The organism is Bifidobacterium goeldii (assembly GCF_003951095.1).
Classification (GTDB): Bacteria; Actinomycetota; Actinomycetes; order Actinomycetales; family Bifidobacteriaceae; genus Bifidobacterium; species Bifidobacterium goeldii.
On the sequence record NZ_QXGL01000004.1, the window covers coordinates 57672 to 173014 of the forward strand.

Genomic DNA, 115343 nt, shown 5'->3' on the forward strand with positions numbered 1-115343 from the left:
ATCGCAGTGTTGTCGCCGCGTGCGATTGAACGCGCGCAAGCCGTAGAGCACAGTGCCAAACTGGAGGGTGCTCGCCGCTGGGTGCCGCCGTTCCTGTCGCTGAGCGCTGCGCTTGACAACGCTCGCAAGGATCAAACGCTTAATACGCCGGCCGTTGCGACGCTGATCATGTTGGAAAATCAAGTACGTTGGCTTAATGACAACGGTGGCATGGATTGGGCGACCGCGCGCTGTGCAAAATCTGCTTCGCTGCTGTACTCGTGGGCAGAGCGTAGTGAATATGCGAAACCGTTCGTTGCCGATGTGAACGCACGCTCGCATGCTGTGGTCACTATTGATGTGAACGAGTCTGTAAGCGCGAAGCAAGTGATTGCTGTACTGCGTGACAACGGGATTGTTGATACCGCTGGATATCGCAAGCTCGGCCGCAATCAGCTGCGTATTGGCGTATTCCCGTCGGTAGAGCCTTCGGATGTGGCGGCGCTTACTCGCTGCATTGATTATGTAGTGGAGCATTTGTAGACGATATTTGGCTGGGGGGTAATTACTGTTGTGCCACGTTGATTGTGGTGACGCTCCCCCAGTCAGCCTAACGGCTGACAGCCATCGCAATTGTGGACTCGCTACGCGAGCGATGTACTGGCTCGCCTGTCGGCTTGCACAATGCCGTCAAGCAAACAACCCACAGGGTTGTTTGCTTGACGGCATTGTCCTATTCGAGGGGGCTAGGCTACTGCGTCTTCGATTGATGATGTGATCAGTATTGTGTAATGAGCGGCATACGCTAGAGTGTGGGGTATGAAATTTGCGGCGATTCTCAACCCGGAAGTGCGCAAGCCAGCCCCCAAGCCAGTGCGCGTTGACCTGCGCAAAACGTTCCTGATCGGTTCGGCACTGTGGTCAGTGGCGTTGATTGTGTGCATTGTGCTGGTAACGATTGGCATTGATGCACAGCGTTACCTGATCATGTGCGCAGCCGGGTTGATTATCGGCGTCATGATGCTCATCTGGGAGCATTTCGACCGTTGGGATTATCGCCGTCTCGGCAAATAACCACACTAATCTTGCGCTAGAGGCAGCGATAGCGTAAACGTGCTCCCCTGCTTCGGCGCACTCCACAACGTCACACTGCCATGGTGAGCGAGCGCCACATGCTTGACGATCGCAAGTCCAAGTCCAATACCATCGCTCGTACGCTCATTTTGATTACTGCCACGGTAGAAGCGTTCAAAAATGCGCGGTGCTTCAGCTTTCGCTATACCGCAGCCGCGGTCAATAACGCGAATAATCGCACGCTGACCATTCGACGATTTCGCAACCGCAACACCAATAGAACTACCCGGCGTTGAATAACCGATCGCATTGTCAATCAGTTTGCCCACAGCAGTACGAATCTGCTCCGCATCCCCGTGCACAGCCACCGTATCGTCGCCGCCAATGCGCAATGTCATACCAGCCTTGTGCGCAATCGGCTGCCACTGTTCGCCCGCCTGCTGGACTTGTTCCATAAGATTGATGCGATTTGCTGCACTTGGCGTCACCGGTTCTTGCGCGCGAATAAGCAGCAGCAAATCAGAAACCATATGCTCCAATTTCGTACAGTCGCGGCGTACTTGAGCGGCATCATGTACGATTCGCTCGCGAGAAATCTCCGACGATTCCATTGAATCCGCCAGTCGTTCCAATGCTTGCGTAGGCTGCAACAACTGTTCCGATACGTTAGTAATAAATGAGTCGCGAATGCGCGAAAAACGAATGGCATCACTCACATCATCAATAAGCACTACTGCCAGATGCTCGTTAATCGCACCAACCGTTACTTTGAGCCAATTGGGTCGAGTTAGCGCCTGCGCGTATGCAGCATCAGCATCAGCGCTCTCCCCCGCGCTTACCGTGTCTACCGCGAGCTCATCATGCTCGCCGTGTTCTATCAAAAAACCACGTTCATGCATGAATCGTTCTGGCGTATCAGTAGTTAAGTCAAAACTGCGGCGCCCACCGTCTTTGAGTACGGCATGCACTGCGTCGATAACGCGCGGTTCAATAATCAGCTCATCAGCCACAATACCCAGTGCGTATGCTTCCGGATTGGCGCGCACTACATCATCATGATCATCAACTACTACAGAGGCGAGCGAGAGCATCGACAGCAATGATTGTGCGGCATCGTCAAGATCATCAGTATCGTCGTCCTGCTGGAGGCGGCGCTTTGCTTTACGATGATTGCGAATGCGCGTCGATAATTCCGCTAGCCATGCGCTATTGCGTATCGCAGACGCTACTACTGGTCCAACACGGTCGTAGAAGAAAAAACCAACTGCCACCAGCAGAGCCAGTATCAGCGCTGCGAAGGCAACAAAAATCCACACCGAAGGTCCAAGGTCGGCTAGAGCGTCAAACATGCCCACCATTGTCCCACATCTACTCAGCTCATATTGCATAGCACACGCTATTTCATGCCTCGCGCGAAGCCCTACGTACCTCGCTGAGAGCGGCTCGAGCGCGCCTATAGCGCTGAACCGAACCTCCGTTAACCATGGCGACATGCCGACAACGTAAATACACGGTGAACAGAGCAATGAATTTTCAGACAACTTACAGCGTGCTACACGCCACACGCTGGTCAAACTACCAGCTCGCCGCATACACTGGATGGAGGTTTGTAAACCGAGAAAAGTCAGGAAGGTGCAATAATGCGCGTAATTTTCGACGAGGAGCTCAAGGCTGTCGCCGACGACCTCGACCGCATGGCGCAGGACGTGCGTAAAGCCATTAAGGGGGCGGGTGACGCCCTGCTGAATCAGGATATCGAAGCAGCTCAGACGGTGATCGACGGTGACATCGAGATCGATGCTCTCGAGTCCAGTGTGATCGACCAGTGCGTCAGGCTGCTGGCTAAGCAGAACCCGGTGGCTACGGATCTGCGCGTGGTGGTTTCTACGCTGCGTCTGGCTGCCACGTTTGAGCGTATGGGCGATCTTGCCAAGCACATTGCGGAGTCGGCTCGCCGCACGTATCCGGAGTCCCCGCTGCCAGCAGAAGCCAAGGAACTGTTTGGCGAAATGGTGGACTTCCTGAACAAGACTGCTGACCGCGTGGTTGCCATGCTGCAGGATCGTGACACGCACACTGCCGAGCAGATTATTATCGACGATGATGTGCTCGACAACCTGCATCACAAGACCTTCGAGCTGGCACTGTCGGACGGTTGGACTGGTACTCGTCAGCAGCTCATCGACGTAGTGTTGATCGGCCGCTTCTTGGAGCGTCTTGGCGATCATGCTGTGTCGGCAGCCCGCCGCGTGGTGTACATTGTCTCCGGCTTCGACCCTTCGAAGGAGCCGGCGCGCGACGAAAATGGCGCTGTTGAGTGACTGACATAGTGATCTATTGCATGTCAATCGCCGATGACTAGTCTCCAGCGTTTGACGTTGCAGGATACGTAAAAGGGCGGTATGTGGGTGAAAACCCATGTACCGCCCTTTTTCGGTGCTGGAGACACGTGAATTGTGGTGATCTCTCCCCCGCCCGACTTCGCCGGGAGCCCTCTGCACCGAGGGGCCGAGATGTCACCACATGCGTTTATGAAAATCCGCATACACAAACAAAAAGGGAGCCGCGAGGGCTCCCTTTTGAGGTTTTAGCACCGAACTGTTAGGTCAGATCACTTCTGGCCCTGAGCAGCAACGGCAGCAGCACCGGCGGCAGCAGCCTCCGGGTCGAGGTACTCACCGCGCGGCTTGATCGGCTTGAAGTCGTCGTCGAGCTCGTACAGCAGCGGGATAGCGGTCGGGATGTTGACCTTAGCGATCTCTTCCTCGCTCAGGTTGTCGAGCATCTTGACGATGGCACGCAGCGAGTTGCCGTGAGCAGCGATCAGCACCGTCTTGCCAGCGCGCAGCTCAGGCTCAATAGCGGACTCGAAGTACGGCTTCACGCGGTCCACAACGTTGGCCAGGCACTCAGCTTCCGGCACCGGGTCGCCAGCGTAGCGCGGATCATGGTTCTGCGCGTACTGATCATCCGGGTCGATTTCTGGCGGCGGGGTCGCGTAAGAACGACGCCACAGCATGAACTTCTCGTCACCGTACTCTTCGCGGATCTGAGTCTTGTTCTTGCCCTGCAGAGCGCCATAGTGACGCTCGTTGAGACGCCAGCTGCGCTCGACCGGGATCCACAGGCGATCTGCAGCATCCAGCGCGATGTTGGCGGTGTTGATGGCGCGACGCAGCAGGGAGGTGAACACGATGTCCGGGAGGACGTTCTTCTCCTTGAGCAGCTCGCCGCCACGCTTGGCTTCGGCTTCACCCTGCTCGGTCAGCGGGACGTCGACCCAGCCGGTGAACTGATTGGTTTTGTTCCATGCGCTCTGTCCATGACGGAGCAGTACTAGTTTGTAAGTCATACGGCCCAGTCTACCGCCCGATACGCCCAGACACGAGTAATGTTCTGAAAACCGGTCACAACAGACCGGTGAACCATATCTGAACGCTGCTCGCACACGAACAGATAACGAACAGAATCGCAAAGAGCAGCGTCTGGCGCCCCGCATCCGAAAGGGCCGCGCGGAAATCACCGCCGTTGGCATTACGAATCATGCGCATCGGCATGATGACGCTGATCAGTACCATGATCGTGCCCCATACGGGCCACATCGCGGTCATGAGCAGCGCGGCGATCACCAATGCCACCGTTGCGCACGCGATCAACGCAAATCGCGCCCCGCGCTCTCCCAATCGCACTGCCAGCGTACGCTTGCCGTGCGCCGCGTCCTCGTCGATATCGCGCAGATTGTTGACCATGAGCAGCAGCATCGCGTTCAGGCCGCAGCAGACGGCTGCAAGAATGCCAGTGATGTCAAGCGTGCCGGCGAGCGCGTATTGGGTGCCGAGTGTTGCCGCAAGACCAAAAAATACGAACACGCCAAGTTCGCCAAATCCCGCATATCCGTAAGGGTGACGGCCGCCGGTGTAGAACCATCCGGCGATCAAACTCGCAGCTCCAACTGCAAACAACCACCAGCTGTGTGAAATGACAATCGCCGCTATGCCAGCAATGCATGCGAGCGCGGCAGCAGTGCCAGCGGCGGCAAGTACGCGTTTGGGCGGCACTAATCCGGAGGCTGTAAGACGTTGGGGTTTACCGGATTGTGATTCATCGGCAGCGCGATGATCGTCAGTGCCACGAATGCCATCGGAGTAATCGTTGGCGAAGTTGACGGCAATTTGCAGGAACAATGCCACTGCAGCGCACAGAACAGCAACTGTCCAGAAGCGGGCAAGTAACGTCTGTTGCAGTGCGTGCCGTGTGACGCATTCGGCTGGCACCGGGTAGATAGCAATGCAGGTGCCGAGCATGTCAATCTGACGAAAAGCGCACGCCGCGCCAACAATCACCGGTGCGATTGATGCCGGCAGCGTACGCGGGCGTGTACCAGCGACCCACAGGCGCCATACCTTCCAGTTCATGCGCAGCCCCTTTCCCCTTGCCTTCGTCACGCTACATAACGGGCATTGTAGTGCGCATACCACGGCTATACATATACAGCGCGAGGGGCTCAGCATGGCGTGAACCATGCCGAGCCCCTCGCTAGGTTGAACTGTAGGATTACTTCAATCCTGCTACTTTAATCCCGCTACTTCAATCCCATCCAAGCAGTGCCTTCTTGACGCCAGCCAGCAGCACCAACCTGGTCGTACTCATACTTGCTGGTCGTGTACACGTGCTCGCCAGAATTCGGGTTGTACAAACGGTACACGGTCACCGTAGCAGTCGTATCCGTATACCACGCGATACCCTCGTCACGCCAACCACGCTGGATCAGATCATCGTGCTCGTTCTTATCCGTCGTCCAGTTGTGGTTACCGTCATTCGGATTGTATTCACGGTACACCGGCTGAAGGTTCGTGTTCTTATCGTCCTTAGCGGCCGCCTTGAACGACGTACCCTCATCACGCCAACCACGGTGAACAAGATCATCACGCTCGAACGCACTCGTCGTGTAGTGGTGCAAACCGGAATTGTAGTTGTACAAACGATACACCGGTACCGCACCCGCCGTAGGCGTAGACGGCTGCGACGGCTGGCTAGGCTGCGACGGCTCAGACGGGCCGCTCGGGTCAGTCGGACCGGTCGTATCCTTCGCCTTGACGGTGACCGTACGGGTTGCGGTGGCTGTGTTGCCAGCCTTGTCGCTTACCGTGTAGGTCAGCGTGGCGGTGCCGGGCTTCGATGTATCGACAGTGCCTTCGACCTTGATGCTCTTGGTCAGGTCGCCATCGGTATCATCGCTTGCAGTTACGCCAGACAGCGGGTCGAACGTAGCACCCTGTTCGATAGTCACGTCGGAGATGCCCTTGAATACTGGCTTGGTCGTATCCGTGGGGGTCGTGGTTTCAGCCGGAGTGACGGTCAGATCATTCCACATCATGCCACCCGGATAGGTGACCACGAGGTAGTAGTCGCCGACAGGCATGTCTTTCGGCACCGTCACCGTGATTGTGCCGTCATCCGATACGGTCGTCTTGTTCGTCAGCGTAATACGCGATGTAGTGTCCGCAGCAGCAAGAACACGAGCACGCGTACGAGACGCGGACGTGCGCGCCTGCTGAGACTGAGTCTTCTTCTGCGCATACGCGCCGACCGACTCGCCAGCATGCTCCTTGCCGACGGACGCTATCATTTTGTCGCCTTGGCGAATCGTTGCGGACGGTGTCATCTGAGGATTCTTCGTATTCTGCGTGAACTCATTATCCGTAGTAGGCACCACGTTGATCACGCGAGACCAGCGCGTACGATGGCCGATCTTGTCGGATACCACGTAGTTCACCTCATACAAGCCAGCCTTTGACGTATCCACCGTGCCGTCAATGGTCATGCTCTTGGTCAGATCACCGTCGGTCTCATCGCTTGCAGTTACGCCAGCCTTGGGATCAAACGAGGCGTTCAAGTCAACTGATGTGTCGTCGGCACCTGAAATCACCGGCGCTTTCACATCGGTCACGGTGAACGAATCCCACATGATCTTGGACGGATCAGACATTGGAATCACCATAATACGGTTTTCGCCGACTTGGTAGACACTATCACCGTAACCACCAGCATTGGTCACTATGCCATCTTTATCGGCAGAATGAGTCTGTGACTCTCGGTACTCATACTGACCTGGATGGAGGAAATCGCGGGAAGCAAACGGATATACCGCCACTTGTGTGTTGGCATATGCCACTCCCAGGTTCAAGACGAAGGAGTAGTAAACATAACCACTGCCACTCTTCTGCGCCTTGACTTCTTTGATCAAACCCTTTACGTGGTTGTCTTCAGTCAACTTATCTGCTGACACAGTCGGCATAATCACACGAATGTTTTTACGAGCGGTAGCAACATACCCTTGATCGTCAACCACACGATACTCAACCGTATACCGGCCCAGCTTGGATGTATCCACATTGTTACTGGATACTGTGATTCGCGAAGAAATATCGTTGCCCTGTGCATCTATAGCGGTAAGTCCATCTGGTCTTGGATCATACTGAGATCCAAGCTGGATAATCTCTGTACTGTTACCAGACAGTGACGGCCCTCTAGTTCCAAACTTTGGAGATTGAGGAACATTCACTTTTGTATCCGCCGGCTTATGCAAAGCGATAATCGCGATATTAGAATTAGAGTCGGTACCAATTTGTAGCGATGTGACCGACTTATCAGCAAATGCCTTCGTAAGGAACTTGTCAAAGGCCTGCTCATTGCCCGCCGCTTTACTCGCCAGCGTGAACGTTTCCATACCTGACTTGGAATAACGCACCGGAATCAGAGGAAAATTTGTAAACGATTGGCACGACTCCATGCATGCTCGCACATACAAATCACCGCTAAAGAACCAACTACTATCAACGTCAGGTTCAAACTGAGAAATAGCTGCATACGCACGCAATTTCAACGATTTGACTTCATCGACGCTGTTAGCTGTATAGTCTTGCGTCACCGGGAACGATGACAAACTGTCCATCCATTGCGCATACAACTTGCCACCTGCAGGGAATTTCACTGCACCATCTGCAGTCTTTGGCATGCCTACAGTCGAATAACCTGCAGTCGTATCGTTGCGGACGAAGTCATACCAGTCGCCAGTTCCGTCAGCTTTCGAATTCCATCCGAAGAAGTACCGGCTTGTGTTATTCACTTTTCCACCATTAGGCGTGAACGTATTCTCGTCCGTTTTCTTCAGCTCCGGAGTCCAATCATCTCCGTTACGAGTGCCCTTGATCACCGGGTGCGCGTCCTTGCCTTCTGGCGTATGACCGCCCCAGTTCCAATCGAGCTGCACGTCGCCGTTCGACTCGTCAGCTGCATATGCGGGTGAAGCGACCAGCGCGCCCGTCAGCAGCATTGCCAACGCGCACAACAGGCCGATTATCTTCCCCACAATTCCTGTATTTGTATGACGATAATGCACTCTCATGAGTGCCTCCCTAGTCCCAGACTATCCTTCTCCAGCACGTCCGTCACAAGCCCGTGCTTACGAGATACGCTAGTGAGAGGCGAGGACGCTATACGCTTACTCTCAAGCGCGATTCAACGTATTGAGGCTCCCCTCATAACAACCTAGTTTTTAGCTCAATTGCACCTCAGTAAGGGGGTATATAGCGAAGGCCTCGGAACCATACATGATTCCGAGGCCTTTACCCTCTGTTCTCCGTTAATTCAACGTGAGTTCACGCCCGTCTCGCGTGTCTTGGCACCTTAATTCAACGCAAGTGGCTTAACGAGCGGGAACGTGATCGTCTCGCGAATCGTTGCACCAGTCAGTGCGATGAGCAGACGATCAATACCCATGCCCATGCCACCTGCCGGCGGCATGCCAACACCCAGTGCCTCAAGGAAGTCCTCATCAATATCGCAGGCTTCCTCGTCGCCAGCCATCGCGTCCTTCGCCTGCGCGACGAAACGCTCGCGCTGCACAACCGGATCGTTCAGCTCGGAGTAGCCGGTGGCCAGCTCAAAGCCGCGCACATACAGATCCCACTTCTCGACCACGCCCGGCTTGTTGCGGTGGCCCTTGACCAGAGGGCTGGTCTCAACCGGGAAGTCGCGCACGAAGGTCGGCTCGTACAGCTTGTCCTCGTAGAAGTGCTCCCACAGGTGCTCGACGAGCTTGCCATGGTTCTCCACGTCGTCGCGCTCCACGCCGAGCTTGTCAGCAATGGCACCCAAATGCTCCACGGACGTACCCGGATTATCCGGACCGCCGTTCGGCACAATCTCCTCGCCAAGCGCCTCGGACAGCGAATCGTACATGCTGATCTGCTTCCACTCGCCGCCGAAGTCATACTCCGTGCCGTCGAGCAGCGTGACCTTGTGCGAGCCATACACATCCATCGCAGTCTTCTGCACGAGCTCCTTCACAAGCGCGCCGATCGTGTCGTACGTGCCATACGCCTGGTACGCCTCGACCATCGTGAACTCCGGCGCGTGCGTCGCATCCACGCCCTCGTTGCGGAAGTCGCGGTTGATCTCGAACACGCGGTCGATGCCACCAACCAGGCAGCGCTTCAAGAACAGTTCCGGCGCGATACGCAGGTAGAGGTCCAGGTCAAACGCGTTCATATGCGTGGTGAACGGGCGAGCCGCAGCACCACCATGCACAGTCTGCAACATCGGAGTCTCAACCTCGATGAAGTCATGGTCATCGAAGGTGCGGCGCAAGGAAGCCACAGCCTTAGAACGATTGCGCACCATGTTGCGAATCTTCTCATCCGCGATCATGCCGATGTACGGCTTGCGGGTGCGGGTGTCCTCGTTGAGGTCCTTGTGCAGGGCCGGCAACGGCTGCAGCGCCTTGGAAGCAATCGCCCATTCAGTCGCAAACACAGACAGTTCGCCAGTCTTCGAGGAAATCACACGGCCACGCAAGTACAGGTGGTCACCAAGATCAACCAGCTGCTTGAACTGCTTAATAGAGTCAGCGCCAATCTCCTTCTTAGAAATCATGCCCTGAATCTTCGTGCCATCGCCAGCAGACAGCTGCACAAAGCACAAGCCGCCAGCATTACGCAGGAACAGCACGCGGCCAGCAATACCAACCACATCCTCAGTCTCCTGGCCAGGCTCAAGCTTGCCATCATACTTCGCGCGCACCGCTTCAATCGTGTCAGTCACATCCAAGTGCACCGGGTACGGCTGCATGCCATCCTTGAGCATCATCGCGCGCTTAGCAACACGCATCTGCACCTGCTCAGGGTGTGCCAGCGGGCCAAATTCCTTATTGCTCGGGTCCACTGCCTCATCCAGCGTGGCACCATCGTTAATACGCGCGCGAATAGCTGCATCCTGCTTAAGCAGCATTTCCGCACGCTCGACAGTAGTCATAGCGGGGGCAGTAGTCTCAGGGGTCTCTTCTTCGTTCTGCGAATCGATATTCTCTTGCGTCTGACTCATAAACCAACAGTGTAACGAGGTGCCGATACACGCGCGATACACGCCGAAGAAAGCGCAGAATTCCGCCAATCCCCTCAAGCCGCGCCACGCCGGTTTTGCATGCTGAAAAAATCGTTGTAATATAGCCCCTGTTGCCAAAACGGGCTGTAGCGCAGCTTGGTAGCGCGCTTCGTTCGGGACGAAGAGGCCGCGGGTTCAAATCCCGCCAGCCCGACTTGCATCAAAAGGGATCATCGGTTTCGATGGTTCCTTTTTTCATATGCGCATGCGACAGTCTGGTTAGTCGCATAACACCAGTCTCATATCTCATAAAGGGAACCAACCATGAAGAAGAGCCTGCTGGCATTAGCCTCCGGTGCATTCATTCTCGGCGCCGCCGAATTCGTAATGATGGGCATTCTGCCACAGACCGCCGCCGCCATGCACGTTGATATTCCAACAGCCGGCCACTTCATCTCCACGTACGCAATTGGCGTATGCATCGGCACACTCATCCTCGTATTCGGCCGGCGCATCCCACCAAAACGCCTCATTATCCTCTTCATGATCATCGCCTGCGCCGGCAACGCACTATCCGCACTATCAGTTAACGCACCAATGCTGCTCGCCGCGCGATTCCTCTCCGGCGTGCCACACGGCGCCTTCTTCGGCACCGCAACACTGATCGCCAAAACCGTAGCCGACAAAGGCAAAGAAGCACAATCCGTCTCCATGATGGTCACCGGCCAAACCGTTGCCAACATGCTCGGCGTACCCGCCGGCACACTCATGTCAGAATTCATGTCATGGCGACTCGCATTCGCCACGCTCAGCGTATGGGCAGCAATGACCGTCGTCCTCACCATCGCATGGATTCCAACAATCGCGCCAATCAAAGACGTTGGTCTAGCCGGACAATTCCGCTTCCTCACCCGCCCCGGCCCCTGGTGCATTCTCGGCGCAGTCTTCACCGGCAATGCTGGCGTATTCTGCTGGTGGAGTTACGTCTCCCCCTGGCTGCAAAAAGTCGGCGGCTACACAACCAGCGCCGTACCATTCTTGATGATGCTCGCCGGCCTCGGCATGGTTGTTGGCGGCATTATCGGCGGGCGCATCACCGACAATTGGCGTCACGCTGGCACTGCCGCACTCGGCCAAACAATCTCCGGCATCGGCCTGCTCATGGTCTTCCTAGTACCAGGCTCATACGTAAGCTGCGCGATTTTTACTTTCTGGATCGCATTCGGCTTATTCTTCATCTCCGCACCACAACAGCTGCTCATGACCGAATCTGGACGCGGCGGCGGCGAACTCCTCGCAGGCGCAGCCGTGCAGGTAGCGTTTAACTTCGGCAACGCAGTTGGGTCGGTAATCGGCGGCATGATGCTCAACGTTTCCGGCATGAATTACCACTTCACTGCATTGGGTGGCATACCATTGGCGATTATTGCGGTGACACTACTGGCGGTGTACTCGCTGCGACACGAGACGAATACTGAGGCGATTCACCGTATGCGCGAGATTCAGGTTAGCTAGTCAAGCTGCTTGCAGCTGCACGCGCGTTCTGGGCGGAGCTGGCAGCTGGGATACATGTTCGACACACTCAAGGCCGTTCGGCCAAGCCTACGGTCTCACATGTATCCCAGCTGCCAGCTCCGCTGCGTTGTTAGGTGTTAATGAGCGATATGCATTTTTACGTTTCGGCCTGAGCTAGGTAGAAATGGATGGAACTGGGCGGAATAGCGGCTGGGGATGCGTACCGCGACCGTAGGCTTGGCCGAACGGCCTTGAGTGTGTCGCGGTATGCATCCCCAGCCGCTATTCCGCTGCGTTGTTAGGCGCTGATAACAATGTGTGCTGAGAGCTAATTCACAGTGGGGGTTTCGCGGTGCTGGGCGTGGTGCTCATAGACTGGTGGAGGAACCTGTTCGAGGAGGTGCATGGTGGTTGATGAGAATGCGTTGTTGCAACAGTTTGCGGCACAGTTTGCGCATGGGCCCGGGGATTTAGACGATACGAACGTTGGCGACGATGATGCCGTGACGTTTAATGTCGATGATTTTCTGAAAGGGTTGGATGATATTTTCGACCGTCATGCGGCAGCCAAGGAAGCTGGACCATATCTTGAGCAGGCAATGATCGATGCAGAAAACGCTGGCGATGATGCCGGCTTACTCACCGTACTCAATGAGACGATGGGCTTTTACCGTTCGCAAGGCAGGCATACAGAAAATCAGTGGATTGTGCAGCGCGCAATCGAACTTGCGGCTCGCATGGGGCTGACTCGCGGAGCGTCTGAAGCGTGGGCAACCACACTCATCAACTGCGCTACCGCAATGCGCGCAGCACACCAGTACGATCAAGCCGAAGATCTCTACCGTCAAGCACAAGATGCGTGCGCACGCGTCTTCTCCCCCACCGATCGCCGACTTGCCGCACTGCACAATAATTTGTCCATGGTCTACAGCGAGACGAATCGGCCACAGCAAGCGCAAGCGGAGCTGCGTGAAGCACTGCGCATTGTTGAAGCATCGAGCGTGAATCCGGATGCGGATATTGATGTTGCTAGCTCGCATACGAATCTAGCGCTGGCATTGCTTGCGGATAACAAACTTGATGAAGCGCATGAGCATGCTGCGCGCGCGTTAGACATCTACCGAACTGGCCATTTGGAGCATTCTGCACATTTTGCGTCCGCGCTCGCTGGTTTTGCGCAAGTATGCTTTGCTGAACAACGCTATGCGGATGCGGTCGATGGCTATCAGCGCGCGCTGGCAGTTATCGAGGAATGCTACGGCAAGAACACTGATTATTGGCGGATTACTGCGGATAATTTGCAACAGGCTGAAGCAGCATTGCACGCAGCAGGCGATACTGTGAGCACTGCGAGCAAAGCCGAAAGCGACGCAAATCAATCGAAGAGCAACATCGGCAGTGATACTGATGCCAATACCGGTGCGAACGTTGCCAGCAGTGCAAACGTTACTGGCAGTGCAAACGTTACTGACAATGCGAACGCTGTCAGCACCGATACACCTACCGCTGCGACTGCAGCGACCGCAGCGCCTGCGATTCGTTCTGGATTGCAGCTTGCTCGCGCTTATTGGCAAGCGTATGGCAAGCCAATGATTGCCGAACGATACCCTGAATATCAGGGGCGTATTGCAGCTGGCCTCGTTGGTCATGGTTCGGAATGCTATGGCTTTGATGATGAGATTTCACGCGATCATGATTTTGGCCCGCGCTTCTGCCTGTGGCTCACCGATGAGGATTATGCAGTAATCGGCGAGCGCCTACAAGCCGATTATGAGGCGTTGCCTTCCACGTTTATGGGTTTCGGCCCGCGTACGTCAACACCGCGCGCGCAGGGTGCTAACCGACGTGATGGCGTATTTGCAATCGGTGATTTTTTTGAGTCGATCACCGGTTACCGTCAAGCCCCTGACGGTAACGCACCGCATGAATGGCTGGCGCTCGATGAGGCAACGCTCGCTGCGGCCACCAATGGTGAAGTGTTCGCTGACCCACTGGGCGCATTTCTTGCTGAACGGCAAGGGTTTAAAACCATGCCTGATGATGTGCGACTTGCTTTGATTTCTCAGCGTATTGGCATGATGGCGCAAGCTGGGCAATACAATGTGCCGCGCATGTTGAAGCGTGGCGATGGTGCGGCAGCGTGGCTGTCTATTCATGAGTTTGTTCAAGCGACCGCTTCACTGGTATTCCTGATCAATAATCCAGTAACCGTTGGCTATCTGCCGTACTACAAATGGCAGTTTGCTGCGCTGCGGCGCCTATCAGGTCGTATTTCTACGCGTCTAGCGGGCGTTTGCGAACAGTTGGAGACACTCCTGCGATTGAGTTCTGCAACTTGCTACGGCGGCGCTGGTTTTGGCGAAGGCGGTAAGGGTGCAGCTCCAGCCGTCGCACAAGTGTCGAGCACGATTGACGATATTTGCAGTGCAGTCGTCGACGAATTGCAACGCGAAGGGCTGACGCGCAGTAGCGAAACCTTCCTTGAATGGCAGCGGCCATATGTGGAAGAGCATATTCACAGCACTGAAGCGTGCTTGCACAGTTTGTAGATCATAAGTCTTGAAGAGAAAGAACCACTATGACCACTACGCTGATCGAACGTATTGTGCAACGCGAATGGGATCAGTTCCAGCGCACAAATAATGAGGGTGGGCGTGCTGCCTGCCAAGGCAATTGGCCAGTGTTTCAGCAAATGCGTTCCAGCCAGTTTTTAACTTGGCCAGAACCATTGTTGACTAGTTATTTAGCTGATTTGACCGAGGCGGATCGTATCGGCCGCAATCTCATCACGGAGAAATACGGTCGTATGATGGCCTCCACGGCGCCGGCGGAATTCCATGCGAATATCGAACCGTATATTCCGCAGTTGTCCAAGGAACGCATTGCCCAGCAGGAGCGGATTATCAGCCAGCAAGTGGCGTGGGCAGCGGATTTTCGCGAACGATACCCGAAGCTCGGGCAGGCTATGCGCGTACTGACTACCAGTGAGGATACGCCTGCGGCCACGTCATTTGAAACATATTTGCGCGGTGAGCTTGGTACGTATTCTCAGGCCACGCTTGACCTCTACACGCAGTTCGTAGAGCAGCTGGCGGCGCAAGGGCATAATCTCACGGAAGAGACGATTGCCAACACCGTGCGGCTTGGCGGATTCGCCGATCTTGCGGAAGCTGAGGCCGCGCAATAAATCGCAATACATACAGTTGTGTGCATATCCGGTTTACTCAGACGCCAGAAAACCGTCTGAGTAAACCGGATATGCACACAACAAGAAAAATCAAGCCTGATCGGTGGTCGATTTGTTACTGCGACTGTTGCTGATTACTTTGATAATCGACCAGATAATGGCCACGAGAATCAGTAGTCCACCAATACTCGCACAGCCGATAGCAAACAGCACGCGCGGATCGTCGCTAATCCAAGACAGCAAGGTAAGCGGCAGCGTCACTCCATAAAGCCCAATAATCAGACCAATCAGGCCGATAATCAGCATGAACACGCCCAGTACAATCGTGCCGCTGCTCAAGCCGGTTTTCTGGATTACCGGCGGCTCGAATTGCATTGATGGCACCTGCACGTATGGTCCGGGCGCCGATTGCGGCTGCGCGGTGCTATACAACGGTACTGATTGCGCGCCGGGAGTTGATGCTGATGCTGGCGTATCAGCTGGTGTATCAGCTGGCTCACCGTCAGTGTCAGCAGTCAACGACGGCTCAGATTCGGGTGTTTCGAGGGTCACATCATCGAATGCGCCAAAATCAATCGTCGCTGAATCAGCATCGTCAATTTCGGTATCGGCAGTATTATCATCGCCAGTTTCGGTAGCCACATGTGGCATTGTTACCGTCTGCGCATCGCTATCACCATCATCACCAGCAGACTGCGGCAGTACCGTGGTGGTGTCAGCCGCATCAGTATTCGTCTCCATTGCAGGCAACACCGCAGTATCACCCTCGGCGGCATGAACCTGTGGCATTGCAACCGTGTCATCCTGCGCATCCGCCTGCGTGGTCTGCGTAGTCGGCATAGTCTGTGTGGGCTGTGTATCTGCCAGCGGCAATGCTTCAGTGCGCTCGAAATCAGCAAGTGTTACGTCCTGCTCATTCGAGTCCACAGGCTCTACCGCGCTTGTATCCTTATGTTCGTTCATGATTACTCCATCGTGCAAAAAGTGAACAGTATGACTCACATGCGTGCAATCAGTAGATAGCAGCGGGCTCACGGTATGAGCTGCTGAGTTGGGCAGGCACCACGATCTGGAGTCTGGTAACGTACAGCAACCTTGCCTTGAATGGCATACGGAACATTAATAATCAGTTCAGGGCCATCGGCTGGCATTGTGTTGTAACTATCCCGAATCCAATCAGCAGAACCATTACTGCAAAAATCACTGTCAGTATCCGCCGAAAAATCACTGTCTGGCATATCAAAATCCCAGCCAATAACCGTGTTTCTCAGTCCATCAACCATCGCATACCGGCTGCCAATAGCGTTAATGCCACCAGACCACGCGTTGCGATTATGCCCATCACTAAACCCAAACGTGCATCCTTCAGGCAGCGTGATGATCACGCGCGCTTTATAGGTCGAGATAGTCACCTCGCCGGTTGGGCAGGATGAATTCATGGTCGTGCCATCATTGAGCGATACGGAATGCGGTTCGCTCCACAGATCATCGGTCATGTTGATGTGCACTAGCGACTGGTCGTAGTCTTTGCCATCGAATTTCACGCCACGATTACGCAGTACATTGCGCTGATCTTCAGTAGCCCCGTACGACGTGGAGCCGGAAACCGCCCACCACACGCCATCAGTTTGCCACGCATCCCGAGTCACCACCGTGTACGTTACGTTGGTACCCAGCACGCACACCGCGAGTATAGCGGTAAGCCACACGAGCGGATGCAAGCCACCAGCGCGCCGGCCTTTCACGCCAAGTATCACCAGTGTGATGCCCAACACCACGCATACGCCGACAATCCAGAATGTAGACACGCGAATGATTGTTTCAATCGAAAGATCAGGCATCGTCAACACGGCAATCGCCGCAGAGACGAGCATCAGCCCAAACATAATGCTCGTAAGCACAAAACCAGCCGGCTTGCGACGCGCAACCCTCACTGTGCCACGCGGTTTCGGGGCACGATATGGCGAAGTCATCGATGGGGTCGTTGGCGGAGTCGTTGGCACCGCAGCGCTCAACGGCGTCTCCCCTACTGGCATAGCGTCAGCGTTCGCGACCGGAATTGGCCCGGCAGCACTCGCCGTATCAGACTGCGGTTGCGTGGGCGTCGGCTGACTGTTATATGGGTACGCGGTCGACGATGGCGCTGCGGCTTGCGCAGGAGCTGCACTAGGCTGAGTCTGCTGAGGCTGCTGAGGCTGCTGAGGCACTGCGCCGTACGGCTGAGCGCCGGGTGCTGGCTGACTACCATACGGCATGCCGCTCGGCTGGCCCGACTGACCCGACTGACCCGACTGACCTGGCTGACCCGACTGGCCCGACTGACCTGGCTGCCACTGCAGACCGGGCTGACCAGGCCACCCCGGCTGGCCCGGCTTCGGCCCGTGATAGCCGAATCCGTACCCATGCAACTGCCGGTTCGCGCTTTGTACCAGCGCCCACAACACCAACGCTGCGGCTAATATCACCGCAAATCCAACACCAGGAATAGCCAGCGTCATCACCAGCACGATAATCGCGCCCAGCATATTCCAATCCCAGCGTCCGGCGATCAGCTCTTCAGCAAGAATGCGACCATCGCGCGCGTCCGGCAGCAGCACCCACGCAATCGCATACAACGCCAAGCCGAACCCGCCCAACACTGCACTGCCCAATACCAGGGCACGCACTAACGTGGGGCTCCACCCCAGTCGCGCAGCCAAGCCGCTACATACACCGCCAATCCAACGGTCGTCGCCGCGCATCATGCCACTGCGGCGAATCCACGCAAAAAACGACGCGCCAAATCGCTTCGGCGGCTTCTGACCGCCTTGACCGCCTTGCCAGCCGCCCTGCCAGTTTCCAGGATTGCCAGCAGGGTACGAGCCATTGCCTGCACCATAGTCGTTGTAATTACTCATACTTCTATTACAGCAACCCCGAACTGCCATTCTTATCGGGGAACACCCTGATTATTCCCCGAAACCCCTCGCAAAAGTTCCCGTCAGGATGCTGTACGCAGCACAATGGGATTATGAGCCAATCCGCAACCGAATATCCAACGGGCTTCCCCATGCCCCCGGGCAGCCCGGTCGGCCCAAACTCGGCGTATGCGAGCGCCCCACCCGAGGCCCCAACGCCGCTGCTACCGTCTAAGCTGCCGCTCATGCGCCCACCGAAAGGCCGCATGTTTGTAGGCGTATGCCGTGGTATTGCCTTGCATCTCGGCGCGCCAACGTGGCTGATACGGTTGGTGTTCGTTGCGGCCGCTTTGGCTGGCGGCGCGGGCATCGTCGCCTACGTGTTTTTGTGGATGTTCGTGCCAGTTGGCGACCCTGTTGAGGCTGCTCGCGCGCGGGAACGCTCGGCTGCACAATCGCCCCTTGCACGCCACAATGCTGGTGTTGGCGAGAGCGATGATCGTGCTGATGGCAATAGCAACGCTTTTACCAGCGAACGTGAGAGCGCAGCCGCTGAAGGCACTGTCGAAGGCTTGTTCGCAGCACTCAGGCGCGCGCCAAAACCGTCACTGGTAGCGCTTGCTGGCATCATTATGCTGGCATTGGCTGTATTGCTAGCAGTTACCAACGGCCAAGAACTGTTCATACCACTAGTAACGATGCTGGCGGGGCTCGTGCTGGCATGGTCTCGTTTTGACGCGCCGAGCGGCAAACTGCCCACGATGCTGGGTGGAGTCGGATTGCTGTTTGTTGGCTATGTGATTTTCGTGCTCAATAGCACATTCCCTGGCTGGGGTGCGTCTCCTCGCCGCATTATTTTCGGCGGCGGCTTGCTGCTGGTAGCCGTACTGCTGGCTATTGTGCCGTGGGTGAGCGCGCTAGTGCGCTCACTCAGTATTGAACGAGCCCTCAAAGAACGTGAGGAAGAGCGTGCTGATATGACTGCGCACTTGCATGATGGCGTGTTGCAAACGCTCGCGCTTATTCAGTTGCATAGTGATGATCCGCAGACGGTGTTTTCGCTTGCACGCCAGCAGGAGCGTGAACTGCGCGAATGGCTGTATCAGGAGCGCACTACGTCTGACCGTTCGGTGAGCGCTGGTATTAAAGATATTGCAGCGCGCGTGGAAGATGAGCATGGTAAGCCGATTGAAGTCGTCACTGTTGGCGACGCGCGGCCGAGTGCGCAAACTGACGCGCTGCTTGACGCTACAGGCCAAGCGTTGATCAATGCGGTCACGCATGGCGGCGAGCCCATCTCCGTGTATTGCGAGGCTAGTGACACGCAAGTGGAAGTGTTCGTGCGCGATCACGGCGAAGGATTCGATGTCGAACATATTCCAGAAGGTCGGCTTGGTATTCGCGAGTCGATTATCGGGCGTATTCGCCGGCGCGGCGGCACGGTAGAAATCGTGTCACGGCCGGGCTGGGGTACTGAAGTGCGCATGCATATGCCGATTGCGACTCCGCCGGGATCATCAGCGTACCCAGCTGCAAACGGTTACGATGACAGTGGAGAAGAAGGAAAGCGATGACTATGCACACCAGCGGAGCACACACAAACACCGCACACACAAACACCGCACACACAAACACCGCACACACAAACACCGCACACACAAACGCCGCACACCCAAACGCCGCACACCCAAACGGAACTGCTGAACCACCAGCGAGCGCGGCAGCACAACACACGCCGATTCGCGTGGCTGTTGTTGATGATCATGAAATGTTCCGCGCCGGCGTAATTGCCACACTGCAACCGTATTTCAACATCGTCGGCCAGGCTGCTGACGTAGAGGGTTCGGTGGCGATGATCGCCGATACTCAACCGGATGTAGTGCTGTTAGACGTGCACGTGCCGGGCGGTGAAGGCGGTGGCGGCGCGGAAATCCTCGCGAAATCGCAGCCGCTCTCCCCCTCTTCGGCGTTTCTGGCGCTCTCCGTGTCGGATTCTCCGCAGGATGTTGGCTCGGTTATTCGCGTTGGCGCGCGCGGGTATGTGACGAAAACCATTACCGGCGATGATCTGATTTCTTCGATTAAACAAGTGCACGAGGGGTATGCGGTATTCTCGCCGAAGCTGGCTGGTTTTGTACTATCCGCATTCCAAGGCGCGCCGCTTGATGCGGCAAACCGTGCAGCGAATGGCTCGCCAGCGCATGATGAGGAGCTTGATCGACTGTCCACGCGCGAACAGGAGGTTATGCGACTGATTGCGCGCGGTTACACGTACAAAGAGGTTGCTGCAGAGCTGTTTATTTCTATCAAAACGGTGGAAACGCACATGTCGAGCGTGCTGCGCAAATTGCAGTTGTCGAATCGTACAGAGTTGACGCGCTGGGCTGCTGACCGTCGTATCGTGTAGATCACTATGCTGTCGGTGGACGCGCACCGTTCCACGTAGGGCGCCTTTCTTACACTAGTAACGAATATTGGTCCTATTGGAAGGAAACAGCATGACCGCTGAAGCAAACGTTGGTGTTGTCGGCCTGGCCGCCATGGGTGCTAGCCTCGCTCGCAACCTTGCCCGCCACGGCAACAAGGTAGCAGTGTTCAACCGTCATTATTCGCGTACTGAGAAGCTCATTGCCGAGCACGGTGACGAAGGTCAGTTCTTCCCCGCTAAGACGATGGCTGAGTTTGTGGATTCGCTGAAGAAGCCGCGTACGGCGATCATCATGGTGAAGGCTGGCGAGCCGACTGATGACATGATCAACCAGCTGGCTGATCTGATGGAGCCGGGCGATATTATCGTCGACGCTGGCAACGCACACTTCCCGGATACGATTCGCCGCGAGAAGGCGATTGCTGCGCGTGGCATGCACTTTGTGGGCTGCGGTGTTTCCGGCGGTGAGGAAGGCGCACTGCTTGGACCTTCGATGATGCCTGGTGGCACTGAGGAGTCTTGGAAGACGCTGAAGCCGATTTTCGAGTCGATCGCAGCGAAGGCTGAAGGCGAGCCGTGCGTGACGCATATTGGCGAGAATGGCGCTGGCCACTTCGTCAAGATGGTGCACAACGGTATTGAGTACTCTGACATGCAGCTCATCTCCGAAAGCTACGATCTGATGCGCCGCGCGCTGGGCATGACGCCGGCTGAGATTGGCGACGTGTTCGAAGAGTGGAATAAGACTGAGCTGGAATCGTACCTGATTGAGATCACTGCTGAGGTGCTGCACCAGGTTGATAAGAAGACTGGCAAGCCGCTGGTGGATGTGATTGTTGACCACGCTGGCATGAAGGGCACTGGTACGTGGACTGTGCAGTCTGCACTGGATCTGGCGGTGCCGGTGACTGGTATTGCTGAGGCTGTGTTTGCTCGTGGCCTGTCTGGCCAGACTGAGCTGCGTGCTGAAGCGCAAAAGCAGGACTTCGAAGGCCCCTCCGGCGTGGTGCCGATGGCTGAAGAGGATAAGATCGCGTTCATTAACGATATTCGCGAGGCACTGTACGCTTCCAAGATTGTCGCGTACGCGCAGGGCTTCAATGAGATTACTGAAGCTGCGAAGGTGTACGACTGGAAGATTGATCTGGCTGCGGTGGCACGCATTTGGCGTGGCGGCTGCATTATTCGCGCGAAGTTCCTGAACCGTATTTCTGAAGCGTTCGAGTCCGGCGAGGCGAATGTGTCGCTGCTGTTCGCACCGTACTTCAAGGATGCGATTGAGACTGCTGAGCGCTCGTGGCGTCGCGTGGTTTCTCGCGCAATCTCCTTCGGTATTCCGGTGCCGGTGTTCGCCTCCTCGCTGGAGTACTTCGATGGTCTGCGCTCCCCGCGTCTGCCCGCCGCCCTGATCCAAGGCCAACGCGACTACTTCGGCGCCCACACCTACCAGCGCGTAGACATGCCTGGCGCGTTCCATACGTTATGGGCTGAAGACGGTCGTCCGGAGATCGAAGCGTAGCGGAGATCGTAGGACGAGAGCGCAGTCCGGTGGACTGCGCTCAGTCTTCGGCCGAGCGGCGACAGCCGCGAGGAAACATTGAGTCTCGCCGCAGGCGAGTCCATAATTGCAGATCGAGGATGGTCGCCCGGAGATTGAAGCCTGATCCTTAAGCATAAAAGAGCCGCAGTAAACGGAAAGAATCCTGATTCTCAAAATCCGTTTACTGCGGCTCTTTGTATATGCATCCGCACTGTCAAAATACTGAATAGTGTAATTGTGGTGACGCTCCCCCAGTCAGCTTCGCTGACAGCCCCCTCAGCCGAGGGGGCCAAGGGGCATCAAAATCCTTACTCCAGTTTGCTGGCGGCGTCTTTGTCGACGGCCCAGAGGAGTTCTTCACCGTCGGCGAAGGAGCTGGGAGCTTGCGGGTTGCACGGTTTCGCGAATGCTTGAGCGACTGCGTCGGCTTTGCGCGTACCGGAGGCGAATACCCATGTGTGACGCGAGCGAGCGATCATCGGCACGGTAAGCGTCACGCGCAGTGGCGGCGGCTTCGGCGAGTCGCGTACGCCAGCGGTCAGTACATGCGGATCGTCGATCAATACTTCAGCGCGCCCTGGGAACAGTGACGCAAAGTGCGCGTCGGGCCCAACGCCGAACATGGCAATATCCAATACCGGCTCGTCACCCAACTGGTCGATGAGCTCCTGCTGGTAGCGTGCGGCAGCGTCTGCGAGCACAGCATCGTTTTCTTCCGGCGTTGCGGCAGCGATTGTTTCAGCACTGCGCGTGTCCGCTGGCATTTCGTGAATATTCGCTTCCGGCAGGATTCCTGATGCTACGAGCTTGTTGAGCAATGCTTCACGCGCTTGTACCGCGTTACGATCAGGATCGTCAGCGGCAACAAATCGCTCGTCACCCCACCAGATGTGCAGTCGCGAGCAGTCGATAACGCCGGACAGTGGGTCACTGCCGATTGCAGCTAGCACACGGTTGCCGTCAGTGCCACCAGTGAGCGCAATATCAACGCGTTCATGGCCTTCGTCGAGTAGTTTTTTGATGGTGGTCAGTGTGCGCACAGCTACGGCTTGCGCGAGCGTCTCCGGGCTTGGATACGTGACCATCTTTCGTTGAGCCATAAAGCCCCCTTATATATTCGAACAACCAATACGATACGCTGCAGGCTGTCCAGCCCACGCTCCGCCTATTGCTGCAGTGCCTGAGACGCCTTACATACGCGCATGCGCGACCAGCTACTGCTGATCGCGCATGGATAACCAGTGAGCTACTCCCCCGCGTGTAGTTATGGCTTAATCGCGCGGGTGAATCAAATCCCAGCCTTTGGTGATGACTTCCGCATACACCTCATCAGGGTCGAGTCGGCGCAGCTCCTCGCTCAAGCATTCTTCGAGCGTTCGGGCCGGCACACTGATGGTTTGCGGCGACTGGCCAGGCATGCTGATTACCGCAATGCCTTCTTCCGCGTTCGGGCGTTCGAGGCTGAGCACACCGTCGGAGCGCGTCAAGTACACGCCAGTTACGGCGGTAGCGCCCGGCACATCCTCAACGATCACCGGCACGTTGAGCTTCAGTCGCAGCCATGCGGCGAGCAGATCCATCGGCAGGAAGCCCTTCGGACCGGTTACGCGCACAGTGCTGATCGGCAGGTGTGGCGGCTGGTCGAGCATCGTGGCCAGCATTGCGCGCCATACTGTCAAGCGTGTCCATGACATGTCCACGTTCTTCGGCGACCAGTTGCGGCGCAGATCTTCGATCGTGCGGTACGGGTTCGAGGAGCGCAGCGCGTCAGTAATACGGCTGCGGGCCATCGCACCCAGCAGGTCCTTTGACGGATTGGCTGGCGCTTCAGTCGGCCACCATGCCACAACCGGCGCATCCGGCACCAACAGCGGTATCACCAGCGTGTCCGGATGGTGAACAAGACCGCCGCGCGGGTGCAGCACGATAATCTCGCCTGCACCTGCATCAGCACCAAAGCGCACTTGTGCATCAAGGTTGGAATCAGCACTGTTCGTATCCGCATCAGCGTCATCAGCTGGCTCCGGATGGTCTGCAACAGCCGCAGCACCCTTCTTCGGACTAATCGCAATCACACGGCACGGGTGCTCACGGCTTGCAGCATTCGCGAGCTCCAATGCGTGCTCCAGCTCATCCTCATTCGTGGAAATCAGCAAGGTGAGCACACGGCCGGTTGCTGATTCGCCGCGCTCCTCATGCAGTTCGTCGATTTTGCGCGAAATTTCGCGCGTACGCGTGTTCGGCAGTTCGATGATCATGGCATCCTCCAATGGCGTCCATCACGAGCCAGCATTTCATCAGCCTCTTCCGGGCCCCACGTTCCAGCACGATATGGTTGCGGCTGGCCGAGCGTAGACCAGAAGTCTTCAATCGGGTCGAGAATCTTCCACGACAAGTTGACTTCTTCAGTGGTTGGGAACAGTGGCGGGTCTCCCAGCAGCACGTCCAAAATCAGACGCTCGTAGGCTTCCGGAGAGCTTTCCGTAAAGGAGCGGCCGTAGCTGAAGTCCATCGACACATCGCGCACTTCCATCGATGAGCCGCCCGGCACTTTAGCACCGAAACGCATGGTCACGCCCTCATCTGGCTGCACGCGAATTACGATCGCGTTCTTGCCAAGCTCGCGCGTTGCCGTCGATTCAAACGGCAGGTGCGGTGCGCGCTTAAACACAACAGCGATCTCGGTGACGCGCTTACCCAAGCGCTTGCCGGTACGCAGGTAGAATGGCACGCCAGCCCAGCGGCGAGTATCAATATCAAGACGAATAGCCGCATAGGTTTCGGTAGTGGAGGCGGGGTTGATGCCCTTTTCTTCCAGATAACCGACCACATCGTGAGATCCCTGCCAACCTGCGGCGTACTGACCGCGAGCGGTGTGTGCTGCTAGATCCTTTGGCAGGCGCACGGCGGAGAGGATCTTCGTTTTCTCAGCAGTCAAATCGGACGCAGTGAACGAAACTGGCTCTTCCATAGCGGTGAGCGCGAGCAGCTGCAGCAAATGGTTCTGAATAATATCGCGCGCCGCACCGATGCCGTCATAGTAGCCGGCACGACCAGCAACGCCGATATCTTCAGCCATGGTGATCTGCACGTGGTCAACATAGTTGGCGTTCCAGATCGGCTCGTACATCGAATTGGCAAAGCGCAGCGCCATGATGTTCTGCACAGTTTCCTTGCCAAGATAGTGGTCGATGCGGAACACGCTTGACGGGTCGAATACTTCGGAAACGACGCGGTCGAGTTCCTTGGCACTTTCCAGGTCATGACCGAACGGCTTTTCGATAATCACGCGGCGCCAAGCCCCCTCGCTGGAGCGGGCCAAACCGCAGTCGGCCAGCTGGCGGGAGACTTGTGGGAACGCGCGAGGCGGCACTGACATGTAGAACGCGTGATTACCGCGCGTGCCGCGATCACGATCCAGCTCAGCAACCGTGTCGCTTAAGCGTGCGAATGCGGCGGGATCATCAAACGTTCCTTGTACGAAGCGGATGCCCTTCGCCAACTGCGTCCATGTCGATTCACGGAACGGGGTGCGGCAGTGCGCTTGCACATGCTCTTTGACAAAATCACGGAAGTGATCTTCTGTCCAATCGCGGCGCGCGAAGCCGGTCAAGCCGAAGCTTGGCGGCAACAGACCACGGTTAGCCAGGTCATAAATAGCAGGTAGTAGTTTCTTGCGGGAAAGATCGCCGGTGACACCGAAGATCACGATGCTGCACGGTCCCGCAATGCGGGGAAGGCGCAGATCCCTCGGGTCACGCAGAGGGTTCGCCCATACGCCGGGCGTAGATGGTACAGAATCTGTCATGCTCACCATCCTAATGCGCGCACGCTATCGCGTGGATGTTCCTTCCACCGATTACGCCATCCGCGACATGTAACCATCCCCATGACTCCCACTTGCCCTGCCAGCACAACGCGAAAAGGGCTTCGGCGCGCGCAATTATGCTGCATGTCAACGGTACGATTTCAGGTTACGAGCGCGACACCCAACTACAGGCACCGCGCCCTTTAATGACCGCTACACGAGCAGTCTCAGCAACTGGTAGAGCTGCCACAGGCTGCGCACATTGAAGTGCGTGCCGTCAACCGTGGCCGTCGCTTCACCATCGCCCACATGAACGATGACCATGCGTCCGTTCACGGTCAGAGTGCCGTGCATCGTGATATGATTCATTTCGTAACCTTTGGTTAGGGGCGAAAGCCGATAACCACATCAAGGCCCGATGTTCCAGCACCGGGCCTTTTTGCTACCAGCTTCCGCCGGTAACGGCCCGTCATATCAACGGGGACACCGCATGTTACAGTGTCGCATCTCAGTCTATCAAGATTGCTGATTGATCATTCTATGCACTTGATCGTCATCATCAGGTCGCCAGCACAACGCGAAAAGGGCTCCGACGCTTGCAAAGTATTGCGCGCCGAAGCCCTTAGAGGCGGACAGAGCGAGATTCGAACTCGCGGTGGGTTGCCCCACAACGGTTTTCAAGACCGTCTCTTTAGACCGCTCAGACATCTGTCCTTAGTGCGCGACGCGGTAACCGCGATTGCGCACAATGTTCAATTATACAGCTGGGGTGGTCAGCGAAATCACGCTTCCCATGTGACGGACAGTCCAGTGGACTGTCTGTAGCCGCGCACAGCGACAGCGGCCGTGCGCGACGCAGGATACAGCAGGCGTGACGAACGTCACGCCTCCCACTTCGTCGGCTCGATGACTTCCTTGCCGCCCATGTACGGACGCATAGCCTTCGGGATCTCGATGGAGCCGTCCTTCTGCTGGTGGTTCTCGAGGATCGCGACGAGCCAACGAGTGGTAGCCAGCGTACCGTTCAGAGTGCTCACCGGGCGGGTCGAGCCGTCTTCGGTGCGCTCACGGATGTTCAGGCGGCGAGCCTGGTACTCAGTGCAGTTCGAGGTGGAGGTCAGCTCACGGTAGCGGCCCTGGGTCGGCACCCACGCCTCGCAGTCGAACTTACGAGCAGCAGAGGAGCCGAGGTCGCCAGCAGCAGTGTCGATAATGCGGTACGGCACTTCGACCTTGGCGAGCATCTCCTGCTCCATTTCGAGCAGGTGCTGGTGCTCCGCGTAGGAGTCCTCCTGCTTGGCGTACACGAACATTTCGACCTTGTCGAACTGGTGCACGCGGATGATGCCGGAGGTGTCCTTACCAGCAGCGCCGGCTTCGCGGCGGTAGCAGGAGCTCCAACCGCAGTAGCGCAGCGGGCCATTGTTCAGGTCGAGGATCTCGTTCTCGTGCATACCGGCGAGCGCCACTTCGGACGTGCCGACGAGGTACTGGTCGTCAGGCTCGCGCAGACGGTAGATTTCGTCAGAGTGGGAGTTGAGGAAGCCGGTGCCAGCCATGACTTCAGGGCGCACGAGCGTCGGGGTGATGGCGAGCACGAAGCCGTGCTGCTCAGCCTGGTCGACGGCCATGGTCAGCATAGCGATCTGCATGCGGGCGACTGCGCCGCGCAGGAAGTAGAAGCGGGAGCCGCCGACCTTCACACCGCGGCGCATATCAATGCCAGCAACCTCAGTGCCGAGGGTCAGGTGGTCCTTCGGCTCGAAGCCTTCGGCTGCGAAGTCGCGAATGGTGCCGACCTTCTTGACGACGACGTAATCGTCTTCGCCACCTTCCGGAGCTTCCGGCTCGACGATGTTGGAGAGCTTCCACATAGCGGTGGTGTACTCTTCGGCAGCAGCGTCCGCGGTGGCCTTGTATTCGGAGACCTTGGCAGCAAGTTCCTTGGTCTGTGCGATCAGCGCGGCCTTCTCGTCAGCAGGAGCAGCGGCAACCTTCTTGCCGATTTCCTTCTGCTGCGCGCGGGCAGCTTCGAATTCCTTGAGGGCAGTACGGCGGGTTTCATCAGACTTGAGTACCTCGTCGACCAGCTCGACGGACTCGCCGCGCTTGCGCTGCGATTCCTTCACGATGTCAGCATGTTCACGAATGAATTGAATATCAAGCATGTGCCCAACACTACCGCCGCAAGCCGACACGCAACGAGCAGGACTGACATACCCCCTCAGCCTTTCATTGCGGAGAGGCGCACGTAGCCGGAGTGGTGCATGGTGAATCGGATTCGATCGGCGAGAAAGATTTCTATGGCTCGTTCAAATGGCCGTGCTGCTTGGTCGAGGGCAACGCGCTGGATTTGAATCAGTGGCGTTGCATTGGTAACACCTAACAGCTGCGATTCTTCCGGGCTCGCAAGCACTGATTCCAATGTTTCGTCAACATTCATGGGGTGCACATCGTAGAACCGTTCGAAAATGCCATAAAACGGCGTAGTGAGATCGCGGCTCAGCAGGTCAGGGAACAGGAGCACTGGCAGATGGTTCGTTTCAATGGATAACGGTGTGCCGTTAAGATACCGCAATCGCACAATCTCATACACCGTTGGGTTGGGCTCACGCAATGAGAGGAGTCTGATATCAGATGGTGAAGCTGGGGTAATCGAGGCTTGTATGACTTTGGATGTGATTTCCAAGCCTTGCCGCCGAGCAATAACCGGCAACGATTCGAGCGTATTAATATTGCGCTCCAGCCGATTATCAGACACGACGATGCCGCCACCGCGCCCGATTTTGCGACTGATTTCATGACTGCGTTCAAGAATCGCAAGAGCTGTACGCAAATCGTACCGCGTCACCTCTAGCCGAGCAGCAAGATCACGTTCGGCGCCTAACCGCTCCCCTGGCTTCAATTCGCGCTCGCGAATCATGACGCGTAACCGTTGAGCGAGCTGCTGCGCGGGAATGTGAACGGTCGTCTTCTCTTCTTCGCTCGTCATGATGTTCTCCTCGAATATAAAACAGCCGGGCCCATTGCAGGGCCCGGAGGTGTTCACAGCTCAATCAACGAATCAGATCAGAGCCGTATCGCTCAGATCTTCAACGTTTCGAGCGTCTTGGTGAATCCGTCGATGAACCAGTCCACGTCGGATTCGCTGAAGACCAGCGGCGGGCGCAGCTTGAGGATGTTGCCGAAGCGGCCGCACACGGAGGTGAGGATGTGGTTGTCGCGCAGGGTTTCGAGGATGTCCAACGCGGTTTTCTGATCAGGCTCCTTGGTGCCCGGCTTGACGATTTCGCAGCCAATGTACAGGCCAGCGCCGCGCACGTCGCCAATGCACGGGTGGGATGCCTGCAATGCGATAACCGCATCCTTGAAGATCTTGCCAACGCGCTTAGCGTTGCCCATCGTGTCTTCGTCGCGCATGACATCAAGCACAGCTTGCGCGGCGGCCATGCACACCGGGTTGCCACCGAAGGTGTTGAAGTATGGGATCGAGCCGGCAAACGGTTCGAGTACTTCGTGGCGAGCAGCCATCAGCGAGGTAGGCAGGCCATTAGCCATCGGCTTTCCAGAGGTAACCAAGTCAGGCACAATGCCCTGGCGGCCGAAGCCCCAGAACGCGTCGCCAGTGCGCGTGAAGCCAGGCTGCACCTCGTCGGCGATCCACACGCCGCCGAGCTCGTGCACGGTGTCGATAACCGGCTTCAAATAGCCGACTGGATCCGGATAAACGCCATCAGAGGAGAAGATGGAATCGGCGAGCAGGGCAGCGAACTTAATACCGTGACGGTTCATGTCTGCAACGGCCTTGCGCACTTCGCCCGCCATCCAATTGCCGAATTCTTCAGCAGTGCATTCTGCGGCCGGCTTGCCACCGATGACCAGACGGTAGGTGTCTGGCGTAGGAATCATGCGCATCGTCAGGCCGAGCGTTTGCGCAGTACCGAGGGCTGGCGAAAGCTTGGAGGTGAGCGCCGAGTTGCCGTGGTATGCCTCATGAGTGACGATAACGCCTTCGCCGCCGGTGTAGGTTTGTGCAACGCGCACGGCCAGATCGTTGGCTTCAGAGCCAGTGCACTGGAACATGATGCGGTCGAGCTCGTCCGGCATGGTCGAGAGGATATCTTCCGCGTAGTTGAGGATGTTCTCATGCAGGTAGCGAGTGTGCGTGTTGAGCAGTGATGCTTGCTTGGACAGGGCTTCTACCACGCGCGGATGGCAGTGGCCGACCGATGCCACGTTGTTGTATACGTCCAAGTATTCAACGCCGTCAGCATCCCACAGGTGAGAGCCGCGACCTTTTACCAGGTGCACTGGGTTGCGGTAAAACAGGCGGTAGGCGGGGCCGAGCACGTCGCGCTCCTCGGTGAGTTTGCGCGTTTCAGGGTCGAGGGCTGCGGCCATTTCTGGGCGGAAACTGTTGGTGTCCATGATGGTGGATCGGGTTGCCATGATTCCTTCTTTGCTTTGTGGTTAATGGATACGGTTTGTGGTTACTGGCGAGGATAATCCGCGAATATTGCTCGATTGCCGGCGTTGTATACGTCACGGTAACAAACCATTTGCGGTGCAATGCAATAAATGGTTGAACAATATGCGAGCACTGTATGCGTACGCAAAATCCCTCGAATGCAAGGAGAGTAAGCATTCGAGGGATCGTCTATATCAGGACTGGTATCGCAGAGCTAGCAGCGATACCAGCGTTATCAGTCGCGGTATTGTCAGTCGTCAGTACGGTATTCAGCCTTACCACCGGAGGCTGCAAACTCCTCCTCCGGAGAGAGCACAAGGTGCTTGCGACCATACACGGCGAAGAAAATCGTAGCGAGCAGGTAGATCACCACCATCGCGTACACCGCGAGTCGATAATCTGGGTTGAGCAGCACAGCGACGAAAATCGCAAATGCGAGCAAGCCGGCAACAACCGCGCCCGGAGTACCGAATCGGGAGACGAACGGGCGCTTAATATCAGGCATATTGCGCTTCAGCAGCACGTACGACACCATTTGCAGCAGGTACGCGAGCACTGCACCCCACACGGCGATGTTCAACACTACCGAGCCGGCACCATCACCGCCGTACGCGATGATAAACAGGGCTGCAAAGCCGATAATCGCGCCCACAATCAGACCCCAGTATGGCGTCTTCTTCTTGCCGGTGAGCGAAAGGAACGCTGGGTAGTAGCCTGCGCGAGACAGCGAGTACAGGTTGCGACCGTACGCGAACATAATGCCCTGAATAGACGCGAGCAGACCGATAAGCGCGAATGCGGAGAGTACTGCTGCGAGGTTGCCAGGCAGGATGGCACGGTAGCCGTCCAGCAGCGGCTCATCGGAGGAAGAAAGCGCCGCGGAGCCCATGACCGCCGGGTTGAGGAATACGATAATCAGCGCGGACAGGCCGAGTGTAAAAATGCACAGACGCGAAGCCTTAGGAATATTGCGTTCCGGATCGCGCACTTCTTCAGCAGCCAATGGCAACTGTTCAATACCGAGGAAAAGCCACATAGCGAACGGCATTGCGAAGAAGATTGCGCCCGCGCCGAACGGCAGGAACGCGGAGCCGCCAGCTTCCGGAGTGATGTTGAGCAGCGTGCCAAAATCAGCTTTGCCAGTGACGATCGCGCCGATACCGAACAGTGCGACGATTGCGAGCGCGGCAATGGATACTACTTGTGCGAAGTGGAATGAGGTTTCTGCGCCGAGCCAGTTGACGACGACGAAGATCGCGTACAAGCCGAGCCACCAGACCCATTGCAGGCCAGCGTTATCGAGGGAGAAGCCGGTGAGATCTGACAGGATGGCGTCAGCGTATGCGGAGGAGAAGTAGACGATGGTTGCCGCGGTCATCAAGTATTCGATGGTTTCTGCCAGTCCGGTGAAGAAGCCGCCCCATGGGCCCATTGCTGCGCGTGCGAACGAGTAGGCGCCGCCGGTGTGTGGCATTGCGGATGCCATTTCGGAGATTGAGTTGAGCATCAGCACGTACATTGCGTAGACGACGAGTGCGGCGATGAGCATGCCGCCCCAGCCGGCTTGGGCGATGCCGCCGTTCCAGCCGGAGAAGTCGCCGGAAATAACTGCGGCAATGCCGATTGCCCACAGGCCGAATGCGCCTGCAGTGCGTTTCAGCTGTCGTTTTTCGAAGTAGTCTTTGCCCGTGTGCACGTACGTAACGGAGCTGAGGCCACTGCCTGAGGTTGTTGATACTGATGTGGCAGACATGATGACCGCCTTCCTCTCTTATTTCATAATTGCCGTATGGCGTTCCCTTTGTTCATCTGCGATTGCAATGTGCAATGTGTGTGATGTGAGTTGTTGAGTTGTTCAGTTATGGAGTTATTGAGTTATGAATTTCAGTCATGAGCTAGTGCAGTAACCACAGCGGATCGTCAAGATACCGCTGTGCGCACATCACGCTGCCGGGCGCTTCTTCGGCTGCCATACCGTCAGGTAGCGCGTCGGCGCGGTGGTTGGTGGTCCAGCCGAGCATTTGCAGGCGGCGGATCATGGACAGTGCGCTCATCACGTGTAGCTCATCGTCAGTGAAGTCGCCGGCGACTTCTTGGTAGCCTTTCACCCATGCTTTGGCGAGGTCGGACGCGTATGGCTCGTGCTCGATGAAGCTCAGCGAAGATGCGTAATCGTAGAGGTACCAGCTGTATCCAGCGTCATCGAAGTCGATGATGGTCAACTTGCCATCGGGGCCTTTAATCACATTTGATGGGCGCAAATCGGCGTGAATCAGTCCCCAAGTTTGCTGGGTACGTGGCACTTTCATCACGACATCCATTGCTTTCCACAGTGCGGTATTGCACAGTTCTTTTTCATCGTCGGTAAGATTGGCGGTTTCCCAGCGGCCCCAACGCGGTGAGGGGCCGACCATGTTGGAAATATCCCAGTTGAACCGTTTGAACCCGTAAGGTCTAGTCCAGTGGCGTGACTGATTGTGGAATTTGGCTGCCCACTGGCCGATGGTTACGTAGTAGGGTGCGGGGTTATCGAGATCTTCAAGCACGGTACCTTCGACGAATTTGGTGGAGATAACGGTCCATCCAACACCGTTGAGGTCGTGGATTTTGGTAACGAATGTGCCACGCACGGTGGGCACTGGGTTGATCAGGTTAATGCCATCGATGTCATGCAATGCGTTCAGCCAGCTGATTTCGGAGGCGACGGCTTCTGGGCCGCCCACGTAGCCGGGCTGGGAAACGCGCACTACGCCTGCAGCTTTGCCGTCGAGCAGCAAAATGAACGTGGCGTTTTCTGAGACAGTGATGAGGTCTAGGCGCGCGCGTGAATGGTCGATACCCCATGCGGCGCAGACGCCTTGGAACAGCCAGAATGGTGCCGGGCTGCCTTTGGTTAAACCGCTGAATGTGTCGAGACTGACGGGTTGCGTAGGATCATCGATGAGGCTTGCTAACTGCTGTGCCATATCATCCTCCGATTCATGAATGCGCGGGGCACGGGAGCGGATGTTCGCGAGTATCGCTGGGCAATGCCAGCCACCCGTTATGCAAACGTATTCAGAAAATCGCGGTAAGCGACATCCCTCATGCGTTTACTAGGGAAAATCCGCAGCCGATAATGTTCGTGCCGCTATGTGATTGCGATGATTGCATTGTGGCAGCGCAGTGATGCGAAATTGCACTCTCCCCGTTACCACGCGGTAAAGAATCACGGGGATTGATTAATGGTTGATTATCGACATACCCCCAATAGTGAACATTCATACGCAACAAGCGGGGCGATAATCACGCATGTAACGCGCAATTATCGCCCCGCTTGAAACAGGAAGAAAAAAGGCATTTGCGCCGGCTATCAGGTAAACCGGCGCAAATGGCAGCAGACTAAGATCAGTCGTGCTGCTCGAAGAACGCTTCAACCGTACGGTTGTATTCGTCCTTCTGCTCAACATGGCACATGTGCGTGCCCATGAACAGCTCCCACTTAGCACCCGGAATACGGTCAAGGCACTGCTTGACAATCAGCGGCGTCGCCTCGTCCATCAAACCAGAAGTCAGCAGGGTAGGAATCTTGATCTTCCACAGGTCGTTGGAAACATCCCAGCCCTTCATCTTGCCGGTGACCATGAACTCATCCTCGCCCTGCATGAAGCGGTAGACGTCGGTCTTATCGTTCTCGGTTTCCAGCACGTAATCTGGCGGATTATCCATGCTCATCACGTGACGCTTGTTGTACACAGCCGCGGCTTCCTTGTATTCAGGAGTGTCGAAGTTGCCGGTACGAATAGCCTCAACCAGCGTTTCCTTCATGCCTGCAGGCAGCCAATCCATCAAACGCAGTGCTTCAGACTCCCACAGCGGAATGCTTGCCGGCGAGCTCGCCACTACCATACTGCGCACGCCCAGAGGCTGACGGTTGATCGCATACTGCATAGCAAGCATGCCACCCCAAGACTGGCCGAGAATGTGGCAACGCTCCAAACCGAGCGCGTCACGCACCACGTCAATCTCCTCTTCCCACAGGTCAGCACCCCACAGGTCGGGCAGGTACGGAGTAGGCGAATTGCCGCATCCGAGCTGATCGTAGTAGATCACCTGACGATGGTATTTCTCAGCGATACCGTCGAGCGAGCGCAGATAGTTGTGCTTCGCACCAGGGCCACCATGCAGTACCAGCAGCGGCAGCTTGCCTGGAGTGCTTTCGCCAACCTTCATGTACCACGTGTGGTAACCCTTGAACGGAATCTTGCCCTCTTCGATAGGCAATGAGGTTTCTTCGCTCATATTGAGTCCTTTTTGCGTCCTTCGTAATTGAATGAACAGGGATTACTTAGAGATCTTGAAGTTCTTGATGTACATGTTCCAGAACCAGAACGGGGAAGCGTCAGCAACACCGTTCTTGATCTTCGGGTTGTACGTGAACAGCCAGTTCTGGTGGGTGTACACGTAGTACGGCAGGTCTTGGTTCTCGATATCCATGATCTGCGTGAGCAGCTTGGTACGCTCGGAATCGTCAGAAGAACGCACCTGCTGGTTGAGCAGATCATCAACCTGCGAGTTCTCATACTGTGCGGAGTTCGAACCACCGTCACCGCCGCCAGTGGAGGCGAGCAGCGGGGTCAGGTTACCAGCCGGGTCAGGGAAATCACTGGACCATTCAGTCATCAGTGCCTGGTAGGGGCGCACGCCGTTTTCAATACCGGAACCGAACTGCTGGCTGGTGGCCTCATCGTTGCTGACCTTCTTGATGTTCAGCGTGATGCCAACCTTCTTCAGATCCTGCTGCATAGCGAGCACCACGTTGTTCGGCAGCGACTTGCTCATCACGGTCATATCGAAGCTGAAGCCATCAGGGTACTTCGACTTCGACAGGTATTCCTTAGCCTTGTCAACGTTGTACTTCACCACGTCAGCGCTCTTCTCGTAGGAAGTCCACTCATCCTTGTTGAACAGGAACAGGGTTTCCGGGTCAAGCAGGTAGTTGGTGGCAACACCAGCATCCTTAATGATGCTCTTCTGAATATCACCGACGTTGATTGCCGCAGCAACAGCCTTACGAGCGTTCACGTCGTCGAACGGAGCCTTCTTCGTGTTGAAGCTGATGTAGTTCAAACCAGCGGACGGAATCTTCGCCAGCTTCACCTTGCTGCTGTTCTTCACCTGGTCGATCATGTCGACTGGAGTCTGAAGATCAAGATCGATCTGACCAGAAGTCGAAGCGGCAACTCGCGTGCTGTCTTCTTCGATCGGGCGGAACACGATCTTCTTCACATCAGGATCGCCAGATTCGCTCTTATCCCAGTAATCCTTGTTGTACTCCAGCGTCACATCGCCACCGGAAGCCCAGTTCTTGACCACGTACGCACCGGTACCAATCGGAATACCGTTGACCGTGCCGTAATCCTTGCCATACTTCTCAACAACGCTCTTCTCAACAATGCCGGTACCAGAAGTTGCAGAAGCGTACTTCCACAGTGCATCCGGCTGCTTGAGCTTCACAGTCAGCTCCCAGTCGCCAGTCTGCTTAATGGTGTCAACGTTGTCGTACATCCATGCCACGTAGGAGGCGAGGTCCGGGTTGCGGTAACGCTCAAGGCTGTACACCACGTCATCCATGGTCATGGGGTTGCCGTCGGAGAACTTCACGTTGTCGCGAATCTGGTAGACGTACGTGGTGTCATCCTTCTGCTCCCAGCTCTTGGCAAGCATCGGCTGAATCTTGTCGTTCTTGTCGAACTGGAGCAGGCTTTCCGTAATCTGGTTGGTTACCGGGCTGGTGACGAAATCGTACGCGTAAATCGGGTCGATGTTCTTCACCTGGCTGGTCACGCCAACAGTCAGTGTGCTGGAGTCAGACGTGTCGCTGCCTGCTGACGAGGGGCCAGAGCAGGCTGCCATTGACAGCACAGCCAGCGTGGCGCAGCACGTGGTAACGATTCGTTTGATCACATTGGTTTTCATGGTTCTTCCTCTCTATGAAATTACCTAGTGAACTACTTACAAAACTTGGGGATTAACAAACTTGAATATGCGTAGCTCAGACAGCTTGTGCAGCCGGCGTTGCGCTCTGAGCGTGCGTGCGATGCCAAGCGCCGTCAGTGAGCTGGAATTCATCGCCGAAGTGACGATCAGGATCGGAGATAATGCAGGACACCCAGTGGCCGGGAGTAACTTCCACCAGCGGCGGACGTTCCTGATCGCACACGCCATGCACGTTAACAGGGCAACGCGTGTGGAAGCGGCAATTGTGTGCCTCGCCAATAGCGGTTGGAATATCACCGTTGAGTTCGAGATGCTTCACATCCTGCCACGGGTATTCCTTCGGACGGCTGGAGAGCAGTGACTGCGTGTATGGATGCAGCGGATGGTCGAAGAGCTCGCGGCTTTCAGCCATTTCTACAATCGCACCCAAGTACATGACGATCACGCGGTCGCACAAATGCTCAACAACCGTCAAATCGTGGCTCACGAACAAGGTGGAGACGCCCATGCGCTTTTTCAGATCATCGAACAGGTGAAGAATCTGCGCCTGCACCGACACATCCAACGCGCTTACGGGCTCATCAGCAAGAATGAACTCCGGGTCAGGAATCAGCGCGCGCACAATAGCCAAACGCTGCAGCTGGCCGCCAGACAGGCCGTTACTGCGCGCATCAAGCACATCGTCCGGTAGGTTCACAAAGCCGAGCAGATCACGAATGCGCGCGTCCGCTTGCTCGCGATTGAGCCCATGGAACAATGCGACTTCTTTAAGGCTTTCGCCAATCGTTTTGCGCGGGTTAAACGAGCTGCTGGGGTTTTGGAAGACGATCTGCATATCCTTACGCAGTTCGCGCGCTTCGCTTTTGCTCACCTTGCTGATATCGCGGCCCTTGTACAGCACGGTACCGGAAGTGGCATGTTCAAGACCGACTAAGCAGCGGCCCATCGTGGACTTGCCAGAACCACTTTCGCCTACCACGCCAAGGGTTTCTCCCTGCATCATTTGAAAGCTCATGTCTTCGACTGCGTAGAGTTCGAGCTTGCGGGACTGCCCGTCAACTACTCCCCTGCCCAGGTCGAATACTTTCGTCAAATGCTGCACGTCGAACAAGATGTCGCTCATGCCTGCTCCTTTCCAGCCTGCACATACGCATCGGCGTAACTGTGCGTGGGGCTGAATTGATGCATAATCGGGGTACGCAAGTGTGCAGAGCCTTCAACCGGCTGCGAAAGCTGCGGGTCAAGTGGGTCCGCAAAGTCTTCAGTCATCGGCTCTGGCAGTCCTTCATCTGGGCCAGATCGCGGAATTGCAGCCATCAAACCCTTGGTATACGGGTGCTGCGGAGAGCGGAAGATCGAATCAACATCGCCTTGCTCAACAATCACACCGCGGTACATCACGGAAACCGTGTCACAAATTTCTGCAACCACACCGAAGTTGTGCGTAATAATCAGCACGCTCACGCCGAGTCGCTGCTGCAAATCCTTAAGCAGTCGCAGAATCTGCATTTGCACGGTCACATCCAAAGCGGTTGTCGGCTCGTCTGCCACCAGCAGCTTCGGATCGCCGGCCAACGCCATTGCAATGTTGACGCGCTGGAGCATACCACCGCTCATTTGGAATGGATACTGCCGCATACGCTCGTCAGCTGGTCGAATACCAACTGATTCGAGCAGTTCCGCAGCGCGCTTTTTCGCATCCTGACGACTGGTGCCTGCCAAACGCAGCTTTTCGATGATCTGATCACCGATGCGCTGCAGTGGGTCGAGAGAAAGTACTGGGTCTTGGAAGATCATTGCGATCTTCTTACGGCGATATTCCAGCATTTCTTTAGGCTTCAGCGTAAGCAGCTCGTTGCCTTCAAAGCGAATGCTGCCCTCGTACAGGGTTGCGCCTTCGTCATTGAGTCGCATGATGCTTTTCGCAGTCATGGATTTTCCAGAGCCACTTTCACCAACAAGACCGTGGATTTCGCCCGGCTTGACGGTGAGGTTCACGTTCCTGACAGCCTGCACAATGCCTTGAGGAGCGTTGAGCGTTACCGCGAGATTGTTAATGTCGAGCAGATCGTTCGCTTCGCTCATCGTTCGCCTCCCAACACGAGCTTGCGGAAGCGGCGCATTGGCATAAGCTTGCGCTGCTTCGGATCCAACCAATGATTAATGCCGTCGCCGAGCACGTTGATAGCCACCACGGTGATCAGAATCATCGCGCCAGGAGCCAATGCACACAGTGGAGCCAGCTGAATCAAACCGCGCCCCTCTTCGAGCATGGCACCCCAATCGGAAGTTGGCGGCTGCACACCAAGGCCCAGGAAGCTCATGGCGGCCAAGTCAAGGATTGCGTAGCCAAGATCAAGCGTGCCTTGCACGATCAGAGCCGGCACACAGTTCGGCAAAATCTCACGGAACATAATGTGTGCACTGCTGTAACCAATCGATTGCGCAGCTTCCACATACGTTTTGTTTTTCTCTACCAGTGCAACCGATCGCGTCAACCTAGCCAGCATTGGCACGTAGACAATACCCACAGCAACCACCGCGTTCGTCAGGCTACGGCCGAAAGCAGCGATCAGCAGGAAGGCAAGCAGCAAGCTCGGGAACGAAAGAATCACATCGCTAATGCGCATCAAGATCTTATCGAGCCATCCGCCAAAGTAGCCAGATGCCAAGCCGTATGGAATACCAATCACCATGCTGATAGCCACCACACCGATTGCAGAAAGCATGGTGGTACGCGAGCCGAAGAGTACACGGCTGAAAATATCGCGGCCGGTTTTATCAGTTCCCAGCAGGTGCGAGCCGGAAGGCGGCGACAGAATCGCGCCAAGAGAGACCTGATTCGGATCGTATGGGGCGATCACGTTCGCGAAAACTGCCGACAGCAGAATCAGAACGAGAACCACCGAGGAGACAATCACCGGAACAGTGAAGAATGACTTCCAGCTGCTGGAATTCTTCTTTACGCGGGACTTTTTCCCCGTCGTCGCGGTGTCGATAGTAGCGGCGGTCATTGGTCGCCTCCCTTACCTTCACGAATGCGCGGATCAATCAGTCCATAGACGAGATCCAAAATGGTTGAAATAGTCATAAACACGAACACGAGAAGCAGTGTTACTGCTTGCACCACGCCATAATCGCCGGCTTTCACGCCATCGATCAGCAGCGTGCCCACGCCCGGCAGCGAAAACACTGTTTCTACCAGCGCGGAACCAACCATCAAAATACCGATTTGCAAACCAAGCACAGTAATCACAGGAATCACTGCGTTCTTAAAGCAGTGCGCCCAAATCACACGACTGCGCGAAGCACCCTTAGCAGAAATCACCATGCTGTATTCACTGTTCAGCTGGTCTGCCATGCCACGTTCCATCATGCGCGAAATCAAAGCGATCATGGAAAAAGCCATGCAGACGGCCGGCAAGCTAATGCGCTGGAAATATTCACCCCAACCGTTGTAGCTACCAGTGAATGCAACGCCGGGCATGTAGGTGGAGAGGTACCAAATCATAAGAATACCGGTCAGGAACGGCGGGCAAGCGACAAGCACCAGTTCGATGATTGAGAGCACAGTAGCGCTAACACTGTGCTGTTTAGCGCCGGTGTATACGCCTGCGGGAATAGCAATAACAATGGCGATCAGTGTTGCCAAAACAACAATGCCCAACGTGGTAGGCAGGCGCTGTGCAAGGAGCAGCGAGACCGGCTGGCGGTACTGGTAGCTCAGGCCGAAGTCTCCGTGCAGCATACCGCCGATCCAATCGACGTATTGGGTGAGCACCGGCTTATCCAGTCCGAATTGACTGCGAATATTCGCGATGGTTGCCGGAGTGGACTGCTTGCCTCCAAGAATTACAGAAACCGGATCGGTTGGCCCAAGTCGTACGAGTCCAAAGATGATTACGCTCGTGCAAAACATCACAAAAACGTATTGAAGCAACTTGCTAACTACGAATCGTCTCACCGTTCCCCCTCTCTTTGTCATCCCATTGCTGTGGTTTCGTCCGAGTATTAGAGGCGCCTGTTGCACGGGAGTAATAGGTAGATGAACAAACGCGAGAAAACGTAATCCGCGTGTTACAAACCATTACGTTTCAGGGACTATAAATGGTTGAGCATCATTATGGGGGTATGCCAGCAAGGTGCAATGACGTACAGCAACAGGCACAACAAAAAAAATGTTTAAAACGTAACAAACCGGCGAAAAACCGCCGGTTTGTTACGTTTTAAACATTAACTACCGCTGCTCAATGCAGCAATTACACGACTGCCTCACAGCGAAAAACCAATCGTATTCAGCACGCTCTTCGGCACCGCAAAGCGAACCGTACGCAGCGGATCGACCATCTGGCAGACTTCAACATTGGCAGAAATACTGAATAGCATGGTCAAATCGTGGACACTCCACTCAGTTTTTGCTGCAACAGCATCCACAACGAGGTGGACAGCCTTATCAGCAGCCTCATCCAGCGTCGGCGCAGAATAAATCACGCCAACTTCATCAGCCGTTTCATACCATGGCGTATCAATGCTCTCACCATCTTGCGGGTGAATAACGGTCAAACGAATCGTCGCCACACCGCCGATTTCTGCGCCAGACACACCAATCTCGCCATTGCCCATCGCCGCATGCATATCGCCGCACGCAAACAGTGCACCTTCCGTGTTCACCGGGAAATACAGCGTGGTGCCAATCGTGTTCTTATTGGAATCCATATTGCCACCATGCGTGTTCGGCGTGCCACAGTTCACCGCCTCCCCAGCCGGAGCCACACCAATAACGCCAATCATCGGCTGAATCGGAATGCTGAGCTTGTCATCCCAAGCAACCTTGCCATCACCGACGGCAACCAAGTGGAAGTATTCCTTGTCAAACCGATCGCCAAGCACACCCTCGTTAGGACCCGTGCTGCACACTGCCTGCTTATTAAGCTCAATATCAAGAATCTCAGCCTTGAGCACATCACCCGGCTGAGCGCCCTTCACATAAATAGGGCCAGTAGCAGGATTAATAGCATCCCAGTCCAAGGTCTCCAAGCTGTCGTCATAGGATTTAATCTGCTCGGAGAAGCAATCCTGCGTGTGAATGCGCACAGTCTGCCCCGATTCGATAGTGAGCGCAGGCGCGTGCTGCTTGTCAAAAGCAAAGATCACGTGGTCATTCGACAGTTCGATCATCAGTTTGTTCCTTTCCTATTTCCTGATGAATGGTCATCATCACATCAGCGTCAGCACACACCATAGGACCGCAACGTTTCGATTGCAGAACGTGCAGGAATCGTCGAGTTTCATGGCGTGAGCGGGCATAACCATGCAAGGCGCGACGACAATGGAAACCATGCCTGAATCCGTCATCATTACGATCGCCGCCATCATCGGCGTCATTGTTATTATTATGGCCGCCGTACTTGCAGTGCGCGCGCATCGCCGCAACCGCTTGGCAGCTAAACTCGTCGAACGCGACGACGATCAGGTACATTACGCGTTCATCATCAACCCTTCTAAACCGCAGGCCGATGTCCGCCGCGCACACATCCAGCGTTTCTGCGCGGAAAAAGGGCTGACCGAAGTGGAATATATCGACACGCAGCTCGACAAGGATGGCCGCGCTTGCGCGCTCGAAGCACTTGAGCACGGCGCTGACGTAGTGGTGGCCGTCGGCGGTGATGGCACTGTGCGCACGGTGGCGAGCGCAGTCTCCGGCACAGGACACGCGATGGGTATTGTGCCGATTGGTACCGGTAACCTGTTCGCGCGCAATATGGGCATTCCGATTGACGATATTGACGCGGCGCTCACCGTCGCAACCTCGCACGGTTCGCGCCATGTGGATGTGGGCCGTTTGACGTTGCTTGATGATCCGAAGGAAGATCACGGCCACGCGTTCTTGATTATTGCGGGTATTGGCTTCGATGCGCTAATGATTGACGAAACCGACCCGCAGTTGAAGAAGAACATTAGTTGGCTGGCGTATTTTGTGTCCGGCGTCAAGAACCTGTTCGCGCCGAAATATCGCGGCAATGTAACGGTTACGAGTGCGGATGGCAGTACGCACAGCACGCGCGGGCTCGTGTTCCGCACGTTTATGGCCGGCAATTGCGGCCAAATTCCAGTGTTTTCGCTGATGCCAGACGCTGCGTATGACGATGGCATTCTTGACTTTGAGATTATCGACACGTCCGGCGGCATTATCGGCTGGGCGAACCTGTTCGGCGATGTGGTTCATCAGACGATTACCGGTAAAGCTGGTTCTAGCCCGCTCTCAACGAATTCCAGTATTGATCAAATTCAAGGTGTGAGCGCGGAAATTACGCTCGAAAAGCCAGTGCTTGCGCAAGTTGATGGCGATATGCTCGGCGAGACGAGTCATATTCGCTTTAGTGTGGATAAGGCTGCGCTCTGCGTACGTGTGCCAGAAGTGTCGCCTGATTTTTCCGCGACCGGCATTATTCCGCCGATTAAGGACTAGCAGGGGCTGCTTTATTGCTTGCTCGCGTCTGCATCCGCGACAACGCGGGAAACATGCAATGCGAGATACGCGACTTCATCTTCGGTGAGATTGGTATCCAGTCGCAGCGCCACGATCGAGCCGATAATATCCGCGCAGCTCATCGCTTTCGGGTACGACTGTCGAATTGATTCGATAATCGGCTCAGGCTCTTTATCAAGCTGCTTACCCTGATGAATGCGCACAAACAGGTAGCGCAAGTGAGTAATAAAGCGGCCTACGTTAATACTGTGCTGGTCGAGTTTGACGCCGTAGGTCTGCTCGATGACGGCTAGCATTTGCTGGATGACGCCCGTCATCTTATACGTATCAGAAAGGTCGCCGGTCGCAAATCCGGCGTTCACAAGATGCAGCGCCAACGCGACTGTTTCACTCGGCGGCAGTTTGCAGTCAAGATGACGATTGAGCTCGCTGGCCAATGCTACAGCCTGCGCGTATTCAGTGGAATAGAGTGATTGTACTTCGGCTTGCAGCGGATATTCCACGACAACACCGTCGTGTGCGCGCCGCAATGCGCCGGTAACGTGATCGGCCAACGCCATGACGAGGGTGGGCTGCGATTCGATTTGATCAGCAAGTCCAACCTTCGCCATGGCGTCGGTCACCAGTCGAATGACTTCGGGCGGGATCTCTGACAGTAGTTCACCTACATGGTCAGGATCCCGTCCATCGGCGGGAACGAACACGCGGACAACTTTTGCGTCATCGACGTGCATGCCGGGTTTGGCTTGGAACCCCAAGCCGCGCCCTGTAGCGATCACTTCACGGTGACCGTCTTTAGCAAGCACGACATTGTTGTTAAAGACGCGAAGTATTTCCACGACGTTCCTTCCAGCCGAACGACATCAGTGCTGGATATCCAGCACCGCGTCGCCGGCCTTAACGTCGATATCCGTCTTCGGGGTAACGCCAGCCAGTGCGGCAGTGTTCAGCACCGTCATCAGAGTGGTGGTGCTAAATCCAGCTTCCCTGACCTTATCAAAATCGACGGTCACCAGAGTGTCGCCGGCGTTAACGCGCTGGTTAGCAGCCACAGCCACAGCGAAGCCTTCGCCGTTCATCTTGACCGTGTCGATACCGACGTGCACGAGCACCTCGACGCCATCATCGGACTTGATACCGAATGCGTGGCCAGTCTCAGCAACGGTCTGCAGCACACCGGAGATCGGCGCGACGATCGTGGAGTCGGAGGGCTGAATGCCAACGCCTTCGCCCAGTGCGCGGGAAGCGAACACCGGGTCGCCGGTCTCGTCGAGGGAGATCACGTGACCGGAAACCGGGGCACCAACCGTGTCGGTTGCCACAGCGGCAGGCGCTTCAGCAACAGCGGTTGCAGTGGCAGCAGCAGGAGCAGCAGCCGGGGCTGCAGCAGCCTGAGCTTCGAGCTCACGGTCAGCCTTCTCCTGAGCTTGGCGTTCCTTGAGTTCAGCCTTCTGCTCCGGGGTGCGGTAATCGAACGTGATCACCAGGAACATAGCCAGGAAGAACGCAACAGCGATGGACACGCCATACACCCACATCTGGTTGAAGACCGGGACGGTCAGCAGCGAGGTGAAGGCGAAGGTGGTGGTGGTCACGCCGCGCACGCCAGCGGAGGACGGGAACAGCCAGCCGAGAACAGCGATCACCACACCGCCAGTGCCGCAGGCGATCAGCATACGGGAGTAGATGAGCTTGTAGCGCAGGTGGATACCGTACAGGCTCGGCTCGGAAACACCACCGAGCAGGCCAGCGGCGAGAGCACCGATGGAGGTCTGGCGCATCTGGTCATCCTTATCGCGGATGGACAGGAACAGCACACCAGCAGTGGTACCGAAGCAGGCGAAGTTCCACACGCCCATCGGGCCCTGGATGAAGTCGTAGCCAAGCGTCTGAATGTTCATAAGCATCAGAGCGTTGAGCGGCCAGTGCAGACCCAGCGGCACGAGGAACGGGTAGAGCAGCGGGATAGCGATAGCGAAGATGAACGGAGCGTGAGTGTTCATCCAGGACAGGCCAACACCAAGGCCGTTACCAGCCCACACGCCGATAGGACCAATGAGGTAAGCGGTCAGAGCGCCGACGATGATCATCGAGAAGAACGGCAGGAACACGAGCTGCACGCTTTCGGGGATGATCTTCTTGAGCCCGTGGTACACGAGGGCGAGCACGGCGGCCATCAGCAGCGGCACGAACACGTTGCCGGAGTAGTCGGACAGCTGCATCGGCAGGCCGAACACAGTAGCAGTGCAGGACGTGGTGCCCAGCGTGGTGTTCTTGACGCAATCGACAGCGTCGCCCCACTTCTTAGCGTCGCCCAGCTCAGCGAACTGCGGGGTCATGAGGATTGCCATGATGGAGCCGCCCAGCCACGGATCAACCTTGAGCTTCTTAGCAGCGTTGTAGGCAACCATGATCGGCAGGAAGTAGAACACGCCCTTCCAGATAGCCTGCACGAACACGAGGCTAATGGTGGCGGTTTCACTCTCGATCACGCCGAGGGAGATGAACAGGTTAACAAGCGCGATGATGATGGATGCGCCGAGCAGGACGCCCAGGATCGGGCGGAACGAGTCAGCCAGGTATTCGAAGAACGAATCCAGCCATGCAACCTTGCCGCGAACACCCTGCTTACGCTTAGCGGCCTTGAGTTCATCATTGGACATCTCACCATTGCTGGAGGCCTTGGCAGCGCCGCCGATGGACGCCATCTCAGGCAGGTGCATGATCTCCTCGTACATGGAGGCAACAGCGCCTCCGATGACGACCTGGTAACGGTCACCGCTCTGCGGCACGGCACCGAGCACACCCTTCATGGTGTCCAGACGGTGCTGGTCGACCTTGCCAGCATCGACGAGCTCGAAACGCAGGCGCGTGGCGCAGTGCGTCAGGCTCTTGACATTGGCAGGGCCACCGATTGCAGCAATAATCTGCGATGCTGTGGATTCAGCCATCCCTTTTTCCTTCCGTGAATCTTCCTGTGATTCATCCGCTCGCAAGGCTGCAGAAAACAAAAAAGACCTGGGGTATAGATATGGCTATCCGTACCTCAGGTCTTGCGTCTTGTGGACTTGCAACCCTGCAATTGAATCGGTTTTAGCATACGATGGAATTGACAGGTTGACAAGCATGGCGTGTCGAAAACGTTGTCATTTCTTTTGTGGCCCTCAAAATGGCCAAATACCAACCGTAATCAATCACGTTAAGAACAAAAAATTACAATTGTTTACATTAAAGCCATTCTGTCGCTAGGATTCCGTGGCAAAATAGAAAGCATGGTAGCAAACAATGCGGGCCTTCCCGCCACCCCAGCTGATCTGATCAACGTCGACGAAGTTATCGGCAAGTACTATGACCTCGTCCCCGACCCGTCTGTTCCCGAGCAGCGTGTCATCTTCGGCACCTCCGGTCACCGCGGATCGTCCCTGAAGACCTCGTTCAACGAGGCTCACATCGTCGCTATTTCTCAGGCTATCGCCGAATACCGTAAGAAGGCCGGTGTTACTGGACCGCTCTACCTCGGTTCCGATACGCACGCGCTGTCTGACCCAGCCAAGAAGACCGCTATCGAGGTGCTGGTCGCCAACGGCGTGCACGTGCGCATCGATTCGCGCGGCGACTTCGTGCCAACCCCAGTCGTCTCCCAGGCAATCCTGACTCACAACCGTGCTGCCGACGGCACCCAGCGCTTCACTGGCGAAGGTCTGGCCGATGGCATCGTTGTCACCCCGTCTCACAACCCGCCTACTGATGGTGGTTTCAAGTACGATCCAGTCACTGGTGGCCCGGCTCCGGCTGACGTGACGAACGCGATCGCTGCGCGCGCCAACGAGCTGCTCGGCGACTACAAGTCCGTCAAGCGCGTGCCGTACGAGGAAGCCATCAAGTCCGAGTACGTTGAAGGCTTCGACTTCCGCGATCACTACGTTTCCGATCTTGGCAACGTGATCGATTTCGACGTCATTCGCAACTCCGGCGTGCGTCTGGGCATTGACCCGCTGGGCGGCGCTTCTGTCAACTACTGGCCGCTCGTCAACGAGAAGTACGGTCTGAACATTGGCGTGGTACGTCCGGAAGTCGACCCGACGTGGCGCTTCATGACCATCGACCATGATGGCAAGATCCGTATGGATCCGTCTTCCCCGTACGCAATGAAGGGTCTGGTGGACCAGCTCAACGCCGGCGCATGGGATAAGTACGATCTGGTGGGCGGCACCGACCCGGATGCCGACCGTCACGGCATTGTGTGCCCGAACTGGGGCGTGATGAACCCGAACCACTACATCGCCGTGTGCGTGGAGTACCTGTTCGGTGGCAACCGCCCGGGCTGGCCGGAGGGTGCAGCCGTTGGTAAGACGCTCGTCTCCTCCTCCCTGATCGACCGCGTGGCCGCTTCGATCAACGCGAAGGTCATCGAAGTTCCGGTGGGCTTCAAGTGGTTCGTTGACCCGCTGTTCAAGGGTGAAGTTGCGTTCGGTGGCGAGGAGAGCTCCGGCATGAGCTTCCTGCGTCGCGACGGCCGCATTTGGACCACCGATAAGGATGGTCTGATTCCTGATCTGCTGGCTGCTGAGATCACCGGTAAGACCGGCAAGAACCCGGCTCAGCTGCACCAGGAGCAGGTTGAGCGCTTTGGCGAGAGCTGGTACAAGCGTGTTGACACGCCGACCACGCTCGAGCAGAAGCAGAAGTTCGCCAAGCTCACTGGCGATGACGTAACCGCCACGCAGCTCGCCGGCGAGGACATCACCGCTAAGCTGACCGAAGCACCGGGCAACCACGCTAAGATCGGCGGTCTGAAGGTCACTACCAAGGACAACTGGTTCGCAGCTCGCCCGTCTGGCACTGAGAACATCTACAAGGTGTACGCCGAGTCCTTCGAGTCTCCTGAGGCCCTCGACAAGGTCCTCGCTGAGGCCACCGAGGTTGTTGATAAGGCACTCGCTGAGTAGTGCGCCTGCGGATCACCTGATCATCGGAAAGGTCTCCCGTGAATTTCATTTCACGGGAGACCTTTCTATTTCCGCATCTCCTATCCCCCAGTATCATTTCCGCTCCACGACACTATTCTCGCCCTATTCCCGCGATACGGCATCTGCCCCTCACCGTTGTCCCCCTCATCGGACGCGGTCAGCAGCATCTCCGTGCCCCGTATCAGCGATTTTGCTGATTTTGGCGATACGTGGCACACAACTCCAACGGCAACCAATCTCCTTATTTTTCAAAACCGCGGAATTCCAACGATTTCCAATTACAACCAATGCCGATCAAACCCCCGAACACACGCAGACCGTGCCCCGTATCCTCAAAATCGCGATTTTCCACGATACGGGGCACAAACGCACATGGCATCAACGCACGCCATTACTCAAGCGGAAGCCGAACCATTACTCTCGATCGCGCACGCTACAGGCCAGTCTTTCCAGAGACATGGCAACCAATTGAAAATCACAGGGCACACCACGCAACACCAACTGCCGTGCGATACTGAACGCGAATTCGACGCTGGCGGCATCATCGTCCAAAGTCATTGACGTTGCTACAAAAATCAGCCACCCACGTGCACGAGCGCGATCACGTTTCTCCTGATCACGCCGCCACTGCCACTTATCCGTACGATGCTGATCACCATCGTATTCAACTGCCACAAGCGCTTTGGGCCAAGCCATGTCTAGCGTCATCGGAACACCGGAACGAAACGTCATCCGAGGAATCACATAACCACGTTCCGGACACGGCAACCCGTATCGCCTCAACATCAGGCAACAGGCCGATTCCTTCGGAGACCCGGAGCCAGGCAGCACCAATCGTGACGCCTTTGCACAAGCGGCAGACCCTCTGCGAGAAGGCAGAGGATTCGCGAAATTCACGAAATCGCGATAGACGCCCGAGGCGTCACGCCCTTTCGCCAACGATGGATTCCCTGCCACGGCGGTAACGACCGAATCCCCAAGCACCACCAAAGTCTCGAGCGGGACATGCACAGCCAACTGCGCCCATGTGTGGAACAGGTCGAGAGCAAACACATAATCATTGATTCGCACCGGAATCGTCAACGACATGGGCGTCCACACATGCGAACGCAATGAAGCATCACGGATTCGAATACGCCGGCTCTTCGAGCTGGAAACTGTGTGCAACGCATTCATGTCGAGATTGCAGTGTTCCGGCAATGGTACCGATTGCAACATCAGCGATGTGGTCATGCCGAACAGCAACGGTCGCCCCAAGCGCTTCGCCACCGCCGTGCAGCGCTCGATGGTCTCAAGCCGCCGAAGTTCCAGCCCAGCCGACATACCGGCCGACGTTCCGATCGGCATGTCTGTCATTACCTCGAATTTCCCCCTCATGAATCCGACCGTATCAGGCGACGCAGCGATACACCAGTCCCTCATACCACAAAAAGGTATGCCATTCAGTTCCGCGGGCTGGCGCAGTTTTGCCGCATGCGCCCTGCGCATCATGCTCGTCGCCCGCGCCCTGCGCACCATGCTCGTCGCCCGCGCCCCATACACCCTGCACTTGTACCCTGCCCTGTGCCCTATGCCTTGTGCCCTGCTGTGCTCGGCACTCTACGCCTTGTGCCCCGTATCGGCGATTTTGCTGATTTTGGCGATACGTGGCACGCAACTCCAGCGGCAACCAATCTCCTTATTTTTCAAAACCGCGGAATTCCAACGATTTCCAATTACAACCAATGCCGATCAAACCCCCGAACACACGCAGACCGTGCCCCGTATCCTCAAAATCGCGATTTTCCACGATACGGGGCACGCCTGCATCTGCCGCACCTGCACTTGCCACGCCTGTACCACCGGGCAAGGCGCCGGCTATGGTGGTCTCCATGACGATTACGGTATCAACAGACGGATCCGCACTGGGCAATCCCAATGCTGAGCCGTTAAGCAGACAGTCCGGTGGACTGTCTGTAGGCGAAGTGAGCGGGCGCAATACAAGCGCCCGCGAGGGGGCCATTGGGATTGCCCGAAAGGCAGGAACGAATTGACGATTACGGTATCAACAGACGGTTCAGCACTGGGCAATCCCAATGGCCCTATGGGCTGGGCGTGGGCGGATCACGAGCCGCACGCAGGCGGCAAGCCTGGGCATGTGCATGAGGGCGATTGCGATGCGGGCGGCGCTACGAACGGTACGAATCAGATTGGCGAATTGTGCGCAGTACTGGAAGCTCTGCGCGCGCATCCTGGTTCAGAACCGCTGATTATCGAAACTGATTCGCAGTATGCGATCAACTGCTCCACCAAGTGGGTGCACGGTTGGAAAAAGAACGGATGGAAGAACTCGCAGAAAAAGCCGGTAAAGAATGCTGCACTGATTAAGGCGATTGATGCTGAATTGGCGCATCGTGCTGGCTCAGTGAAATTCGTGTGGGTGAAGGGCCATGCGGGCAATGCAGGCAACGAGAAGGTCGATGAGCTCGCACGTACCTATGCCGGCGACTGCCGCTCTGGTGTGGAGGATGGTTACCTGCCGCTTGAGGGATGGCAATCATTGCAAGCATCTGAGTATGCGCATGGATTGACAGTGCCTGCGGATGCGCAATCGTTGCTCGATGGCGCTATTTCGAATGAGGAATATCATTTGGGCCGCGGCAAGCAATCGGAGTCATCGTCCGCGCCCGCTCATCATGATGATCACGGTACTTCTGTAGAAGCTGCCGCTTCGCCAGCAGCTAACAGTCGCAAGCCGTCGCTGGTTGATTTACTAACTGAGCCGGAGGGTGTGCCAGAACTCAACGCAGATGGTCCAGCACGCGAATCTGCCGATACTGCAGATGCTGCAGATATCACAGATACCGCGGATGCTGCTACCGCCGAGTCCCCAGCAGTTTCAAAGTCACCAGCACCAGAAGCACCAGCACCAGAAGTACCAGAACCAGAACCATCGCTAGAACCAGCACCCACTGCGCCCGCCAACACTGCGAATGCTGCGCAACCGCTCAAGCCGACCGTATTGCGCGCATCTGGCACGTTGCGCTTCACTCCCCCACCAGCGTCCAGCCCAACGTTTGACGGCCGTCCGCGCTTAGTACACGGCATGATCGAGGTCGAAGGCTATGTGAATGGCGATGGCACCATCACCATCAATGATGCACAGTTCTACATGCGCTAACGACACGCACCCCGTGAACCGGACGCGAAGTAACACAAGGCAACAAATCCGATAGTATAGGTAGCGGACTCGAACCGAAGGTTTGAGGTGACTTCCCCGCTAAGGAGCATTGGAGCATTATGGACAAGGCACAGCAGGATGCACTGAAGAAGGCAGCTGGTATTGAAGCCGCTAAGCTGATCGAAAACGGCATGATCGCCGGCCTGGGCACTGGTTCGACCGTGCGCTTCCTGGTTGATGAGCTCGGCCGTCGCGTCAAGGAAGAGGGTCTGCAGTTCACTGGCGTGACCACTTCTCGCCGCACGCAGGAGCAGGCTGAAGGCTACGGCATCAAGATTGTTGACATTGACGACGTGGATCACATCGACATCACGATCGATGGCGCAGACGAAGTTGATAAGAACTTCAACGGCATCAAGGGCGGCGGCGCGGCTCTCCTGTGGGAGAAGATTGTGGCCACCAACTCGAACAAGATCGTGTGGATTGTGGATGAGTCCAAGGTTGTGGACACGATCGGCAAGTTCCCGCTGCCGGTTGAGGTGATTCCGTTTGGCGCTGGCCACGTTATCAAGAAGTTCGAAGCGAAGGGCTACAAGCCGACGCTGCGTCTCGACGCTGATGGCAAGCCGGTGCGCACCGATGAGAACAACTATGTGGTTGACCTGCACCTTGAGCGCATTGACCACCCGCAGGAGCTGGCTGAGGATCTCATCACCACCGTTGGCGTGGTGGAGCACGGCCTGTTCTTGAACATGGTTGACAAGGTTATCGTTGGCGACCCGGACGGCCCGCGCGTGCTACTGAACCCCAACAAGTGATCATCAGCACAACGATCGCGCGCATGTTCGCGTGATTATTAACGATGGCTCTGGCTCCCACACGGAACCAGAGCCATCGTCGTATATGTTCACCATTTCGCGCGCTGAACAACAACAAAAGCCCCTCGCGGACCGATGATCCGTCGAGGGGCTTCTTCATGCTCACCACGTGAGCGAAAAGACTACTTGCGCTGGTGGCGAGTCTTACGCAGCAGTTTGCGGTGCTTCTTCTTGCTCATCCGCTTGCGGCGCTTCTTGATGACCGAGCCCATCGTCAGCCTCCCTTACTTGAAAGATTGCAACTTGCCCAATAGTACACGAATTGAGGGACTTTGCACACCGGCGTTCCGTATCACCCGCAAATATCGCCCGCAAAACAGCACTATTACCGCTCACTACAGCGGGAACTGCGGGTAGAAACGTCGTACCGCATCCTTAGCGCCAGTCACTTGGAACACTACAGTATCGTTCTGCCAAACTGCTACGGCTTTTTTCGCATTATCAGCGTCAGTTTTTACCACGTAGCTGCCAGTGGTTTTGCCGGAGACTTTCACGTTGCCACTGCTGATATCTTTGCCGCTTAACGCACCAGTAAGCGCATCATATTGCTTTTTGGCAGCATCAGCATCAGACCACTGCGCAACGATGAGCGTTACATCTTTTGCTTTCGTGCCGGTGGAATACGTTACTGTGTACTCCTCGAGTGGCGACGCACTACTCCACGCTTCAGTGCCCTTCGCTTTTGTGCGCGCGTAATTGAGCACGCTATCGGGCATTGCTTTCAGCAGTTCGGAAGCAGCATCAGGCAGCTTCGTAGCCTGAATCGTTGGCTTCGTAGGTTCCGACGTGGTTTGCTGCGTTGATACTGCATCATCAGTTTTGTTCAACGCCCAACCGGGCCACGCAAACGCGGATGCGAACGCGAGTACTACCACCAGCGCGGCAGCAACGATCACAACGATCAGTTTGCCGTGAGATACAGTGCCATGCGTAGGGGGAACGGATTGATTCTTAGCCATGCTGCTCTTAGCCATGCTGCCGATTGTCTCACGCGCGCATGACTCGCCCGCAAGACTACTGCGATGATCATCTGCAATTATCTGCGCGTGGAGCTCCGATTGTCGCGAAACCCCGATAGCGTCGCAAGTATGGCAAAGTCGTCGACACAGTTCGTATGCTCTGAATGCGGTTGGGATGGTCCTAAGTGGGTTGGTCGGTGCCCGCAATGCGGCCAGTGGGGTACGGTTCAAGAGTTTCATGAAGCGCGCCCGAGCGCCGCTTCACGCACTGCGGCTCCTGGCCGCACATCGCGCACGCAACCTTCCGCGGGGCTGATCAGCGCAGCCACACCGATTACGGAAGTGGACACTGCGTCGGTTGCCCGTCAGCCTACTGGTTTTGGCGAGTTTGACCGCGTGCTAGGTGGCGGTATTGTTCCCGGATCAGTGGTATTAGTCGCGGGCGAACCAGGTATTGGCAAGTCGACACTGCTGCTGGAAACTGCGGGCCATGTGGCTCATGCGCGCCCGGATGCGACTGTATTGTATGTGTCTGGCGAGGAATCCCAATCCCAAGTACGACTGCGTGCTTCGCGCATTAATGCGCTAGCCAGCAATCTGCTCCTCGCATCTACTACAGATCTTGGCACGGTATTGGGGCTGATTGAACGCGAGAAGCCGGCGTTAGCGATTGTTGATTCCGCGCAAACAATCGTCTCGCAAGATGTGGATGGTATTTCGGGCGGTTCTACGCAAGTACGCGAGGTGGCGAGCGCGCTCATTGACACGGCAAAAACGCTGAATGTGCCAGTGCTGCTGGTTGGCCATGTGACGAAGGACGGATCGATTGCCGGCCCTCGCACGTTGGAGCATCTGGTAGACGTCGTGTGCCAGTTTGAAGGCGACCCGGAGACGGCGTTGCGTATGTTGCGCGCGGTGAAGAATCGTTTCGGTCCGACCGATGAGGTGGGCTGCTTTGATATGAGCGGTGAAGGCATTGAAGAAGTCAGCGACCCTTCCGGACTGTTTTTGTCCGGCGCTGATGAGCCGGTTGAGGGTACGTGCGTGACATTTACGCTCGATGGTCATCGTAGTTTGCCGATTGAAGTGCAAGCACTGGTGACGAATTCTGTACTGCCGACGCCGCGGCGCGCAGTGGTGGGCGTGGAGACGAATCGTATCGCTATGCTGACGGCGGTTTTGTACCGTCACGGCAAGGTGAATTTGCTGGCGAATGACTTGTATGTCTCGACGATTGCTGGCGGACTGGCGAAGGAGCCAGCTTGTGATTTGGCGATTGTGGCTGCGTTGGCGAGCGCAGCGAAGGCACGACCGATTGCGCGCACGACGTGTGCGATTGGTGAGATTTCGCTTACTGGGCAGATTCGTCCGGTGCCTCGATTGGAGCATCGTTTGCGCGAAGCGGCACGTTTAGGGTTTACGACGGCAGTAACGCCGGTGATGCGCAAACGCGTGTCGATTCCCGGCTTACATATTGTTGAGGTTGCGCATTTACGTGATGCGCTGGAAGCGCTCATTCGTTAAGCCCCTCAAAAAGCCACTTCATAGCCGCGCAAGCCGCTTATCCAGCACACTGCGCCGGCGTTCAGACAGCAGCAAGGCCCGCGCTGGTTCACTACCAATCGCGGGCCCTACTCTGTCAGCAATACTCTGTCAGCAATCGTGACTGCTGTTACGCGGCAGTAATCGCAAGCGTTTCTTTAACGTTGCGGCCGAGTTCGTCTTTCAGCTCGTCAACGCCTTCGAACTTCACTTGCGGGCGCAGGAATCCAGCGAATTCGACGCGCACGCGGTGCCCATACAAGTCCAGCCAGTCGTTAGTAACAGCGTAGGCTTCAACAACGCGCTCGTGAAGCCCAGTAGTTTCACTGAAAGTTGGCTTCGTGCCAATGGAAATCGCAGCAGGCCAGCGCCATGGCGAGCCATCGGCAATACGCGCCTTATCGTCGGAAGCCACGCGGTTGGCATTGTTGGCATTATCTGACTGCGCGGCGTCGGTCGCAGTAGCATCGGCAGTATCAGCAGGTCCCATATCGACAAGCCAGCCGGCGTACACGCCGTCAACCGGCAGGTAGCCGACGACAGAGCCTTCATCAAGATTCGCGGTTGGGAATCCGATAGTCCGGCCGCGCTCCTCACCGTGTACAACGGTGCCTTCAATAACATGGCGGTGGCCGAGAATCTCATTCGCGGCAACAACACGACCTTGGCTGAGCAGCCAACGCACGTTCGTAGAACTCCACACGCGATGCAGCTGCGCCTGATGCTTTTTGCTCCATGCGCGCAACTCAGCTTTATTCAGCCCTGCGAGCGGGTCAGCTGGCTCACCCCACTCGGCGGGCATCTGCGGCTTGGCATTCGCGGGAATGCGCACATGGCCAGGGCCACGATCGTCAACAATATCAAGCTCGAATACGCCGGTGGCTGCGGAAAGCGTAGCAATCGCTTTCACATCGCCGGCACGATCTTTACCCATTGCAGCATCTTGGCCGAGCACGAGCGTACGCATACCAAGTTTGCCGACCATCTGGCCAAGGAAGAAGCGGTACGATTTCGCGGCAAATGCGAGCGTGTAATGCACAACAATCACTTGGTCGACGCCCAGTTCGCGCATGATACGCAAACGTTCATCAACACCAGTTAACGCTTGCACATCGCGCACATCGTCTGCTGGATCCATGCCATCATGTGCGGCCGCATACGCGTGCACCAGGCCTGGGCGCGGGTCGAACAACACCACGATGGATAGTGCGCCGAACTTCTTGGCAAGTTCGACCGTGCGGCCGATCACTGCCTGATGGCCGCGGTGCATGCCGTCAAATACGCCGACGGTAACCACGGATTTGCGATCCAAGCTCGGCGTAGGCCAGCTGACCAAGCCAGCTGAGTCAGGAGTAAGTCGGGTGATGTTCATGCTGTTCCTTTGCGAACTGTGTACAGTAGCTCTTCAATATGCGCATTCACTCTAGCAGTTTCAAGACTGGTACGGTATGGGTGGATGCCATCGAAGAGGCAATACGCGAAAAAATGTGCAGGGCTTATGCGGGGAAAACGACGATTGGCTTAGCTTCACCGCGTTTAGCACGATCCACGATGGCGGCCACATCACCATCACACTCATCCTGCCCGGGTACATAGGCTGCAGTCGCTTCGCGCACATCGTACGCAATACGCCGGCCGAAACGTAAGTTTGCAGCATCTTCAGCACTAATAGCAATGGTTGGCATTGCTTCACGCACTGATTGCACCATCGTGAGTGCGTGAGCGCGCAACTCGTCACCAGTGAGATCTAGCACTGCGCGATTGCGTGTAACGGTCTCGCCAGCGCGGTTGGTAAACGTGCGCGATTCGGCATGCGCAGTAACTACGTTCGCTGCGGTGACGTCGAAGCGGCCCACGCGCGTGCGGCGCAAACGCGTCAAATACGCACCGCTGCCGAGCAGAGCGCCTAAATCGCGGCCAAGCGCGCGAATATATGTGCCCGCTGAACAGGAGACGCGCACATCGAGATCGATAACTGGCCGAAGGTCGCTCTGCGCTTGTGCACAGTCGATCAGCGGCCCATTGGTGCGCTGCCGGTCAGTGTACCCGACGCGCATATCCAACACCGTGAACTCGTGGATTGTTACCGGCCGCGCGGTGAGCTCAACATCCTTGCCTTCGCGCGCAAGATCATAGGCGCGCTGGCCGTTGATCTTGATCGCAGAAAACGCGTTCGGTACCTGCTGAATATGCCCAGTTAAATGATCCGCAATCGTGTGTTCGATGAGTTCGCGCGAAAGAGCGGTAATCGGCGTTGCCTCGTCGCCAAGCTCAAGCAGCTCGCCATCAGCATCATCAGTAGTGGTGGCAGCACCAAGCCGAATCGTCGCCTCATAGGTTTTGTCATGATCGACGATGTAGTTCAATAAGCGAGTGGCGTTGCCAAAACCGATTACCAGTACACCGGTGGCCATGGGGTCAAGCGTGCCCGCATGACCAACTTTTTTGGTATGCAATGCGCCGCGAGCAGCCGCCACTACATCATGACTGGTTACGCCTTGCGGCTTATCCACGATCAACAGTCCGGAGGTGGGGCCGACTGGCTCCTCCCCCGGTACTGCGGTGTGCGTTCGTGCAGTGATATTCACGAGCGAGGTCACTCCTGTGCGCCGGTATTAGCAGCGTCAGTATCAGCAGCAGCGTCACCGTCGATTGCGGCGTCGGCTTGCGCTTCAGCCTCATCATCCAAGGTTTCTACGCCAATGCCATTGTCTTCAAACTCGTCAACGGTGAAATCGTCAGCGTCTTCGAAGTCATCGTCATCGTCAAAATCGTCATCGTCCTCGAAGTCATCGCGCTCTTCGGGGTGCTTGTACGGGTCCGCGTCGCCCGCATACTGTGCGGTTTCGCGCGCACGTGCCAGCTCTTCATCACGCTTGCGAGCCACGGCGAGAATATCTTCGATTTCGGTAGCCTCGCCCGGCACTTCATCGAAAATAAACTGCAGCTGCGGCGTCAAACGCAAGCCAGCCTTCGAGCCGACTAGTGAACGCAGACGACCCTTAGCCTGGTCGAGTGCCTGCTTCGCGCGCTTACGCTCGCCTTCCTCTTTGCCAGAGTGACCAAGCTGCGTCCAGTAAATCTTTGCGATTTGCAGATCGTTGGTAACGCGCACTTCAGTGATGGTCACGTTAGCAAGGCGCTTATCATGCAACTGCGCTTCCATCGACGAGGCGATAACGCGCTGGATGAGCGCGGCAATACGGGCCGCGCGCGGGTTGGTTCCTGCCATAGGAAGTCCTTTCATACTGTTTTGGCCCCTTCGACTGAAAGGGGGCTGTCGGAAAACGTGACAGCCCCCTTAAGCCGAGGGGGCCAAGTTACATTTAACGTAAGGCGGCAAGATTACTTGCGCTCAACCTCACGCATTTCGAAGGTTTCGATGATGTCGCCTTCCTGGATGTCGTTGAAGGAGCCGAGGTTGATACCAGCCTCGTAGCCTTCCGCCACCGAGTTGACATCGTCCTTGAAACGACGCAGCGAGGAGATCTCGAGATCGTTGACCGTGGCAACGCCGTTGCGCAGAATGCGGCACTTCGTACCACGCTTGACCTCGCCGTCCTGAACCATAACGCCGGCGATGTTGCCGAACTTGGAGGAGCGGAAGATCTCGCGGATCTCGGAGTGAGAGGTGACAACCTCTTCATACTCCGGCTTGAGCATGCCCTTCAGCGCGGCCTCAATATCTTCGATCGCCTTGTAGATGATCGAGTAGTACTTGATTTCCACGCCTTCGCGATCGGCCAGATCCTGCACCTGACGGTTCGGGCGCACGTTGAAGCCGATGATCACAGCCTTATCAACCGTTGCGAGGTTGACATCGTTCTGCGTAATCGCACCAACGCCGCGGTGAATGACCTGGATACCGACCTCGTCGGACACCTCGATCTTCATCAAGGAATCCTCAAGCGCTTCGACAGAACCAGAGGAATCGCCCTTGATAACGATGTTGAGCATATCCACTTCGGACTTGGCAAACTGCTCCTTGAGGGACTCGAGGGAGACAACCTTGCGGCGCTTAGCCAGCTGGGCTGCACGCTCAGTCGCCTGACGCTTCTCAGCAATCTGACGAGCAGTACGGTCATCCGGAGCCACCAGGAACAAGTCACCTGCAGTCGGCACAGAGGTCAAGCCCAGTACCTGCACTGGCGTAGACGGCGTGGCTTCCTTCATGTGGTTGCCATTCTCGTCGAGCATTGCACGCACGCGGCCGTACGAAGTGCCAGCCACGATTGCGTCGCCAACGTGCAGCGTACCCTGCTGAACCAGCACGGTTGCCACAGCACCACGACCCTTATCGAGTCGCGCTTCGATGGTGGCACCACGAGCGTCCATATCCGGGTTCGCGCGCAGGTCAAGCTCAGCGTCGGCCGTCAGCAGTACTGCTTCGAGCAGCTTGTCAACGTTGGTGCCCTGCTTCGCGGAGATGTCCACGAACATGGTGTCGCCGCCGTACTCCTCCGGCACGAGACCGAATTCGGTGAGCTGACCGCGCACCTTGTCCGGGTTTGCGCCCGGCTTATCGATCTTGTTGACTGCCACGACGATCGGCACGTGAGCAGCCTGCGCGTGGTTGATAGCTTCCACGGTCTGCGGCATCACGCCATCATCTGCAGCCACCACGATGATCGCCAAATCGGTGATCTCAGCACCACGGGCACGCATAGCGGTGAACGCCTCGTGACCAGGGGTATCAAGGAACGTGATCTTGCGCTTCTCGCCATCCAAGTCAACAGTCACCTGGTAAGCACCGATGCGCTGGGTAATACCACCAGCCTCACGCGCCACAACATTGGTCTGACGGATGCGGTCAAGCAGCTTAGTCTTACCATGATCGACGTGGCCCATGACGGTAACCACCGGCGGACGCGGCTTCAAATCCTCGTCCTCCTGCAGTTCTTCACTGTCAAGATCGATGTCGAACTGCTGCAGCAGCTCCTTGTCTTCCTCTTCAGCGGAGACGATCTGGATGTTCCAGCCGATTTCCTCACCAAGAATCTGGAAGGTGGACTCGTCAAGCGACTGGGTAGCCGTAGCCATTTCGCCAAGGTGGAAGAGCACAGTCACCAGCGATGCCGGGTTGACGTTAATCTTCTCAGCCAAATCCGCCAAGGAAGCGCCCTGACGCAGGCGAACAGTCTGACCATTGCCAGTCGGGATGCGCACACCGCCGATGACAGGTGCTTTCATCTCCTCAAATTCTTGACGCTTTGCGAGACGGTTCTTACGTGCCTTCGAGGACTTACCGCCCTGACGGCCGAATGCGCCTGCAGCGCCACCGCGACCGCGGCCGCCGCCACGCGACGGACCGTTGCTCGGCGCAGAATTGTAACCGCCGCCCTGCTGGCTGGCGCCACCACCGAAGCGGCTACCACCCGGACGACCAGTGCTACCAGCGCCCTGACCCGGACGGCTGTGGCCCCACTGACCCGGCTTAGCGCCCTGAGCGCCCTGACCCGGACGCGGACGGAAGCCGCCACGACCAGCGCCACCGCCCTGACCCGGACGCGGGCCACGGCCGCGGCCGCCACCTTCGCCGCCGCCTACGGTCGGGCGAGCCATCGGGTGCGGACGCGGAATGTCACCCGGCGTTGGGGTGTGCATGCCCTGCTTGCGGCTGAACGGATTGTTACCCGGACGCGGGCCCGGAGTATGCGGGCGAGCGCCGTTAGCGTTGTTGCCACCCTGCTGACCCTGACGTTCCGGACGACCGTTGCCGTTGTGCGGCGCATGGTTATCCGCATTCGGACGACCGTTGCCGTTACGACGCTGCTGGTGCGGGCGCGGACCGGGAGCTGCCGGGCGAGCCGGGCGTGGAATATCGCTGTTAAACTGCTGCGGGCGAGCCTGCTGGCCAGGCTTTGCTTCCGTGGCATGCTGTTGCGCTGCGGGCGCCTTCGGGGCGGGGCGGGGCGCAGGGGTTTCTTGATGTGCAGAGGTCTGATGTGCAGATGCGCCCGGGCGCGGGGCTGCGGGGCGCGGGCCCGGTACTGCGGGCTTAGCTGCCACGGGTGCCTTCGGGGCAGCCGGGGCTGGTGCGGGGGCAGGCTTTGCTGCACCCTTGGTGTCGTTCTGGAATGCCGACTTCAGTTTGCGCACTACTGGCGCTTCAACTGTCGAGGAGGCGGACTTTACAAATTCTCCCATGTCCTTGAGCTTGTCAAGAACAGTCTTGCTGTCAACGCCAAAATCCTTGGCTAGTTCATACACGCGTTTTTTCGCCACATTACTCCTATTCCGGACCGCGCGTATGTCTGCGCGGTCAGTGTCCGATGACGGATTCTTCCCGTTTCATCGTGCAACCATGATCGTGTTACCTCGTCTCTATCCGTGACATGGAGGCATAGTGCACCCACGCTCGGTTTGCCGTGTCCAGCATACTCGAGGCATTGGATGATAAATTCCGGGCGTGCCGCGCATAAAATAACGGGGCTGAACCAGTGGAAAATGGTTCAACCCCGTCTCTGAAAACTGTTGATATACAGTCGTGATTACTGCTTGTTACTCGCCGGCTTGCGCAACCTTCTTGGCGTGCGCTTCAGCGGATTCAATGCCGATCTTCCAGCCGGTCAACTTGGCAGCCAGACGCGCGTTCTGGCCTTCCTTGCCGATAGCCAGCGACAGCTGATCATCGTGAATGAACGCGATAGCAGTCTTGTTCTTCTCGCTAATCACCTGCACACCCGTAGCAATCGCCGGAGAAAGCGCTGCCGCAACGAACTTTGCCGGGTCAGCAGACCAGTCAACGATATCGATCTTCTCCGGTCCAAGGTTCTCCATCACCGCACGCACGCGAGCGCCACCAGGGCCAATCAGAGCACCCTTCGGGTTCACGCCCTCAGTGTTCGCACGCACTGCGATCTTCGTACGAGCGCCAGCTTCGCGAGCAATTGCCATAATCGACACTGCTCCAGAAACCAGTTCTGGCACTTCGCGCTCAAACAAGCGGCGAACCAGCTCAGGGTGCGAACGGGACACCACGATTTCCGGCCCCTTAAGACCGCGAGCAACGTTCACCACGTACACGCGCAGGCGCTCACCGTGGCGGTAACGCTCGCCAGGCACCTGCTCGCGACGAGGCAGAATAGCTTCCACATCGCCGATAGCCACGTGCACGTTGGCCGGATCGCTCGCATCTTGCTGCACAATACCGGTGATGAGCTTGCCCTTCTGGCCGGAGAATGCGCCGAAGATCTTGTCATCTTCAGCCTTGCGGAACACCTGCGTGATCACCTGGCGCGCAGTCGCTGCAGCCAAACGGCCGAAGTTGCGTGGAGTGTCATCGTATTCTTCACCAAGCGTTGGAGCTGGGTGTGGATTGTCTTCAGTGGGTTCGCCTGGGATTTCATCGCGTGCCCAAACAGTGAATGTGCCGGCACGGGAGTCGAGTTCAACGCGAGCGTGCTTGGCTGCGTGAGGCGTTTTGAGATATGCAAGACGCAGCGCTTCAGCCAGCGCAGCATCCAACTGTCCGAGATCGATTCCTTGCTCTACGGCAAGCTGATGCATTCCTGCCAGGTCCAGTTCCATACTCCAAGACCTCCTATGAAGTTATAGCCGCGGTGGCGCGTAAATATGGTCACAGTCGTCTATTAGTGTAGATGTTCATGCAGACACGTTATTGGTTCGACCGCGGCACCGCCCAGGAGCACGCATCCGGTTCCGGCCAGTACACGAGCTCCTCCCCTACCCGCCACGCTACATGGCATAAAGCATTGCAAACCGTAGCGTTCACGGGGGCATTATGCCTGATGTTGTCGGCTTGTTCAGCGCCGCGCATTGATGGTCGCGCAGAGTCTGAACAGCAGCCTAGCGCGTGCGAAACAGCTTATTATGCGGCTGAATCGAACACGTCTGTGATGGCGACCGATTCTGGAGCACCTATGCTGATGCGCTTTTTCGCAGCACAATCAGCCACACAACAGTGGGTTGATGTGGCTGGATACTGTGCACACCGTTTCGCTGAAGGGACGCTCCGCAGCGCACAGGCTGAATATACAGCGTCGATATTGGGCAACAAACTTGATATAACGCCAGCTTCTCGTGCCTCTTCTTTGGAAGGTATAACAGCTCTTCATGCGGATGCAGATGCGCTCGGCGGTATGGCGGTAGCTGAAGATCGCGCTGGATTTGTTATCGAAGTGCTCGCCGCGCGCAAAGTTGATGGCGCGAGTTTAGCGCTCTCTGATGATCATAAAACCGCTGGGCAATTGTTATTTTCGCTATCCAAAGCGAGTAAAGACCCGCGCAGCAAGGTGTATGACGTGCGTGGCATACTGGCGCACCCTGATACGATGACCGATTCGGCGACTGGTCTTTCCGCTCGCACCGTGGCAGTAGCTGAGATTACCTGCGCGCGTGAAGAGTTGAGCGCTATGACTGCGGAAACGTCCGAGAATACTGCCGATTCGGATGCTGCTGATCGTACGCACACGGATTCTGTAGATACTGCAGCAAGCTCTGCTGATACGTCTGCATCTTCGACTGATACTTCGCTTGGTGCGACTACAGCCGCAGCCAATACGCAGCGATCGAAAACACTGCGCACACTATCCGATCTTGTCGCCTCGCGTATCAGCCTCGCATTTACTTACGGCTACCCCGCTTTCGATCACGCCTTGTTCTCATAGTGATCGCTTACGGTAGAACACCGTATCAGCAGAAATTGTCGGCCCGTCAGTAGTCCCCACCACCAGATAATCGCGGTTCGCATCAGGCAGATTCGCGGAATCAACCGGGATTGAGTAATACTGCTGGCTGAAAAAGTCCAGCCCAGTGCCAGCCATCAGGTAGTACACCTGGAACTGCTCAGTCTCGCAGCCTGCAGAACCTTGGCAGCCCGCAATCATGCTGATAGGCGTCTTCACGTCGGGCATATCCTGCGCAGACTGGTAAGCAAAGCCGAGTTCCGACTTCGAATCGCCATCTGGCAGCGGGCTGGAATCGCCCTTCACCAGCGATAGCGAGCCCGGGTTCTCACTGGTTGGGTCGTAGCCCGGATTGGCTTCAAGTTTGATGCACGTGCCATCATTGCGGCAGTACGTTCCAGCTAGCTTGGTCATATCCACGCCTTGAACCTCAGAACGCCACAAACTAGCGAAATCATCGTAGGACGGCTGCGAAGCGCTGGAACTTGAGCTCTGATCTTGCGTATCCGTTGAGTCGCTGCTCTCTGACTTGGAAGCCTCAGACTGCTGCGGCGTTTCGGTAGGCTGAGGCGTTGACGTCATCTGTGACGACGTTGACTGCGATGATGCGGTGACGTCGCTCGCTGGAGCGTGAGATGCATGAATGTGCGCAATACCGCCAATCAGCATGACGGCGAGCACGCACGCCATAATAATCACCGCGACTCGGCTTTTTGGATCCAGTTTTTTCATACCGTTCGCAGCCTGCCGTCCGGCAGCTTTCACCACGGGCGTGACATGGCCAACGACATCGTTAACCACAGGAGCTACGCGGCCGACTACTTCATTGACCGCACCGGAAACACTCGTACCGTTCTGATTATTATTTGCAGTTGGCGCATTCGGGCCTTGAGCGTTCGCGTTATTGGCATTGTTATACATAGCGGCCTGCGCGGCGAGTGGGTCGCCTGCACGTTCAATAATCGGCGGATTGCCGCTAGGCTGCGCATTCGGCTGCGCGCTCGGCTGTCCATTTGTTGGCACACTTGGCTGCGCATTCGGCTGTCCATTTGTTGGCGCGCCCGCAGGTGCATTTGCAGACGTCCCCGGCTGTGCATTCTGTGCTACTGGCTTTCCACAGTTCGCGCAGAAAGCGGCTTCTGCTGGCAGTTTATTTCCGCAATACTGGCAATATCGTTCGTCCATTCCAGCTCCTTCTCACTCACCCTTTATCTTGCCGCAAACACTACCCATTCCCACCCCGCACCGCAGCTCACAGCACCGCTACATAACCCTTGCATGACGGGCTGAAACGAAAAAAGGTTCCGAGCGAACCACTCGGAACCTTAGGGGCGGATAAGGCGAGATTCGAACTCGCGGAGGGGTTAACCTCACACGCTTTCGAGGCGTGCTCCTTAGACCGCTCGGACACTTATCCATATGCTGCAAAAACGCAACTTGTTTATTATAAGGCGACCCGGCGATTTTGCAAATCGGCGGGTCGCCACAATACTACAGTTGCTGCTCGTGTACCGAGGCATTCACCCACTGTGACTGCTTGACGTCATAGCCGGAGAAAATACCAATGTCGAGCATGCAGTCGCGGTAATCACGCCCATGCGCGATCGTGATGTAATTGTCGTCAACCATGCGATTATGCGTTGGGTCTAGGCCAATCCAGCGACCATCATGGTAGATTTCCACCCACGCGTGCGTCGCACCTTCACCGCCCAGCAGGCCCGCGATATAGCGCGCAGTCAATCCCACATGGCGGCACACTGACAGCATCACATGTGCGTAATCCTGGCATACGCCCTTGCGCTGTGCGAGCGCTTCCTCCGCAGTTGTACGAATCGTCGTAGAAGCTGGCGTGTAGACGAATGCATGAAACACTTCATCCATCACTTCGCGCGCACGGTCAATCGGTGTCGCGTCAGAAGGCAGCTTGCCAAGGCGAGCGCGGCACGTTTCGATCATCGCTTCAATGCACGGTCCAGGAATCGTCAGCGCGGAATTGAAGCGGTACAGCGGCTTGTAGATCTCGGACTTAATGTGCTCGTTGTCTACGAACGCAATGCCTTTCACCGTGTAATTGAACACCGTGTGAGGCTCGGGAATAAAACCAGTCATCACCACGGAGTCGAACGAGTCGATCGTCGTCTCTAATTCGACTTCCGGCTCAATCGAAACCTCCACGTCCACAACCTGCTGGCGCGGACCGGTAGCCGGCACGCAACGCAACTGGAATCGGTGATCGGTGACTGGCGAGCTGAACGACAGCTTCATCTCGTAGTCGAACACCAGTTTTTTCATGAACGAGACTCCTCAACGTGGGACACATCACACTGCTCTTTTGTCCACTGTACCGCAAGCGAGCGTCACGGCCTTTTGGCGTCCATGTTCATTGAACTCAACGAGCCGGTATCTTTCACATCGCCAGTGATCGCGCGAGCGTTAAAGTCTTTCAGGAAGACTTGCAAACGCTGCGTTAGCTGCGGGTAGCCGCGGTCTGGCAGCTGGCCGAGCAGCCAACTAATACCAGAAACAAAGCATTGCGGCAATGGCATGCCATCAAGCGCATGCGAATACGTTTCCAGCTTGGCGAGCGGGCCGTCAAGCTCATCTTCAGGCAGGCGGAAGCGCGTATACAAGTCAATTCGCTCAATGTACTTGCCGATGAACACAAACGCTTTCAACGTCACATCAACCGTCGAGTTTTCGATACCGCCCCAGAATGCGAGCATATTATCCGCGATATCGCGCTGGTTATAAATATCTTCTGCGGCAGCAGAATGTTCAGCAGCGTCAGTGATATTGGTGACGGCGAGCTCCACGTATTGCAGCAAGCGAGACGTGAGCTCAGGGCGCAGTACGACCGCGTTGTTGAACGCGTAGGTAATAGCACTGCGCACCGAATCAGGGTTCGTATTGTCGTATAGGAACGCGTGAATAAACTCGTCGAAGTTCTCAAAATCTTCCGGCAAGTCGAGTGCGCGAGCAAACGGACGGAATGCGTCCACATCCGTGTCCATTACGCGATCATAGAACGGGAAGAACTGGACTAGCGTGGTGAATGCGCGCTCAGTGTAACGACCCAGCCAGTACAGGTTATCTGCCTTCGAGGCAGTGACCAGCGACAGCGTGTGCTTGCGCGAATGCGGAATCAAGCTCACCGAGGCGACCGACTCACTGCGCTGCTGCGTGCGGTCGTGCGATTCAGTGCCACGCTCGGGAGCCAGCACCCACGTGTCCTTGAATCCACCGCCCTGCGACGAGTTGACGATCATCTGGCCCGGCACCGACGAGTAACGAGTAAGACCGGAATACCAGACGTGCGTGTTCTGGCCAGTGATCACAAACGCGCGCAAATCAGCCTTGCGCGGGCTTGATTCGCCAGTTTGCGGGTCGATTACGTCGATATCGCGGAATTGAATGACTTCCTGCGCGATAAACCGGCGAGGCTCAGCTTTAATACGATCAGCGAGTTCCTCACGCGCCGCGTGGTCAAGCGAGGAACCAAACACAACACCGTAGCCGCCAGCTTCCGCCACATCTTTAATCACCAGTTCGCCAATACGGTCGAGCACAGTCTTACGATCGGCTTCAAACATTGGCATGTAGGTGGGTGCATTGTGCAGAATCGGCTCTTCGCCCAGATAATACTTGATCATCTGCGGCACAAAGTAGTAGATCGCCTTATCATCCGCAGCACCATTGCCAGGCGCGTTAATAATCGCAACATTGCCGGAACGATACGCGGACAGCAATCCTGGCACGCCAATAACTGAATCCGGGTTGAACGCGAACGGGTCCAAATACTCGTCGGACAAGCGGCGGTACACTGCGCCCACGCGATGACGATTGCCAGCGTAATCAAGAAAGAACAGCTTATTATCGACTACTTCAAGATCTTCTGGGAACGCTAGCGCGGCTCCAGTTTTCTCAGCCAAATACGCGTGCTCAAAGAACGCAGAATTGTATCGACCTGGCGTTAACACTACCGCAATGCCCTCGGTGGATACAAAATCCATTGCTTTGCGCAACAGTCGCGGATAATCGCGGTTATCGCGCACGTGTACTTCGCGGAACAGTTTCGGATTCGTACGGCGCTCAATATCGCGAGCAAACAGCGGGTAGCTTGCGCCAGAAGGAATGCGCAGATTATCTTCAAGCACCCACCAGCGTCCGTCTTCGCCCTGTACCAAGTCTTCGCCAGCAATATGCGCGAAAATACCGCCGGGAGGAGTCACCCCGTTCACTTGCGGGAAGTAGCCAGCTGACGTGTACACGTATTCTTCCGGCACGACGCCGTCGTGAATGATTTTCTTTTCGGAGTAAATATCTTTCAGATACGCGTTGAGCGCGTTCACGCGTTGTTTTAAACCAGCTTCGAGCTGATCGAATTCATCAGATTCGATAATGCGCGGAATCGGATCGTACGGGAACAGACGGTCATGGTATTCGCCGTTCTTGTAGACGCCAAACCGCACACCATTACGGCTCAGTTCGCGGTTGATCGCCTCGCGACGGTTAACGAGTTCGCTCGCTAGATTAATCGCCGATGCAGCCATGTCTCGCACTCCTTCTCCATCCACCCAGTGGTAGCGGCGGCGGGCCGAGCGCACGTGCACAAGCGCACGCTTGCGCACCGGCAACCGCCGTGAATAACGCTCACGGTAAACCAGCACGGTTACCGGATGGGGGCCACTGTGTTACGGGAGTGCTACAGCGTGCGCTTGGCGCGGATTGCCTCAGCGCGTGCAGCAAGCTGATCGTCAGCAGGGTACGCAATATGTTCGAGCGTGAGTCCTTGCGGCGCAATAGGCCCAGTTGAACCTTCACGCAAGGGGGTAGCCATTTTGCCGGCAAACCAGTCGAGTGAGCGTTTGCCACATCCAACTTGTACGCAGCCGCCAACTAGCGAGCGAACCATATTGCGTGCGAACGCGTCGGCCACAATAGTGAAACACAACAAGCCAGATTCAACAGACGGCGTACGATACCGCTCCCCCATGGTGTCGCCATCGGCTACGAGCGGGCGGACAGGTATGCGCCGCCAATACGCGGTTTTGACTTCACGGATGGTGGTGCCGCCTGGATTTGGGGTTGCGAACGAGCCAAAATCGTGCAAACCGATCGTCATTGCAGCAGCAGCGTTCATTGCGGCAATATCGAGATCATCATCAATATGCAATACAAAACCGCGCAATCGCGGATCGATTTCGCTGCCGCGATCAGCAATGCGATACACGTACGTGCGTTCTAATGCAGAAAATCGCGCGTCAAAACCGCATGGCGCTGGAGCAATGGAATGAATGCGAATATCATCGGGCAGAATGCGCTGCAGTCGGCGAGTAAGCGCGACTGTCGGCGGCACATCCATATGCCCAACAGCGCGGGCAAGCACATGGTCAGAAATATCAACATGGCACACTTGGTGGCTCGCATGCACACCAGTATCAGTGCGCCCGGCAACTGTGAGTCGTAGTGGTTCTGCCTGTGCTTCTGGTGAATCATCCGCAGGAACGCGCAGAATGCGATGCATTGCGACCTCGATCTCCCCCTGCACAGTACGCAGTGTGGGCTGCTTTGCCCACCCGTAGAAGTCGCCGCCATCATAGGCGAGGTCGATTCGCAATCGCATGCTTTCAGTCATGGGTCACCATGATAGCGAATACGCAAAAGGGCTGAGAACCCAATCGGATTCTCAGCCCTTTATGTCAGTGACACGTTATCGTGTGACTCACTCGGCGTTCTCAGCCGGAGCCTCAGCAGTCTCTGCCGGAGCTTCAGCCGGAGCCTCGGTAGCCTCGGTCACAGGAGCCTCAGTAGCTTCAGCAACCTTGGTGGCAGCCTCAGCTTCCTTCACGACGGCCTGCTTCGGGCTCACCGGCTCGGTGACCAGCTCGATGATCGCAGCCGGGGTGGCATCGCCACGACGCGGAGCAATCTTCACGATACGGGTGTAGCCACCTTCACGCTGTTCCATCTGCTCAGCGATCTGAGTGAACAGAGCGTGGACCACGGACTTGTTGCGGATGACGCGCATCACGCGACGACGGGAGTGCAGATCACCGCGCTTGGCGAAGGTGATCAGGCGCTCAGCCAGCGGACGAAGACGCTTGGCCTTCGGCAGCGTGGTGGTGATGCGGCCGTTCTGGAACAGGCTGGTAGCCATGTTCGCGAGCATGAGACGCTCGTGCGCGGGGCTCGAAGCCAGGCGCGGGCCCTTCTTGGGTGTAGGCATAGTTTCTCCTTAAGATCCGCCGAATTCAGGTGGGCAGCAGCCCGAACATCCGGATTCGGCGGAGCAATGATGAGAAGAGGGAACGTCACTCGTCTTCCGGCGAGAAGAACGTGCCACCTTCCAGATTGTTGGTATCAAAGCCCAGCGGCGAGCTCTTCAGCGACAGACCCAGGGACTGCAGCTTTTCCTTGACCTCGTCGATCGACTTCATGCCGAAATTGCGAATATCCAGCAGATCCTGCTCGGTATGAGCGACCAGCTCGCCGATCGTGTGGATGCCCTCGCGCTTGAGGCAGTTGTAGCTGCGCTGCGTGAGGTTCAGATCCTCGATCGGAACGGCCATCTCCGGGTTGGTCTCCTCCGCAACCGGAGCGGGACCGACCTCAACGCCTTCGGCCTGCACATTGAGCTCACGGCACAGGCCGAACAGCTCAACGAGGGTCGAACCAGCGGAAGCCACCGCATCACGCGGGGAGATGGCGGGCTTGGTCTCCACGTCCAGAATGAGCTTGTCGAAGTCCGTGCGCTGTTCCACACGGGTAGCCTCAACCTTGTAGCTCACCTTGAGCACCGGGGAGTAGATCGAATCAACCGGAATACGGCCGATCTCGTCAGTGTCCTGCTTGTTCAGCTGAGCGGGAACGTAACCGCGGCCACGCTCGACAGTGAACTCAATCTCGAGCTCGCCGTCATCCGCGAGGTTGGCGATGTGCTGATCCGGGTTAGCGATAGTGACGCCAGCCGGAGGGGTGATATCGCCTGCCGTGGCCTCACCCTTACCGCTCTTGCGCAGATACATGACGACCGGCTCGTCGTACTCACTGGTGAGCACGATGCCCTTGATGTTCAGCAGAATCTCAGTGACGTCCTCTTCCACGCCGGGCAGAGTAGTGAACTCGTGCAGGGCGCCAGAGATACGCACGGAGGTCACTGCCGCTCCAGGAATGGAGCTGAGCAGAGTGCGGCGCAGCGAATTGCCGAGCGTATATCCGAAACCGGGCTCAAGCGGCTCGATAACGAAACGGGAACGCTGCGGATTAAGAGATTCCTCGGTAAGTGTCGGACGCTGTGCGATAAGCACTGTGTGTATCCTTTCAGCTTCTGGTCGGTGGTGCACTCACCGTCCATAAGCGGTTTTGGATGGATGATTGCTTGTAGTGCTCAGACGCGACGACGCTTCGGGGGACGAACGCCGTTGTGCGCTTGCGGGGTGACGTCGGTGATGGAACCGACCTCAAGACCGGCGGACTGCAGGGAACGGATAGCGGTTTCACGACCGGAACCCGGGCCCTTGACGAAGACGTCGACCTTCTTCAGACCGTGCTCCATAGCCTTGCGGGCTGCGGACTCGGCTGCCATACCAGCGGCGTACGGAGTGGACTTACGGGAGCCCTTGAACCCGACGTCGCCACCGGACGCCCAGGACACAACTGCGCCGGACGGATCCGTGATGGAGATGATGGTGTTGTTGAACGTTGACTTGATGTGAGCCTGACCCACCGGGATCGACTTGCGGTCGCGGCGACGGACAGGCTTACGAGCGGCTTGCTTTGCAGCTGCCATTGATCCTCGTTTCCTAGTGACGAATTTATTTATCGGTTCAAACGATGGGATGAATCATCCCGTGGCCTGAACTAGCCACCTATTACTTGGTGGCCTTCTTCTTTCCGGCAACCGTGCGCTTCGGGCCCTTGCGGGTGCGGGCGTTGGTCTTGGTGCGCTGACCGCGCACAGGCAGACCCTTACGGTGACGCATGCCCTGGTAGCAGTTGATCTGGATCTTGCGGCGGATATCCGCGTCGACTTCACGACGCAGGTCACCCTCGATCTTGTAGTTAGCTTCGAGGTAATCACGCAGCGTAATCAGCTGCTCATCCGTCAGATCCTTGACGCGGATATCCGGGTTGATACCGGTCGCGGCAAGCGTTTCCTTTGCACGAGTGCGGCCCACACCGAAGATGTAGGTGAGGGCGATCTCAATGCGCTTCTCATTGGGGATGTCGACTCCGGCAAGACGTGCCATTGCGATTCCTTATCTGTACACGCAGGTCGTGCACCGAGTCGTCCGGTTTCCCGGCCCGGGCCTGCGTACCCGGGGTTCAGAGGCAATTCTCGGGAGAATCACCCCTGTGACTCAGCGCCTATTGTTCATTGTGCCGCTGGAATCTGCTCTCAGCCCTGACGCTGCTTGTGGCGCGGGTTGACGCAGATCACCATGACGCGGCCGTGACGACGGATCACGCGGCAGTTCTCGCAGATCCTCTTCACACTAGGGCTGACCTTCATGGTTTTCCTTTACTTGTACCTTTTACTTGTAACGGTACGTAATGCGTCCGCGGTTGAGATCGTACGGGCTCATCTCAAGCACGACACGGTCCTGCGGAAGAATGCGGATGTAATTCTTACGCATTTTTCCCGAGATCGTGGCGAGCACGATGTGCTTGTTCTCAAGTTCAACGCGGAACATCGCGTTAGGCAGCGCTTCCACTACCTGACCTTCGACTTCAATCACACCGTCTTTTGCCATAAGCCTGGTTTCCATCTCCTTGGACGTATTACCTATGCATGTCCGAAGACACACCAAATTGCAAGAATATAGCATAACGGCCTGCGACACGCCGAAGCATGTCGCAGGCCGTTGAGATTTTGCGATCGCTCATTGCTGAGCGATGGATTGCGTGACTATTCAGTAATCGCTGGCATCACTTGTCGAGTGCAGCAACAATGTTTGCCTGGATAGCGTCGATATCACCGACACCATCGATAGCAACGAGTTCGCCGCGCTCCTTGTAGATGTCCAGCAGCGGAGCGGTTTCCTTCGCGTAGGTGGCCAGGCGCTTAGCAATCGCTTCCGGCGTATCGTCAGAACGACCCTGCTCCTGTGCACGCTTAGCAATGCGCTCCATGAGCACATCGTGGTCAGCGTCCAGAGCCACTACCTTGTCGAGCGGGGTGCCCAGCTCGGCGAGCATCTGGTCAAGAGCTTCCACCTGGGAAGCATTACGCGGGTAACCATCGAGAATCCAGCCGTTCTTGGCATCGTCCATTGCCAGACGGTCCTTGACGATCTTGTTCGTCAGCTCATCCGGCACCAGTTCACCCTTGTCGGTGTACTTGAGTGCTTCAAGACCGAGCTCAGTCTTGTTCTTGATGTTGTAACGGAAGATGTCACCGGTGGAAATTGCCGGAATACCGTAGTGCTCGGCGAGCAGCGCGGCCTGAGTGCCCTTGCCGACGCCCTGAGGGCCCATAATCAGCAGTCGCATGTGCTTGTCCTTTCGTCAATACGCATTGTGGCTCCCGCAAGGGAGCCGCAACTTATGGTCATATGGAAACGGCTCCCCTACCGCTACAGGTATCGACCGGCATACGCTGGTCTGGGGAGCCATTCGTTTTACTTGCCTTCTTTGTGGTCCACGTCTTCCAGCAGGAAGCCCGCGTACTGGAACTGCTCGGTCTGAGCCTTAGCCTGGCGCAGCGTATCGAGGCCGACGCCAGCGATAATCAGGATGGTCGTGCCACCGAACGGCAGCTTAGTGTTCAGACCCAGAGCCATGATCAGCACGGTCGGGATCAATGCCACGAAGAGCAGGTACACAGCGCCGACAGTGTTCAGGCGGTTCATCACGTAGCTCAGGTAGCGGCTGGTCGCGTTACCAGCGCGGATACCGGGGATAAAGCCACCGTACTGCTTCATGTTGTCTGCAGTCTCGTCCGGGTTGAAGGTAATCGAGGTGTAGAAGAAGCAGAAGAACACAATCATCAGCGCGTACAGCGCGATGTACCACACAGAGGTGGTGTTTGCCAGGTTGGAGTTAATCCACTTGACCCAGCTCTGATCGGTGGAGCCGAACTGTGCGATCAGGGTCGGGATAGCGAGGATAGAGGAAGCGAAGATCGGCGGGATAACGCCAGACATGTTGATCTTCAGCGGCAGGTAGGTGGAGGAGCCACCGTACATCTTGCGGCCGATCATGCGGCGCGTGTACTGCACCGGCAGACGACGCTGGCACAGCTCGACGAAATCAACCAGCACGAGGATGACGATCAGCACGGACACCACGATGCCGAACTTCCACCACTCACCATCGGTGCCGTTGGTGCCCCAACCGATCTCCCACAGCTGCGGCAGGAAGCCGGAGCAGATGGACATGAAGATAAGGATGGACATACCCTGGCCGAGGCCCTTATCGGTGATGAGCTCGGCCATCCACATGATCAGACCGGTACCACCGGTCATGATGAGCACCATGACGAGCAGGTTCCACACGGAACCATCCGGAATGACCTGAGAGCACTGGTAGCTGAACAGTGCGCCAGAGCGGGCAGTGACCAGAATCGTGGTGGACTGCAGCACAGCCAGGCCGATGGTCAGGTAACGAGTGTACTGAGTCAGCTTAGCTTCGCCAGACTGACCTTCCTTGTGCAGTGCTTCGAAGCGCGGAATCACCACGCGCAGCAGCTGCACGACGATGGATGCGGTGATGTATGGCATAACACCCAGCGCGAAAATCGACAGCTGGAGCAAAGCGCCACCAGAGAACAGATTGACCAGGCCGATGAAGTTTTCCTGGCTACCGCTCAGCGTCGTGACGCAATCATGCACCGTCTTATAGTTGACGCCCGGCGTCGGAATGAACGAGCCGATACGGTAAATAATGATCATGGCCAAAGTGAAGAGGATCTTATTCCTCAACTCCTTGGTGCGAAAGGCCTGGATTAACGTCCTCACAAGGATTCCTTTCCGTTGTGCGCTCCCGGCGCACCGATACAAAACAGACTCTAACCGACGAGTCTAGCGTACGGGGTATACCCGCGGGGCTATTCCGTCCGGAAAAAACGCCGCATGTCCCCTTCGCGGCGGCGATAATCGGGACAAATCGGTCATACCGGTCTTTACACGAATATGGCCCTCACCCGCTCGCGGCGGGGAGGGCCATATTGTAACTAGCTAACTAGTCATGCGTCTTAACGCGATCCCCCAGGAACTCAGTCCTCGGAGACAGAACCACCAGCGGCCTCAATCTTGGCCTTGGCGGAAGCAGAAGCCTTAGCACCCTTCACGGTGAGAGCCACAGCGATATCGCCGTCGCCCAGCACCTTGACCGGGAAACCACCGCGGACGGCGCCCTTGGCAACCAGATCCTCGACGGTCACTTCGCCACCGTTCGGGTACAGCTCAGCAAGAGCTGCCACGTTGACGACCTGGAACTGCTTCTTGAACGGGTTCTTGAAGCCACGCAGCTTCGGCAGGCGCATGTACAGCGGCAGCTGGCCACCTTCAAAGCCCGGACGAACCTGGTAACGCTTCTTCGTACCCTTATCGCCACGACCAGAGGTCTTACCCTTGGAGCCTTCACCACGGCCCACACGAATGCGGTCCTTCTTGGCGCCCGGGGCAGGCTTCAGATCGTGCATCTGCAGGATTTCGTTGTCTGCCATAATCAGTCGACCTCCTCGACAGTGACCAGGTGACGCAGCACGAGAATCATGCCGCGCGTGGTCTTGTTGTCCTCACGGACGACGCTCTGGCCGATCTTGCGCAGACCGAGGGTCTGAGCGGTAGCGCGCTGGGCAGGAGTACGATTCACCAAACCGTGGTGCAGCGTAATCTTCAGATTGGCCATCACTCACCATCCTTCTGTTCGGCGGCAGCCTTGGCCTGAGCCTCTTCACGAGCCTTCTTGGCCTCAGCGATGCCGAGAGCACGAGCACGCAGCAGCGCGTCGGGAGCAACCTCGTTGAGAGCGAGGCCACGGCGGGCGGCGATCTCTTCCGGCTCCTCAAGCTGCTTCAGGGCAGCCACAGTTGCGCGAACCATGTTCACAGCAGTGGCGGAACCCATCGACTTCGTGAGGATGTCGGTGATGCCAGCGCACTCCATGACGGCGCGGACCGGACCACCGGCGATTACACCGGTACCCGGAGCAGCCGGGCGCAGCAGCACGGTGCCAGCAGCATCGTGACCGATCACCGGGTGGGTGACGGTGCCACGAACGCGCGGAACAGTGAACATGTGCTTCTTAGCATCCAGCTGGCCCTTGGCAATAGCTGCCGGGACCTCGCGGGACTTGCCATAGCCGACGCCCACGGTGCCGTTGCCGTCGCCAACCACTACGAGGGCGGCGAAGCTGAAGGTACGGCCACCCTTGTGGGTCTTGGACACACGGTTGATGGTCACCACGCGATCGAGCAGCTCGTCGCCGCGGTTCTCCTCACGACGGTTGCGGCGCTCACCGCGACGGCCTTCGCCGCGCTGGCCACGACGGCCGCGACGATCGTCGTTGTTGTTCTCGGGGGCCGCAGTGTTCTGAGTCTCTTCAGCCACTTGGGTTTCCTTCTGGTTTTCGTTGTCGCTCACAGTGCCAGACCTCCCTCACGGGCGCCTTCGGCAACAGCCGCGACGCGACCGGTGTACTTGTTACCACCGCGATCGAACACAACAGCCTCGATGCCAGCAGCCTTGGCCTTAGCAGCCACGAGCTCGCCGACCTTCTTAGCAGCCTCGACCTTGGTACCTTCGAAGCCCGCAAAGTCAGCGGTCAGCGTCGAAGCGCTCACCAGGGTGTGACCCTTGGTGTCGTCGACGATCTGGGCGACCATGTGACGGTTGGAACGGGTGACCACCAGACGCGGACGCTCCGGCGTACCGAGGATCTTCTTGCGAAGGCGAGCGTGACGACGAAGGCGAGCGACCTTCTTACCCTTACCAAGAATCGTAACGGTCATATCACTTACCAGCCTTTCCAGCCTTGCGCAGGATGCGCTCGTCCGCGTACTTGATGCCCTTGCCCTTGTAGGGTTCCGGAGCGCGCAGCTTGCGGATGTTGGCAGCAACCTGACCAACGACCTGCTTGTCAGTGCCCTTCACGACCACTTCGTTGGCGTTCGGCAGCTCGAAAGTGATGCCTTCCGGCGGGTTCACGGTGATCGTGTGGGAGTAGCCGAGGGAGAACTCGATGCCCTTGCCCTTCATCACAGCGCGGTAACCGGTACCGACGATGAGGAGGTGCTTCTCGAAGCCATCGTGCACGCCCTTGACCATGGAGGCGATGATGGAGCGGCTCAGACCGTGCTTAGCACGAGTCGGACGCAGATCATCAGCCGGGGTCAGGATGATCTCGTTGCCTTCGACGACAGCAGTGATGCCCTCAGGCAGCACGTAGGAGTCAGAGCCCTTAGCGCCCTTAGCAGCGAAGTTCTGACCGTCGATCGTGACTTCCACGCCAGCCGGGATGGTGACGGGGAGCTTACCAATATGCGATGCCATGATCTAGCTCTCCTTTCTCACCACACGTAAGCGACGATTTCGCCGCCGATGCCCCGGTCGAGGCATTCCTTCTGAGTCAGCAATCCCGAGCTGGTCGAGATGATAGCGATACCGAGACCACCCAGCGGCATAGGCAGGGAGTCGGACTTTGCGTAACGACGCAGGCCCGGCTTCGAAATGCGCTTGATGCCCTGGATAGAACGCTCGCCGTTGGGGCCGTACTTGAGGGTGACCTCGAGGGTCTGGCCCACCTTGGCCTCCTTAGCGGCGAAGTCCTTGATGTAGCCTTCGCGCTTGAGGATCTCAGCGATGTTCGCCTTGAACTTGGAGTACGGCATATCCACGGTCTCGTGCTTAGCCGCGCTCGCATTACGCAGACGCGTAAGCATGTCTGCGATCGGATCTGTCATTGTCATGTGGGCTTCACGCCCTTTCTCGCCGTGGTTTCCGCCGCTCGCCCACCATTACAGGCAGAACGGGCCGCGGACCTTCAGCGTCGATGTTTACCAACTGGACTTAGTGACTCCGGGCAGCTCGCCGCGGTGTGCCTTCTCACGAAGGCAGATGCGGCACAGGCCGAACTTACGGTACACGGAGTGGGGACGACCGCAGACCTGGCAACGCGTGTAGGCGCGCACCTTGAACTTCGGCTTGCCGGCCGCCTTGTTCTTAAGAGCGGTTTTTGCCATATCAGTTCTCCTTGAAGGGGAAGCCAAGGTGCTTCAGGAGCACAGCAGCTTCCTTGTCGTCCTTGGTGCTGGTCACCACGGTGATATCCATACCGCGCTGGTGATCGATGGAATCAGGCTCGATCTCGTGGAACATGGACTGCTCAGTGAGACCGAAGTTGTAGTTGCCCTGGCCATCGAACTGGTTGCCGTTGATGCCGCGGAAATCGCGGATACGCGGCAGAGCCAGGGTCAGCAGACGATCGAGGAACTCCCACATGCGGTCGCCACGCAGGGTGACGTACGCACCGATGGCCTGACCTTCACGCAGGTGGAACTGCGCAACAGACTTCTTAGCCTTGGTGATCTTCGGCTTCTGGCCGGTGATCAGGGTGAGATCCTTGACCGCGCCTTCGATGAGCTTGGAGTCGCGAGCTGCGGCGCCAACACCCATGGAGACGACGACCTTCTGGACGCGAGCAACCTGCATCGGGTTGGAGTAGTTGAACTCCTTCTCGAGCTCAGGGATGATGACGTCCTTGTACTGCTGCTTCAAGCGCGGAGTTGCCGGCGCTTCGATAGTGCTATCGGTCATGCCAGCTCCTTTCCGGACTTCTTGGCGACGCGCACGCGCACGGTCTTCACCTTGCCGTCACGCACCTCTTCCTTGACGACGATGCCAACGCGGGTCGGCTGCTTGGTCTCCGGGTCCACGAGCATCACGTTAGAGCGATGGATCGGGGCCTCCACAGAGACGATGCCAGCCTGCTGGCCCTGCTGGGTGGCGCGGACGTGCTTCTTGACGATCTGCACGCCTTCGACGATCAGACGATCATCGGGAAGCACGCGGGTGACGGTGCCTTCCTTGCCACGGTCCTTGCCGCGGATGACCTTGACCAGGTCGCCGCTCTTAATCTTGGCTGCCATGTCAGATCACCTCCGGGGCGAGGGACACGATGCGCATGAAGCGCTTGTCGCGCAGCTCACGAGCGATCGGTCCGAAGATACGAGTGCCCTTCGGTTCACGGCCAGAGCCGAGAATGACGGCGGCGTTCTCGTCGAACTTGATGTAGGAGCCGTCCACACGACGGTGCTCCTTGACGGTACGGACGACAACGGCCTTAACCACGTCGCCCTTCTTGACCGACCCGCCAGGGATCGCGTCCTTGACCGAGGCGACAATCACGTCGCCCAGGCCGGCATAGCGTCGCTTCGATCCGCCGAGCACGCGAATGGCAAGGAGTTCCTTGGCACCCGTGTTGTCGGCGACATGAAGCCGCGTTTCCTGCTGAATCATTGATTCTCCTTAGCCGAGCTGGTTCTCCCCGCACACCGGGCGCGGTAGAGGAATAAGCACAGAATACCTATTCATACCGCGCCCGGTGGACGGCGAGCCTTGCCGAACTTGTTTACTTAGCGCGCTCGATGATGGATTCGAGACGCCAACGCTTGGTCTTGCTCAGAGGCCGAGTCTCCATAATACTCACGAGGTCGCCAACGTGGGCGTCGTTGTGTTCATCATGGGCCTTGACCTTGCTGGTCTTGCGAACGACCTTGCCGTACAGCGGGTGGGTCGAACGCTGCTCGAGCTCGACGGTGATCGTCTTGTCCATAGCCTCGGACACGACGTAACCGCGACGAACCTTGCGGAAGTTACGCTCTTCAGCCATTACTTCTCCTCAGCTTTCGTATCGGATGCCTCAGGCTCCTGGCTGATGCCGAGCTCACGCTCGCGCAGGACGGTGTACATCCTCGCGATATCGTGCTTGACCGCCTTGAGGCGGGCAGTGTTGTCAAGCTGACCGGTGGCGGACTGGAAGCGCAGGTTGAACAGCTCTTCCTTGGACTTCTTGAGGAAGTCCTCGATCTCCGCGTTGGTCTTCTCGTTCAGATTCTTGATTGCATAATCAGCGGTACCGACTGCCATCAGATATCACCACCTTCACGCGCAATAATGCGGCACTTCATCGGAAGCTTGTCGATGGCGCGGCGCAGAGCCTCGCGAGCGACATCCTCGGAAACGCCACCGATCTCGAACATCACACGGCCAGGGCGAATGTTAGCGATCCAGAATTCGGGCGTACCCTTACCGGAACCCATTCGAGTGCCCAGCGGCTTCTTGGTCAGCGGACGATCCGGGAAGATCGTGATCCACACGCGGCCACCACGCTTGATGTAGCGGGTCATGGCGATACGAGCGGCTTCGATCTGACGGTTGGTGACGTAGGCCGGCGCAAGCGCCTGAATGCCGAAATCGCCGAACGAGATCTCGTTGCCACCCTTGGACATGCCACTGCGGACAGGGCGGTGCTGCTTACGGTACTTAGTCCTCTTCGGGATAAGCATCAGTTCACTCCTTCGTTTCCGTTGCGGCAGGAGCCTCAGCAGCCTCAGCCTTAGGAGCCTCGGTGTTCTGCTGAGCGGCGGCAGAACGGTTGCCACGGCGCGGGCGGCGATCGCCACGACGGCCCGGACGGCTGTTGTTCTGCTGTGCCTGCTGCTCTTCGAACTCACGCTCGGTCATGTCGCCCTTGTAGATCCACACCTTCACGCCGATACGGCCGTAGGTGGTCTTGGCCTCGAAGAAGCCATAATCGATCAGGGCGCGCAGGGTCTGCAGCGGAACACGACCCTCGCGGTAGAACTCGGAACGGCTCATCTCGGCGCCGCCAAGACGACCGGAGAGCTTGATTCGGATGCCCTTAGCGCCGGCGCGCATGGCATCCTGCTGAGCCTTGCGCATTGCACGACGGAAGGTCACGCGGTTGGTCAGCTGCTCGGCGATGCCCTGAGCAACCAGCTGAGCGTCCAGTGCAGCATTCTTCACTTCGAAGATGTTGAGCTGAACCTGCTTGCCAGTGAGCTTCTCGAGCTTGGCGCGGACCTTCTCAGCCTCAGCGCCACGGCGACCAATCACGATGCCCGGACGAGCGGTGTGGATGTCCACGCGCACGCGGTCACGAGTACGCTCGATGACGATACGGGACACGCCCGCACGCTCGAGGTCCTTGTTCATGGCCTTGCGGATCTCGTCATCCTCAAGCACGAAGTCGCGGTAGCGCTCACCGGCCTTGTTGGAATCGGAGAACCACTTAGAGCGGTGGCTCTCGGTGATGCCCAGACGGTATCCGAACGGGTTGATCTTCTGACCCATCTCAGCGATCCCCTTCCTTGTTGGCAACGATGACCGTGATGTGGCTGGTGCGCTTGTTGATACGAGCAGCACGGCCCTGAGCACGAGCGCGGAAACGCTTGAGGGTCACACCCTCGTCCACGTACGTGGTCTTGACCACCAGGTCATTCTCGTGGAACGCTTCGCCAGCCTTGTCGGCGTTAAAGCGAGCGTTAGCGATGGCGCTCTCCAGGACCTTGCGCACCGGCAGTGCGGCGGACTGGGGAGCGAACTTCAGAATGTTGACGGCTTCGGTCGCCTTCTTGCCGCGGATGAGGTCGACCATGCGGCGAGCCTTGCGCGGCGTCACGCGGACGTGACGAGCGATTGCTTTAGCTTCCATGTTCTCTTCCTTATCCTTTAGCGACGGGCCTTCTTGTCGTCCTTCACGTGACCCTTGAAGGTCTTCGTGGGGGCGAACTCACCGAGCTTGTGGCCAACCATGGCCTCGGTGACAAACACCGGGACGTGCTTGCGGCCATCGTGAACAGCGAAGGTGTGTCCGATGAAATCAGGAGTGATCATCGAACGGCGCGACCACGTCTTGATGACGTTCTTCGTGCCCTTCTCGTTCTGCTCGTCGACTTTCTTCTGCAAGTGGGCGTCGACGAAGGGGCCCTTCTTGATGCTACGAGTCATCTTCTCGATACTCCCTTACTTGCGGTTCTTACCATTCGGACGACGACGAACAATCATCTTGTTCGAAGCCTTCTTCGGACGGCGAGTACGAACCTCACCCTTGCCCCACGGGGAAACCGGCGGCTTACCACCGCGGGTACGACCGCCGTGCGGGTGGTCGACCGGGTTCATGGACTCACCACGAGTCCACGGACGACGACCGATCCAACGGGCGCGACCGGCCTTACCGAGCTGGATGTTAGCGTGATCGGAGTTGCCGACCTCACCAACAGTCGCGCGGCAGCGGGCGTCGACGTTACGAATTTCGCCGGACGGCATACGCAGCTGAGCGTAAGCGCCATCCTTAGCAACAAGCTGAACAGCAGCACCAGCGGAACGAGCGATCTTAGCGCCGCCCAGCGGCTTGAGCTCGATCGCGTGCACGATGGTACCGGTCGGGATGTTCTTCAGCGGCAGGTTGTTGCCCGGCTTGATATCGGCCTTCTCACCGGTCTCAATGATGTCGCCCTGCTTGATGCCTTCCGGAGCGATGATGTAACGCTTCTCACCATCGGCGTAGTGCAGCAGTGCGATGCGAGCGGAACGGTTCGGGTCGTACTCGATGTGAGCGACCTTTGCCGGCACGCCATCCTTGTCCCAACGCTTGAAGTCGATGAGACGGTAAGCGCGCTTGTGACCGCCGCCGCGGTGGCGGGAGGTCATACGGCCGTAGGAGTTACGACCACCAGTCTTGCTGAGCTTGCGAACCAGCGACTTCTCAGGCGTGGAGCGCGTGAGATCGGAGAAGTCCGAAACAGACGCGTTACGGCGGCCTGCAGTCGTCGGCTTATAAACGCGGATAGCCATAATGTAGTTCTTCCTTTGACTTTCTCGGCTAGCCTTCAGTTACCAAAGATGTCGATCGACTGACCCTCGGCGACGGTCACGATCGCGCGCTTCTGGTTCACGCGCTGGCCGAAGCCGGAGCGGGTGCGCTGACGCTTGCCCGCACGGTTGAGGGTGTTGACGTTCGTCACCTTGACCTTGAAGATCTCCTCGATGGCCTGCTTGATCTGCACCTTGTTCGCGTTCGGAGCCACCACGAAGGTGTACTGACCGCGATCGGCGCCGGCGTAGCTCTTCTCGGAGACAACGGGCTTGAGGATGATGTCATGTGCTGGCTTGTGAATAGCGACCATCTAAATCAGGCCTCCTTCGGCTCAGTCTTAGCAGCCACGAAAGCTTCGAGAGCTTCCTTGGTGAAGACCACGTACTGAGCGGTAACCACGTCGTACGTGTTGAGCTGATCGACGAAAATCGGGTGAACGGTCGGGATGTTGCGCACGGAGAGCCACTCGTTCACCTGATCGCGGGTGAGCGCGATGGTAGCGAACTTGTCGCCGATGACCGGGTTCAGCGCAGCGATAGCAGCCTTGGTGGACGGGGTCTCGGAGACGCCGAAGTCCACAACGGCCACGCGGCCAGCGTTGGCGCGGTCAGAAAGCACGTAGCGCAGAGCAGCGGCCTTCATCTTCTTGGGGGTGCGCTGGGAGTAGTCACGCGGCTGCGGACCGAACACAGTGCCGCCGTGGTACCACTGCGGGGCGCGGATGGAGCCCTGACGAGCACGACCGGTGCCCTTCTGCTTCCACGGCTTCTTGCCGCCACCGGAAACCATGCCACGAGTCTTGGTGGCGTGGGTGCCCTGACGAGCAGCAGCGAGCTGCGCGACGACAACCTGGTGGATCAGCGGGACGTGAGCCTGGACATCCTCGGCGGAAATGCCGAACAGTTCAGCCGGCGCTTCGACAGTGCCGTTGTTGGCGCCCTTGGCGTCAGTGACGTTCAGAGTAACGTTTGCCATGAGTTATCAGGCTCCCTTCACTGCCGTGCGGACGAGAACGATGCCGCCCTTCGGGCCCGGAATAGCGCCCTTGATGGCGAGAATGCCGTTCTCAGCATCCACGGAAACGACGGCCAGGCTCTGCACGGTAGCGGTGACGTGACCCATGCGGCCAGCCATACGCTTGCCCTTGAGAATACGGCTCGGGGTAGCGCATGCGCCGACAGAACCAGGACGACGCTCGTTCTTGTGAGAACCGTGGGAACGACGGTAGGACTTGAAGCCCCAACGCTTGATGGTACCGGCGAAGCCCTTGCCCTTGGTGGTGCCAGTGACATCAACCTCAGCGCCTTCAGCGAAAGCGTCGGTGACAGTCAGTTCCTGGCCGGGCTGGTAATCAGCGGCATCCTCGGTGCGCACCTCAACGAGGTGGCGACGCGGGGTAACGCCAGCCTTGGCGAAGTGACCAGCCAGCGGCTTGGTCACCTTAGTGGGATCAATCTGGCCATAGCCGATCTGGATAGCAGTGTAGCCATCAGATTCTTCGGACTTGACCGCGGTCACCACGTTGGTGGACACATCCACCAGGGTGACAGGGACGAAGAAACCGTTCTCATCCCAAACCTGCGACATACCGAGCTTCTTGCCCAGCAGAGCCTTGTGGCTGCCTCGCTGTGAAGTCATAGTGGTCCCCTCCTCCCTTACAGCTTGATCTCGATGTTGACATCTGCGGGCAGATCAATGTGCATCAGGGAGTCCACGGCCTTGGGGGTCGGGTCCACGATGTCGATGAGGCGCTTGTGCGTGCGCATCTCGAAGTGCTCGCGAGAATCCTTGTACTTGTGAGGAGAACGAATAACAACAAAGACGTTCTTCTCGGTCGGCAGCGGAACGGGGCCAACTACAGTTGCACCCGCGTTCGTCACCGTTTCGACGATCTTCTTCGCCGATTGGTCGATGACCTCATGGTCATAGGACTTAAGCCTGATGCGGATTTTCTGTCCCGCCATTGCCGTCCGCCCTTTCTAGCGATTCGTTGACTATTACCATCCTGCTAAAGGGCACCGGCGGACATGACCCACGGCAAGCCGCGGCCATCATCACATCAGTGCGTAGGCATTCAGGACCTCCACCGAAGTGAAGCCCCTGTCCCACGCTCGCTTTTTTTGATTCCAATTTGCGAGCCCTAAACAGGCAACTTGTTTATTAAAGCACCGACCCTACCCTGTAGGGAGTTCGGGCGTGTCGCGCTTTGCGCGGCATACCCTCACCGTTTTTTCTACCTCGCGGCTGCCACCGCTCGGCGTCGCCTACAAACAGTCCACCGGACTGTTTGCTTAACGGCTCCGCGGGCGAGTCGCACTTTGCACGGCACACCCTCACCGTTGTTCCTGCCTCAGCGCTGCCGCACTTCGGCGTCGCCTACCGGAAGTCCACCGGACTTCCGGCTACACGGCTCCGCGGGCGAGTCGCGCTCTGCGCAGTACACCCTCACCCTGTGTTTCTGCCTCAGCACTGCCGCACTTTGCGAAACACATCCTCGTAACCCGCCATAACCATATTTTTCCCTACCTTCCTCTCCCGTTCTTGTGTTTCTCTTTTCCGGATGTGGTGAATAACGGACATATAGAGCATGTCGAAGCTGGATGTGGTGAATACCTACCCATGAAAAGGCTCAAAATACGTTTTTCGCGGGTCTTTTTCACCACATATGATTTCGCTGGACTTATTTCCCCACATATGAGCCTGTCTAGAAGGTCTTCACGACGCATTTTCCCCACTTCTAAAGAAGGTGGAAGAGAAAACAACTCCCGCATGCCTTTTACGGGACATTTTCCCCACATCAAATGAATCAATAACGCAATCAATTGGTTCCATCAAATCAATCAGGCCACAGACTTCCTACGACTTGTATCTCATCATGGCCGCACCAATGGCAACATTGCCTCTCCCGCAAACCACGCTAGATTCCAACGCCACATCATAACCACGCCGGATTCCCCGCCCCCTGATGCCGCAATTCAGCCACGGGGCACGCGAGGCACGCCGGCCTTTTCCAGTTTCCATATCAATCGTTGTCTGTGGTAAGCATCGCCGAATGATAGCCTTACTACCTCATCGGCTTGCAGTCGAATGTTCTCTTCACGTTCCTTTTCGGAGATAATCGTCTCCTCTAAACTCCCATTTTTAAGCATTGACGGATCTCGATATTTAACTCGCCCATCCAACTCAGCTACAATGAAGCGCCCATGAGACGTATGCCATGAAAAATCCACACGATAACTGCGGCTGAGATCATGCTGATCGATGATGACTTCTTGTACATGCGGCGCCATAAATCCCTCATCCACGATTACCGCATACGTGTAGGCTTCACCGCCATTTTCCGTGCCGCCTGGAGCCTGATCGACAACCCGCAACGCTTTGGCACGGAATTTGCCCGATAACGTTTGACAATGTTCACGCATTCCAGATCTACTCATCAACCTGTTACGGAGCACAGATTCAACCACACACATACCATCTGGAAAATCAAGTCGCCGCGCGCAATCGAATACGGTTCGACCCAGTGAAGTAACGCGTACACCATCTACCACTGCACACTGGCTGCGTTCCGCATCCGTGAGCAAATGGTATCGAACACTTCCCCAATTGTGCGAATGCTGACTGCGATTGGTCATGATATGCACTGCATTCATATGACGTAGTGAATCGTTGATACCGTACATCGCGGCGGCTGTCATATCGCCAAACAACCAAGATGGATGCTGCAGTGCCAATGTGCGCACTAAACGACGATATTGTTCCACTGGATTCAACATATTCCACGAGTCTGCGCGAGCATAGCAAGGCCAAGAATTGTGTACACGGATCAGCTCACCAGCCTGCTCCCGACGACGCAACATCTTGCGCTCAGCAGCGGTTCTGCCCCATACATATAACCGTTGGCGTTCCGTTTCAATGCAACGGTCGGTCAACACTCGATTCGTTCTCATGAATGTACCGTATCCGATTCCAGTGTTGGAGAACATGTTTTTCGGGCAATGTGGTCGAAGGCTTCGAGTTATCCACATTTTCGTGTCGCCCTGTAGCCGTACCTGCATCTGCACCTACGCATACCTGCACTAGCAAGTTGCGGTGGCACTCCCCTATGGTTGAACCATGACTTTGCTTCCCAACCAGACGCAGAACCATCCCGGCAGCCCCGTAAACCTGCGCCGCGCCACAACGCGGCGTGATTGGATTCCGGATCAGCCGGGCGCGTGGGCGATGGCGATGCTGCCTGCTTTGGCCGGCATGATTGTTGGCGGCACGAACGGCACTACGATTTGGCTGCTGATAGCGTGGATACTGTGTTATTGCGTGCAATTTACAGCAGCGCGATGGCTCGCCTCACGGTTTGCACGTCGATATGCGCCACCAGTCCTTATATATAGTGTGCTGCTTGCAGCAGTTGGCATCCCATTCGTTATCGTCAATCCGAGCATATTGTGGTGGGCTCCACTATTTCTTGTATTGGCCGCAGCCTCATTTGCTGCAGCATGGCTGCGCCGCGAACGCACACTGTGGGGTAATACAGTGTCGATTACTGCCGCCTGTGCAATGGTCCTTGTGATGAACTCTGTGAGCGCGCGCTCAATCGACGCTACATATCCAGCGCTAGCGAACGGTGGCCTGCCAGTAGCAATCATGTTTGTACTCACTCAATTTGGCTCGGTTTTGTTTGTAAAAACAATGATTCGCGAGCGTGGGCGGCGTGGTTACCGGTGGGCATCATGGATTTGGCACAGTGCATTACTGCTGATATCGCTTGCGCTGTGGGCACTCACTGGATTCGAGAGATTGTTTATCATGCTCTTGCTCACCTGCGTTTGGCTCTTGGCACGCTCGATTGCGCTGCCACTTGTTGCGCGTACACGCAGGCTCAAGCCGGTTGTAGTGGGCATAGTTGAGATGGTGTCAAGTCTGCTGGTATTTGCAGCAGCGATTGCAACATTCTAAGCAAGCGTTCGCACTGATTGTGATTCGCGTCACGGTTATGGCAAGGCGTGAGACATGTGTTGAGCTGCCGTGACTGTTTTTCTATCGTGACTGCTGTGACAAAATCACAGGCTGCGAATATCAAACCCATTACCGATCACGGCGCGAACGTCCTCTACCAGCACGGCACACTCGCGCTCCTTGTGCCAGGTCTGCTTGAAGGCACCACTACTATCGGCGAGCTGCTCACCCATGGCGATACTGGTATCGGCACCGGCGAAGGCTTGGATGGCGAGCTCATCATTCTCGATGGTGTGGCATACAAGGTTGGCAGTAGCGGTATGGCTGAGCGTGTGCCGAGTGATTTTACGATGCCGTTTGCCAATGTGCATCGTGCCGCGTTCCAATACCAATGCTCGCGCGCTGATATTGGCCTTGAGGATTTGAATAAGCGCATTGTCGAGGCGAACGGACGCGCGAATACGTTCTTTTCAGTGATCGTGCACGGCACATTCAGTTTTATGAAAACACGCGCGGTAATTAAACAGCAGGCACCATACCCAACACTGGTGGAAGTTGCCGATCGACAGGCGACGTTCCTGCGGCATGACGTAAAAGGCACGATGCTGGGCTACTTCTCCCCTGTGATGTTCCATGGCGCAGCAGTAGCCGGTTTCCACGAGCATTTTCTTTCGGACGATCGCACGTTCGGCGGCCATGTGCTCGACGCAGTGCTTGATCGCGGTGATATTTACAGTCAAGTATTCGATACGCTAGTGCAGCATCTGCCAGTAGATGACCCAGAGTACCGTAATCACGATTTCAGTCAGGATCCGATTGCTGCAGCGATTTCACGAGCTGAAGGCGACGTCAAGAACTAATTTCCCACGCATTGGCGTCATGCACCGCTATATAGCGCGCATATAAAAAGAAGCTCACCCTGAAAAAGGGTGAGCTTCTTACTATCTAGCGATGAACCAGCGGTCAACGCTGAACATTAGGCGTTCAGCTGCGCTCCGAGGCTTCCTCAGTGGCCTCTTCGCCTTCGCGCTCGACGCGAATGCGGTGGCCTTCTTCCTGAGAGACGCCGTAGTAAGCGCCGACAGCGATGTCCTTCATGTCGTTGATCAGCGGGATGCGCGGGTTAGCCGGAGTGCACTGATCCTCGTAAGCGCGCATGCCGTACTGGTCAAGGATGGACCAGAAGAGATCCTCATCCACGCCAGCATCCTGGAAGGACTTGTTCATGCCCAGCTTGTTGTCGCGGTAATCCTCAACAGCCTTCGCCAGGTTCTCAACGCCCTCAGCCGGGGTGCGGCCCGGGTCGATGCCGAGGTTCTTAGCGAGCTGCTGGTAGCGCTCCGGAGCCACGTACTTGTTGTACTTCGGCCAGCTGGTCGGCTCCTCCGGAATAGAACCGTTGTAACGAATCACATACGGCAGCAGGATGGAGTTGGTACGGCCGTGAGCCACGTGCAGCAGAGCACCCAGCGTGTGAGCCATGCCGTGGCACATGCCCAGGAACGCGGAGCCGAATGCCATACCAGCCATCGTGGCAGCGTTGTGCATCTTCTCCTGCGCCATGGTCTTCTCAAGGCCCGGCTCACCGTTAACGGATTCGGCCAGGTTGTCCCAGATCAGCTTGGCTGCGTGCAGTGCCATACCGTCGGTGAAGTCGTTGGCGTACACGGAGACGAACGCTTCGAAGCTGTGGGTCAGCGCGTCGAAGCCAGCGTCGGAGGCGAGCTTGCGCGGCTGAGTGCGAGCCAGCACCGGGTCAACGATAGCCACGGACGGGGTGAGCGCGTAGTCGGTGATCGGGTACTTGTAGCCGGTCTTGTGGTCGGTGATCACAGCGAACGGCGTGACTTCGGAGCCGGTACCGGACGAGGTCGGGATGCACACGAGCTTGGCCTTCTTGCCCAGCGGCGGCAGCTTGAACGCGCGCTTGCGGATATCGAAGAACTTTTCGCGCACGTCGCCGAAGCTGATTTCCGGGTGCTCGTAGAGCAGCCACATGATCTTGGCGGCGTCCATCGGGGAGCCACCACCGACTGCGATGATCGTGTCCGGCTCGAACTCTTCGCGCATCATCTCAGCACCGCGCTCAACGGTTTCCACGCTCGGCTCCGGCTCAACGTAGTCGATGATGCGGAAGGTAACGCGGTTAGAACGAGCGCGCAGCTGGTCGATAACCTTGTCGACGATACCGAGCTGTTCCATGACCTTATCGCACACGATAACGGCCTTTTCAATGCCGTACATGTCGCGCAGGTACTTGATGGCATTCGGCTCGAAGTAGGTCTTGGCCGGAATCTTGAACCACTGCATGTTGTTGTTCCTTCGGGCGATGCGCTTAATGTTGATGAGGTTCACGGCCTGCACGTTGCCAGACACCGAGTTGCCGCCGTAGGAGCCGCAACCCAGGGTCAGCGACGGGGCGATCGCGTTGTAGATATCGCCGATGCCGCCCAGCGAGCTCGGCTGGTTCCAGATGATACGGCAGGCGTGCATACGCTGACCGTACTCGCGCACAAGAGCCTGATTGTTGGTGTGAATGGCGGCAGTGTGGCCAGCGCCGAGCTTGAGCATGGCTTCGCACATTTCGAACGCCTGCTCTTTGTTGTCGGACTTGAGCACAGCGTGCACTGGAGCGAGCTTCTCGTGAGTGAGCGGCTCGTTGTCGGAAACTTCCTTGCATTCTGCGGCAATGATGGTCGCGTCAGCTGGGATTTCGAAGCCGGCAGCGCGAGCGATGAACTGCGGGGACTTGCCCGGCACGACGGAGTTGAGCTTCGGAGTGCCGCCAGAGAATGCGGTGCAGCCGAACATGTACTGCTCGAGCTTGGCCTTCTCGTCAGCGTTCACGAAGTAGGCCTTGCGGCGCTTGAGTTCAGCAACCAGCGGAGCGTAGACCGCCTTGTCAGCGATAATGGCCTGCTCAGTAGCGCAGATCATGCCGTAATCGAAGTGCTTGGACAGGATCAGATCGTTAGCAACGCGCACGATATCCACGTCCTTGTCAACGTAAGCCGGAGCGTTACCGGCGCCCACGCCGAGGGCCGGCTTGCCGGAGGAGTACGCGGCCTTGACCATGCCCGGGCCACCGGTGGCGAGGATCGTAGCAACACCGTCGTGCTTCATCAGTGCGCCGGTAGCCTCGATGGACGGGTGCTCGATCCACTGGATGCAGTTCTCCGGAGCGCCAGCTGCGATAGCAGCATCACGCACGATGCGAGCAGCTTCAACGGAGCACTTCTGTGCGCCCGGGTGGAAGCCGAAGACGATTGGACAGCGGGTCTTCAGTGCGATCAGGGACTTGAAAATTGCGGTGGAAGTCGGGTTGGTGACCGGGGTAACGCCGGCGACCACGCCGACCGGCTCAGCGATCTCGTCAATACCCATGACGTCGTCTTCGCGAATAATGCCAACGGTCTTCTGGCCTGCCAGGTAGTTGGTGACATGTTCGCAAGCGAAGATGTTCTTAGTGGCCTTGTCTTCTACCAAACCACGGCCGGTCTCTTCGACAGCCATTTTGGCGAGTACCAAGTGCTTGTTCAGCGCAGCAACAGACGCCTTGGCAACGATGTGATCGACCTGCTTCTGGTCGAGCTTCTCAAATTCGTCAAGGGCCTTCAGCGCCTTGGCGACGAGCGCGTCAACCTCAGCTTCGGCCGCAGCCTGCTTCTCTTCTGGGCTCGGCTTGGTGGGAGCCTCTGCCTTTTGTGCGTCTGCCATGAATCCTCCTCGATGATGCGATGCATTTGGTTATGGTGATTTCCGCTCCGCCGGAGCGGACGCTGCTCAGTCACATCGCGCACCTGCTGTAGATGCTGCAGTTATGTGGCCTAGGTCACAATGTACCGGAAGCAAAAAGGCTCTGCACTCGAACAAAAATGACGGCGTTTCATGTTTGAATATGAGAGTTATTTGTTAGTATTTGTTCGCTTTACCTGTATTTTGCGCTCAAAAATACGAGTTTTGATACTATTTGTGCGTTTTTTATCTCGATATTACATTTCGCAAACACCGCACATCAACATACTTATTTAAAAGTGTTTTCACTAAGTTATTTATCCGGTAGAATATAAAGAAAATGGATTTTTAAAAGTGTGCATGCAGCTTGCAGTATTGGCTTAATATCAACAGTTTCAAGCGGTAACTAAGCATACACCACCATCATGTGCAGCCAAGGGAGGTCGGCAATGAAGGCGATGCCATCAACGGCGGTCAAAGAACACAATCGTCACATAATCACCAACTATTTTGTCACTCATGACTTTGCCACCAAGCAAATGATCGAGCGCGAACTCGGCCTCAGCCTGCCTACTATTACGCAAAACCTGCGCACACTAGAAGATGACGGCATTATCGTACGCGGCGAATTACAAGAGTCAACCGGCGGCCGCAAAGCGCAAACCTATCGATTTGACGTCGCGCATCGCATCGCTATCGGAGTAGCCATGCGCTCCAGCGAAGTAACATTGTGCGCAATCGATCTTGCCGGCAACACCGTCGCCAAATTCAGCCGAGCACTCCCCTATCGCAACGACAACGCCTACTATCAGCGCATCGGCACCATTATTGACGATTTTGCCGCCGGCCTCGAACGCAGTCATGGCCGTGTTCTCGGCGTAGCCTTCTCTATTCAAGGCATTGTCTCCGCAGATGGCACAACCATCACATTCGGCAAAATCATGAACAATACCGGGCTCACACTGGCCACTATCAGCCAAGCGGTACACTACCCTTGCTTGATGATCCACGACTCTGACGCCTCTGCAATGGCCGATTTGTGGTTCGATCACACGCTTACCGACGCAGTATGCATTTATCTTGAACGCCGTCCCGGCGGAGCGGTGATCGTTGGCGGGAAGCTGCACCAAGGACCGAACCAGTGCAATGGCACCATCGAACACATGACGCTTGTGCCTGGCGGGCGAGCCTGCTACTGCGGCCAGCATGGCTGCATGGACGCCTACTGCTCGCCTGAAATGCTCACTGAAGATTATGAGAGCGTTCCCGGCTTCTTCAGCGTGCTTGAACAAGGTGAAACGCATCACCGCGAGCGCATGAACGAATGGTTGGATTACGTAGCGCAAGCGATTGTTAACGTGCGCTCAGTAATCGCTGGTGATGTAATTCTTGGCGGTGAAGCAGCAACGTATCTCGACGACGATGATATTGCCGATCTTCGCCGCCGCGTTATCGAGCACACCCCGTTCGACACTGAGCACTTCACACTGCGCAAAAGCCTGTGCGCTGAAAATCAAAGCACCATCGGCGCCGCCCTACGCCTCGTCGAACACTACCTCGACAGCATCTGTGGTCGCTAGCAGTACGCACAAAGTTATGGCGGATTGCCTTGTCACAATCCGCCATAACGCAGTCTATGTAGCTATACGAGTCGAGTTGTTGATTCTCGAACAATAAGATGCTGATCTACGAACGCCGCGCGCGAAGCGTCATCGCGCAACTGATCCTCAAGTGCTACAGATGATGACAATGCCGTTTCATCTTTACGGAGCAAACGCACAGCACGGAATCCGAAGTCTTTAAAGTTCTGACGCCACGTTGTAATACTAGGGACTGTTAGCGATGCGATTGGATTATCATCAAAGCCCGCAACGCTAATATCCTCTGGCACTCGCTTGCCCGCCATTGTCAAGCCGCGTATAACTCCTGCTGCAACTTCATCATTACCAGCAAAGACTGCGGTTACATCAGGCAATGTAGATAAATACTCGCCAATACGATTCGCTTCACGGCAATCCCAATCCGCTGCTATCGGCTCAGGTATTGGAGCTCCAGCATCTTGCAATGCTTGCCGCCAACCATGAGTACGCGTGTATCGGTTGTTATTCACCGGCACAGAAACATGATGAACTGTTTTGTGCCCCAAACTCAAGAGATACTTCGTGATCTCATAACCACCGATATATGCGCCAAGCTCTACATCAGATTGACCACGCTCATCAGAGATCAGCACTGTTGGCATTTTCTTACGAATATAGGAAATAAGCGCATGCGTAGAAGAAGTGCGATCCAAGTCGATGATCACACATCCAAGTGGACGACTTCTTGCTAAACCATCTACTGTTTCTCGAGCTTTTTCTATATCAGCATCAAGGAGCGATACACTCACTAAGTATCCGCATCGTCGCGATTCTTCTTCAATTCCTTCAAGTATTTTCATTGGTCCATACAACGAAATATCTGAAAGAATCACTGAAATTGATGACATCTCGTTAACTGCCAAAGCTCTAGCAATAGGGTTCGGCTGATAATGCAGCATTTCTATAGCAGCAGCAATCGCCTGACGTTTTTCAGCTCCGACTCCCCCACCATTATTGAGATATCGAGAAACGGAAGCAACTGACACATTCGCGTATTGCGCTACATCGCGTATAGAAGGCTGACCTCCTTTTGCACGAACCATCGTCATTCCTCCCTTCTTCTCATCATCCTGCTCATCTGAATTCAATCACTGACATTGTGCAATATGCGTGCAAGAGAAGAACATGTGAGCGGGATACCCCCACTAGTTTGCAAGGTCTCCCGCTCACAAGCGTTTTCACGATTCTGTCTTCACTTCACTGCACCTCCAGTAATACCGGAGATGATCCGCTTCTGCGCCACTGCAAAAACAGCCAGCAAAGGTATACTCATCACAATAATATAGGCAAAAATCAAATGCCAATTGTTCAAATGCAAGCCGGCACTAGCAACGTTGTACAAGTTCAGCGGCAAGGTATCGACGTTGCCGGACAGAATGAACAACGCGTAGAACACATCGTTCCAGATGTAGAGCACCAGCAAGATCGTTGCAGCTGCCATTGTTGGGCCAAGTAGTGGGAAAACAATAGTGAAGAAGATCCTCAATGGCTTAGCTCCATCCAATCGTGCCGATTCCTCGAGTGAAATAGGAATCGTACGGATGAATCCAGTAACAAAGAAGATAACGGTAGATAGGTAAATGCCCACGTACACGCAGATCATGCCAATCACCGTACCGGACATACCGATCATCTTCAGCAGCATCATCACAGTCACTACAGCAGGAGGCAGAATCAGACCGGAAATGCACAGCGAATAGACCACTGCCATTGGTTTGGTAGCACGGCGTGCCAAGATCCACGAAGCCATGGAGCCAAAAATCAATGACAACAATACTGACGGCACAGTGACGATTAAGCTACCAAAAAACGCCGGTATCATCTCGCCTTGGGTGATTACCGTTTTCACGTTATCCCAAAAATGCCATTCAGTTGGAAGGCTCAATGACAATTGCAGAGCTTCAGACTGGTTTTTCGCCGCAGTGATGAACAACAAGTAGAACGGAAGTCCCAGACTGACGACCACCAAGACCACCAGTACAATCACATGCACAACTTTGCGCCAGCCCGCAGTCTTTGCACGAAATCGTGTGGCATCCTGCTTCGCAGTCGCGCCATATGTAGCCATCGTCATAGTATTTTCGCCTCTCTTCTACGCAGGTACCAGATAACAGGCACAGCCATGAGCATGACGACAATGAACAGCACGAGGCTCATCGTCGTAGACTGCGAATACAGTCCCTGTCCGAAGGTTCGCCAGACAAACAAATTGAAGATTTCCGTAGATCCACCGGGGCCACCAGCCGTGGTCGCTTGAACCGTATCGAAGCCGTTCATAGATCCCAACAGTGAAGTTGCTACGTTGAACGTCATAGCCGGAGCCAACAGCGGGAACTTGATCTTCCAAAATACTTGCCAGCTGTTTGCACCATCAATAGCGGCTGCTTCCAACACATCTTGATCAATGGTTTTCAAGCCCGCTAAGTAGATGATCATCGCTAGGCCAGCCCACTTCCAACCTTGAATAGCGGACACGATAACGATTGACCACGTAGTGCTACCCAACCAGGCAATATCGATGGTGTATCCAGCGATCGCGCTGAGTACCTGATCCAATGCGCCGCCCGATTGAAGAATTGCCTGCCACACGTAACCAACTGCGAGCGCCGACATGAGCACAGGAACGAAGAAAAGCACTCTTGCGATTCTGTTAGGGAGGGTATCTTCTTCAAGAAACACTGCGAGGATGAGTCCGAACGAGTTCTGGAAGAATGCCACACATATTGCGAATATCAGCGTTGTGCGCAGATCTCTGACAAGGGTACCGTTCCGAAAAAGATCAACGAAATTGTCAAAGCCATTAAACGATATCGTCTGGCTGAACGCTGACCAATTCGTAAAGGCATAAACGAAATTAAGAATCGTGGGAAGAAAGAAGAAGATAGCAAGAATCGCGCAGGCCGGCAGCAGAAACCATGAGGGATAGGTCTGACGCATCAGACCGATGCGATTCCTGGCACCATCATCACGTTTAGCCATGAATCTTTCCTTTCTCTATTGCATATCGAACCGGGTGCGACCGGGATGTCTATCGGCCGCACCCGTCTTGCGTTGTTAGAAGCCCTTAGCGCCTTGCGCCTTAGCTACTTGACTGAACTGGTCCTGCGTAACGGATGCCACCTCTTCAGGTGTCATCGTGCCGTTGACCATGTTGGCAAGATTGATATACAGGTCAGGGTTAGCAATAGCGAGCATCTGCATTGAGCCGACGCTGTTGGAGATGGCGTCAGTAGCGTCCAGAATTGCTTGCGGTACGGTGGATGGGCTGTCTACTGCCTTCATGATGGAAGGCAGGTTTTGATCAGTGATGAAGTCTTCATATCCATCAGTAACCAAGTAGTTCATGAACTGACGTGCCGCAGATTCACGCTTGGCATCTCCGGTCTTGAATGCGATCATGCCACCACTGGTATCTGGCACTAGCGTGGAGATTGTTCCGTCCTTGGAGATGGGGAAATAGCCGATAGTGTCGTTCAACGTATCGATATTGTTGTCTGCCATCGCCTGGATAGCAGTGAACTGGCTACGATTGCCAAAGATAATGCCGGTCTTACCGTCCAGTAGAGCCTGCTCCTGATCAGTATCTTTAGCCGATCCAGCATTTGCGTTATACAACCCCTGCTTAAACAGATCGTTGTAATTATTAATAGCTTCCATGATGGTGGAGTCAGTGAATTTCTCTTTGTTCTCATTCACTCGATCCCACAGGCCATCTTTTGCAGCCTCAGCGAGCTGAACTTGTACAGCCCACTGTGTGCCCCACTGCGAGCCACCCATTTCATAAAGCGGAGAGACTAATCCATCAATGCCAGCTGCCTTAATCTTCTCAGCATCAGCAACCAGTTCGTCCCAATTCTGCGGCATAGAGTCAATACCTGCCGCTTCAAAGACATGCTTGTTGTAGTACGCTCCGATCACTGATGGAGAGGAGAACAGCAATGCATAGCGTTTGCCGTTATATTTGCCTGCGATATCACCTAACCCATCTTTGTAAGCGCTCTCGAACGGCGCATTATCGAGTGCCTGCAGTTTACCCTGCGATACGAAGCCAGCGAGCATAGACGTTGTAGGCTGCCAAAGTGCCAGATCAGGCATATCTCCAGTGGTTACCTTTGTCTGCACATTGTTCTCATAGCTGTCCGGAATGGTTTCGGTGTTAACCGTTGCACCCGTGAGCTTTTCGAATCCTTCGATCGCCTTGTTTAAATAGTTCTTTTCACTAGCACCTGTCCACAACGTCAGTGTCACACCGTCTAGTGAAGTACTTACTTCAGGCCAATACCCAGCAGCAGACGTATCGGTATTGTCGGTTGAAGCCGCAGGATTGGAGCAACCTGCAAGCAACATTGATGAGGCTCCGATCACAGCTACAGCGCGAATAAGACTATTCACGGTTTTCTTTTGCATGGGTTTTCCTTTCTTCATTGCTTCGATGCCACATCGCATCGAAGCGATTCCTTTTTTCCATTGATGGGATGAATAATCATTGGTGACATTGCGTTTCACTGCTGCGTGTAGCGCAATGCAAAAACTCGAGCAGACAACATGTGCTGCGGAATATGCAGATCAAGCGTGTATTCGTCTGCATTCCAATTCCAGGACCAGGTGCAATCTGTCGATTGCTCCGCAGGGAACAAGAGTTCAACGGCTACGTGTTTTCCTGCAAGCTGTGGCATTGGCAATCGAATCTGATCTGTATCGCTATTTCGTGCCCATACGGTAACGAAACACACGTCGTTGTCTTGCATTCCTAACGCAATATGCTGATCGGTCCATCGCGGCAGCCCTAGTGGCCAAAATGGCACGCTCTGTGTCAAATGCGGGAGGATGTGCTCACGATAGGCACCAATCGATTCACGGACTAAAGCATTTTGCCAGTCTGAGAAACGATTCACGTAACCCGACAGGTAGTATCGTCCCAACATGGTGTTGGCAAGCGCAAATGCAAACTGTTCAACGTCCATATCATGCTCTGGATATGCCCAGTTGCCGCATTGTTCAGGAAGCATCATCATGGGAGCAGCAGCAGCGATGACTGGATACAGCTGATAATCCTGCTGATCGGATGTAGACAGCAAATCAAAGCGTGATGATTGCACGAAATCACTGCGCATAGCTCCAGATGAGCAGCTTTCTAGCAGCAGATCCGGGTGCCGCGCTCGCAGATCATCGATCCAATCCGCATATGCTCGATTGTGCTCAAGCAAACCATCGCCAGCACTGTGCGCGTTTGCTGTGGTACCTGGACCTGGACGAACGTTGAAGTCGAACTTGAAATATCCGATACCGAACTGTTCAATGAGCCTATCCACAGTGCTATCAACGTGGGCTCGCGCTGCCGGATGGCGAAGATCAAGCATATAGCGCTGTTGCTCAACTTCACGCATGCCATCATGCAGGAAAAATGCTTCATCCGGTAACTTATCTGCCACCGGACTGTACATTCCGATAGATTCAGGCTCAAGCCATAAGCCAGGAACCATACCAGCATCCCGAATTGCATCGGTCACTTCAGACAGACCATTGGGGAAACGAGTCGTTGAAGGCTGCCATTCACCTACAGACGGCCACCAGAAACCAGTGTCGTCATACCAGCCGCAATCAATGCAGAATACGTCAGCACCAGTAGTGGAGGCAGCCTTGATAAGCGGCAATAATTTATCCGTTGTCGGGTCGCCATTCAACGTATTCATATAATCGTTGAATACTACTTTTGGCTTATCAAGATCACCGTGCCAAAGGTGAGTCACTCTGCGATACCGAGTCAATTCACCAATCACATCGCGTACTGTGTGACCGCAAGTGAACGATACTGGCACGCTCGTGAAGCTTTCACCGTGTTGTACCGTTTTTCCCCATCCATGATCAATCCATGTGGGGCCTGAAGCGGCGATGTACCCGTCGGCAAGATTCTCGCCAACCTCCCATCGCCACGCACCATTGTGCTCAATCTGAAAAGCCCAAGCAATATGTGCCTCATCCGAGTACACAATGCCTACAGGCATGGAGGTTCCTGTAGAGAATGTTCCGTCAGAGGTGACCATATAGGCACCTTCCGGATCGCGGTTTGCCATTGCCGAGTTCAGGTACGGGCATGCTTCACGGATTGGAATCACACTCCAACGCCCTTCACCGAGCCATTCTGCTGAACCTTTCATGATGTTCCATGAGTCGAATGCCGGTGAAGCATGCTCTTGATCCGTTTCAGCCTTGGCGTCAGCCTGACGATGTCCAAAAGAAGTTGCGAACGGTACTACGCTTTCGAGGACTAGGGGTTGCTGTCCAAGATTGGTCACGGTAACTTCGCAGCGGCAAACTGTCGTGTGCTGAGGCAACGTAAGTGAGAGTTTAGCTTCGACACCATCAGGATCATTCGCCAACGTAATGCAGAGTTGTTCCGTTCCATCATCACTTGTGGTGCGCGATGACGATACGAATCGCAGTCCTTCACCTAGTGATGTTTGGATTAATCGGCTGCTGCTGAGCAAATGTCCGCTGCCACGCCCCGCAGCAAGAATCTCAACCATATTGACTTCATACGGGATGCAAACTGTTTCATCATCAACAGTGATCGACGATAAACGCAATGGCGTTTGACCACTGTATTCAAACGACAGCTGGCAACGCGTATTTCCCCATTGAATAGTTTGAGGCATAGTTGCTCCTTGAAAGCAGAGGGAGACGGTTGAGTCAGAAGATATACAGCACCATCGCAGATCAACTGACAGAAACCGGTTACGTATTTAACGAAAAGAAATCTGACTTGGTTTATTTTTCAAAGGCTTCATTGCTTTTCATGGTTTAAATATATAACGAAACCGGTTACGTGTCAATTTGAAAACAGCTTTTCTAAATCAGAAATTTAAAAGCTCGTAGAGTGTGGTGCGTCAATCCATGAATCAGAAAGCATAAACGTTCTATCAAGCAGCACAACGCAAATAGCGCTGCACGCAATTACTGGTGCGTGCAGCGCTATTTGTTGAGATCATCATGCCAAAACTAGCTGGCAGCGCGAATGTGCAGCCGGCGGTATTGGGAGGGGGTCATGCCGGTTTCGTCGAAGAAGCGGCGGTTGAAGTTGGAGGCGTTCGAGTAGCCGCTTGCCTGTTGTACTGCTGAAATAGGCATATTGGTGCAAGTAAGGAGTCGGCATGCGCGCCCGACGCGTAGACGCCGTACAAAATCTGAAAAACCAATGCCTGCAGCGCGTTTAAAAAAGCGCGAGAATGTGGAAGCACTCATGGAGGCAGCACTCGCAGCATCTTGCAAACTGATATCGCTATCCAAATGTGCCGCAATATATTCAATCGCCGCGTTCACACCACTCTCAGCCCCCACTACAGCGGAGGGATCATATTCAGGCGTGACCACCGTGCTCCATTGATCATTCGGCGCCTGCTCAAACACTGAGAAAATCTCTATCAGATCAGCCGCACGGCGTGACGGAGCATGGTTCCCCATGGCTTCAAGCAACGCTCCCGCCTGTCGCGCAGCCTCGCCAGAGAGCACCAACGCATGCCCGGCACGTCTCATTACCTGTTCAAAACCAGCAGTTTCCGGAAACACTGCCATCAGCGAGCGAATAGTTTGCGGGCGCACATGGCACAATACGTCACGGTGAGGGAGCCGCTCGCCTGGCATGCTATCTGAAATCCAATTGTGCGGCAGATTAGAGCCGATCATTGCCACATGGCCAGGTTCGAATGGCACCAGACCATCGCCTGCCATTAACTGGCCAGTTCCCTCGCGAATAAGATGAATTTCCATCTGCGGATGGTAATGCCATTTGGCCAGCGGATGCGGATAGCCGTGGCGGGACCAGCGAATGCTTGATTGTGCGTCAGGCACAATCACTTCAAGCGTGCCTGGATCAGCGAGAACAGGCGCATCAGATCGCCGCATAGTCATCGCAGCCTCCCCTGTTGCACCATATTCATGCAGGCACATCATTGCACCCTTTCTCTATTCTTCTCGGCAGCAGCGACGATCTGAACGCTCACATAACGAGCACAGCACAAAGCAGCACGGTATAGTAACGCCCCACGGCGCCTGAATCGATAACACAATCGCACAGAACGCACATGGGGCGCTGTATAGGCGTGGAATATCGCGGAAATCCAGCCTATGATTATCACCTACTGCATATCGTTTTAGCGATGATCAACAGTGATCTGCAGTTTAATATCGCCGGGGCGCCCCTCATCCATACGGTCAAACGCAGCCTTGGCATCATCCATCGCATACGTGTCGGTAATGAACGGCTTGAGGTCAAGTCGCCCTCCAGCCACAAGATCGATAGCTTTCTGGTACACGTTGGCATAGCGGAAAATGTTTTCAATGCGCACTTCAGTCGCCTGCAGTTCAGTGATATCAATCGGCACAGGATCGACTGGAATACCAACGATTACCGCACAGCCGCCCGGAGCAATGAGCTTCCAGAACGTCTCATACGCCTTCGGCGCGCCAGAGCATTCGAATGCTACGTCAGCACCCCACCCGCCGGTTTCTTCACGAACGCGTTCAACAAGATCCTCGCGCGTCAGATCCACGGGAACAATGCCCGGAATACGACCGATAATGTCCAATTTGATCGCAGAAACGTCAGAGACGATCACCTTGGCAGCACCTCCAGCGAGCGCAGCAGATGCGGTGAGCATGCCGACGGTACCAGATCCGGTAACTACGCAAATATCACCAGGCTTAATGCGCGCTTTCGTAGCAGCCCACATGCCTACAGCAGCCGGCTCCAACAGCGCACCCTCGCCAAAGCTCATAGAATCTGGCAGATGGTAGGTGAATGCCGCAGGGTGAATAACTTCCTCGCACAGGCAGCCGTCGATCGGCGGCGTGGCAAAAAATCGTACCGACGGGTCCACGTTATACATACCCAGACGGCTTGCGCGCGAGGTCATATCAGGAATACCAGGCTCAAGCGCTACACGATCACCCGGCTTGAAATCAGTGACTCCTTCGCCAACTTCGAGCACGGTTCCGGCGACTTCATGACCGAGAATCATCGGCTGTTCGACGACATATTTGCCGACTCGACCATGCGTGTAGTAGTGCAAGTCGGATCCGCATACGCCAACAGTATGCGGCGCGATACGCAGCTCTCCAGGACCGGGCGCTGGCACATCCGGTACTTCGCGCACATTAATCACGCCTTTACGTTCGAGCACTACTGCTTTCATGAGGAACTCCTTTGTTCACTGTTCCAAACCGATGAATCGAGCCCACCGATCAATTTCCTTGCGCACCGTGTTGCAGTGCGGTCGTAATATCATTCTCACTGATGTATTTCGGCGTTTTCCCCGTATCAACCGTCAAGAATTGATACTTTTTTGCAGCGAGATCGCCCACGCGGCTGCCCCATATCAACGCAAAAGCCGCTTTCCATGCGTATTTCGAGGGTGCACGCAGCCTAATCACACCCGCACAGCGTCAAACTGTTGACTTGCGTTATACGAAAAATGTCGTATCATATTTTCTACAACGTTGTAGAAATTACGAAGTCTTCAGACGTTGCAAATAAAAGAAGTTATCATACAGCCAACCTCACTATTCGATCTTTCATCTACAACGTTGTAGATAGAGGAATGCAAAGGAGCAGAACCATGAGGAGCCTCAAAAGCATCGCAGCAGCGACTCTTACCGTCGCCACAGCGCTGTCACTTACCGCCTGCGGCACAACCAGCAACAAAGCCAGCAACAGCGGCACCTCAGACAAGCCCGTCACCCTCGAAATGTGGGCTTGGGAGCCTACCTACACCGACGTAGCCAAAAAGTTCGAAGCAGAAAACCCCAATATCACCATCAACATCACCAACGCAGGCAACGGCACCAAGCAGTATCAAGCGTTGAATAACGCGATCTCTGCAGGCTCCGGCATCCCCGACATTGCCCAAATCGAATACCGAGCAGTCCCCCAATTCGCACTATCGGGCGCACTGAAAGACCTTTCTGAATTCGGCGCGAACGACTACAAGGACTTCTACACCGCGAGCGCTTGGAATTCCGTCAATATTAACGGCGGCGTGTACGCACTGCCCGTAGACGCAGGCCCAATGGCCTTGTTCTACAACAAAGAAATCTTCGACAAGGCTGGCGTTACCGAAATCCCCACCACGCTAGACGAGTATTACGAAGCCGCCAAGAAGATTCACGCCCTTGGCGACGACTATTACATTACCTTTGATGGCGGCACCTCCAACCCTGTGGAAGTGATGCTCTGGGCTGTTGGCGCGCACCCCTTCGCTGTAGACGGCAACAAGGTCACGATCGACGTGGATGGCAATGAGCAGATGAACGAGTTCATTGACTTGTGGCAGCGCATGATTGATGAGCATCTCGTCAACACTAAGACCGCACAATGGTCTGACGATTGGAGCCACGCGCTCAACGATGGCCGCATCGCCTCGCTGATGACTGGCGCTTGGATGGGTTCCATGCTTGACGATAACGCTCCAGACGGTGCAGGCAAGTGGCGAGTAGCTCCAATGCCAGTGCTTGACGCCAGCAATCCAACCAATGGCGAAGATGGCGGTTCTACGCTCGGTATTTTCGCAGCAAGCGACAAGGCCGAAGCCGCATTCAAGTTCATCGATTACCTCACGCACACCAAGGAAGGTATTAAGACGCGTGTTGACCAGGGTCAGTTCCCTGCTGACAAGGCCACGCTGACAGATTCCTCGTTCTTGGAGCGCACTGACTCGTACTTTGGCGATCAGAAGATCAATGAAGTGCTTGCTAAGGCTCCTGACACTGTTGACACTGAATGGCAATTCCTGCCGTACAACGTCTATGCTGACACGATTTACGGCGATACTGCCGGCCGTGCAGCACGCGGCGAAACCACCGTGAAGCAAGGCGTTACCGATTGGCTGAACGAACTGGTTTCGTACGGTAGCACGCAAGGCTTCGAGGTCAGCAAGAAGTAACACCGCACAACATAACAACCACAAATGGCGTCACGGTGTCATCGTGGCGCCATTTGTGTGAAAACACACGCATATTGCAATCGCGTACAGTGCAATCGCACGCGTCGCAATCGCCAGACCGGCACATCGCCACCAACCAAAGGAACAATCCCATGACGGCAGCAATTAATCACATCCTGTTCGGCGCAGCATACTACGACGAATACATGCCTTATGACCGACTGGATAAGGACATCGCCATGATGAAGGCAGCGCACATGAATGTTGTGCGCATTGCTGAATCCACATGGAGCACGATGGAACCTCAGCCAGGCACGTTCGATTTTTCGCATATCGACCGTGTGCTCGACGCCATGCATAACGCCGGCATCAGCGTTATCGTCGGTACACCTACGTATGCCGTGCCTTCATGGCTGGTTGCCGCCGATCCGGACGTTCTTGCGCGCACGCATCGCGGAGAAGGTCATTATGGCCCGCGCCAAATCATGGATATCACTAACAAAACCTATCTATTCCATGCTGAAAAGGCCATCCGCGCGCTGATCGAGCATGTTGCCGAGCACCCTGCTGTTATCGGCTATCAAGTAGATAACGAAACTAAGCACTATGATTCTGTCTCGCGCACGATGCAGCAGGCATTCGTTCGCCATCTACGCGAGCGTTTTAACGATGATCTTGACGCGCTGAATCGAGCTTTTGGATTGGACTACTGGTCGAATCGCATTAATGCGTGGGAGGATTTTCCTGACGTTACTCATACGATTAACGGCTCGCTGGCGGGCGCATTTGACACGTTCCGCCGGCACGTTGCTGCGGATTTTCTTGGATGGCAGGCAGGCATTGTGCGCGAATATGCGCGCGATGATCAATTCGTCACACAGAATTTCGATCTTGAGTGGCGCGGATACTCGTTTGGCTTGCAGCAATGGACTGACATGTTCCGCGCGGCATCGTATCTCGACATCGCCGGTATTGATATTTATCATCCGACTGAATCCGAGCTCACCGGCCGAGAAATCGCGTTCGGTTCAGACCTCACTCGTTCACTCAAAGGCGGCAACAACTACTTACTGTTGGAGACGCAGGCGCAGGGGCAGAACGGCTGGCTACCCTACCCCGGCCAGCTGCGCTTGCAAGGATATTCGCATCTTGCCAATGGCTCTGATTCGGTGATGTACTGGCATTGGCATTCACTGCATAATTCGTATGAGACGTATTGGCGCGGCGTATTGTCGCAGGATTTTGAGCCAAATCCCACCTACCAAGAGGCGGCTACTCTCGGTGCCGAACTGGAAGCAATCTCCAGTGACATCGTGAATCTCACGAAGCACAATCGCATCGCAATTATGGTCAGTCACGAAGCATTGACTACGCTCGCCCGCTTCACTATCGAAACAGGCTTCCCTGATCCAGATGTGCATAATCATCATCAAGTATTGCGCGGATACAATGACGTGCTGCGTTGGATATACGATGCGCTGTTCGATCTTAATATTGAATGCGATTTCGTCACCACAAGCGCGGATGCGGATACGCTCGCCCGCTATGACGCGATTATCACGCCTGCGCTCTACGTAACCGACGAATCATGCATCACTCGACTGCGCGAGTATGTTGCCCACGGCGGTCATCTCATCTCCACGTTTAAGTCGTTCTTCACCAACGAGTCGGTGAAAGTATGGACTGACCAGCAGCCGCATCAGCTCACCGACGTTTTTGGCATGCATTACAGCCAGTTCACACGGCCACGCAATGTGGATGTGCGATTTGCGCCAGACTCGCTTGCTGACAGCACTACAAATACTGCGCACGCCGATTTGTTTATGGAATTGCTCAATGCCAACGATTGCGAAGTGCTTGCCGCCTATGATCACCCCGCGTGGAAGGATTACGCCGCGGTTACCGCACACCAGTTTGGTTCAGGCAAAGCGTGGTGGATTGGAACCATGTTCGATGCAGCAACACTTCGATCGCTGCTGAGTGCAATATTCAAAGAAATTGGCTTGTGGGCTTGGCCGCAGGAGCTTGCTGGCAGATTGACGGTGCGGCGGGGCGTTAACGAGCAGGGTGCTGATATTACGTATCTGCTGAATTACAGCGATCAGCCTGTTGCGATCAACTCCCCTGTTGAAGGGCTTGATTTGCTCGCTTATGCGCATCAAGAACCCAAGAGCACAATTCATCAGCATGATTCGCTGACCGTAGACCCGTGGGGCGTCATGATTATCCGCTCCTAACCGGCGAGCGCGAGCGCAATCCTGCTCATTACGCAGGAAGTGTAGATCGCCGCTCCAATAGTTGGAAGCCGGATGTGTACACATTCGGCGCCGAATCTTGGCCGTTGATGCGCTTAATCAGTGCATCAACGGCCATTGTTGCATATTCATCAATATGCGGATCGATAGTAGTGAGCGGCGGAGTACTGAACTCACCATCAGGAATATTGTCAAAACCGCACACTTGAACGTCTTGCGGCACGCGAATGCCGGATTTATCCAATGTGGAGATTGCGCCGATCGCCACTGCATCATTGACGCACAACAGTGCATCTGGCAGATCCCCGCGTTGAATCAAATCAAATGCTGCTGCCGAACCACCAAGTCCAGTCATACGGTCGCAGGGCATGATGTACTTCCAATTCACCGTGCCACCGCATGATCGTACTGCTTGAATAAAGCCTTGCAAGCGCAATGCAGCGTTGCCTTCTACTGCGGTGAGTATCGCGGATTCGCGCTCGCTATCGTTCGCATACCGATCGGAAAACAACTCGCTTGGCGCACCAATGAATCCAATAGTTTTCGCATCATGGCCAAGCAGCCACATTGTCGCTGTACGCGCAGCATCAGCGTTGGGCATAGTCACTACGTCATACCGGTTTTGTGCTGAGTAATCACTAATCAGCACTACGGGGTGATCCTGCCGGAACAGCGGTGAGTCTACGTCTAATGGCTCTTCATAGAGCAGTGCCCAACCATCCGCGTTAATACGCCGGCTGCTGGCAGCAAATTCCTCGCGTGAGGCTGCGTCTTTGCCGTAAATACTCACGATTACCGCGTATCCGCGAGCGCGCGCGACTCGCGTGATAGCGTTCGCAAGATGGCCTTCGAACGGCTGGTCAAAATCAGAAACGCCGAGCCCAATAATGCCAGTGCGGCCGGTTTTCAGCGCTCGTGCAGATCGATTGACGCGGTATCCTAGGCGGTCAATTGCATCTTTGACGCGGTCTTTGGTTTCCGCGCGCATTTGATCATCATTGCCATTGATGACGTTGGATACTGTTTTGAATGAGACGCCAGCTTCTCTGGCAACATCTTTGATCGTGACATTGTTACCAGTCATGAGCGGACATCCTTTGTATACAAAGCGAGGAGAAACTCCTTTTATTGTACGAACCACTCTAGGAATAGAGGGTGTCGCTCATGGGCATATGCATAGATAACCCCTAGATATGCATGATGGCCGCCGGACAATAAGGGGAAGAAACCGGCGGCCAAGTACTGTACAAGTGCACATGAGCTGTGTAGCGCGGTAGTCAATCGCTCATGTGCATCAGATCGGCGGATAAGGCAAGTGCAAGCGTTACTCGAAGTCGCCAACCTTCACCACGGCTTTAGACACACCAGTGAACTTGCCTTCGAGGAAGTCCTGCACTTGTTCGAGCTTTAATTCGTGGCTGATCAGCGCGTCGATATTCATCTTGCCGGAAGCAACCAGTGCAATTGCATCACGGAAGGTAAGCGGGTTAATAAACGAGCCTTGAATCGTCAGCTGCTTTTTGTAAATGTCGTACGTATTCATTTCGAAGTGTGCTTCCTGCGGGCCAACACCGAACATCAGCACTTGCGCACCCTTCTTCGCGGCAGCAACAGCTTGAGCTTGCGTAGTTGGTAGGCCAACCGCTTCAACGATCACGTCGTACGAATCGGCAGGAATGGCTTCGCGTGTGGTATTAAACGTCTCGGTAACGCCGAACTGTTCTTTATTGCGCTGCAGTTTGTCGTCAACAATACCGGCAAGATCAACCTGATGTACACCGTAGGCCTGCAAGAGTTGCGCAAAAATCTGCCCCATGAATCCGTCGCCAATCACGAGCGCCTTCTGGTATGGGCGTAGTTTCAACAAATCGAGACCGTGTACTGCGCAAGAAACCGGTTCGATTGCGGCTGCATCTTTGAGCGCAACATTGTCGGGCAGCTGATACACCACGGTTGCGGGAGCGGTGAACTGCTCGGCAAGGCCACCGTTGCGAGTCACACCAACTGCAGAGAGATGATCGCATAGTTCTGGACGCTGGGTGAGGCAGAATTCGCACTGACCGCAGTAGATGTTCGGGTCTACGGCAACGCGATCGCCGACCTGCACATTGGTGACGTTTGCACCGACGGCAGCAACAATGCCAGAGTTCTCATGGCCGAGAATAATCGGCGGAACCGCAGCCGCAGAGCCGGGGCGGCCAGCGTAGAGATCATGATCAGTGCCGCACACGCCAGCATACGCGGTGTTGATCAGCACTTCGTTTGGCGTGATGTCTGGCGTGGGCAGGTTTTGGATGGCAAATTCTTTGACGCCGGTGAGTACGAGTGCCTTCATGACGGGTCCTTTCTCCGTTGAAAGTAGTAATGGCGGTTCATTCCGCGTGCTGATTGCCAGCATACACTTATTTAATATCTTTTGCAAATCGACTTTTATAAAGTATTTTTCCATGTCGATATCCTTGTAATTCCAACAATCCACGCCCTCACCAAGCCACAAAATACGCCACCGCTACAATGGGTGTATGAAGAACGCAATACCACAGCGGTATGCGATTCCGCACCGCTACTCAACTCGACCCGGCCTGTACTTCACTGAAGATGGAGGCGCGGACGCCGTAGTCCGCTCCGAAACCGCCGACCAAGTGTGGCTATGCGTCTACGAGCCCGTCGATCAACCGACCGCTTTCTTCAACGACGCAATCCGCATTTTTGAGGACTCCCCCGGCACGCTCCTCAGCCAAATGCACGATCATCCAGTTTGCACGCGCATTATCGAATCAATGTACGTGCGCGAAACCCTCTTCCGCATGGAAGGCCCCAACTACGGCCTGTGGTACGTCCACCTGCCCAAAGCATGGGATGGCATGCGCTACGCCTACCGCGTAGACGGCGCATGGGACCCGAAAAAAGGCCTGCGCTTTAACCCATACAAGCTGCTGCTCGACCCATATGGCAAAGGCATCGACGGTCACATGCAGCTCGACCCCGCCGCATTCTCCTACCAGTGCGAAATCAGCGAAGACGGCAAAGTCAAAGGCTCCGCATTCGGCGAAATGAGCACCGTCGACGCACTCGGCAAAATGCCCGTATCCGTCGCAATCGACGATCGCGACGTCACCAAGCACGATGGCGACCCCGTCCACCCGCACGTACCGTGGAGCAAAACCGTACTCTACGAGCTGCACGTCAAAGGCTTCACCAAGAACGCGCCTTGGCTACCTGAAGAACTGCGCGGCACCTATGCGGGCCTTGCACACCCAATTACACTGGCATATTTGCAAGGACTTGGCGTCACCTCGATTGAATTGCTGCCAATTCAAGCCAAACAAGACGAGCTCTTCCTGCAAGAGCGCGGTCGGCATAATTATTGGGGCTATTCAACTCTCAGCTACTTCTCCCCCGAGCCCTCATACGCCACTGCGGCAGCCCGCGCTAAGGGCGCTCGAGGTGTGCGCGAAGAAGTCATTAACATGGTCAATGCGCTCCATGAGGCTGGTTTTGAAGTCATTATGGACGTTGTATACAACCACACTTGCGAAGGCGGCGTTGAAGGACCAACCACATGTTGGCGCGGACTGGACGCGATTTCATACTATCGTCGGCAGAAAAACAATATCGGCCGACTCGAAGACACTACCGGCTGCGGTAACACGTTCGATTTTACGAACACGCACGTCGTAACCTTCGCGGTTGATTCGCTGCGTTACTGGGCGAAGCGCATCGGCATTGACGGTTTCCGTTTCGACTTAGCCGCCTCGCTCGCGCGTCTTGATGGCGAATTTACCAAGCATCACCCGTTCTTGTACGCACTGCGCTCCGACCTGCTGCTCGGCAATCTCAAGCTCATTATGGAACCGTGGGATTTAGGCCCGCAAGGTTGGCGTACCGGCGGTTTTGGTATGCCATTTAGCGAATGGAACGATCGATTCCGCGATACTACGCGGCGCTTCTGGCTCACCGATACGCAGCCTAGCGCGCAAGGCAGTATCGGCATGCAGGAAATGGCCACACGCCTGTGCGGTTCGGCTGACCTCTTCGCTACCGACCCCGGCCGCGGCTGTGTCGCATCGATTAACTATGTCGCTTGCCATGATGGTTTCACGCTCACCGATCTCACGCGATACGTGAACAAGCACAATGAGGCTAATGGCGAGAACAATATGGATGGTTCCAATACGAACCATTCCGTCAACTTCGGCGTCGAAGGCCCCACTGATGAGCCAACAATCGCGCGCAATCGCGAACGCGCCGCAATGAACATGCTCGGCACGCTGATGCTCTCGCTTGGCACGCCGATGATGCTCGCCGGTGACGAGTTTGCCAATTCGCAAAATGGTAATAATAACGCGTACGCGCAGGATAATGACATCACCTGGCTGAACTGGGATTGGCTCTATCAAACCAAGAAAACGCCTGAAATGCGCCGGCTAGAAACCGTGTCGCGTCTAATTGCTATCCGCAAATCGCTCGACTTGTATCATCACGAGGAGTTCTTCACCAGGCTCACTCAGCTGGGATTGTTCAAACCATCAAGCCGCGTGCAATGGTATTTGCCAGACGGCACCACGCCGATGGAACGCGACTGGTTCGATACGAGTGTGCGCACGTTCACGATGCGTCTACTCTCTGCCAACGAGATGGATATTCTCATCGTTATTAATGGCACTGATCAAGACCGCCACTTCCGTCTGCCTTCCGACTGCGATTGGCGCTGTGAGTGGAGTTCGAGCGTCGTGTGCGGTGTTATGCCAGGTCACGGCTTGCTCACACGCAAGCTCAACCCGCTTGAGTACCCTGACGACAATTGGACCAACGCGGTACACGATGCCGACCCAATCAGCGAACTCGTCGACATGGTACAAGCCAGCCTTGCTGCTCAGTCGAAGCTCGATAGGCCGCGTACACCACGCACCACCAATCTGGGGGCAGATCCGCATGTCACCATGGTCGGCGCAAATCATGACGCTGGCCGCCCGGGAGCCGCTGGTATTCCTGGTAACGCGCAAGGCAACGGCATTCTCAACATCGCCGGTGCAGTCGAAAATGATGACGATGCTGACGCCATCCACACTACCGACGACACGATGCGCGATATGTGGACGATTCCCGCGCTCAGCATTAGCGTTATGCGCCGCGAACAATAAGCAACCTTGGTGGCAGCTACTACATACAACGGTCGTAGCTGCCACCAAGCGCCACCAGCACCATCACACAGAGTCTTCTGCAAATACAAAATGGCCCCCGCACCAAACCAGTGCGAGGGGCCATTGCAGTATAAGCTGCCGGTAGACCTTAACGCTTCGAGAACTGCGGAGCGCGACGAGCCTTGTGCAGACCAGCCTTCTTGCGCTCCACAACGCGAGCGTCGCGGGTCAGGAAGCCAGCCTTCTTCAGGGCAGCGCGGTTCGCGTCACGATCGATAGCGTTCAGAGCGCGAGCGACACCCAGACGGATGGCGCCGGCCTGACCGGTGGTGCCGCCGCCGTCCACGAGGACGATGGCGTCGAACTTCTCTTCGAGCTTCAGGAGCACGATCGGGGAGTTAACTTCACGCTGCAGCAGCTTCGAGGGGAAGTACTCCTCGAGGGTGCGGCCGTTGATGGTCCACTTGCCGGTGCCAGGAACCAGACGCACACGAGCGACGGCTTCCTTACGACGACCAGTGCCATAGCCCGGAGCAATCGCAGAGGTGCCGGTGCCGGCGCCAGCGTTGGTCTCGGTGCTGTACGAGGTGAGCTCCTCTTCGGTCTCGAGAACCGCGGAGTCGTTGGTGTTTTCAGCCATGTTGGTTATCTCCCTTCGGTTCACTTGGCCTGCTGCGAGATCTGAGAGATCTCGAAGACGACGGGCTTCTGCGGAGTGTGCGGGTGCTCAGCACCGCGGAAGATGCGCAGACGATCCAGCTGCACCTTGGCCAGACGGTTCTTCGGGAGCATGCCCTTAACAGCGGCCAGGATGATACGCTCCGGCTTGTTCGCAAGCAGCTCAGCGTAGCTATCGCGACGCAGACCACCAGGACGACCAGAGTGGGAGTAGAGCTCCTTGCCCATCTTGTTGCCGGTAAGAGCGATCTTATCGGCGTTGATGATGATCACATGGTTGCCGGAATCGGCGTGCGGAGCAAAAGTCGGCTTGTTCTTGCCGCGCAGCAGGTCGGCGACCTGGGTGGCGAGACGACCGAGCACCACGTCCGTGGCGTCGACAATGTACCAGTCGTGAGTCAGATCAGCTGGTTTCGGTGTGAAAGTTTTCACAGTACGTACCTTTTCTTCATATTGTGTTCCGGGTTTCAGCTGCTCGGCGTGCACTTGGTTAGAGCGCGCGTTCGAGAGGCTTCGACCTCATTATCCGTGGGCTCCCTGAAAGTCCTATTGGCGAGTGGGAAAGCGCTTTGAAGGACCCCTTAGGGAAACACAACAATCGTCTATTGTAACGCTCGGCTTGACATTGTGCAATGCCGGGCGTGGCACTATGCAACGCCTACACAATGCAACGGCCCCGACCGGAAAACATCCGATCAGGGCCATTATGTAAAGAGGATTTGCGAGCCGATTACTTACCCTGCATCACGCGGGTCAGCGACTGCAAACGCGGATTGTCGAACAGCTTCTCCAACGGCACCACCTTGCCGTTGCCATCAGCCAGCGGAATACGCCAATTCGGATACTCATTATTCGTACCCGGCTGGTTCTGCGCGCGACGCTCACCAACACCATCAACAATGGATGCAGCCAGCAGCTTGCAGTGCGAACCGCGCAAACCGCGGTACAGTGCTTCGATAATCTGCTGTTCGTTAGCAGCCTCATCCTCAAGCAGCTTCGGATCAAGGTAGCCGTTATCGACCAGCATCGTCATCATTGCTTCATGCTCAGCCTTAGCGCTCTCCTTAAACTCTTCAACAGAGCCTTCGATCAAGCCGAGACGTTCACGCAATTCAACATGCTCGTATGCCAAGTAGCCAGCTGCTGGCGGCAGATCATGCGTATTGACGGAAGCCAATGCGTATTCGCGCCAATCCTTTGGAGCGCGGAACTTGCCATCCATCTGCTCGAACCATTCGACAGCGCAGCCAAGCACACCATGTGCAGACAGTGACGTCGACACATATGCCGGCACTACGCCCAGATCCTCACCAACTACTACGCCATGCGCGCGCTCAGCTTCAAGAGCCAGAATGCCCAACATAATGTTGGAATCGTAGTGCACGTAGGCGCCGTCCTTGGCGGTATGACCAGCAGGAATCCACCACAGGCGGAACAAGCCAAGAATATGGTCAATACGCACAGCACCCGCGTGAGCAAACGTGTCATGCACCATCTGACGATACGTGCGGTAGCCAGTGTTTTCCAAGTCGATTGGGCTCAGCGGCGGCTGGCTCCAATCCTGACCCTGCTGGTTGAAGTAATCCGGCGGGGCACCAACCGTCGCTCCCTTAGCAAAACGCTCCGGGTTCCACCACACGTCAGCGCCCAGCGGATGCACACCAACAGCCATATCAGCCATCAGGCCAATGTGCATGCCTTCAGCCTTCGCGGCCTTCTGCGCGCGGTCGAGCTGCTCAACAGAAATCCACTCGAGCCAACGGTAGAAGTCAAGCGTGTCAGGGAACTGGCGACGCAGTTCGCGCACTTCACGCGAATCACGGTTGAGGCGCTTCTCCCAGCTGCTCTCATCACCAGTAGGCGCACCCCACTTGTCATAGCACAAGCACCACGTAGCGTAAGCTTCAAGGCCTTCGCCGGCGCTGGCCTTGTACTCGTCAAAAGCCTTCTGGCGCTCAGCGGTGCGACCAGCCTTGAAGATCAGCCACAACGCGTGCATCTTCACGCGCCACATCACATCACGGTCAATGATTCGCGCATCATCGTTCAGCGGGGCTACCTGCGCGCGCAGTTCCTCAACCTGTGCGCGCGTAGCATCGTCAAGCTCATCGTATTCTTCGACCGCTTCAGGGCGAATGTAGGTGAAGTTGACAAAGCGGCGCGAGATTGGCAGATACGGGGAGGGAGTCAGCGGCGCCACCGGTTCAGCCGCGTGCAGCGGGTTCACCAGCAGGAAGTCAGCGCCGGTCTTACGACGAGCCTCAACCATCATGGTCTTCAGGTCTTCGTAATCGCCCACGCCCCACGAGCCAGCAGAACGAATCGAATACAGCTGAGCCATCCAGCCCCACAGCTGCGCATCTTCCATAGCTGGCAGCATCTTGATGCGCTCGGGCGCGCTAATGAGCGTAGCGTCCTGCGTTTTGTCACCGGCGGTGACGTGCAACGTGTGATAACCGATCGGCAGATCAGCGGGGATGATAATCGACGCGGTAGCGACAAAATGACCATCAATTTCGTACGCCTGCGATCCGTCGCCGGCTCCCGGCTCCAGTTCGCCGTCGTATTCTTCGCCGTTTTCCAGCGTGATGGTTGCTGACGGGATCTGCATAATGCCGGTGTTCACCAGCACTTGATCTTCTTTGCCAGCGGTATGCAGTACGGTCGGGGCGACCAGTCTGCGATGGCGTTCGTCAAGAATACGAACAATGGATGCATCAATAGCGTCGTCGTCGGAGGCGTCAATGCCTAGGGCTGCGAGCAGTTCGATCAGGACTTCGTCGCTGATCTCGTGGTAATCGTTAGTCATGCCTACGTAGCTCGTCGCCACGCCCACTAGCTGTGCAAGGTGGATCAGCGGCCGGGAGAGACGTTCCGCGCTTTCTGTTCTCTCTGTCATAGTTCATAGTGTAAGCCTCGTAAATGGCGGCGCGCGTGCGCCTCGCGCAAATTCGAGCACATTTTACGGCTAGTTTTCGCTTTTGTACCGGTTTTTGTGCATCTACGGGGGTATCAGCATGCAAACGATTGCATTTAGCAGCGCGGCGAACTAGTCAGAACTACACAGAACTGCACACAACTACCAGAGCGATGATTCCCCGTTATCGTCTCGAAGCTGCTTTCACTACTTCCGGAGCAGGATCTTCGCGCAGTCGAGCGAGCGTTTCCTCAGACGTGTTCGGGTTTAACGCCACCGCGCGGCGCACCATCGTCGCAAGGATCACCGGCGCTCCTTCTTCGCGGGTAACACCCAGCTCCGACAGCCAGTCCAGCGTTGCCGCGTCGAGATCCGGGTTTTGCGCGCCTTCCAGTCGCATTTTCCATGATGTGCGCTTATTACGCAGCGCCGCATCGCGCACTTCAGGCACAGCATCTTTAGTAAGTCGACCCACGAGCCAATTTTTATCATCTTCATTCGCAGCTACTGCGCGCCGCACTTCAGGCGAATCATCAACAGAAAGCTTGACGAGCACGTTCGGGAACGGCATGGTTTGTGCGAGCATGATGCGATCTTCTACCGGCGTGTGATTATTGCCAGCAACCGCTTCCAACAGTGCAGTAGCGCGGGAAAACGCCGCCTGATCTGAGCGGTCAGGTAGCGGACGGCGCGCAAATTCAGAAAGCTCAGCACTGTCAGTAGAGTGCCGCAACCGCTCATAGGTGGCGGTTAACGGCTCAAAATCAGCATCAGGTTGTGCGGCATCGTGACTCATGGCCACCACACTACCGTGCACACTGCACCACGCCAGCTTGCGGGGCAGCTTACGCGCAGCCGTGCGCTACGCAGCAATCGGGATTGGTCGACTGACGAGTTCGCCTGGCTGTGGCGTAATCGTCGCGGAGAAGCTTTCGCGCACGCGGCGCAGAAACTCTTCCTCGTGCTCTACCGGGAGAATAACGTCAAGGTTCACACGATCGCTATATTCTTCGTGTTCCAATCGCCCATCCAACGCGAACGCAATCTGCTGGAACATCGATAACTGTGGATATTGCAGCGCGACGTGATACCGGCGGCAGCTTTCAATGCGCGCCAAACGCGCGGCTTTAACACCCAGCGATGCTGTAGATGAGTATGCACGAATCAGACCGCCAGAACCGAGCAGAATGCCGCCAAAGTAGCGAGTGACCGTTACCACGCAATCAATCATTTCGTTTTGGCGCAGTACGTCAAGGATTGGTTTGCCAGCAGTGCCAGAGGGCTCACCATCGTCGCTCATCCGCTCACGTACGCGACCATCACCATCCACGC

The 115343-nt window shown here is 56.1% G+C and carries 105 protein-coding genes, 3 tRNA genes and 3 pseudogenes (2 of these 111 cut by a window edge); 22 read left to right on the plus strand and 89 right to left on the minus strand.

Annotated elements, in window-relative coordinates:
• Both serC and D2E25_RS06900 read left to right on the plus strand, forming a co-directional pair.
• A protein-coding gene (serC, locus tag D2E25_RS06895; RefSeq protein WP_125981199.1) for a phosphoserine transaminase crosses the window boundary here: on the plus strand, positions 1–522 show its final stretch. 621 nt of this gene lie to the left of the window's left edge; the window shows 522 of its 1143 coding nt (coding positions 622–1143); its start codon lies off the left edge, out of view; its stop codon occupies positions 520–522.
• A 276-nt stretch (positions 523–798) separates the two neighbouring features.
• A complete protein-coding gene (locus D2E25_RS06900; protein WP_125981201.1) occupies positions 799–1053 on the plus strand; it encodes a hypothetical protein in 255 nt (84 codons plus the stop codon).
• Positions 1054–1058: 5 nt separating this feature from the next.
• Here D2E25_RS06900 and D2E25_RS06905 read toward each other — a convergent pair whose 3' ends face one another.
• Positions 1059–2402, minus strand: coding sequence for a sensor histidine kinase (locus D2E25_RS06905; RefSeq protein WP_125981203.1), 1344 nt, complete (start codon positions 2400–2402; stop codon positions 1059–1061).
• A 291-nt stretch (positions 2403–2693) separates the two neighbouring features.
• On the opposite strand from D2E25_RS06905, the gene phoU reads away from it, so the two are divergent.
• A complete protein-coding gene (gene phoU / locus D2E25_RS06910; protein WP_125981206.1) occupies positions 2694–3374 on the plus strand; it encodes a phosphate signaling complex protein PhoU in 681 nt (226 codons plus the stop codon).
• Positions 3375–3664: 290 nt separating this feature from the next.
• Here phoU and D2E25_RS06915 read toward each other — a convergent pair whose 3' ends face one another.
• The 4 genes from D2E25_RS06915 to lysS all read right to left on the minus strand — a co-directional run bounded on the left by D2E25_RS06915 (position 3665) and on the right by lysS (position 10437).
• Positions 3665–4405 carry a phosphoglyceromutase gene (locus D2E25_RS06915; protein ID WP_125981208.1) on the minus strand — a complete coding sequence of 247 codons (741 nt, stop codon included), beginning with the start codon at positions 4403–4405 and terminating at the stop codon, positions 3665–3667.
• A 55-nt stretch (positions 4406–4460) separates the two neighbouring features.
• Positions 4461–5468, minus strand: coding sequence for a 1,4-dihydroxy-2-naphthoate octaprenyltransferase (menA, locus tag D2E25_RS06920; protein WP_125981211.1), 1008 nt, complete (start codon positions 5466–5468; stop codon positions 4461–4463).
• 167 nt (positions 5469–5635) lie between these two features.
• The gene (locus D2E25_RS10835) at positions 5636–8425 is read right to left on the minus strand and encodes an immunoglobulin-like domain-containing protein (protein ID WP_164514760.1); all 2790 of its coding nucleotides are present in this window, start codon (positions 8423–8425) and stop codon (positions 5636–5638) included.
• A gap of 317 nt (positions 8426–8742) precedes the next feature.
• The gene (gene lysS, locus D2E25_RS06930) at positions 8743–10437 is read right to left on the minus strand and encodes a lysine--tRNA ligase (protein WP_125981215.1); all 1695 of its coding nucleotides are present in this window, start codon (positions 10435–10437) and stop codon (positions 8743–8745) included.
• A 140-nt stretch (positions 10438–10577) separates the two neighbouring features.
• Between lysS and D2E25_RS06935 the strand changes: the two genes are divergently transcribed.
• The 4 genes from D2E25_RS06935 (at position 10578) to D2E25_RS06950 (ending at position 15139) form a co-directional block, all read left to right on the plus strand.
• Positions 10578–10651: transfer RNA gene (locus D2E25_RS06935), tRNA-Pro, on the plus strand.
• A gap of 110 nt (positions 10652–10761) precedes the next feature.
• Positions 10762–11952 (plus strand): MFS transporter, encoded by a 1191-nt coding sequence (locus tag D2E25_RS06940; protein ID WP_125981217.1) that lies wholly within the window; start codon positions 10762–10764, stop codon positions 11950–11952.
• 404 nt (positions 11953–12356) lie between these two features.
• Positions 12357–14501, plus strand: a complete 2145-nt coding sequence (locus D2E25_RS06945) for a DUF4037 domain-containing protein (RefSeq protein ID WP_125981220.1) — start codon at positions 12357–12359, stop codon at positions 14499–14501.
• A 29-nt stretch (positions 14502–14530) separates the two neighbouring features.
• On the plus strand, positions 14531–15139 hold the full coding sequence (locus D2E25_RS06950; protein WP_125981222.1) for a DUF4125 family protein: 609 nt from the start codon (positions 14531–14533) through the stop codon (positions 15137–15139).
• 90 nt (positions 15140–15229) lie between these two features.
• On the opposite strand, the gene D2E25_RS06955 is transcribed toward D2E25_RS06950, so the two are convergent.
• Positions 15230–16102, minus strand: a complete 873-nt coding sequence (locus D2E25_RS06955; protein ID WP_125981225.1) for a hypothetical protein — start codon at positions 16100–16102, stop codon at positions 15230–15232.
• Positions 16103–16170: 68 nt separating this feature from the next.
• Positions 16171–18036: a PspC domain-containing protein gene (locus D2E25_RS06960; protein WP_164514761.1), complete on the minus strand. Its 1866-nt coding sequence runs from the start codon at positions 18034–18036 to the stop codon at positions 16171–16173.
• Between the two features lie 152 nt (positions 18037–18188).
• Here D2E25_RS06960 and D2E25_RS06965 point away from each other — a divergent pair, with 152 nt between their 5' ends.
• The 3 genes from D2E25_RS06965 (at position 18189) to gndA (ending at position 21983) form a co-directional block, all read left to right on the plus strand.
• Complete coding sequence (locus D2E25_RS06965) at positions 18189–19610, plus strand: PspC domain-containing protein (RefSeq protein WP_420897337.1); 1422 nt, start codon at positions 18189–18191, stop codon at positions 19608–19610.
• Between the two features lie 164 nt (positions 19611–19774).
• Positions 19775–20443 (plus strand): LuxR C-terminal-related transcriptional regulator, encoded by a 669-nt coding sequence (locus tag D2E25_RS06970; RefSeq protein WP_125981507.1) that lies wholly within the window; start codon positions 19775–19777, stop codon positions 20441–20443.
• A 91-nt stretch (positions 20444–20534) separates the two neighbouring features.
• Positions 20535–21983 (plus strand): NADP-dependent phosphogluconate dehydrogenase, encoded by a 1449-nt coding sequence (gndA, locus tag D2E25_RS06975; protein ID WP_125981229.1) that lies wholly within the window; start codon positions 20535–20537, stop codon positions 21981–21983.
• A 329-nt stretch (positions 21984–22312) separates the two neighbouring features.
• On the opposite strand, the gene pgl is transcribed toward gndA, so the two are convergent.
• The 18 genes and pseudogenes from pgl to D2E25_RS07055 form a co-directional block, all read right to left on the minus strand.
• Entirely contained in the window at positions 22313–23104 is a 792-nt protein-coding gene (gene pgl / locus D2E25_RS06980; protein WP_125981231.1) for a 6-phosphogluconolactonase, read from the minus strand.
• Positions 23105–23275: 171 nt separating this feature from the next.
• A complete protein-coding gene (locus D2E25_RS06985) occupies positions 23276–24079 on the minus strand; it encodes a glucose-6-phosphate dehydrogenase assembly protein OpcA (RefSeq protein ID WP_420897338.1) in 804 nt (267 codons plus the stop codon).
• Positions 24068–24262: pseudogene (locus tag D2E25_RS10900) on the minus strand (glucose-6-phosphate dehydrogenase assembly protein OpcA); the annotation flags it as partial. The gene D2E25_RS06985 and the pseudogene D2E25_RS10900, both read right to left, overlap by 12 nt.
• Positions 24259–25821 carry a glucose-6-phosphate dehydrogenase gene (gene zwf / locus D2E25_RS06990; RefSeq protein ID WP_125981235.1) on the minus strand — a complete coding sequence of 521 codons (1563 nt, stop codon included), beginning with the start codon at positions 25819–25821 and terminating at the stop codon, positions 24259–24261. The gene zwf and the pseudogene D2E25_RS10900, both read right to left, overlap by 4 nt.
• A 204-nt stretch (positions 25822–26025) precedes the next feature.
• The gene (locus D2E25_RS10490) at positions 26026–26181 is read right to left on the minus strand and encodes a hypothetical protein (protein ID WP_164514763.1); all 156 of its coding nucleotides are present in this window, start codon (positions 26179–26181) and stop codon (positions 26026–26028) included.
• Positions 26182–26441: 260 nt separating this feature from the next.
• Positions 26442–26526: transfer RNA gene (locus D2E25_RS06995), tRNA-Ser, on the minus strand.
• 167 nt (positions 26527–26693) lie between these two features.
• A complete protein-coding gene (gene serS / locus D2E25_RS07000) occupies positions 26694–27980 on the minus strand; it encodes a serine--tRNA ligase (RefSeq protein WP_125981238.1) in 1287 nt (428 codons plus the stop codon).
• Positions 27981–28036: 56 nt separating this feature from the next.
• On the minus strand, positions 28037–28804 hold the full coding sequence (locus tag D2E25_RS07005; RefSeq protein ID WP_125981240.1) for a GntR family transcriptional regulator: 768 nt from the start codon (positions 28802–28804) through the stop codon (positions 28037–28039).
• A gap of 92 nt (positions 28805–28896) precedes the next feature.
• A complete protein-coding gene (locus D2E25_RS07010; protein ID WP_125981243.1) occupies positions 28897–30261 on the minus strand; it encodes an aspartate aminotransferase family protein in 1365 nt (454 codons plus the stop codon).
• Between the two features lie 269 nt (positions 30262–30530).
• Positions 30531–32033 carry an amino acid permease gene (locus D2E25_RS07015; protein WP_125981245.1) on the minus strand — a complete coding sequence of 501 codons (1503 nt, stop codon included), beginning with the start codon at positions 32031–32033 and terminating at the stop codon, positions 30531–30533.
• Positions 32034–32175: 142 nt separating this feature from the next.
• Positions 32176–33246 carry a phosphotransferase enzyme family protein gene (locus D2E25_RS07020; protein ID WP_125981248.1) on the minus strand — a complete coding sequence of 357 codons (1071 nt, stop codon included), beginning with the start codon at positions 33244–33246 and terminating at the stop codon, positions 32176–32178.
• A gap of 421 nt (positions 33247–33667) precedes the next feature.
• Positions 33668–34561: a proline iminopeptidase-family hydrolase gene (locus tag D2E25_RS07025; protein WP_125981250.1), complete on the minus strand. Its 894-nt coding sequence runs from the start codon at positions 34559–34561 to the stop codon at positions 33668–33670.
• Positions 34562–34603: 42 nt separating this feature from the next.
• Positions 34604–36238, minus strand: a complete 1635-nt coding sequence (locus D2E25_RS07030; protein WP_125981252.1) for an ABC transporter substrate-binding protein — start codon at positions 36236–36238, stop codon at positions 34604–34606.
• A 76-nt stretch (positions 36239–36314) separates the two neighbouring features.
• The gene (locus tag D2E25_RS07035; RefSeq protein ID WP_125981254.1) at positions 36315–37382 is read right to left on the minus strand and encodes an oligopeptide/dipeptide ABC transporter ATP-binding protein; all 1068 of its coding nucleotides are present in this window, start codon (positions 37380–37382) and stop codon (positions 36315–36317) included.
• Positions 37379–38344, minus strand: a complete 966-nt coding sequence (locus tag D2E25_RS07040) for an ABC transporter ATP-binding protein (protein ID WP_125981256.1) — start codon at positions 38342–38344, stop codon at positions 37379–37381. Before D2E25_RS07040 ends, D2E25_RS07035 begins: the two co-directional genes overlap by 4 nt.
• On the minus strand, positions 38341–39273 hold the full coding sequence (locus tag D2E25_RS07045; RefSeq protein ID WP_125981258.1) for an ABC transporter permease: 933 nt from the start codon (positions 39271–39273) through the stop codon (positions 38341–38343). Before D2E25_RS07045 ends, D2E25_RS07040 begins: the two co-directional genes overlap by 4 nt.
• Positions 39270–40244: an ABC transporter permease gene (locus D2E25_RS07050; protein ID WP_125981260.1), complete on the minus strand. Its 975-nt coding sequence runs from the start codon at positions 40242–40244 to the stop codon at positions 39270–39272. The genes D2E25_RS07045 and D2E25_RS07050 overlap by 4 nt, the downstream gene beginning before the upstream one ends.
• A gap of 287 nt (positions 40245–40531) precedes the next feature.
• Positions 40532–41437, minus strand: a complete 906-nt coding sequence (locus tag D2E25_RS07055; RefSeq protein WP_125981262.1) for an acetamidase/formamidase family protein — start codon at positions 41435–41437, stop codon at positions 40532–40534.
• A gap of 160 nt (positions 41438–41597) precedes the next feature.
• Between D2E25_RS07055 and D2E25_RS07060 the strand changes: the two genes are divergently transcribed.
• Positions 41598–42728, plus strand: coding sequence for a diacylglycerol/lipid kinase family protein (locus D2E25_RS07060; RefSeq protein ID WP_206430752.1), 1131 nt, complete (start codon positions 41598–41600; stop codon positions 42726–42728).
• A gap of 11 nt (positions 42729–42739) precedes the next feature.
• Here D2E25_RS07060 and D2E25_RS07065 read toward each other — a convergent pair whose 3' ends face one another.
• On the minus strand, positions 42740–43588 hold the full coding sequence (locus D2E25_RS07065; protein WP_125981268.1) for a PRD domain-containing protein: 849 nt from the start codon (positions 43586–43588) through the stop codon (positions 42740–42742).
• A gap of 24 nt (positions 43589–43612) precedes the next feature.
• Positions 43613–45700, minus strand: a complete 2088-nt coding sequence (locus D2E25_RS07070; protein WP_125981270.1) for a glucose PTS transporter subunit IIA — start codon at positions 45698–45700, stop codon at positions 43613–43615.
• Positions 45701–46021: 321 nt separating this feature from the next.
• On the opposite strand from D2E25_RS07070, the gene pgm reads away from it, so the two are divergent.
• Positions 46022–47698 carry a phosphoglucomutase (alpha-D-glucose-1,6-bisphosphate-dependent) gene (gene pgm / locus D2E25_RS07075; RefSeq protein WP_125981273.1) on the plus strand — a complete coding sequence of 559 codons (1677 nt, stop codon included), beginning with the start codon at positions 46022–46024 and terminating at the stop codon, positions 47696–47698.
• 435 nt (positions 47699–48133) lie between these two features.
• Here pgm and D2E25_RS07080 read toward each other — a convergent pair whose 3' ends face one another.
• Together D2E25_RS07080 and D2E25_RS07090 are read right to left on the minus strand one after the other, a co-directional pair.
• Entirely contained in the window at positions 48134–49075 is a 942-nt protein-coding gene (locus tag D2E25_RS07080) for a hypothetical protein (RefSeq protein ID WP_241217084.1), read from the minus strand.
• 322 nt (positions 49076–49397) lie between these two features.
• Positions 49398–49592, minus strand: a complete 195-nt coding sequence (locus tag D2E25_RS07090) for a hypothetical protein (RefSeq protein ID WP_125981278.1) — start codon at positions 49590–49592, stop codon at positions 49398–49400.
• A gap of 156 nt (positions 49593–49748) precedes the next feature.
• Here D2E25_RS07090 and D2E25_RS07095 point away from each other — a divergent pair, with 156 nt between their 5' ends.
• Positions 49749–50879: a ribonuclease H family protein gene (locus D2E25_RS07095; RefSeq protein ID WP_125981280.1), complete on the plus strand. Its 1131-nt coding sequence runs from the start codon at positions 49749–49751 to the stop codon at positions 50877–50879.
• Between the two features lie 119 nt (positions 50880–50998).
• Positions 50999–51697: a ribose-5-phosphate isomerase RpiA gene (gene rpiA / locus D2E25_RS07100; RefSeq protein ID WP_125981283.1), complete on the plus strand. Its 699-nt coding sequence runs from the start codon at positions 50999–51001 to the stop codon at positions 51695–51697.
• Between the two features lie 182 nt (positions 51698–51879).
• On the opposite strand, the gene D2E25_RS07105 is transcribed toward rpiA, so the two are convergent.
• Both D2E25_RS07105 and D2E25_RS07110 read right to left on the minus strand, forming a co-directional pair.
• Positions 51880–51969, minus strand: coding sequence for a 30S ribosomal protein bS22 (locus tag D2E25_RS07105; RefSeq protein ID WP_004268639.1), 90 nt, complete (start codon positions 51967–51969; stop codon positions 51880–51882).
• 123 nt (positions 51970–52092) lie between these two features.
• Entirely contained in the window at positions 52093–52716 is a 624-nt protein-coding gene (locus tag D2E25_RS07110; protein ID WP_125981511.1) for a hypothetical protein, read from the minus strand.
• Positions 52717–52845: 129 nt separating this feature from the next.
• Here D2E25_RS07110 and radA point away from each other — a divergent pair, with 129 nt between their 5' ends.
• The gene (radA, locus tag D2E25_RS07115) at positions 52846–54240 is read left to right on the plus strand and encodes a DNA repair protein RadA (RefSeq protein WP_125981286.1); all 1395 of its coding nucleotides are present in this window, start codon (positions 52846–52848) and stop codon (positions 54238–54240) included.
• A 148-nt stretch (positions 54241–54388) separates the two neighbouring features.
• On the opposite strand, the gene ribF is transcribed toward radA, so the two are convergent.
• The 6 genes and pseudogenes from ribF to nusA form a co-directional block, all read right to left on the minus strand.
• The gene (gene ribF, locus D2E25_RS07120; RefSeq protein ID WP_125981288.1) at positions 54389–55630 is read right to left on the minus strand and encodes a bifunctional riboflavin kinase/FMN adenylyltransferase; all 1242 of its coding nucleotides are present in this window, start codon (positions 55628–55630) and stop codon (positions 54389–54391) included.
• A 124-nt stretch (positions 55631–55754) separates the two neighbouring features.
• Positions 55755–56840 carry a tRNA pseudouridine(55) synthase TruB gene (gene truB / locus D2E25_RS07125; RefSeq protein WP_241217097.1) on the minus strand — a complete coding sequence of 362 codons (1086 nt, stop codon included), beginning with the start codon at positions 56838–56840 and terminating at the stop codon, positions 55755–55757.
• A gap of 14 nt (positions 56841–56854) precedes the next feature.
• Positions 56855–57490, minus strand: coding sequence for a 30S ribosome-binding factor RbfA (rbfA, locus tag D2E25_RS07130; protein WP_125981290.1), 636 nt, complete (start codon positions 57488–57490; stop codon positions 56855–56857).
• A 113-nt stretch (positions 57491–57603) separates the two neighbouring features.
• On the minus strand, positions 57604–60405 hold the full coding sequence (infB, locus tag D2E25_RS07135; protein WP_420897339.1) for a translation initiation factor IF-2: 2802 nt from the start codon (positions 60403–60405) through the stop codon (positions 57604–57606).
• Positions 60391–60483: pseudogene (locus tag D2E25_RS10905) on the minus strand (translation initiation factor IF-2 N-terminal domain-containing protein); the annotation flags it as partial. The gene infB and the pseudogene D2E25_RS10905, both read right to left, overlap by 15 nt.
• A gap of 276 nt (positions 60484–60759) precedes the next feature.
• Positions 60760–61788: a transcription termination factor NusA gene (gene nusA, locus D2E25_RS07140; RefSeq protein WP_125981293.1), complete on the minus strand. Its 1029-nt coding sequence runs from the start codon at positions 61786–61788 to the stop codon at positions 60760–60762.
• A 77-nt stretch (positions 61789–61865) separates the two neighbouring features.
• Between nusA and D2E25_RS07145 the strand changes: the two genes are divergently transcribed.
• Entirely contained in the window at positions 61866–62888 is a 1023-nt protein-coding gene (locus D2E25_RS07145; protein ID WP_241217085.1) for a hypothetical protein, read from the plus strand.
• Here D2E25_RS07145 and D2E25_RS07150 read toward each other — a convergent pair.
• The 36 genes and pseudogenes from D2E25_RS07150 to D2E25_RS07320 form a co-directional block, all read right to left on the minus strand.
• Positions 62883–63929 (minus strand): hypothetical protein, encoded by a 1047-nt coding sequence (locus tag D2E25_RS07150; RefSeq protein ID WP_241217086.1) that lies wholly within the window; start codon positions 63927–63929, stop codon positions 62883–62885. The two genes, D2E25_RS07145 and D2E25_RS07150, sit on opposite strands and share 6 nt — an antisense overlap.
• A gap of 87 nt (positions 63930–64016) precedes the next feature.
• Positions 64017–64091 (minus strand): annotated as a pseudogene (locus D2E25_RS10910) (zinc-ribbon domain-containing protein); the annotation flags it as partial.
• 147 nt (positions 64092–64238) lie between these two features.
• Positions 64239–64323 (minus strand) — tRNA-Ser (locus D2E25_RS07155).
• A 74-nt stretch (positions 64324–64397) separates the two neighbouring features.
• The gene (locus D2E25_RS07160) at positions 64398–65198 is read right to left on the minus strand and encodes a transglutaminase family protein (RefSeq protein WP_125981298.1); all 801 of its coding nucleotides are present in this window, start codon (positions 65196–65198) and stop codon (positions 64398–64400) included.
• 65 nt (positions 65199–65263) lie between these two features.
• Positions 65264–67456 (minus strand): circularly permuted type 2 ATP-grasp protein, encoded by a 2193-nt coding sequence (locus D2E25_RS07165; protein WP_125981300.1) that lies wholly within the window; start codon positions 67454–67456, stop codon positions 65264–65266.
• 152 nt (positions 67457–67608) lie between these two features.
• Entirely contained in the window at positions 67609–68541 is a 933-nt protein-coding gene (locus tag D2E25_RS07170; protein ID WP_125981303.1) for a tRNA pseudouridine synthase A, read from the minus strand.
• An 87-nt stretch (positions 68542–68628) separates the two neighbouring features.
• Entirely contained in the window at positions 68629–69132 is a 504-nt protein-coding gene (gene rplQ / locus D2E25_RS07175; protein WP_125981305.1) for a 50S ribosomal protein L17, read from the minus strand.
• A gap of 85 nt (positions 69133–69217) precedes the next feature.
• Positions 69218–70213, minus strand: a complete 996-nt coding sequence (locus D2E25_RS07180; RefSeq protein WP_125981307.1) for a DNA-directed RNA polymerase subunit alpha — start codon at positions 70211–70213, stop codon at positions 69218–69220.
• Between the two features lie 80 nt (positions 70214–70293).
• Positions 70294–70695 carry a 30S ribosomal protein S11 gene (rpsK, locus tag D2E25_RS07185; RefSeq protein ID WP_033493949.1) on the minus strand — a complete coding sequence of 134 codons (402 nt, stop codon included), beginning with the start codon at positions 70693–70695 and terminating at the stop codon, positions 70294–70296.
• 82 nt (positions 70696–70777) lie between these two features.
• Positions 70778–71155, minus strand: a complete 378-nt coding sequence (gene rpsM / locus D2E25_RS07190) for a 30S ribosomal protein S13 (protein ID WP_125981309.1) — start codon at positions 71153–71155, stop codon at positions 70778–70780.
• A 149-nt stretch (positions 71156–71304) separates the two neighbouring features.
• The gene (rpmJ, locus tag D2E25_RS07195; protein ID WP_003808136.1) at positions 71305–71418 is read right to left on the minus strand and encodes a 50S ribosomal protein L36; all 114 of its coding nucleotides are present in this window, start codon (positions 71416–71418) and stop codon (positions 71305–71307) included.
• Positions 71419–71440: 22 nt separating this feature from the next.
• Positions 71441–71659: a translation initiation factor IF-1 gene (infA, locus tag D2E25_RS07200; protein ID WP_003808114.1), complete on the minus strand. Its 219-nt coding sequence runs from the start codon at positions 71657–71659 to the stop codon at positions 71441–71443.
• 175 nt (positions 71660–71834) lie between these two features.
• Positions 71835–72398 carry an adenylate kinase gene (locus D2E25_RS07205; RefSeq protein ID WP_125981312.1) on the minus strand — a complete coding sequence of 188 codons (564 nt, stop codon included), beginning with the start codon at positions 72396–72398 and terminating at the stop codon, positions 71835–71837.
• 128 nt (positions 72399–72526) lie between these two features.
• Positions 72527–73864, minus strand: coding sequence for a preprotein translocase subunit SecY (gene secY / locus D2E25_RS07210; RefSeq protein WP_125981314.1), 1338 nt, complete (start codon positions 73862–73864; stop codon positions 72527–72529).
• Between the two features lie 257 nt (positions 73865–74121).
• The gene (rplO, locus tag D2E25_RS07215) at positions 74122–74574 is read right to left on the minus strand and encodes a 50S ribosomal protein L15 (protein ID WP_125981316.1); all 453 of its coding nucleotides are present in this window, start codon (positions 74572–74574) and stop codon (positions 74122–74124) included.
• A gap of 2 nt (positions 74575–74576) precedes the next feature.
• A complete protein-coding gene (rpmD, locus tag D2E25_RS07220; protein ID WP_125981318.1) occupies positions 74577–74759 on the minus strand; it encodes a 50S ribosomal protein L30 in 183 nt (60 codons plus the stop codon).
• A complete protein-coding gene (gene rpsE, locus D2E25_RS07225; RefSeq protein WP_125981320.1) occupies positions 74759–75493 on the minus strand; it encodes a 30S ribosomal protein S5 in 735 nt (244 codons plus the stop codon). Before rpsE ends, rpmD begins: the two co-directional genes overlap by 1 nt.
• Positions 75490–75861 carry a 50S ribosomal protein L18 gene (gene rplR, locus D2E25_RS07230; RefSeq protein ID WP_125981322.1) on the minus strand — a complete coding sequence of 124 codons (372 nt, stop codon included), beginning with the start codon at positions 75859–75861 and terminating at the stop codon, positions 75490–75492. The genes rpsE and rplR overlap by 4 nt, the downstream gene beginning before the upstream one ends.
• 1 nt (position 75862) lies before the next feature.
• A complete protein-coding gene (gene rplF / locus D2E25_RS07235) occupies positions 75863–76402 on the minus strand; it encodes a 50S ribosomal protein L6 (RefSeq protein ID WP_125981324.1) in 540 nt (179 codons plus the stop codon).
• Between the two features lie 17 nt (positions 76403–76419).
• Positions 76420–76818 (minus strand): 30S ribosomal protein S8, encoded by a 399-nt coding sequence (rpsH, locus tag D2E25_RS07240; RefSeq protein WP_107042196.1) that lies wholly within the window; start codon positions 76816–76818, stop codon positions 76420–76422.
• Between the two features lie 87 nt (positions 76819–76905).
• Positions 76906–77091, minus strand: coding sequence for a type Z 30S ribosomal protein S14 (locus tag D2E25_RS07245; RefSeq protein WP_003814530.1), 186 nt, complete (start codon positions 77089–77091; stop codon positions 76906–76908).
• 1 nt (position 77092) lies between these two features.
• Positions 77093–77665, minus strand: a complete 573-nt coding sequence (gene rplE / locus D2E25_RS07250; RefSeq protein WP_125981327.1) for a 50S ribosomal protein L5 — start codon at positions 77663–77665, stop codon at positions 77093–77095.
• The gene (gene rplX / locus D2E25_RS07255) at positions 77662–77997 is read right to left on the minus strand and encodes a 50S ribosomal protein L24 (RefSeq protein WP_125981329.1); all 336 of its coding nucleotides are present in this window, start codon (positions 77995–77997) and stop codon (positions 77662–77664) included. The genes rplE and rplX overlap by 4 nt, the downstream gene beginning before the upstream one ends.
• 1 nt (position 77998) lies before the next feature.
• Positions 77999–78367: a 50S ribosomal protein L14 gene (rplN, locus tag D2E25_RS07260; protein ID WP_003814521.1), complete on the minus strand. Its 369-nt coding sequence runs from the start codon at positions 78365–78367 to the stop codon at positions 77999–78001.
• A 112-nt stretch (positions 78368–78479) separates the two neighbouring features.
• Positions 78480–78740, minus strand: coding sequence for a 30S ribosomal protein S17 (rpsQ, locus tag D2E25_RS07265; protein ID WP_125981331.1), 261 nt, complete (start codon positions 78738–78740; stop codon positions 78480–78482).
• Positions 78740–78997, minus strand: coding sequence for a 50S ribosomal protein L29 (rpmC, locus tag D2E25_RS07270; protein ID WP_125981334.1), 258 nt, complete (start codon positions 78995–78997; stop codon positions 78740–78742). The genes rpsQ and rpmC overlap by 1 nt, the downstream gene beginning before the upstream one ends.
• Entirely contained in the window at positions 78997–79416 is a 420-nt protein-coding gene (gene rplP, locus D2E25_RS07275; RefSeq protein WP_125981336.1) for a 50S ribosomal protein L16, read from the minus strand. The genes rpmC and rplP overlap by 1 nt, the downstream gene beginning before the upstream one ends.
• Positions 79417–79420: 4 nt before the next feature.
• Entirely contained in the window at positions 79421–80224 is an 804-nt protein-coding gene (gene rpsC, locus D2E25_RS07280) for a 30S ribosomal protein S3 (RefSeq protein ID WP_125981338.1), read from the minus strand.
• A gap of 1 nt (position 80225) precedes the next feature.
• Complete coding sequence (gene rplV / locus D2E25_RS07285) at positions 80226–80585, minus strand: 50S ribosomal protein L22 (protein WP_125981340.1); 360 nt, start codon at positions 80583–80585, stop codon at positions 80226–80228.
• A gap of 17 nt (positions 80586–80602) precedes the next feature.
• Positions 80603–80881 (minus strand): 30S ribosomal protein S19, encoded by a 279-nt coding sequence (gene rpsS, locus D2E25_RS07290; RefSeq protein ID WP_003814508.1) that lies wholly within the window; start codon positions 80879–80881, stop codon positions 80603–80605.
• Between the two features lie 15 nt (positions 80882–80896).
• Positions 80897–81727 carry a 50S ribosomal protein L2 gene (gene rplB, locus D2E25_RS07295; RefSeq protein WP_125981343.1) on the minus strand — a complete coding sequence of 277 codons (831 nt, stop codon included), beginning with the start codon at positions 81725–81727 and terminating at the stop codon, positions 80897–80899.
• Between the two features lie 35 nt (positions 81728–81762).
• On the minus strand, positions 81763–82059 hold the full coding sequence (gene rplW / locus D2E25_RS07300; RefSeq protein WP_125981345.1) for a 50S ribosomal protein L23: 297 nt from the start codon (positions 82057–82059) through the stop codon (positions 81763–81765).
• 5 nt (positions 82060–82064) lie between these two features.
• Positions 82065–82724: a 50S ribosomal protein L4 gene (rplD, locus tag D2E25_RS07305; protein WP_125981347.1), complete on the minus strand. Its 660-nt coding sequence runs from the start codon at positions 82722–82724 to the stop codon at positions 82065–82067.
• A 6-nt stretch (positions 82725–82730) separates the two neighbouring features.
• On the minus strand, positions 82731–83387 hold the full coding sequence (gene rplC, locus D2E25_RS07310) for a 50S ribosomal protein L3 (RefSeq protein WP_125981349.1): 657 nt from the start codon (positions 83385–83387) through the stop codon (positions 82731–82733).
• 17 nt (positions 83388–83404) lie between these two features.
• Entirely contained in the window at positions 83405–83713 is a 309-nt protein-coding gene (gene rpsJ, locus D2E25_RS07315) for a 30S ribosomal protein S10 (protein ID WP_003808013.1), read from the minus strand.
• A gap of 1011 nt (positions 83714–84724) precedes the next feature.
• Positions 84725–85699, minus strand: coding sequence for a hypothetical protein (locus D2E25_RS07320; RefSeq protein WP_125981351.1), 975 nt, complete (start codon positions 85697–85699; stop codon positions 84725–84727).
• A 166-nt stretch (positions 85700–85865) separates the two neighbouring features.
• Here D2E25_RS07320 and D2E25_RS07325 point away from each other — a divergent pair, with 166 nt between their 5' ends.
• Together D2E25_RS07325 and budA are read left to right on the plus strand one after the other, a co-directional pair.
• Positions 85866–86705: a YwiC-like family protein gene (locus D2E25_RS07325; protein ID WP_125981354.1), complete on the plus strand. Its 840-nt coding sequence runs from the start codon at positions 85866–85868 to the stop codon at positions 86703–86705.
• 95 nt (positions 86706–86800) lie between these two features.
• On the plus strand, positions 86801–87565 hold the full coding sequence (gene budA, locus D2E25_RS07330; RefSeq protein ID WP_125981356.1) for an acetolactate decarboxylase: 765 nt from the start codon (positions 86801–86803) through the stop codon (positions 87563–87565).
• A gap of 124 nt (positions 87566–87689) precedes the next feature.
• On the opposite strand, the gene adhE is transcribed toward budA, so the two are convergent.
• On the minus strand, positions 87690–90422 hold the full coding sequence (gene adhE / locus D2E25_RS07335; protein WP_125981358.1) for a bifunctional acetaldehyde-CoA/alcohol dehydrogenase: 2733 nt from the start codon (positions 90420–90422) through the stop codon (positions 87690–87692).
• Between the two features lie 467 nt (positions 90423–90889).
• On the opposite strand from adhE, the gene D2E25_RS07340 reads away from it, so the two are divergent.
• Complete coding sequence (locus D2E25_RS07340; RefSeq protein WP_206430753.1) at positions 90890–92020, plus strand: ROK family transcriptional regulator; 1131 nt, start codon at positions 90890–90892, stop codon at positions 92018–92020.
• Positions 92021–92082: 62 nt separating this feature from the next.
• On the opposite strand, the gene D2E25_RS07345 is transcribed toward D2E25_RS07340, so the two are convergent.
• The 8 genes from D2E25_RS07345 to D2E25_RS07380 all read right to left on the minus strand — a co-directional run bounded on the left by D2E25_RS07345 (position 92083) and on the right by D2E25_RS07380 (position 101509).
• Positions 92083–93168, minus strand: a complete 1086-nt coding sequence (locus D2E25_RS07345; protein WP_125981360.1) for a LacI family DNA-binding transcriptional regulator — start codon at positions 93166–93168, stop codon at positions 92083–92085.
• Between the two features lie 104 nt (positions 93169–93272).
• Entirely contained in the window at positions 93273–94154 is an 882-nt protein-coding gene (locus D2E25_RS07350) for a carbohydrate ABC transporter permease (RefSeq protein WP_125981362.1), read from the minus strand.
• Positions 94151–95059, minus strand: coding sequence for a carbohydrate ABC transporter permease (locus tag D2E25_RS07355; protein ID WP_241217088.1), 909 nt, complete (start codon positions 95057–95059; stop codon positions 94151–94153). Before D2E25_RS07355 ends, D2E25_RS07350 begins: the two co-directional genes overlap by 4 nt.
• 75 nt (positions 95060–95134) lie before the next feature.
• Positions 95135–96487, minus strand: a complete 1353-nt coding sequence (locus D2E25_RS07360; RefSeq protein ID WP_125981364.1) for an ABC transporter substrate-binding protein — start codon at positions 96485–96487, stop codon at positions 95135–95137.
• 95 nt (positions 96488–96582) lie between these two features.
• On the minus strand, positions 96583–98736 hold the full coding sequence (locus tag D2E25_RS07365; RefSeq protein ID WP_241217089.1) for a glycoside hydrolase family 36 protein: 2154 nt from the start codon (positions 98734–98736) through the stop codon (positions 96583–96585).
• 343 nt (positions 98737–99079) lie between these two features.
• Entirely contained in the window at positions 99080–99988 is a 909-nt protein-coding gene (locus D2E25_RS07370) for an AraC family transcriptional regulator (protein WP_206430754.1), read from the minus strand.
• Between the two features lie 242 nt (positions 99989–100230).
• Complete coding sequence (locus D2E25_RS07375; RefSeq protein WP_125981368.1) at positions 100231–101271, minus strand: NAD(P)-dependent alcohol dehydrogenase; 1041 nt, start codon at positions 101269–101271, stop codon at positions 100231–100233.
• Positions 101272–101320: 49 nt separating this feature from the next.
• On the minus strand, positions 101321–101509 hold the full coding sequence (locus tag D2E25_RS07380; RefSeq protein ID WP_125981370.1) for a hypothetical protein: 189 nt from the start codon (positions 101507–101509) through the stop codon (positions 101321–101323).
• A gap of 185 nt (positions 101510–101694) precedes the next feature.
• Here D2E25_RS07380 and D2E25_RS07385 point away from each other — a divergent pair, with 185 nt between their 5' ends.
• Positions 101695–103017 carry an ABC transporter substrate-binding protein gene (locus D2E25_RS07385; protein ID WP_241217091.1) on the plus strand — a complete coding sequence of 441 codons (1323 nt, stop codon included), beginning with the start codon at positions 101695–101697 and terminating at the stop codon, positions 103015–103017.
• 152 nt (positions 103018–103169) lie between these two features.
• Complete coding sequence (locus D2E25_RS07390; RefSeq protein ID WP_125981374.1) at positions 103170–105254, plus strand: beta-galactosidase; 2085 nt, start codon at positions 103170–103172, stop codon at positions 105252–105254.
• Positions 105255–105282: 28 nt separating this feature from the next.
• Here the strand turns inward: D2E25_RS07390 and D2E25_RS07395 are convergent, their stop codons facing one another.
• A complete protein-coding gene (locus tag D2E25_RS07395) occupies positions 105283–106356 on the minus strand; it encodes a LacI family DNA-binding transcriptional regulator (RefSeq protein ID WP_125981377.1) in 1074 nt (357 codons plus the stop codon).
• 240 nt (positions 106357–106596) lie between these two features.
• Complete coding sequence (locus tag D2E25_RS07400; protein WP_125981379.1) at positions 106597–107607, minus strand: zinc-dependent alcohol dehydrogenase family protein; 1011 nt, start codon at positions 107605–107607, stop codon at positions 106597–106599.
• Positions 107608–107794: 187 nt separating this feature from the next.
• On the opposite strand from D2E25_RS07400, the gene glgX reads away from it, so the two are divergent.
• Positions 107795–110416 (plus strand): glycogen debranching protein GlgX, encoded by a 2622-nt coding sequence (glgX, locus tag D2E25_RS07405; protein ID WP_125981382.1) that lies wholly within the window; start codon positions 107795–107797, stop codon positions 110414–110416.
• Between the two features lie 148 nt (positions 110417–110564).
• On the opposite strand, the gene rpsI is transcribed toward glgX, so the two are convergent.
• The 5 genes from rpsI to D2E25_RS07430 form a co-directional block, all read right to left on the minus strand.
• A complete protein-coding gene (gene rpsI / locus D2E25_RS07410) occupies positions 110565–111056 on the minus strand; it encodes a 30S ribosomal protein S9 (protein ID WP_125981385.1) in 492 nt (163 codons plus the stop codon).
• Positions 111057–111076: 20 nt separating this feature from the next.
• Positions 111077–111526, minus strand: a complete 450-nt coding sequence (gene rplM, locus D2E25_RS07415; protein ID WP_125981387.1) for a 50S ribosomal protein L13 — start codon at positions 111524–111526, stop codon at positions 111077–111079.
• A 298-nt stretch (positions 111527–111824) separates the two neighbouring features.
• Positions 111825–113993: a 4-alpha-glucanotransferase gene (gene malQ, locus D2E25_RS07420; protein WP_125981389.1), complete on the minus strand. Its 2169-nt coding sequence runs from the start codon at positions 113991–113993 to the stop codon at positions 111825–111827.
• A gap of 202 nt (positions 113994–114195) precedes the next feature.
• Positions 114196–114807, minus strand: a complete 612-nt coding sequence (locus D2E25_RS07425; protein WP_125981391.1) for an AbrB family transcriptional regulator — start codon at positions 114805–114807, stop codon at positions 114196–114198.
• A 66-nt stretch (positions 114808–114873) separates the two neighbouring features.
• Positions 114874–115343, minus strand: partial view of an IMPACT family protein gene (locus D2E25_RS07430; RefSeq protein ID WP_125981395.1) — the 3' portion only. 175 nt of this gene lie beyond the right edge of the window; only the last 470 of its 645 coding nucleotides appear in the window; its start codon lies beyond the right edge, outside the window; its stop codon occupies positions 114874–114876.

Bases quoted from the DNA above. Each gene is read 5' to 3' on its own strand.
- D2E25_RS06900 (WP_125981201.1), top strand. From the start codon at position 799: ATGAAATTTGCGGCGATTCTCAACCCGGAAGTGCGCAAGCCAGCCCCC.
- D2E25_RS06905 (WP_125981203.1), bottom strand. From the start codon at position 2,402: ATGTTTGACGCTCTAGCCGACCTTGGACCTTCGGTGTGGATTTTTGTT.
- phoU (WP_125981206.1), top strand. From the start codon at position 2,694: ATGCGCGTAATTTTCGACGAGGAGCTCAAGGCTGTCGCCGACGACCTC.
- D2E25_RS06915 (WP_125981208.1), bottom strand. From the start codon at position 4,405: ATGACTTACAAACTAGTACTGCTCCGTCATGGACAGAGCGCATGGAAC.
- menA (WP_125981211.1), bottom strand. From the start codon at position 5,468: ATGAACTGGAAGGTATGGCGCCTGTGGGTCGCTGGTACACGCCCGCGT.
- lysS (WP_125981215.1), bottom strand. From the start codon at position 10,437: ATGAGTCAGACGCAAGAGAATATCGATTCGCAGAACGAAGAAGAGACC.
- D2E25_RS06940 (WP_125981217.1), top strand. From the start codon at position 10,762: ATGAAGAAGAGCCTGCTGGCATTAGCCTCCGGTGCATTCATTCTCGGC.
- D2E25_RS06945 (WP_125981220.1), top strand. From the start codon at position 12,357: ATGGTGGTTGATGAGAATGCGTTGTTGCAACAGTTTGCGGCACAGTTT.
- D2E25_RS06950 (WP_125981222.1), top strand. From the start codon at position 14,531: ATGACCACTACGCTGATCGAACGTATTGTGCAACGCGAATGGGATCAG.
- D2E25_RS06955 (WP_125981225.1), bottom strand. From the start codon at position 16,102: ATGAACGAACATAAGGATACAAGCGCGGTAGAGCCTGTGGACTCGAAT.
- D2E25_RS06960 (WP_164514761.1), bottom strand. From the start codon at position 18,036: ATGAGTAATTACAACGACTATGGTGCAGGCAATGGCTCGTACCCTGCT.
- D2E25_RS06965 (WP_420897337.1), top strand. From the start codon at position 18,189: ATGCCCCCGGGCAGCCCGGTCGGCCCAAACTCGGCGTATGCGAGCGCC.
- gndA (WP_125981229.1), top strand. From the start codon at position 20,535: ATGACCGCTGAAGCAAACGTTGGTGTTGTCGGCCTGGCCGCCATGGGT.
- pgl (WP_125981231.1), bottom strand. From the start codon at position 23,104: ATGGCTCAACGAAAGATGGTCACGTATCCAAGCCCGGAGACGCTCGCG.
- zwf (WP_125981235.1), bottom strand. From the start codon at position 25,821: ATGGTGAGCATGACAGATTCTGTACCATCTACGCCCGGCGTATGGGCG.
- D2E25_RS10490 (WP_164514763.1), bottom strand. From the start codon at position 26,181: ATGAATCATATCACGATGCACGGCACTCTGACCGTGAACGGACGCATG.
- serS (WP_125981238.1), bottom strand. From the start codon at position 27,980: ATGCTTGATATTCAATTCATTCGTGAACATGCTGACATCGTGAAGGAA.
- D2E25_RS07005 (WP_125981240.1), bottom strand. From the start codon at position 28,804: ATGACGAGCGAAGAAGAGAAGACGACCGTTCACATTCCCGCGCAGCAG.
- D2E25_RS07010 (WP_125981243.1), bottom strand. From the start codon at position 30,261: ATGGCAACCCGATCCACCATCATGGACACCAACAGTTTCCGCCCAGAA.
- D2E25_RS07015 (WP_125981245.1), bottom strand. From the start codon at position 32,033: ATGTCTGCCACATCAGTATCAACAACCTCAGGCAGTGGCCTCAGCTCC.
- D2E25_RS07020 (WP_125981248.1), bottom strand. From the start codon at position 33,246: ATGGCACAGCAGTTAGCAAGCCTCATCGATGATCCTACGCAACCCGTC.
- D2E25_RS07025 (WP_125981250.1), bottom strand. From the start codon at position 34,561: ATGAGCGAAGAAACCTCATTGCCTATCGAAGAGGGCAAGATTCCGTTC.
- D2E25_RS07030 (WP_125981252.1), bottom strand. From the start codon at position 36,238: ATGAAAACCAATGTGATCAAACGAATCGTTACCACGTGCTGCGCCACG.
- D2E25_RS07035 (WP_125981254.1), bottom strand. From the start codon at position 37,382: ATGAGCGACATCTTGTTCGACGTGCAGCATTTGACGAAAGTATTCGAC.
- D2E25_RS07040 (WP_125981256.1), bottom strand. From the start codon at position 38,344: ATGAGCGAAGCGAACGATCTGCTCGACATTAACAATCTCGCGGTAACG.
- D2E25_RS07045 (WP_125981258.1), bottom strand. From the start codon at position 39,273: ATGACCGCCGCTACTATCGACACCGCGACGACGGGGAAAAAGTCCCGC.
- D2E25_RS07050 (WP_125981260.1), bottom strand. From the start codon at position 40,244: ATGACAAAGAGAGGGGGAACGGTGAGACGATTCGTAGTTAGCAAGTTG.
- D2E25_RS07055 (WP_125981262.1), bottom strand. From the start codon at position 41,437: ATGATCGAACTGTCGAATGACCACGTGATCTTTGCTTTTGACAAGCAG.
- D2E25_RS07060 (WP_206430752.1), top strand. From the start codon at position 41,598: ATGCCTGAATCCGTCATCATTACGATCGCCGCCATCATCGGCGTCATT.
- D2E25_RS07070 (WP_125981270.1), bottom strand. From the start codon at position 45,700: ATGGCTGAATCCACAGCATCGCAGATTATTGCTGCAATCGGTGGCCCT.
- pgm (WP_125981273.1), top strand. From the start codon at position 46,022: ATGGTAGCAAACAATGCGGGCCTTCCCGCCACCCCAGCTGATCTGATC.
- D2E25_RS07080 (WP_241217084.1), bottom strand. From the start codon at position 49,075: ATGACAGACATGCCGATCGGAACGTCGGCCGGTATGTCGGCTGGGCTG.
- D2E25_RS07090 (WP_125981278.1), bottom strand. From the start codon at position 49,592: ATGGAGACCACCATAGCCGGCGCCTTGCCCGGTGGTACAGGCGTGGCA.
- rpiA (WP_125981283.1), top strand. From the start codon at position 50,999: ATGGACAAGGCACAGCAGGATGCACTGAAGAAGGCAGCTGGTATTGAA.
- D2E25_RS07105 (WP_004268639.1), bottom strand. From the start codon at position 51,969: ATGGGCTCGGTCATCAAGAAGCGCCGCAAGCGGATGAGCAAGAAGAAG.
- D2E25_RS07110 (WP_125981511.1), bottom strand. From the start codon at position 52,716: ATGGCTAAGAATCAATCCGTTCCCCCTACGCATGGCACTGTATCTCAC.
- radA (WP_125981286.1), top strand. From the start codon at position 52,846: ATGGCAAAGTCGTCGACACAGTTCGTATGCTCTGAATGCGGTTGGGAT.
- ribF (WP_125981288.1), bottom strand. From the start codon at position 55,630: ATGAACATCACCCGACTTACTCCTGACTCAGCTGGCTTGGTCAGCTGG.
- rbfA (WP_125981290.1), bottom strand. From the start codon at position 57,490: ATGGCAGGAACCAACCCGCGCGCGGCCCGTATTGCCGCGCTCATCCAG.
- infB (WP_420897339.1), bottom strand. From the start codon at position 60,405: ATGGGAGAATTTGTAAAGTCCGCCTCCTCGACAGTTGAAGCGCCAGTA.
- nusA (WP_125981293.1), bottom strand. From the start codon at position 61,788: ATGGAACTGGACCTGGCAGGAATGCATCAGCTTGCCGTAGAGCAAGGA.
- D2E25_RS07145 (WP_241217085.1), top strand. From the start codon at position 61,866: ATGCAGACACGTTATTGGTTCGACCGCGGCACCGCCCAGGAGCACGCA.
- D2E25_RS07160 (WP_125981298.1), bottom strand. From the start codon at position 65,198: ATGAAAAAACTGGTGTTCGACTACGAGATGAAGCTGTCGTTCAGCTCG.
- D2E25_RS07165 (WP_125981300.1), bottom strand. From the start codon at position 67,456: ATGGCTGCATCGGCGATTAATCTAGCGAGCGAACTCGTTAACCGTCGC.
- D2E25_RS07170 (WP_125981303.1), bottom strand. From the start codon at position 68,541: ATGACTGAAAGCATGCGATTGCGAATCGACCTCGCCTATGATGGCGGC.
- rplQ (WP_125981305.1), bottom strand. From the start codon at position 69,132: ATGCCTACACCCAAGAAGGGCCCGCGCCTGGCTTCGAGCCCCGCGCAC.
- rpsK (WP_033493949.1), bottom strand. From the start codon at position 70,695: ATGGCAGCTGCAAAGCAAGCCGCTCGTAAGCCTGTCCGTCGCCGCGAC.
- rpsM (WP_125981309.1), bottom strand. From the start codon at position 71,155: ATGGCACGTCTTGCCGGAGTCGACATCCCCAATGAGAAGCGCATTGAG.
- rpmJ (WP_003808136.1), bottom strand. From the start codon at position 71,418: ATGAAGGTCAGCCCTAGTGTGAAGAGGATCTGCGAGAACTGCCGCGTG.
- infA (WP_003808114.1), bottom strand. From the start codon at position 71,659: ATGGCAAAAGACGGTGTGATTGAAGTCGAAGGTCAGGTAGTGGAAGCG.
- D2E25_RS07205 (WP_125981312.1), bottom strand. From the start codon at position 72,398: ATGCGACTGCTGATTATGGGCCCTCAGGGCGTCGGCAAGGGCACTCAG.
- rplO (WP_125981316.1), bottom strand. From the start codon at position 74,574: ATGGCAGACAACGAAATCCTGCAGATGCACGATCTGAAGCCTGCCCCG.
- rpmD (WP_125981318.1), bottom strand. From the start codon at position 74,759: ATGGCCAATCTGAAGATTACGCTGCACCACGGTTTGGTGAATCGTACT.
- rplR (WP_125981322.1), bottom strand. From the start codon at position 75,861: ATGACCGTTACGATTCTTGGTAAGGGTAAGAAGGTCGCTCGCCTTCGT.
- rplF (WP_125981324.1), bottom strand. From the start codon at position 76,402: ATGGCATCGCATATTGGTAAGCTCCCCGTCACCATCCCGGCTGGCGTG.
- rpsH (WP_107042196.1), bottom strand. From the start codon at position 76,818: ATGACAATGACAGATCCGATCGCAGACATGCTTACGCGTCTGCGTAAT.
- D2E25_RS07245 (WP_003814530.1), bottom strand. From the start codon at position 77,091: ATGGCAAAAACCGCTCTTAAGAACAAGGCGGCCGGCAAGCCGAAGTTC.
- rplE (WP_125981327.1), bottom strand. From the start codon at position 77,665: ATGACCGATAGCACTATCGAAGCGCCGGCAACTCCGCGCTTGAAGCAG.
- rplX (WP_125981329.1), bottom strand. From the start codon at position 77,997: ATGGCAGCCAAGATTAAGAGCGGCGACCTGGTCAAGGTCATCCGCGGC.
- rplN (WP_003814521.1), bottom strand. From the start codon at position 78,367: ATGATTCAGCAGGAAACGCGGCTTCATGTCGCCGACAACACGGGTGCC.
- rpsQ (WP_125981331.1), bottom strand. From the start codon at position 78,740: ATGGCTGAAGAGCGTAACTTCCGCAAGGTTCGTCGCGGTTACGTCGTG.
- rpmC (WP_125981334.1), bottom strand. From the start codon at position 78,997: ATGGCAGTCGGTACCGCTGATTATGCAATCAAGAATCTGAACGAGAAG.
- rplP (WP_125981336.1), bottom strand. From the start codon at position 79,416: ATGCTTATCCCGAAGAGGACTAAGTACCGTAAGCAGCACCGCCCTGTC.
- rpsC (WP_125981338.1), bottom strand. From the start codon at position 80,224: ATGGGTCAGAAGATCAACCCGTTCGGATACCGTCTGGGCATCACCGAG.
- rplV (WP_125981340.1), bottom strand. From the start codon at position 80,585: ATGGAAGCTAAAGCAATCGCTCGTCACGTCCGCGTGACGCCGCGCAAG.
- rpsS (WP_003814508.1), bottom strand. From the start codon at position 80,881: ATGACTCGTAGCATCAAGAAGGGCCCCTTCGTCGACGCCCACTTGCAG.
- rplB (WP_125981343.1), bottom strand. From the start codon at position 81,727: ATGGCTATCCGCGTTTATAAGCCGACGACTGCAGGCCGCCGTAACGCG.
- rplW (WP_125981345.1), bottom strand. From the start codon at position 82,059: ATGGTCGCTATTCACAAGCCAGCACATGACATCATCCTCAAGCCCGTT.
- rplD (WP_125981347.1), bottom strand. From the start codon at position 82,724: ATGGCAAACGTTACTCTGAACGTCACTGACGCCAAGGGCGCCAACAAC.
- rplC (WP_125981349.1), bottom strand. From the start codon at position 83,387: ATGACTTCACAGCGAGGCAGCCACAAGGCTCTGCTGGGCAAGAAGCTC.
- rpsJ (WP_003808013.1), bottom strand. From the start codon at position 83,713: ATGGCGGGACAGAAAATCCGCATCAGGCTTAAGTCCTATGACCATGAG.
- D2E25_RS07320 (WP_125981351.1), bottom strand. From the start codon at position 85,699: ATGAGAACGAATCGAGTGTTGACCGACCGTTGCATTGAAACGGAACGC.
- D2E25_RS07325 (WP_125981354.1), top strand. From the start codon at position 85,866: ATGACTTTGCTTCCCAACCAGACGCAGAACCATCCCGGCAGCCCCGTA.
- adhE (WP_125981358.1), bottom strand. From the start codon at position 90,422: ATGGCAGACGCACAAAAGGCAGAGGCTCCCACCAAGCCGAGCCCAGAA.
- D2E25_RS07340 (WP_206430753.1), top strand. From the start codon at position 90,890: ATGAAGGCGATGCCATCAACGGCGGTCAAAGAACACAATCGTCACATA.
- D2E25_RS07350 (WP_125981362.1), bottom strand. From the start codon at position 94,154: ATGACGATGGCTACATATGGCGCGACTGCGAAGCAGGATGCCACACGA.
- D2E25_RS07355 (WP_241217088.1), bottom strand. From the start codon at position 95,059: ATGGCTAAACGTGATGATGGTGCCAGGAATCGCATCGGTCTGATGCGT.
- D2E25_RS07360 (WP_125981364.1), bottom strand. From the start codon at position 96,487: ATGCAAAAGAAAACCGTGAATAGTCTTATTCGCGCTGTAGCTGTGATC.
- D2E25_RS07365 (WP_241217089.1), bottom strand. From the start codon at position 98,736: ATGCCTCAAACTATTCAATGGGGAAATACGCGTTGCCAGCTGTCGTTT.
- D2E25_RS07370 (WP_206430754.1), bottom strand. From the start codon at position 99,988: ATGACTATGCGGCGATCTGATGCGCCTGTTCTCGCTGATCCAGGCACG.
- D2E25_RS07375 (WP_125981368.1), bottom strand. From the start codon at position 101,271: ATGAAAGCAGTAGTGCTCGAACGTAAAGGCGTGATTAATGTGCGCGAA.
- D2E25_RS07385 (WP_241217091.1), top strand. From the start codon at position 101,695: ATGAGGAGCCTCAAAAGCATCGCAGCAGCGACTCTTACCGTCGCCACA.
- D2E25_RS07390 (WP_125981374.1), top strand. From the start codon at position 103,170: ATGACGGCAGCAATTAATCACATCCTGTTCGGCGCAGCATACTACGAC.
- D2E25_RS07395 (WP_125981377.1), bottom strand. From the start codon at position 106,356: ATGACTGGTAACAATGTCACGATCAAAGATGTTGCCAGAGAAGCTGGC.
- D2E25_RS07400 (WP_125981379.1), bottom strand. From the start codon at position 107,607: ATGAAGGCACTCGTACTCACCGGCGTCAAAGAATTTGCCATCCAAAAC.
- glgX (WP_125981382.1), top strand. From the start codon at position 107,795: ATGAAGAACGCAATACCACAGCGGTATGCGATTCCGCACCGCTACTCA.
- rpsI (WP_125981385.1), bottom strand. From the start codon at position 111,056: ATGGCTGAAAACACCAACGACTCCGCGGTTCTCGAGACCGAAGAGGAG.
- malQ (WP_125981389.1), bottom strand. From the start codon at position 113,993: ATGACAGAGAGAACAGAAAGCGCGGAACGTCTCTCCCGGCCGCTGATC.
- D2E25_RS07425 (WP_125981391.1), bottom strand. From the start codon at position 114,807: ATGAGTCACGATGCCGCACAACCTGATGCTGATTTTGAGCCGTTAACC.